Source organism: Streptomyces sp. SCUT-3 (assembly GCF_014083985.1).
In the GTDB taxonomy this organism is placed as follows: Bacteria; Actinomycetota; Actinomycetes; order Streptomycetales; family Streptomycetaceae; genus Streptomyces_H; species Streptomyces_H thermolineatus.
Genome location: NZ_CP046907.1, coordinates 2,955,669 through 3,069,066 on the forward strand (window position 1 = coordinate 2,955,669; position 113,398 = coordinate 3,069,066).

Genomic DNA, 113,398 nt, shown 5'->3' on the forward strand with positions numbered 1-113,398 from the left:
AGGGTGGCGTACGTCCAGCCTCCGTCCGCCATGACGGCACGAAGCCTCTCGTTCGGCATGAGTTTCCCCCTGATAGTTGGGACGGCACTAGGGACGTTCTACCTGACGCGGGACGTCCCGAAGTGGGGTTTGGTGGAGGTTCCGACGTCCTTGTGAACGGCAGCATGCTCGTGCCCATGGCGAGCAATCAGCAGGCCAGGCCCGGAGTGGGCGAACTGGCCAAGGACCAGAGGACCGGACGCATCGGCCTCGTCATGGGCGAGATCGGTGGACGTGTTCAGATGCGACCGATGAACGGCGGCATCGAGTGGGACGCCATGCCCGATGACGTCGTGGCACCCAAGGCGCGGGAGGAACTGAGCGCGCGCCTGGCCGTGAAGAACAACAACAGCCGGGTCGGCCTGTGATGCGCGTCATCGGCCGGTACGTCGGCGTCCTCCTCGGAGACGTGATCACGATCGGCGGAAACCCGCACGCCGTGACGAACGTGCGGCGGGTCGCGGGCGGGCGAAAGGTCCTGGAGTTCGCCGACGGCAACGTCTACGTCCTGGGCCCTTCGCTTCCCATCCAGGTCATGCGGACGTCGCGGACGCCGGTGCGGCTCGTGGCCGGACGAGACGGACTCGCCCGCGTGGCCCTGTCCTGATCCTTCTTCTGCACGGAGGTTCCCTGCGTGGCAACTGCACCATCCGCTCTGACCCAGTGCCCTCTCCCTCCTCGCAACGAGAGCTGCGGGGACTGCGGCGGCAGCGGTGTCGACTCGTCCGGCAAGAGCTGCGGCACCTGCAACGGGCTCGGCGAGATCTACTGCCGCGTCGCCGACCGCCAGGGCGTACGCGTGCCGTCGCGCTTCTCGATCCGGAAGGAATACCACTGATGGCCCACGCTCTGATCGCCTCCCCGTTCCTTGACGGGCATCTGCTCCTCAAGCCTGGTGCCAGGGCTGGGGCTCGCATCCCCGCCGACCACTACGAGGGCCTGCGGCAGGCCGCTGCCGACGGTGAGGTCCTGCCCACCTGGGCGGTGCAGACCGCATCCGACGTGTGGGGCATCGACCTGAACGGCCGGCCCGCGCAGGGCACGGTGCTGGTGCGCGAGCCGTCCCCGTACGGCTACTGCCGGGCCTCGTGGGAGATCAACCTCGGTTGCAACTTCGGCTGCAAGCACTGCTACCTCGGCGAGCGCCCCTTCTCCGGCCTCGACTGGGAGGACAAGGTGCGGCTGCTGGACATCATGCGCGAGGCTGGCGTCCTCTGGCTCCAGATCACGGGCGGTGAGCCCACCATGGATCCGGACTTCCAGGGTGCCTACCGGTACGCCTGGCAGGCCGGGATGATGCTCACCATCTCCACGAACGGCTCGCTGCTCTGGCGGCCGGACCTCCTCAAGCTCTTCCGGGACTCTCCGCCGTACCGCCTGGTGGTCAGCATGTACGGGGCGAGCGAGGAGTCCTTCGACGCGCTCACCCAGCGCCGTGGTGCGTGGAAGGCGTTCCGGCGCGGTATGGACGCCGCACGCGAGGCGGGCTTGCCCCTGCGTATCAACGTCGTGGTGACGGAGGACAACGCCTCCGAGGCGGACGAGATGGCTGCCCTCGCCAATGAGTGGAACGTCGAGAACCACGCCTACACGAACATGACGCCCACGATCTATGGCGGCGGCGAACCGCTCCTTGCTCAGTCCGCCGCGCATCTGCGGCAGCGCAAGGCGTTCGCCGGCTGCAACGCGGGACACACCTTCTTCCACGCCGACCCGCACGCCAAGGTGTCGATCTGCAAGGTCGGCCGAGACGACCAGATCGACCTCATGGCCGAAGGCATCGACGGCCTCACCCGGCTCGGCGCCATCGCCGACCACCTCATGCTTCGCACCGGAGGGTGCGAGGGCTGCGCCCTGTCCGGCACCTGCCGGGTCTGCCGCCCCCTGGCCAAGCACTACCAGGAGGCGAAGGCGCCGCTGCACAGCTACTGCCGGCACGGAGACAAGGAGAACGCCTCATGACCCCGCCCGTACCGGTGACCATCCTCCCCAGCCCGCCGGCCTCGGCGCGCCGCGCGGCCCCGCCCGTCGCCGCTTCGGCGGTCACCGCCGTCCTGGACCTGGACGTGGTCGTGGAGAGCGCGGAATGCTCCTGCGATGCCGGTGACGACAACCCCCACTAACCGACAGAATCCGATCGGTTCCGCTCAGGCCCTGGCGTATTCGCGTCGGGGCCTGAGGCCTGGCCGACCGACCGTTAAGGTGCCGCTCATGTTTTTCCGCTGGGACTGGCTCCGGCCCGTATTGACCGCGCCGATCGTGCCGACTCTCGGCCCCGTCCACCCCCACGTCCTCACCGTGGATCTCTTCGAGGACACGCTGCGGGCGGCCGTCGCTGATTGTTCCTTCCTGCACTACGACAAGGATCGGCGTTGGAGCAGTGAGAAGGACGAGACGGTTCTTTGTGGCGACGTGGTCCACCAGTCCGATCACACCCTCATCCCCACGCTGACCCGACGCGGACGTGGCACCGTCAAGGTCTTCGCCTACGGGCACCGTGACAGCGTCGTGGACGATGCGGCCGAACTGTCTGCGAAGCTCGCCGTCGTGCATGACGTGGTCAACGCGAGGGTCGTGCGCCCGCTCGGTCCTGAAACCGGATTCCCGCGCGGCACCCGCATCCAGCTTCAGGACTTCACCGCCCGCCCCTGCCCCGATCCTGGCGGCCCGGTCCGGCCCGTCACCGACTGGCCGGACGCTGTGCAAGAGACCTTTGCCCCGTTCGCCTCGGTCATGGCCGCCGATGGCCTGGCCTTCCTTCATGGGCGGATGCAGGCCGGCCGGTGCGGCCCGGTCCTCGCTGCCGCCGTGGACGGTCGCATCGTGGGCGCGATCGGCCCGATGGAAGTGCGCCCCGACGCGGTCGGCTGCCCCCAGCTCATGCCCCAGTACTTCGCCGTCCTGCCCGAGGCGCGGGGGCAGGGCCTCGGGCGTGTTCTGTGGCGGGCTGCGATGCACTGGGGTCAGTCCCATGGAGCCGCTTACCAGCTCCTGCAGACCGAGGTCGGTGGTCCCTCCGACAGGCTGTGCCGGTCCGAAGGGCTGACCTCCCTCGGCTTCAGCCACACCACACGGCCGTAGTGGGATCGCGGCCTGACCCAGGACAACGAAAGACCGGACTGAACCGCCGTGAGCACGGCGGCGACCTGTCGGCGGCCGCCGGTGCGGGTACGGGCGAGGGGGACGGGGCCGACGGTGTCCTCGATCCCGAGGCCGGGATGCGCCTGAAGTCGGAGGAGTTCGCCGCCAACGGCAACCGCGTCTACCTGCCGCTGGCCGACTGAGCGCACGGACCGGGGAGCGGCCGGCCGTAGCCGGTGCCGGCCGCCCCCGGTCCGCCGTGCGGGTCAGCCGCCGATCAGGGTCTGCCAGGTGAGGGGGCCGACGATGCCGTCGGCGGTCAGGCCGTGGCTGCTCTGGAACGAGGTGACCGCGGAGGTCGTCGCGGGGCCGAAGCTCCCGTCCACGGTGAGGGAGTAGCCGTGGGCCTTCAGCTGGACCTGGGCGGCCTTGACCGCGCTGCCGGTGGAGCCGCTCTTCACGGTGCTGATCAGCTTCGCCCAGGTGGCCGGGCCGACGATGCCGTCGGCGGTCAGGCCGTTGGCGGACTGGAAGGCGGTGACCTGCGACACCGTCGCCGGGCCGTAGCTGCCGTCCGCGGTGGTGGAGTACCCGCGGGAGGTGAGCAGGTGCTGCGCCGCGGTGACGTCCGCGCCGGTGCTGCCGGACTTGATCACCGGCCAGGACGGGGTCGGGGCGGAGCCGCCCAGGTTGGCCATGGCGCGCAGTTCGGTGAGCGTGCCGCGGAAGACGTTGCGGTCGACGTTGCCGGTTATCCCCGGGACGGAACCGGTGTCGGTGTACTGCCAGAACGACCAGCTCCGGCCCGCGCCGGGCACGGCCGCCGGCTCGGTCGAGCCGCTTCCGTAGCGGGGCTGCCACAGCGGGGTGGTCGAGAAGATGCTGCCGTCGCCGGCCAGGCAGTCGTCGACGAAGTACTTGGAGGTGTAGACGATCGGAGTGACCCCGAAGGCCGACTTCACCTTGCTGATGAAGGTGCTGATCTGGGAGGTCGTCGCGTAGGTCGGGCAGGCCCCGCTGTTGTGCTCCAGGTCCACCACCGGCGGCAGTTGGCCCGCCGCCTTGCCGGTGTAGCCCTGGCCGCGCAGGGTGTTGACGAAGTGGTCGGCCTGCGCGGAGCCGGTGCCCTCGGAGTAGAAGTGGTAGCCCGAGTTCATCAGCCCGGCCGCGGACGCGGCGGCGAAGTCCTGTGCGAAGTAGGGGTCGACCCAGCTGGTGCCCTGGGTGGCCTTGTGGAAGACGAACGACTCCCCGGAGGCGGCGACGCTGCTCCAGTTGATCGCCGAACCGTGGTTGTGGCGGCTGGTGTCGATGCCGCGGACGCTGTAGGTGCTCGGGTCGGCCGCGGCCGCCGGCGCCGTGCCTGCGAGGCCGGACGCGACGACCGCCGCGGTGAGTACTGCGGCGGAGCGTGCGGACAGGCGCCTGAGGGGGGTGGGCATGGGCTTCCTCCGGTCGGGCCCCGCCCCCTCCGCTGATGTCGTTCCTTCTTCGCAAGGGAGTTGACGAGGCGTCGGGTGCTGTCGGCAGGGGATGTGCGCCGACTGCCGCGACGATGATTCCGGAACCGCGACCCGGGCGGTAGAGAGAACGGCCTCTTTTTCTACGCGCATTGAACGGAGCCCGCACCGCCTGCCGGACTTCTGGCGACATGGCCGGCGAACCGGCGAACCGGCGGCCGGCAGCCGGCCGCCGACAGCCGGTGAAGCGGCAGGCCGAAGGACCGGCGGTCGGCCGGGACGCGGCAGGCCGAGGGGCGGCAGGTTGAAACGCGGCGGGCCGAGGGGCGGCCCGCCGCGTCTACCCGAGGTCCGCCCCGCCGTCGGACAGGGGGAGCCGGGCGACGAGCAGCCGTCCGTCCATGGTCACGCCGCCGTCCATGGCGACGGCCAGGCCGTCGGCGTAGACGTAGGGGCCCTCCACCGTGGGCGCCCGGCCGTCCTCCCCGTCCGCGGGCACCTCGCCCCCGGCGTCGCCCACCAGGTAGGGGATGGGGCTGTGGCCGTGGACGACCCGCTCGCCGCCGTAGGTCTTGAGCATCTCGCGCACCGCCACGGGGCCGTCCTCGCCGCGGAAGGCGAACCGCTTGGTGAACCTGCGGAACAGCTCCCAGCACTCGTCGGCGTCGGAGCGCTGGAGGACCCCGGTGACCGCGTCGTTGACCGCGTCGAGGCTGGTGCCGTAGTCGAGGTAGGCGGTGGTGTCGGAGTGCAGCAGCAGGTGGCCGTCCTCGACGGTGGCGGCGTCCAGCCGCGACATCCACGCGACGTGGTGGTCGCGCAGCCGCTCCATGTCGCCGGGCTGGCCGCCGTTGAGCCGCCAGGCCGCGAGGAACGAGGCGGTGCCTGCCCCGGAGTCGACCGGCGTGTCGCCGAAGCGCCTGGCGCCGAGCAGGAGCAGTTCGTGATTGCCCATCAGCGCCTTGGCGTAGCCCCCGGAGGCCGCGGCCTCCGCGGACAGCTGCATGACCAGGTCGATGACGCCGACGCCGTCGGGGCCGCGGTCGGTGAAGTCGCCGAGGAACCACAGGCGGGCGTTGCCGGCGCACCAGTGGCCCTCGTCGTCGACCAGGTTCTGCTCCCGCAGCGCCCGGAGCAGTTCGTCGAGGTAGCCGTGCACGTCCCCGACGACGTACAGCGGGCCCGGGGCGGGGGGCGTCTCGGCGCCGCGCTCGACGGAGGGCGCCTCCTCCTGCCCGGGCCGGCCGTCCGCCGCGTCCTCCGGCGGCAGCGACACCACCGGCAGGTCGCGCTCGGTCGGTGTCCAGTCCTCCGGCACCAGGCGCGTGTCGCGCTGGGTCGGTGTGTACGACGCCGCCGGCCGCCAGGCCGCAGCGCTTCCCGTCACGGGTCCTTGACCGGCCCCCTGAGTCATCGACCCCTCCACCATCGCGCGCCGCAGGCTCGTCGGCACCGGGGGACCGAGGTGAGCGCTTCCGCCCCGGACCAGTGCCACATGTTCCGCACTGTTCACTGGCCGGTGAAGGGGTCCTCCGGTGTCGTTCGCCCATCATAGGAACGACGGTCTTCGCTTGTGAGGCACCCTCGCGACCCTCGTGCGGCACGCCTCGGGCAAATCACACGATAGTCCCCGGCCCGGCGGCGCCGGCCGGGCCTCAGCCGCGTCCGGAGGAGCGGGGAGGGCTCACCGTGGTGCGCGGCGGGCGGCGCTGCGAGGAGGTGCGCACGATCAGGTCGGTGGGCATCACCTGCTGGACCGGCTGCGCGGACGGCACGCCCTCGATGGCGTCGATGAGCAGTTGGACGACCGAGGTGCCGATCCGGGCGGGTTTGAGCGACAGGGTGGTGACCGGGGGTTCGGTGGCCGCGTACACGTTGCTCTCGCTGCAGCACACCAATAACAGGTCCTCGGGGACGCGCAGGCCGTAGCGGCGGGCGGCGGCCAGCAGGTCGGTGCCGTTGGGGTCGAACAGGCCGTAGACCGCGTCGGGCCGGTCGGGGCGGGCGAGCAGCCGGTCGGCGGCGACCGCGCCGGCGCACGGGTCGTGCGCCGGGTAGGCCTCGTAGACCGGTTCCTGGCCGACCCGCTCGCACCAGCCGAGGTAGGCGGTGGTGGACAGGCGGGTGTAGGTGTCGGTGCTGGTGCCGGTCAGGAGCCCGATGCGGCGGGCCCCGGCCTCGGAGAGGTGGTCCAGGATGCCCAGCACCGCGGCCTCGTGGTCGTTGTCCACCCAGGCGTGCACGGGGCAGTCGCCCTGGGGGCGGCCGTCGCTGACGACCGGGATGCCCTGGCGGCTCAGCTCCGCCACCACGGGGTCGTGGTCGGAGGGGTCGACGACCACGGTGCCGTCGAGTGCGACGTTGCTCCACACGTCGTGCCGCGAGGTGGCGGGGAGGATCACCAGCGCGTAGCCGCGGGCGAGGGCCGCGGAGGTCGCGGCCCTCGCCATCTCCGCGAAGTAGGGGAACTCGGTGAAGGTGAAGGGTTCGTCCCCGTAGGTGGTCACGGTCAGGCCGATCAGCCCGGAGCGTCCCGTGCGCAGCGTGCGCGCCGCGGCGGACGGCCGGTAGCCCAGCCGGTCGGCGACCTCGCGGACGTGGCGGCGGGTGGTGTCCGGCAGGCGTCCCTTGCCGTTGAGGGCGTCGGAGACGGTGGTGATCGAGACGCCGGCCGCCGCGGCCACGTCCCGGATCCCCGCCCGCTCCAGCCGACGGCCGCCGCCCCGTCCCGCGGGGCGGCTCGCATGGTGCTTCCCAGCTGCTGTCATGGCGAGCCGATAGTAGGGGGACACGGGGGTGCCGCGGCCGCTCCCGCCCGCCCGGGGCACCGATACGTTTCTGCGCTCCCCGAGCCCCTCCCCGGCCTCCGGCACGCCGTTGAACTGCGGTTTCCGGTGGACCGGGGCGCATCCGCCGGAAGTGGCCGAGCTTCCGGAACAGGGACGTAAGGGCACGTTACGGACTCACTCGTACGAGGGACGCGCACCACGGTGCTCACCACCGGCGCGGGCGGTCGTGCACAGCGCCTCCCGCTCCGCACGCCCTGCCTCGTAAGGTGTGGAACAGCCGATAGCACCTGCCGAACGGCCGGTCGAGGAGGACCTGAAGTGAGTGAGACGAGCCCCAGGCTGCGAGCCGCGCTGGACAGCGTGCCCACCTACAAGCCGGGGCGTCCGGCCGCGAGCGCGGGCACGGGCGGGCCCACGTGCAAGCTGTCTTCCAACGAGAACCCCTACCCGCCGCTGCCCGGCGTCCTGGACGAGGCCGTGGCGGCGGCCCGCTCCTTCAACCGCTACCCGGACATGGCCTGCTCCGGGCTGACCGCCGAACTGGCGGACCGCTTCGGCGTGCCGGCCGAGCACGTCGCCACCGGCACCGGCTCGGTGGGCGTCGCCCAGCAGCTGCTCCAGGCCACCTCGGGCCCGGGCGACGAGGTCGTGTACGCGTGGCGCTCCTTCGAGGCCTACCCGATCATCACGCGGATCTCCGGGGCCACCCCGGTGGAGGTGCCGCTGACCCCCGGCGAGGTCCACGACCTGGACGCCATGGCGGAGGCGGTCACCGACCGGACCCGGCTGGTCTTCGTCTGCAACCCGAACAACCCCACCGGCACCGCGGTGCGCCGCGAGGAGCTGGAGCGCTTCCTCGACCGGGTGCCCTCCGACGTCCTGGTGGTGCTGGACGAGGCCTACCGGGAGTTCGTCCGCGACCCGCAGGTGCCCGACGGTGTCGAGCTGTACCGGGACCGCCCCAACGTCGCGGTGCTGCGCACCTTCTCCAAGGCGTACGGGCTGGCCGGCCTGCGGGTCGGCTTCGCGATCGCCCACGAGCCGGTCGCCGCGGCGCTGCGCAAGACCGCGGTGCCGTTCGGCGTGAGCCAGATGGCCCAGGACGCGGCGGTCGCCTCGCTGCGCGCGGAGGAGGCGCTGATGGTCCGGGTGGAACAGCTGGTGGGCGAGCGCACCCGGGTGCGCGAGGCGCTGCTCGGCCAGGGCTGGACGGTCGAGGACACCCAGGCCAACTTCGTGTGGCTGCGGCTGGGGGAGAAGACCTCCGACTTCGCGGCCGCGTGCGAGCGGGCCGGCGTGGTGGTCCGTCCGTTCCCCGGCGAGGGGGTGCGGGTCACGATCGGCGAGACCGAGGGCAACGACATCTTCCTGCGCACCGCCGAGGAGTTCCGCAAGGCGCTCTGAGAGCCGCCTCACACCCCCCTGCCTGCAGAAACGCGGGGGGTGTGGGCGATAATGACTTGTGAATGTGAACGCATTCACGAGACGCGTGGACGCCTGCCCGCCCGCGACGGCCCGACGGCCCACGCGCGCGGCGAGGTAAGGAGACTCGACGTGGACATCGCTCTGGCGCCGGAGACACTGGCGCGGTGGCAGTTCGGCATCACCACCGTCTACCACTTCCTCTTCGTCCCCCTCACGATCAGTCTCGCCGCCCTTGTGGCCGGTCTGGAGACCGCCTGGGTGCGCACGGGCAAGGTGAAGTACTTCCACGCCACCAAGTTCTGGGGCAAGCTCTTCCTGATCAACATCGCGATGGGCGTCGTCACCGGCATCGTGCAGGAGTTCCAGTTCGGCATGAACTGGTCCGACTACTCCCGCTTCGTCGGCGACGTCTTCGGAGCCCCCCTCGCGATGGAGGCGCTGATCGCCTTCTTCTTCGAGTCCACCTTCATCGGCCTGTGGATCTTCGGCTGGGACAAGCTGCCCAAGAAGCTGCACGCCGCCTGCATGTGGATGGTGGCGCTGGGCACGGTGCTCTCCGCCTACTTCATCCTCGCCGCCAACTCCTGGATGCAGCACCCGGTCGGCTACCGCATCAACGAGGCCAACGGCCGCGCCGAGCTCACCGACATCGCCGCCGTGCTCTTCCAGAACACCACTCTCGTCGTGGTCTTCCACACCCTCACCGCGGCCTTCCTCACCGGCGCCGCCTTCATGGTCGGCATCTCCGCCTTCCACCTGCTGCGCGCCCGCCGCACCCCTGCCGCGGAGCGCGACGGCCGCAAGATCGCCGCGATGCGCACCTCGCTGCGCCTGGGCCTGGTCGTCGCCACCGTCTTCGGCCTCGGCACCGCGCTCAGCGGCGACTCGCTCAGCAAGGTGATGTTCGAGCAGCAGCCGATGAAGATGGCCGCCGCCGAGGCGCTGTGGGAGACCGAGAGCCCCGCCCCGTTCTCCGTCTTCGCCTACGGCGACGTCGACAAGGGCCACAACACCGTGGCCATCGAGATACCCGGCCTGCTCTCCTACCTCGCCAACGGCGACCTGGACTCCGAGGTGCCCGGCATCAACGACACCGAGGCGCAACTGAAGGAGCAGTTCGGGGACACCGCGGCCGACTACAAGCCGATCATCCCCGTCACCTACTGGGGCTTCCGCTGGATGATCGGGTTCGGCATGGCCTCCTTCGCGGTCGCCGTCGCCGGCCTGTGGCTCACCCGCAAGCGGTTCTGGGTCGCGCCGGAGAAGCGGACCGGCTCCGAGGAGGTGCCCCGCCTGATGCTCACCCGGAACACCGAGCTGGGCGAGTTCCTCACCACCTGGGCCTGGCGCGCGGCCGTCCTCACCCTGGGCTTCCCCCTGATCGCCAACTCCTGGGGATGGATCTTCACCGAGATGGGCCGGCAGCCCTGGTCCGTGTACGGCCTGTTCACCACCGCCGACTCCGTCTCCCCCGGCGTGACCCAGGCCGAGGTCCTCACCTCCCTGATCGTCTTCACCCTGCTCTACGGGATCCTCGCGGTCGTCGAGGTCCGGCTGCTGGTGAAGTACGCGCAGACCGTCCCGGTCCACGAGGAGCCCCCCGCCGTGGACCCGACCCTGCGCGGACCCGGAACCGGCGGCACCGGTGCCGGCGGCGGGGACGGGGCCGACACCGACGCCGACAAGCCCCTCGTCTTCGCGTACTGAGACGGCGCAAGGAGAGACAACGATGGAACTCCACGACCTCTGGTTCGTCCTCATCGCCGTCCTGTGGACCGGCTACTTCTTCCTCGAGGGCTTCGACTTCGGCATCGGCATCCTCACCCGGGCCCTCGCCCGGGACGAGAAGGAACGCCGGGTCCTGATCAACACCATCGGCCCGGTCTGGGACGGCAACGAGGTGTGGCTGCTGACCGCGGGCGGCGCCACCTTCGCCGCCTTCCCCGAGTGGTACGCCACCCTGTTCAGCGGCTTCTACCTGCCGCTGCTGCTGATCCTGGTCTGCCTGATCGTGCGCGGCGTCGCCTTCGAGTACCGGGCCAAGCGCGACGGCGAGCGGTGGAAGCGCAACTGGGAGACGGCGATCTTCTGGACCTCCCTGCTGCCGGCCTTCCTGTGGGGCGTCGCCTTCGCCAACATCGTGCGCGGAGTGCCGATCGACGCCGACAAGGAGTTCACCGGCGGCGTGCTCGACCTGCTCAACCCCTACGCCCTGCTGGGCGGCGTCGTCACCCTGACCCTCTTCACCTTCCACGGCGCGCTGTTCGCGGCGCTGAAGACCCTGGGGGACATCCGGGAGCGCGCCCGCCGCGCGGCCGGCGTGCTCGGCCTGGTGACCGCGGCGGTGGCCGTGCTCTTCCTGGGCTGGACCCAGGTCCTCACCGGCTCCGGCACCAGCGCGGTGGCCGTCGCGGTGGCCGTCGCCGCCCTCCTGGGCGCCCTGGCCGCCAACCGGGCCGGCCGGGAGGGGTGGGCGTTCGCCCTGTCCGGCGCCACGGTGGCGGCGGCGGTCGCCAGCCTCTTCCTCGCCCTGTTCCCGGACGTCATGCCCTCCACCACCGACCCGGCCTGGAGCCTGACCGTCACCAACGCCTCCTCCAGCGCCTACACACTGGAGCTGATGTCCTGGGTGGCGCTGGTCTTCACCCCCCTCGTCGTCGGCTACCAGGCATGGACGTACTGGGTCTTCCGCAAGCGGATCGGCACCCAGCACATCCCCGAGCCCGTGCGCCACTGAGGCACGGGGAACCGGGAAGCCGACCACCGACCCGTGGACGGAACCGACACGGAAGGGTCGTGTTTCACGTGAAACACGACCCGGAAGGGCAGCCGCAGTGAAACCGGTCGACCCGCGCCTGCTGAGGTACGCCCGCAGTACACGGTGGTTCCTCGCCGCGGTCGTGGCGCTGGGACTGCTGGGCGCGGGCCTGGTGGTCGCCCAGGCGGTGCTGATCGCCGACGTCGTGGTCGGCGCCTTCCAGGGCGGGGAGGACGTCGGCGGCCTCGCCGTGCCGCTGGCGCTCCTGGCGCTTACCGCGGCCGGACGCGGCCTCGTCGGCCGGCTGACCGGCCTGGCGGCCGACCGGGCCTCGGCCGCCGTCAAGTCCGAACTGCGCGGACAACTGCTGGAGCAGACCGGCCGCCTCGGCCCGGGATGGCTGGCCGGCCGGCGCACCGGCGAGCTGACCGCGTTGGCGACCCGCGGCATCGACGCGCTCGACGACTACTTCGCCCGCTACCTCCCGCAGCTCGGGCTCGCCGTGGTCGTACCGGCGGTGGTGCTCGCCCGGATCGTCACCTCCGACTGGGTCTCGGCCCTGACCATCGCCCTCACCCTGCCGCTCATCCCCCTGTTCATGGCCCTGATCGGCTGGTACACCGAGGAGCGGACGGCCCGGCAGTGGCGGCTGCTGTCCCGGCTGTCCGGCCACTTCCTCGACGTCGTCGCCGGACTGCCCACCCTGAAGGTCTTCGGCCGGGCCAAGGCCCAGGCCGAGGCCGTCCGCCGGATCACCGACGACTACCGGCGCGCCACGATGCGCACCCTGCGCATCGCCTTCCTCTCGTCCTTCGCCCTCGAACTGCTCAGCACCCTCTCGGTCGCGCTGGTCGCCGTCTCCATCGGCTTCCGGCTCGTCGAGGGCACCCTCGACCTCCGCACCGGCCTGCTGGTGCTCGTCCTCGCCCCCGAGGCGTACCTGCCGCTGCGCCAGGTCGGCGCCCAGTTCCACGCGGCCGCGGAGGGCGTGGCGGCGGCCGAGGAGGTCTTCTCCGTCCTGGAGGCCCCCGCGCCCCCGGCCGGCCGCGCCCCCGCACCCGACCTGCGCACCACCGCCGTCGAGGTCGACTCCCTGGTGGTCCGCCACCCGGGCCGCACCCAGGAATCCCTCCCCCGCACCTCCCTGACACTGCGCCCCGGGGAGACCGTCGCCCTCGTCGGCCCCAGCGGGGCCGGCAAGTCCACCCTGCTCTCCGCCCTCCTCGGCTTCACCGCCCCCGCCTCCGGCCGCATCCTCGCCGGGGGCGAGGACCTGGCCGACATCGACCCCGAGCAGTGGCGCGCGCAGATCGCCTGGGTGCCCCAGCACCCCCACCTGTTCGCCGACACCGTCGCCGCCAACGTCCGCCTCGCCCGGCCCGGCGCCACCGACGAGCAGGTGCGCGACGCCCTGCGCGACGCCGGAGCACTGCCGTTCGTCGACGAACTCCCCGACGGCGCGGACACCGTCCTCGGCGAGGGAGGCGCCGGGCTGTCCGCCGGACAGCGCCAGCGCATCGCGCTCGCCCGCGCCTTCCTCGCCGACCGGCCCCTGCTCCTGCTGGACGAACCCACGGCAAACCTGGACGGCGCGACGGAACAGGCCGTGGTCGAGGCGGTGGCCCGCCTCGCGGCCGGCCGCACCGTCCTGCTGGTCGTCCACCGCCCAGCGCTCCTCGCCGTCGCCGACCGCACCGTCACCCTCGCCCCGGCGGCGGCCGGCGGAACGGCGGCCCCGGCGGAGCCGCCGGCCGGGAGCGCCCCCGCACCCGCCGCTTCCGCGGCCCCGTCCCCCGCCGTCCCCGCCCCCGCCGTCCCCGGGCCCGCGGCCCCGGGTCTCGCCGGGCCGCCCCGCGCGGCCGGCGACCGGCCGCTGCTCCGGCTGCGCCGGACCGCCCGCCCGCTGCGCGGCCGGTTCGCCCTCGGCGCGGCCCTGGGCAGCCTCGCGCTGCTCAGCGCCGTGGGACTGATGGCGACCTCGGGCTGGCTGATCTCCCGGGCCTCGCAGCAGCCGCCCATCCTCTACCTGATGGTCGCCGTCACCGCGACCCGCGCCTTCGGCATCGGCCGCTCCGTCTTCCGCTACGCCGAGCGGCTCGTCACCCACGACGCGGTCCTGCGGGCCCTGGCGGGGCTGCGCGCCGACGTCTACCGCCGCCTGGAACGCCTGGCCCCCGCCGGCCTGCGCCGCACCCGCAGCGGCGACCTGCTCTCCCGCCTCGTCGCCGACGTCGACCAGTTGCAGGACTACTTCCTGCGCTCCCGGCTCCCGGCCGTCGTCGCCGTGGCCGTCTCGGCCGTCTCCTGCCTGCTGACCGGCCTGCTCCTGCCCGAGGCCGGAGCCCTCCTGGCCCTCGGGCTGCTCGTCGCGGGCGTCGCGGTGCCCGCGGTCACGGACGCCTTCTCCCGCCGGGCCGAGCAGCGGCTGGCGCCCGCCCGGGGCGAGCTGGCCACCCGGATCGTCGACCTGCTCTCCGGCACGGCCGAACTGACCGTCGCCGGAGCGCTGGCCGGCCGCCGCGACGCCGCGCTGCGCGCGGACGCCGACCTGCGCCGGATCGCGCAGCGCTCCGCCTCCTCCACCGCACTGGGCACCGGACTGCACGACCTGACCGCGGGCCTCACCGTCACCGCCTGCGCCCTGGCAGGCGTGCAGGCGGTGCACACCGGGCGGCTCGACGGCCTCCTCCTGGCCGTCGTCGTCCTCACCCCGCTGGCCGCCTTCGAGTCGGTCGCCGGAATGCCCCTCGCCGCCCAGCACCGCCGGCGCAGCCTGCGGGCCGCGCAGCGCATCGCCGACGTGCTGGACGCGCCCGAGCCGGTGCGCGAGCCTGCCGAGCCGGCCGCCGCGCCGCCGTCCCCCTTCCCGGTGCGGCTGCGCGGCATCACCGCCCGGCACCCCGGGCAGTCCCGCCCGGCCCTGGCCGGGATCGACCTCGACCTCGCGCCGGGCCGGCGCGTCGCGGTCGTCGGGGCCTCCGGATCGGGCAAGACCACCCTCGCCCACGTGCTGCTGCGCTTCCTCGACCCGGAGGCCGGCAGCTTCACCCTGGCCGGCCGGGACGCCACCGCCCTGGCCGGCGACGACGTGCGCCGCAGCATCGGACTGTGCGCCCAGGACGCGCACCTCTTCGACAGCACACTGCGCGAGAACCTGCGCCTCGCCCGCCCCGGCGCCACCGACGACGACCTGCGGCAGGTGCTCGGGCGGGCCCGTCTGCTGGACTGGGTCGACAGCCTGCCGGACGGCCTGGACACCCTCGTCGGGGAGCACGGGGCCAGGCTCTCCGGGGGCCAGCGGCAGCGCCTCGCGCTCGCCCGCGCCCTGCTCGCCGACTTCCCCGTCCTGGTGCTCGACGAACCGGCCGAGCACCTGGACCTGGCGACGGCCGACGCCCTGACCGCCGACCTGCTGGCCGCGACCGAGGGACGCAGCACCCTGATGATCACCCACCGCCTCGCCGGTCTCGAGGGCCGGGTCGACGAGGTCGTCGTCCTCGACGGGGGAGAGGTCGTCCAGCGCGGCGGCTGGGACGAACTGGCCGCGGCCGACGGCCCACTGCGCCGCATGCGCGAGCGCGAGCGGGCGGCCGACCTCCTCCCCGGGCCGCGCTGACCGCGCTGGGCCGCCCGCGCCGCCCGCGCCGCGCCGCCCGCGCCGCCCGCGCCGCGCCGCCCGCGCCGCGCCGCCCGCGCCGCGCCGCCCGCGCCGCCCGCGCCGCGCCGCCCGCGCCGCGCCGCCCGCGCCGCGCCGCCCGCGCCGCGCCGCCCGCGCCGCGCCGCCCGCGCCGCCCGCGCCGCGGCGGCTCAGCCCGCGAGCCCCGCCAGGATCCGCTCGATGACGACGGCCACGCCGTCCTGCTCGTTGGCCGCGGTGTGGTGCACGGTCGCCGCCAGGACCTCCGGGTGCGCGTTGGCGACGGCGTACGCGGTGCCGGCCCAGCCGAGCATCGGCAGGTCGTTGGGCATGTCGCCGAAGGCGACGACCTCCTCCTGCCGCACGCCGCGCTGCCGGCACCAGCGGGCCAGGGTGCTGGCCTTGCTGACCCCCTGCCCGCTGACCTCCAGCAGCGCGGACGGGGAGGAGCGGGTGAACTCGGCGTGCTCGCCCGCCGCGGCCCGGGCCGCGGCCAGGAACTCGTCCGGGTCGATCGCCGGGTGCTTGGCCAGCAGCTTCAGCACCGGTGCGGCCTCGTCCACGGCGAGCAGTTCCTCGACCGGCGCGACCACCGCGTCCGGGCCGGGGTCCAGCGGCGGGTAGCCCGGCTCGTGGTGGAACCCCCCGAGGCGCTCCACGGCGAACGAGGACCCGGGCACGGCCTCCCGCAGCGCCGCCACGACGGCCAACGCGCGCGCCTCCGGCAGCGGGTACGCCTGCAGGACCGTGTCGTTGTGCAGGTCGTACACGGCGGCGCCGTTGGCGCAGATGGCGACGCCGTGCCGCGCCGTGTGCCCGCTGACCACGTGCATCCAGCGGGTGGGCCGGCCGGTCACGAAGAGCACGTCGATGCCGGCCTCCTCCGCCGCCGCGAGGGCGGCGACGGTGCGCGGGGAGACCGTCTTGTCGTCACGCAGGAGCGTGCCGTCCAGGTCGGTGGCGATCACCCGTGTCGTGCGGCTGCCCGACAGGGCGCCCGGGGGCAGGGGGCGGATGGCTGAGGTCACCCGCCCATCCTCGCGCATATGACAGACGCACGGGGGCGCACGCGTCCGGTGCGACGCACACGACACCCCTCCCCGGCCACCGGCCGCCGCTGCCGCCCCCGGTGACGCCGACCGCGCCTTCGATGCCTTCGATCGGATGCCGACGAGCCGGACACGGCCGCCGCACAGCCGGGCCATGCCGTCGACGTCGGACGTCAGCCGAGCCGGGCGACGGCCTCCGTGGCGATCCGCTCGAAGACCGCCTGGTCGGCGGCGAAGTCGGAGTCCGGGATCGGCCAGTGGACCACGATCTCGGTGAAGCCGAGCTCGCGGTGCCGCCCGGCGAAGTCGACGAACGCCTCCAGGGACTCCAGCGGCCGTCCGCGGTCCGGGGTGAAGCCGGTCAGCAGGATCTTGTCCAGCCCGGCCACATCCCGGCCGGTCTCCGCGCACGCCTTGCCGAGTTCCTCGACCTGGCCGCGCAGCGCTTCCACCGACTGCTCCGGGGTCCCCGCCGCGTACAGCTTCGGATCGCCGGTGGTCACCCACGCCTGCCCGTACCGGGCGGCCAGCCTCAGCCCGCGCGGGCCGGTCGCCGCCACCGCGAACGGCAGCCTCGGCCGCTGCACGCAGCCGGGGACGTTCCGGGCCTCGTCGGCCGAGTAGAAGGTGCCTCGCTGCGAGACCGCGTCCTCGGTGAGCAGCCGGTCGAGCAGCGGCACGAACTCGGCGAACCGGTCCGCCCGCTCCTTCGGCGTCCACGCCTCCTGCCCCAGCGCGGTGGCGTCGAAGCCGCTGCCGCCCGCGCCGATGCCGAGGACGGTCCGGCCGCCCGAGATGTCGTCGAGCGAGATCAGCTCCTTGGCCAGCGTCACGGGGTGCCTGAAGTTCGGCGACGTGACGAGGGTGCCCAGGCGCAGCCGCTCGGTCGCCGTGGCGGCGGCGGTGAGGGTGGGCAGGGCGCCGAACCAGGGGCCGTCGCGGAAGGACCGCCAGGACAGGTGGTCGTAGGTGTACGCGGCGTGGAAGCCCAGTTCCTCGGCGCGCCGCCAGGTCTTCTGTCCCTCGCTCCACCGGTGGATGGGGAGGATCACCGTACTCAGACGCATGCTACCGACCCTACGCTCACGCACCGGCGGGTGAGGGTGCACGCAACCGCGGCGGCGTGATCTGCGCGAGTGCTGTGGGGCGAAGCGGAGGAGGTCGGCAAACTCCTCCCGCCTGCGCCACTGGTCCCTAGGATGGCCCGCATGGCTATGAACGGCACGCAGACGACTCCAGACGTGGTGGAGGACGTGTTCGACGGACACGCCACGGGTATCGAGGTCGAGGACTCTGGCGAGGACACCACCCAGATTCAGCGTCCGTGGAACCCTGACCAGATTCGGGTTAACACCAGTCAGTTCTCCCTGCGTAACATCCTCGACCAGATCGACGAGGGTTCCATCGAGCTTGCTCCGGACTTCCAGCGGCTGCAGGTCTGGCGGACGGACCAAAAGTCCCTGTTGGTCGAGTCATTGCTGCTCCAGATCCCGCTGCCCGCGTTCTACTTCGCGGAGGACGCGGACGGATCTTTCCGCGTTGTCGACGGCCTTCAGCGACTGTCTACGCTGCACGCGTTCGTCCGAGGTGGAGACAACGGTTTCGCCCTTGGGAAGCTGGAACACCTGAACGACCTGAAGGACCTGCGCTTCAGTGATCTCCCTGTACCGTCCCAGCGACGAATCAACAACACCCAGCTGATCGTCAACGTGATTGACCCGACGACACCGCGCGGCGTCACGTACGAGATCTTCAAGCGCATCAACACTGGTGGAACTCCGCTCAACGCCCAAGAGATCCGGCACTGCATGAGTAGCCCGCGTAGCAGGGGCATCTTGCACCGGATGACTCATACGGATGCTTTTGCCAAGGCCACTGGGGGCCGCCTCACCGATCACATTCGGATGAACGATCGGGAGATGGCCCTGCGGTTCGCCGCGTTCTGGCTGAAGGGGGTCTTGGCCTACCAGGAGCGGCCCTTCATGGAGCAGTTCCTGATGGACGCCACCGAGATGCTGGATGATCCGAAGCAGGTCCCAGACGAGCAGGTGACTGAGCTGGAGACTGCCTTCGAGAGGGCGATGACTCACGCGTACCTCGTCTTCGGCGAGCACGCTTTCCGCAAGTGGCCGGAGGGCGACGATTACCGTCGCCCGATCAACCGCGCCATGTTCGAGAGCTGGTCCATGGCCTTGGCCGACCCCGACTGCACGACTGCCGACCTGCGTACGCGTCGAACAGCCATTGTGAAGGCGGCCCGTGAGCGGATGACCACCGACGTCACGTACCTCAACGCCATCACCTCGTCCACCGCTGACCGGTTTAGGGTGGACTACCGCTTCAAGGCCGCCGTGGCGGACGCGGGAGCCGGCCGGTGATCACTTCCCTGGAGATTCGGGGCTTCAAGCGGTTTGAATCGGCGTCGTTTGACCTGCGTCCTTTCACGGTCCTGACCGGAGTTAACGGTGGCGGCAAGAGCACCCTGGTCCAGTCCCTGCTGCTGGCGAGGTTGGCAAGCACGTCGGGTGCAGCGGCAGGTGCCACGATCAGGCTGAACGGCCCGCTCGGGCTGGCTCTCGGCGAGGCCCGGGACGTGCTGAACTGGACGACCGACGCGCGTGAGATCAGCATTCGACTGGGCGGCCCGAACGGTGAGTCATGGGCGTATGGCTTTGGGCTGCCTGACGCCGAGCAGGCACTGCACCTCGATGTGCGGCGGCTCCCAGTGGCCCATGTGCCGGGTATCGGGTCCGCTGTCACAGACCCCGCTTTCACCTACCTGTGCGCTGAGCGTCTGGGCCCCCGCGACACGCTGTCGGTGTCCGCCGAGGAGCCCGACCGGATCGGAGTCGGAGTGCGGGGTGAGTTCACGGCGCAGGTGCTGGCACTGCGCGAGTCCCGCGCGGTAAGTACTCGGAGGACGGTCCGAGGTGCATTGCACCACCCAGATTCCGCAGGACCGCAGTTGAGAGTCCAGGCCGAATCGTGGGCCTCCGAGATCATCCGTCCTCTCCAGATCACTGCACGGGTCGCCGTGGGAATCATGGCTACGACGATCCGTTTCGGAGAGGCGGGGCTGAGCGGCGAGGAGATTCGCCCGGTCAACACCGGGTTCGGCATCTCCTACGCCTTGCCGGTCATCGTCGCGGGACTCCTCACAGAGCCGGGCGATCTGCTGATCGTGGAGAACCCCGAGGCGCATCTGCATCCGGCGGGACAGTCTCGGCTGGGCCGGTTCCTCGCACGGGTGGCCGGCAGTGGAGTGCAGGTCGTAGTGGAGACGCACAGCGATCACGTCCTCAACGGAGCTCGACTCGCCGTCGCGCAGGATCACTCGCTCTCGGCGGCGGACATGATCACCCACTACTTCGACCACGACCAGACCCTGTCCATCGACATCAATGACAAGGGTGAACTCAGCTATTGGCCCAATGGTTTCTTCGACCAGATCGAGACCGACCTCGGGAGGCTGGCTCGTGCCCAACGCGGCAGGTAGGAACGGAAGGGAAAACGAGCAGGACTTATTGAGCGCCTCCGCTGCCCTCGATGTCGACGACGACTACCGCGTCGTAGTCGCGGAGGAGTGCTTTAACTGGAGGGAGCTGACGGACTCCGGCCTGCGAGATGCCCTCGACGTCCTTGTGGAAGTCCTCCAACCGTTTGCTGACGGCCGCAAAGCTGCCTTCATGGAGCCCGCGTATGACGTCGAGTGCCGCCCCTCGGTCACGCTGATCGACGCCCTGTACTCCGCGGACGGAGGTCTACCACGTGACAAGCGGGCTCTGCTGCAGCAACTGGTAAGTAAATGTCGGTGCGTAATACCGGACGAGGCGGATCTGCCCCAGCCGGCCCGGGTAGCCGAGGGCTCCTGGCAGGAACCTTCCTGGGGTACAGCCCACGCCCTGGCACGGGCAGCGATGGGCCGCGCCATGTCCTGTCTCCTGGTGCCTTACGCCACAGAACCCGACTGGCCGTCTGGATGGGTCACCGTCACGCGAACGACGGAGGTTGGCCAGGACGAGGTGAAGTTGCACGTTTTACGACGCCCCGACGACGTACCGATCTTCTGGCGAGGTGTCCTCACCCACGAGAACGTGCCGGCCGAGTGCTTCTTCACCTTCACAGAGGACGCGTTCCCCCGGCTGTTGTTCGCCGACTCTCTGCGTCTGCACCACTTCAAGGGCGCCTACGCCGAAGTCCTGCCATGGCTCGTGAAGTTGTTGGGAGCGATCGACGACCACTTCGCCCGGACGCTGGCTGAATGCGCCGGCGACCAGAAACAGGTTGTCCGGAGGTTCAGTGCTCTGGGCCTGGACATCTCACCCGAGAGCCCAAATACGAAGAGGAACGCGAAGGCGTGGGAGCAGCGCAACGTCGGATACGGCGACGGCACCTACCGATGCGAGTGGCACGGCAAGCGGCTCTGGGATCGCGACAGGGTCCACTTCTCATTGCCGATCGCCGAGCACGGCGACCGGATCCTCGTTGGGATCTTCGTGGAGCATCTGGAGACCTGAGCGAATGAGACCGAAGGGCATGGCCGTGGATGTTCCTCTCACACATCAACAACCAGGTCAGCCCGTGATGTATGAACGAGGCTTGACTGACGTGACGAGGGTGCCCAGGCGCAGCCGCTCGGTCGCCGTGGCGGCGGCGGTGAGGGTGGGCAGGGCGCCGAACCAGGGGCCGTCGCGGAAGGACCGCCAGGACAGGTGGTCGTAGGTGTACGCGGCGTGGAAGCCCAGTTCCTCGGCGCGCCGCCACTTCGCGCGGCCCCCCTCGTGCCAGCGGTCGACGGGGAGTATCACGGTGCTCAGACGCAGACTCATGGTCCGACTCTACGTTCGTCCCCCCGCGGGATCCGGCCGTGCGGCAGACGTGCTCGCCCCGCCGTCCCGGCCCGGGACCGTCGCCCCGGGCCCCGCCCCGGGGCGCCGACCCCGGGTGCCGCCTCCACCGCCGGGCGGGGTCCCGTAGGGGCGGGTCAGCCGTCAGGACGACCGAGGTCCGCCTGCAAGGGTGACGTGCGGCGTGGCGGGCGCCCCTACGGTCGTTCCGTGACAGTCATCGCAACCGAAAGCCTCACCATGCGGTACCCACGGGTGACCGCACTGGACCGGCTCACCCTCGACGTCGCACCCGGAGTGGTGGGCTTGGTCGGGGCCAACGGAGCCGGCAAGTCGACGCTGATCAAGATCCTGCTGGGCCTGCTACCCGCCACGGAGGGCCGGGCGAGCGTCCTGGGCCTGGACGTGGCCACCGAGGGCCCCGGGATCCGCGAGCGCGTCGGCTACATGCCCGAGCACGACTGCCTGCCGCCGGACGTGACGGCCACCGAGTTCGTCGTCCACATGGCGCGCATGTCGGGGCTGCCGCCCGCCGCGGCGCGCGAGCGGGCGGCGGACACCCTGCGCCACGTCGGCCTCTACGAGGAGCGCTACCGGCCCGTCGGCGGCTATTCGACCGGGATGAAGCAGCGGGTCAAGCTCGCCCAGGCACTGGTCCACGACCCGCAGCTGGTGCTGCTGGACGAGCCGACCAACGGGCTGGACCCGGTGGGCCGCGACGAGATGCTGGGCCTGATCCGGCGGGTGTGGACCGACTTCGGGATCTCGGTCCTGGTCACCTCCCACCTGCTGGGCGAGCTGGAACGCACCTGCGACCACGTCGTGGTCGTCGACGGCGGCCGGCTGCTGCGCTCCTCCTCCACCGCCGACTTCACCCGCACCACGGCCTCCCTCGCCGTCGAGGTGACCGACAGCGACCGGCACCCCGACGGCGCCGCGGCCCTGCTCCGGGCCCTGGACGGGGCCGGTGCCCGGGCACGCGCCGAGGGCCGGCTGCTCCTCGTCGACATGCCGGACGAGCGGGTCTGCGACACCGTCCGCGACGCGGTCGCCGGCCTCGGCCTGGGGCTGGTGCGCATGGAGCAGCGGCGGCACGGCATAGCGGAGGTCTTCCGCCCCGGCGACGCGGACACCCCCGCCGCCACCGCAGACCCTGCCGGTACCGGCCCCGCCGCCCCGGCCGGTCCCGACGTCTCCCGGAAGGAGGGCGACGGCGATGCCGCAGCCTGAGACCACCGCGCCCGCCGCGCCCGCCGCGGCGCCCCCGCCCGGCTCCGCGCCGGACGTCATCCACAACATCGGCTACCGCCACTACGACGGCCCGCGCCTGGGCCGGGCCTACGTCCGCCGCTCCCTGTTCGCGCAGAGCCTGCGCGGCGCCTACGGGCTGGGGCGTTCGGCCAGGTCCAAGGTGCTGCCGATGATCCTGGTCGGGGTGATGTGCGCGCCCGCGCTCGTCGTCGTGGCCGTGGCCGTCGCCACGAAGATGAACAAGCTCCCGCTGGAGTACACCGGCTACGCGATCTACCTGCAGGCCGTGATCGGACTGTACGTGGCCTCCCAGGCGCCGCAGGCCGTCTCCACCGACCTGCGGTTCAGGACCGTCACCCTGTACTTCTCCCGCCCGATCGAGCGGTTCGACTACGTGGCGGCCAAGTACGCGGCGCTCTCCGCCGCAGTGTTCCTCCTGAACGCGGTGCCGCTGCTGATCCTCTACGTCGGCGCGCTGCTGGCGAAGATGCCCATCGGCGCCCAGACCCTCGGCCTCGCCAAGGGCCTGGTCGGCACGGCGCTGATGTCCCTGCTCCTGTCCGGGCTCGGCCTGGTCGTGGCCGCCGCGACGCCGCGCCGCGGCTTCGGGGTCGCCGGGATCATCGCCCTGTTCACCTTCTCCTACGCGGCGGTCGGCACGGTGCAGTCCATCGCACTGATGCAGGACCGCACCCCGATCACCCCCTGGCTCGGCCTGCTCTCGCCGACCACGCTGCTCGACGGCGTGCAGGTCTGGCTGCTGGACGTGGCCTCCGCCCACGCCCAGGAGTTCGCGCCCACGGGCGCCGCGGTCGGTGCCGTCGGCGTCCTCCTCCTGCTGGGCACCGTCGCCGGCTGCTTCGGCCTCCTGATGCGCCGCTACCGAAAGGTCGGGCTGTCGTGACCACACTCTCCGTCGACCGCGCCTCCCGCTGGTTCGGGAACGTCGTCGCCGTCAACGACGTCACCATGACGATCGGCCCCGGCGTCACCGGCCTGCTCGGCCCCAACGGCGCGGGCAAGTCCACCCTGATCAACATGATGGGCGGCTTCCTGGCACCCTCCACCGGAGCGGTGACTCTGGACGGCGAACCGGTCTGGCAGAACGAGGGGGTCTACCGTCACATCGGGGTCGTCCCCGAGCGCGAGGCGATGTACGACTTCCTCACCGGGGGCGAGTTCGTCCTCGCCAACGCCGAACTGCACGGCCTCCCCGACCCCGGCGCGGCGGCCGCCCGCGCACTGGCCACGGTCGAGATGGAGTACGCGCAGGACCGCCGGATCAGCACCTACTCCAAAGGCATGCGCCAGCGCGTGAAGATGGCCTCCGCCCTGGTCCACGACCCCTCGGTGCTGCTGCTGGACGAACCGTTCAACGGCATGGACCCCCGTCAGCGCCTCCAGCTCATGGAGATGCTGCGGCGGATGGGTGAGGACGGCCGCACGGTGCTGTTCTCCTCGCACATCCTGGAGGAGGTCGAGCAGCTCGCCCACCACATCGAGGTGGTCGTCGCGGGCCGTCACGCCGCGTCCGGGGACTTCCGCAAGATCCGCCGCATGATGACCGACCGCCCCCACCACTACCTGGTGCGCTCCAGCGACGACCGCCGCCTGGCCTCGGCGCTGATCGCCGACGGGTCGACGGCCGGCGTCGAACTGGACCCGGCGGAACGGGCGCTGCGCGTCCGGGCGGTCGACTTCGCGCGCTTCACCGAGCTGCTGCCCCGGGTCGCGAAGGAGAACGGCATCCGGCTGCTGACCGTGTCGCCGTCCGACGAGTCCCTGGAGAGCGTCTTCTCCTACCTGGTATCGGCATAGGGCCGCGGAGGAACACCGAGATGCAGATCTACAACACCACCGTCGCCCGCCTCACCTACCGCGGGCTGCTGGGCCGCCGCCGGGCGCTGCTGCTGTTCGGCCTGCCCGGGCTGCTGCTCGTCGTCGCCGGGGCGGTGCGGCTCCTGGCCGGCCGCGACGAGGCGACCGCCGTCGGCATGCTGGGCGGGTTCGCCCTGGCCACGGTCGTGCCCCTGGTCGGGGTGATCGTGGGCACGGGCGCCACGGGTCCCGAGATCGACGACGGCTCGATCGTCTACCTGCTGGCCAAGCCGCTGAGCCGTCCGGGCATCGTGCTCACCAAACTGGCGGTCGCCGCCGGCACGACGATCGCCTTCGCGGCGGTGCCGACCTACCTGGCGGGCCTGCTCCTGGCCGGGAACGGCGGGCGGATCGCGGTCGCCTTCGGCGCGGCCGCGGCCGTCGCCTCCGTCGCCTACGCGGCACTGTTCCTGTTCCTGGGGATCGTCACCCGGCACGCGGTGGTGGTCGGCCTGGTCTACGCACTGGTGTGGGAGGGCGTGGTCGGCAGCTTCATCCCCGGCGCGAAGGCGCTGAGCGTGCAGCAGTGGGCGCTGGCGCTCGCCCAGGAGACGGCGGCCGCCGGGACGGTCACCTCCGAGGTGGGCCTGCCGCTGGCCTCGGCGCTACTGGCGGTCCTCACCGCCACGGCCACCTGGTTCGCCGTCCAGCGGCTGCGGTCGCTGACCCTGGCGGGCGAGGCGTAGAGCGCCCCTCGGGGCCGCCCGGAGGCCGGCGGGCCCGGGGGCCGGCGGGTCCGAAGGCCTCCGGCCCCGGGCGCGGCCCCGGCCCCGGTCCGGCTCCGGGTCAGCCCGCGAGGCGGGCCGCCAAGGCCCGGGCGCGGTGCTCGACCGCCGAGTGCGCCTCGAGGCGGTTGGCGTCGGCGGCTCCGCGCAGGTCCGCCATGGCCGGGTTGGAGTGGGCCAGGGTGAGTTCCACCCGGACGATCTCGGTCTCCAGGCCCAGGCCGTCCCGGAGCACCCTGTGCAGGTACGGGGTGGCGAAGTCCCAGTCCGAGCGCGAGCTCGACGGCCCGTAGGCGCCGCCGGTCGCGAGGACGACGGTCGCCGGGCGGCCCCGCACGCTCTGCGGCTCGTTGCCGAAGGCGGTGGTGCGGCCGGGCACGATCACGTGGTCCAGCCAGGCCTTGAAGGTCGAGGGGACCGACCAGTTGTACATCGGCACGCTGAACAGGTAGGCGTCGGCCGAGACCAGCTCGGCGACCAGGGCGTCCTGCACCGCCGCGGCGGCCCGCTGGGCGGCGTCGCGGCGCTCGACGGGTACGAAGCGGGAGGCTATGCCGTCGCTGTCCAGGTGGGGCACCGGTTCGGCGGCCACGTCCCGGTAGGTGACGGAGTTGCCCGGGTGTGCGGCGTCCCACGCCTTGCGGAAGGTGGCGGCGACCTCCCGGGAGACGGAGCCGCCGGGGGTGGCGGAGGAGTCGATGTGCAGAAGGCGGGCCATGGCGGTTCTGTCCTCACGACGGCTGTGCATGGGCTGTGCATGGTTCAACGAACCGCCCATGGGTACTCGGTCTCCGCCCCGCAGGGCAAGAGCAGGTCCCGCTGCCGCAGGGGTTTGTGTCGCAGGAGGCGGAATCCGCCGCCCGACGGCCCCGGGCCCCGGACGGTCGGGCCCGGACGGTCGGGCCCGGACGGTCGGGCCCGGGGGGGGCCGGACCCGGGCGGTCAGACCCGGGCGGCGGGGAAGAGCTTCTCCAGGACGAGCGCGATCCCGTCCTCGTCGTTGGAGGCGGTCACCTCGTCGGCCACGGACTTCAGCTCCGGGTGGGCGTTGGCCATCGCCACGCCGTGCGCCGCCCAGCGGAACATCGGGACGTCGTTGGGCATGTCGCCGAACGCGATGGTGTCCCGGGAGGTCAGGCCCAGCCGCCGCGCGGCCAGCGACAGGCCGGTGGCCTTGGTCAGCCCGGCAGGCAGCAGTTCGACGATCCCGGCGCCCGCCATCGTGACGCCGACGAGGTCGCCCGCCACGCGCACGGCGGTGGCGGCCAGTTCGTCGTCGTCCAGCTCGGGGTGCTGGATGTAGAGCTTGTTCAGCGGGGCGCTCCACAGCTCGTCGTGGCCGGCCGCCCCCAGCACCGGCAGGCCCGGATGGAACCGGTACCCCGGGCCGACGACGACCTCGCCGTCCAGACCGTCGCGGCTGGCGGCCAGCGCCAGCGGTCCCGCCTCCGCCTCGATCCTGGCCACTGCCGTAGCCGCCGTCCGGCGGTCCAGGGTGAGCGAGGTCAGCAGGCGGTGCTCGCCCGCGTGGTAGACCTGCGCGCCCTGTCCGCACACGGCGAGGCCGCGGTAGTCCAGCTCGTCGAGGACCTGCTTGGCCCACGGCACCGCGCGGCCGGTGACGACGATGTGCGCCGCGCCGGCCGCGGTGGCCGCGGCCAGCGCCGCACGCGACCGCTCCGAGACGGTGTCGTCGCCGGTCAGCAGCGTCCCGTCGAGGTCGGTGGCGACGAGACGGTACGGGAGGTCGGCGCCGTGGCGCGCCGGGCTCTGGCCGGGGATCACTTGGCGACGGGCTCCAGCACCTCGCGGCCGCCGAGGTACGGGCGCAGGATCTCGGGCACCACCACCGAGCCGTCGGCCTGCTGGTGGTTCTCGAAGATCGCGACGATCGTGCGCGGCACGGCGCAGAGCGTGCCGTTGAGCGTGGCCAGCGGCCGGACGCCGTTCTCGTCGCGCATGCGCACCGACAGCCGCCGCGCCTGGAACTCGCGGCAGTTGGACGCCGAGGTCAGCTCGCGGTACTTGCCCTGGGTGGGGATCCACGCCTCGCAGTCGTACTTGCGGGTCGCGGACGCGCCGAGGTCGCCGGAGGCCACGTCGATGACGCGGAACGGCAGGCCGAGCGCGTTCAGCCACTGCTTCTCCCAGGCCAGCAGCCGCTCGTGCTCGGCGACCGAGTCCTCGGGCGCGACGTACGAGAACATCTCGACCTTGTCGAACTGGTGGACGCGGAAGATGCCCCGGGTGTCCTTGCCGTAGGTGCCGGCCTCGCGGCGGAAGCAGGGCGAGAACCCGGCGTAGCGGCGCGGCAGCGACTCCGCGTCGACGATCTCGTCCATGTGGTAGGCGGCGAGCGGGACCTCGGAGGTGCCGACCAGGTAGAAGTCGTCCTTCTCCAGGTGGTAGACGTTCTCCGCGGCCTGGCCCAGGAATCCGGTGCCCTCCATGGCGCGCGGCTTGACCAGCGCGGGGGTGAGCATCGGCACGAAGCCAGCCTCGGTGGCCTGTGCGATCGCCGCGTTCACCAGGGCGAGTTCGAGCAGTGCGCCGACGCCGGTCAGGTAGTAGAAGCGTGAGCCGGAGACCTTGGCGCCGCGCTCGGTGTCGATGGCGCCGAGGAGCTGGCCGATCTCGAGGTGGTCCTTGGGCTCGAATCCCTCGGCGGCGAAGTCCCTCGCCTCGCCGTGCGTCTCGAGGACGACGAAGTCCTCCTCGCCGCCGACGGGGACGTCGGGCTCGACGATGTTGGACAGCTGCAGCAGCAGGCGCTGTGCCTCGGCCGCCGCCTCGTCCTGCTCGGCGTCGGCGGCCTTGACCGCGGCCGACAGCTCACCCGCCTGCTTGAGCAGTTCGGCCTTCTCGTCCCCCTGGGCCTTGGGGATGCGCTTGCCGAGGGTCTTCTGCTCGGCGCGCAGCTGGTCGAAGCGGACGCCGGACGACCTGCGCCGCTCGTCGGCGGAGAGGAGCGCGTCGACGAGTTCGACGTCCTCTCCACGGGCGCGCTGGGACGCGCGGACACGGTCGGGGTCCTCACGGAGCAGGCGAAGGTCAATCACGGGTACAGGCTACCGGTGCGGCAGGCGGGCGCTCGACCCCCGGACGGGCGACTGCGGGCGGGTCCCGGCCGTCCGGCCGTGCGGTGCGGCGGTGCGGCGGAGCATTGCTGTCCCCGAGTTATCCACAGTTCTTCGGTGGAGGAGAAGCTTTTCCACAGGCGGTGTGGAAGGCGGGTCGCTGTCGGAATTGTTCATCCCGCTCCGGTTGCGGTGCGTGACGCATTTCCGATTCCGGAGGACTTCGCTCTCTCTTTCGAGGGTAATTCGCCACCTGAACGATTTGATCGAAGGATTTCCCTCGATCGGGGTGGTGTGCACCCCTGTGGGCTCCTTCGCCCCCTGTGGGGTGATTTGTCGACGATGAGGGTTTCCGGGGGCGGGTTGTCCCCAGCGGCCGCCGCACCCTGTGGATAAGTAGACCGTTTTCCACAGACGGGTCAGGCGCGGCCGTCCAGGCATCGCGCCAGCCAGTCCGAGGCGTCGGTGAAGTCCTTGTCCGTGGTCCCCGGCCGCAGGGCCGGACGCACCCGGTCCGCCCTCGGGTACGAGCCCAGGAACCGCACGCCCGGGCAGATCCGCTTCAGACCGGTGAGCGCCTCGCCCACCCGGCGGTCGGCGATGTGGCCCTCGCAGTCCACCGAGAAGCAGTACCGGCCGATCCCCTCGCCGGTCGGCCGGGACTCGATGCGCACCAGGTTGACCCCGCGCACCGCGAACTCCTGGAGCAGCTCCAGCAGCGCACCCGGGTGGTCGTCGCCCAGCCACAGCACCACGGACGTCCGGTCCGCACCCGTCGGCGCCGACGGCCGCCCCGGCAGGCCGGCGAGCACGAACCGGGTGGCGGCGTTCTGCGCGTCGTGGATGTCGGTCACCAGCGGCTGCAGCCCGTACATCGCGGCCGCGAACTCGCCCGCGAACGCCCCGTCGAACCGGCCCTCCTGCACCTGCCGCGCCCCGTCGGCGTTGGACGCCGCGGACTCCCAGCGCGCGTCCGGCAGGTTCGCCGACAGCCACCTGCGCACCTGCGGCTGGGCCACCGGGTGCCCGGTGACGGTCTTGACGTCGGCCAGCGTCGTGCCCGGACGCACCAGCAGGGCGAACGTGATCGGCAGCAGCACCTCGCGGTAGATCATCAGCGGGGCGCCGGTGGCCAGCTCGTCCAGGGTCGCGTTGACCCCGCCCTCGACCGAGTTCTCGATCGGCACGAACGCGCCGCCGGCCTCGCCGGCCCGCACCGCGTCCAGCGCGGCCGGCACCGACACCATCGGGACCAGCTCCCTCGTCCCCGCCTCCGGCAGGGTGCGCAGCGCGGCCTCGGTGAACGTGCCCGCGGGCCCCAGATAGGTGTATCGGCCGGACGACATCATGAACGCCACGATAGCGACCGGCGCGGCGGTCCGCGCCGGTCGTCCGCACTGCGGGCCGACCGGCCGGCGGCCCGCGGCGCGCGGCGCGGACGACCGGGCGGCCGGGCGGCAGGGAGGGCGGTCAGGACTCCAGCAGCCGCTGCCCCACGTACTCCCCCCGCTTCGCGCCCCCGGGGACCGCGAACAGTGCGCTCGTCTCGTGCCGCAGGAACCGCGACAGCCCGTCGCCGCGGTCCAGCTTGCGCTGCACCGGGACGAAGCCGCGCCGGGGGTCCGCCTGCCAGGCGACGAACAGCAGCCCCGCGTCCGGCACCCCGTCCGCGTCGAACCCGTCGTGGTAGGAGAACGAGCGGCGCAGCATCGCCGCCCCGCCGTTCTCCGACGGCGCCGCGACCCGCACGTGCGCGTCCCCCGGGACCGCCAGCGACCCGTCGGGGTTCTGCTTGCCCAGGTCCACCGGGGTGGTCTCGGTGCCGCCGGACAGCGGGGCGCCGTCCGACTTGCGCCGTCCGATCACCCGGTCCTGCTGCTCGCCGCTCAGGTTGTCCCAGGCGTCCAGCAGCATCCGGATGCGGCGGACCACCGCGTAGCTGCCGCCCGCCATCCACTCCGGGTCGCCGCCGGCCGGCACGAAGACCCGCTCCTCGAAGTCCGCGTCCGACGGCTTGGGGTTGTTGGTGCCGTCGACCTGGCCCATCAGGTTGCGCATCGACATCGGCCGCGCGGTCGCCCCCGGCGCCCGGTTGAACCCGTTCATCTGCCAGCGCACCCGGGCCGTGCCGTCCGCCGCGCGCTGCAGGGTCCGCAGGGCGTGGAAGGCCACCAGGGCGTCGTCGGCCCCGATCTGCACGAACAGGTCGCCGTCGCTGCGGTCGGCGTCCAGGGCGTCGGCGGAGAAGGACGGCAGCGGGGCCAGCGCGTCGGGGCGCCGGGACTTCAGCCCCGTGCGGTCGAAGAACGACGCGCCGAAGCCGAAGGTGACCGTCAGGGACGACGGCCCGGCGTCCGCCGCCACCAGGTCGTCCCCGTCGGGCGCCCCGCCCCGCGTCATCGCCTCCGCCGCGGCCGACCACCGGCGCATCAGGGCCGCGGCCTCCTTGCGCCGGGCGCCCGCCACCAGGTCGAACGCCACCAGGTGGGCGTGGGACTGCAGGGCGGTGGTGATGCCGGCCTGACGGGCGCCGTGGAAGGGCACGGACGCCGCGCCCAGAGAGGTGAGGGGCGCCGGGGCGTCGCCGGAGGCGAGGGCGTGCCCCGCCACGCCGCCCGCCGCACCCGCCACGAGGCCGGCGGCGCCGGCCCCCGCGGCCGTCCCCAGCAGCCGACGCCGGGAGATCGTGCTTTCGTGCTCGTGCATCACTGGATCCGCAGCTTTCTCATCACGGTGACCTGGTCGATCTCGGAGGTCCGGAGGGTCACGTCCATCTCCCACTCCCCCGCGTAGGGCAACTGGACCCGGTCGGCGGTCCAGTACCCGAGCCCCACACGGCGCACGTCCGCCGTCAGCGGGCCCACGTCCTTCGACGGCAGGGTGAAGGAGATCTTCAGCTCCTCCACGTCCATCGGCCTCCCGTTCAGGTCCTTCAGGGAGACACCGAGCCGGTTGCCGCCGGCCCGGCCCGGGTCCAGGCCGACCAGCGCCGTCCCGGAACCCGTCGGCCCGCACAGGTCGTGGACGACGGTGGTCGTGACCGGGAAGTCGGCCAGCGCGGTGCTCGCGTCCGCGGCTGAGGCGGTGGACTCGGCCTCCGCACGGCCCGGCTGGGTGCCGGTCAGCAGCGTGGTGACGGCCAGCACGGCCGCCGCGACCGCGACCTCGGCGAGGACCGACCGGCGCAGCCCCGCGCGGTGCGGGTCCGAGTCCCGCTCCCGCCGGACCCGGGCCGCCGCCACGGCGGCCCGCTGCCGCGCCAGCTGCGCGGCCCGTACCGGGTCCTCGGTCCGTACCGGGTCCTCGGTCCGTACCCGGCCCGCGTCCCCGGCGTCCGTCCCGCTCCCGGCCGCGCCCGCTCCTGCGTCCGCGCCCGCTCCTGCGTCCGCGCCCGCTCCTGCGCTCGCGTTCGCGTCCTCGGGGCGGGCCGACTCCGGGGAGCCGACGGCCGCCGGCGGAGCGTCCGCAGCCGCACGCATGCGCGCGGTCCGGCCGCGCGACAGCCACGCCCCGACGAGCAGCAGCGCGACCAGGCCGATCTTCAGCGCCAGCAGCCTGCCGTACCCGGTGGTGGCGAACGCCTCCCACGAGCCCAGCTGCCGCCAGCTCTGGTAGGCCCCGGTCGCCACCAGCACCACCACGGCGGCGAACGCCAGCCGGGAGAACCGCGTCACGGCCCGCACGTCCACACCGTCGCCGGTGCTCCGGTACAGCCCGGTCAGCAGCGCCGCGACGCCGCCCAGCCAGACGGCCATCGCCACCAGGTGCAGCATGTCCACCGGCACCGACAGCCACGGCATGATGCCCACCGAGGCGTGCTCGACGGTGGCCCAGGTCCCTGCCAGGCCGAGGGCGAGGACCGCGCCGCCGATGCCGAGGCCGCGCGCGAGGTCCCTGCGCCCGGCCGGGTCCGTCCACCGGGTGAACGGGCCGGTCAGCACGGCCAGGAACCCCCCGGCCACCGCCAGCAGCAGCAACCGGGCGGCGAGCGCCGTCCCCGGCCCGGTGGCCAGGGTCTCCCTGACCGTGCCGGGGGCGAACGCCGAGCCCAGCCCGCCGCCGGCGGTGTAGGGGCCGCGGAGCAGCAGCAGGGCGAGGGCGGACAGCAGCATCGCGGCCCACCCGCCCAGCAGCAGTCGCCGCACCGGCCGCACCGCGGCGCCGCGGTGCCAGCAGCCCACCAGCAGGGCCCCGGTGCCGACCAGCAGCGCGTACCCGCCGTAGGCGACGTACCGCGCGACGTCGTACAGGACGCCCACCGCGCCTTCCCCGGCCCGCTGCTCGGGCAGGGCGGCGGAGGTCTGCGAAGGGGCCCCGACGGAGAAGGTGAAGGCCCCGGAGACGGGGTGGCTGTCGCCGGAGACCGCCTTCCACGCCACGGTGAACGTGCCGTCCGGCAGCCCGGCGCGCAGCCGGACGGAGGCGGTGCGGGCGTCGCCGCCGGTGTGGCGGGCACCGCCCTCGTCGACCCGTCGGCCGTCCGGGTCCAGGACCCGGACGGAGTCGGCGGACAGCAGGACGCTCTCGGAGAACCCGAGGGAGACCTGCCGGGGCGCGCCGGCCAGCACCGACTCCCGGGCGGGATCGGTGCTGACCAGCGCTGCGTGTGCCGAAGCCGGCGCGGCGCCGCCCAGCAGGAGGGCGACGGCCCCGGCCAGGACCGCGAGCAGGGCTGTGAGCCGGGTCGCGGGCCGGACCGTGAGCAGGGCCGCGACCCGCCTGCGTGCGGCTGCCGCCATCGTCACTTCTCCGAACTGTGCATCGAGTCCGAGCCGTGCATCGAGTCCGAGCCGTGCATCATGTTCGTCCCGTGCATGGCGCCCCCGTCACCGGCCTTGCCGGAGTCCTCGGACCCGCCGGGCCGGTAGGTCATGGGCTTCACGTCGACCTCGAGCTCGATCGGGTCGGACTTGGCGAAGTGCAGCGTCAGCTCGACGGTGTCGCCCTCCTTCAGCTTCTTCTCCAGCTCCACGAACATGATGTGGTTGCCGCCGCGCTCCAGGACGAGCTTGCCGTTCGCGGGGACGTCGTACCCGTCGACCTGCTGCATCTTCGTGCCCTTGACGGTGTGCATCTGGGTCTCGCCGGTGAGGTTGCTGGTGACCTTCACCACGCGGTCCGCGACGGGGCCCGAGTTGTGGACGACCAGGTAGGCGGCGCCCATGGTGTCCTTGGCCGGGGCCGGTATGTAGGCGTCGGCGACCTTCAGCTGCGGGCGCGCCGCGGCGGTCCCGTCCGCCGCGCCGGCCTTCGCGGAGGCGGAGGCCGCGGGGGTCCCCTCCGCCTTGTCCCCGGTGTCGTCGGCTCCGCAGCCGGCCAGGACCGCGCTCAGCGCGAGGGCGGCGGCGGCGGTGGTGATGCGCAGGGCGGTGTTCATGCCTCGGTTCCTTCGAGCAGCAGGGGAAGATCGTGGGTGAAGTCCTCCGGGGTGGTGCCGGAGGTGTAGATGACGTGGGCCTTGTCGTCCTTCGGCGAGTAGGCGAGGACCTGCGCACCGTGGTCGACGGTGACGGTGCCGTCCTTCTCCTTCTCGGGCGCGTCCACGGAGACGCCGACGGCCCGGGCGGCCTTCTGGATGTCGTCGAACGAGCCGGTCAGGCCGACGAAGGAGGAGTCGAAGGCGTCCAGCCAGGAGCGCAGCTCCTCGGGGGTGTCCCGCTCGGGGTCGGTGGTGACGAAGACGACCCGCAGCTCCTTCTGCTCCTTCGCGCTCAGCTTCTCCTTGGCGATCGCGATGTCGCCCATGGTGGTCGGGCACACGTCGGGGCAGTGGGTGTAGCCGAAGTAGAGCAGCGTCGGCCTGCCCGCCGTCTCCTTCAGCAGGTCGTACTTCTCGCCGTCGGTGTCGGTCAGGACGACGTCCGGCTTGTCGTAGGGGGCGCCGAGGGACGTCCCCTTGTACGGGGAGTCGGAGGCCGGCGTGGACACGACGACGGCCGGCTCCCCGGCGTCCTCCCCGGAGCCGCCGCACGCGGCGAGGGTGAGGGAGAGCGCGCCGGCGCAGACCAGCGCGGCGGCGAGCCGCAGCGGGGACCGGCGTGGTCCGGTGGTGGTGCTTGGCATGCGTGTTTCTTTCGGGCAGAGGGGTCCGGGGCACTGGGGCACCCGGATCGGGGGGTACCCGGCGGTCCGGGCCGGCCGGCCGCCCCGCGGGGGGCGTCCGGCCGGCTTCCGGCCGTCAGGAGGAGGGGGAGGAGCCCCGGCGGCGTCCGGCGAGGACCCCGAAGGCCACCCCGGCCGCGCCGACGAGGATGCCGACGGCACCCAGGGCGCGGGCCGTGTTGTCGGCGGCCGGTTCCTGCGCCGCCGTCCCGGAGCCGTCCCCGGAGTCCTCGTTCTTCCCGGGGGCGTCGGAGGCCTTCGAGCCGTCCGGGGCGTCCGGGGCGTCCGGGGCGTCCGCGGCGTCGTCCGTGCCGCCGTGGCCGTGGCCGTCCCCGGCATCGGTGAGGGCCAGGACGGGGGCCGGGCTCTCCGGCTCCTCGCCGCCCTCCTGCGGCACCTCGATCCAGCGGACGACCTCGCCGTCCTCGTAGGTCTGCAGGGCCTTGAAGACCATCCGGTCGGTGTCCTCGGGGAGCGGACCGATCGAGACCGGGAACTCCTGGTAGGAGCCGGGCTCGATGGTCCCGCCGGACCAGGTGATCCTCGTGACGGCCTCGGTGAGCTTCTTCCCGTGGCTGTCGACCGGCTTGTCGAGCTCGCTGCGGACGACCTCCGTCTTCCAGCCGGGGACCGGCCTGGTCAGCACCGAGGCGAGCGGCCGGTCGGAGGGGAAGTGGACCTCGACCTTCGTGGTGCCGGCGTCGTCGCGCTCGTTGGGCACCTTGAAGACGACCGAGCTGTAGCCGCCCTTCGCGGCCTCGCCGGGCTGCACGGACACGTGCGCGTGGGCCGTGCCGACGAGCAGCGCCAGGCAGGAGGCGGTGAGGCCGCCCAAGACCGCCGTGCGGGGCAGGACGGAGCTGCGGTGCGCGTTCATCACGCGGGTACTCCAGGGGAACGCCCGAGGTCCGACGACCGTCGGGCGGCAGGAATGTGGGGTGGCGCGGGGCGTGCGCTCAGGCCGCGAGCGCGCACGGCGCGGGCGGCCCGCGCCTGACCACACTGTTCTGCAGGAGTACCGCTTCGAGGGGGCGTTCGTCGTGCTCGTCCCGGCGGGCCCGGCGGTGCGGGGCGGTGTCGTCCCCGGTGCCGCGGAGCAGGGCGCGCAGCAGGGCCGTCGCGGTGCGCAGGACGCGCAGCGGGGAGGACGCCGCGGCGACCGCCTGCGCGCACAGCCGCAGCAGCCCCCACAGGGCCGCCTCGCCGCGGCGCAGCAGCCATCCCGCGACGGCGGCGGCCGCCAGGTGGCCGGCCAGCATGGACCACGAGTACGCCAGCTGCCCGTGGTGGGCGGCGGCGGTCACGGCCGTGTCCGCGTAGTCCGCGGGGTCCAGGCCGGCCCGCAGGACGATGTCGTGGGCGGTCCGTTCGCCGATCGGGCCCTGTTCGCCGCACATCAGCCGCGCCGCCAGGTCGGCCACCCCGGAGGGGGCCGGACGCGGGGAGCGTGCCGTTTCCAGGCCGTTGAAGAGCAGGTGCAGCCCGGCCTGGCCGGCCAGCAGGCCGACGGTGATGGAGGCGAAGGCGCGCTCCCGCCCGGCCAGGGCCGCGGTCACCGCGAAGAGCGCCAGCCAGCCGGCGGCCAGCGAGCCGACCGGGACGGTGCTGCCGGAGGCCAGCGAGTGCCCGGCGGCGGCCAGCACCACGCAGACCGCGGTGAACACCGCGGCCCTCAGCAGTCGCAGATCCGCGCCGGCGCGCTGGAAGGCAGTCATGGCTCCGCCATCATCCCACCGCGTTCCGGGCCCTGTACGGCAGGGGGGTGCATTGCGGGTTTTTGCCCATCGTGTCCGCCGGGCGGCAGCGGCCGTCCGGCGGGTCGTCCGAAAGAGCGCACTCGGCCGCGGACCGTGATTGGCCCGTCCGCCGCGGAGGTAATACGTGCGGTATGTCGAACCGCAGCCAGGAGGCTGGAGCATGAGCGTCCGGTGGTCCCTGCAGTTGCGGCGCGAGGCCGCGAGCGTGCCGTTCGCACGGAGGGTGCTCCTCGGCGCGATGGAGGCCGCGGGGGTCGACCCGGACATCTCCCACGACCTGTCGGTCGCGCTCTCGGAGGCCTGCGCCAACGCGGTGGAGCACGCGGAGGGGGACCTGTCGGGCACGTACCGGGTCACCGCGGAGATCGACGGCGACCGGTGCCGCATCGAGGTGACCGACTTCGGACCGGGTCTCCCGTCCCGGTGGCCGCCGCACCGGACGCGGGTCCCGGCGGCCGCGGCCGCGGCCGTTCCGGCCGAGTCCGGGCGCGGGATGTTCCTCATCGAGTCGCTGGTGGACAACGTCTGCTTCGACAGCCGCCCCGGGCGCGGTGTGGTGGTCAGCTTCGACAAGGCCCTCAAGTGGCGCGAGGGCTCACTCCTGCAGGCCTCCTGAACCGCCTCCTGAACCCGCTTCCTGAACCGGTCCGGCGGGCCCCCCGGGATCCTCCGGGCCCTCCGGGCCGCACCGCCGTCCGATGCGGGGCCCCGCCCTGCCGGACCGTATCTCCCGGAAAGCCGGGGAGAACGGTCCGGCAGGGCGGCCCGGGGTCAGCCGCGGACGGCGGCCATCCACGCCTCGACCTCGTCGGACCGGCGCGGCAGGGCGGCCGAGAGGTTCCGGTTGCCCTCCTCGGTCACCAGGATGTCGTCCTCGATGCGCACGCCGGTGCCCCGGTACTCCTGGGGCACCGTCAGGTCGTCGGCCTGGAAGTACAGTCCGGGCTCGACGGTGAGCACCATGCCGGGCTCCAGGACGCCGTCGACGTAGGTCTCGGTGCGGGCGACCGCGCAGTCGTGCACGTCCAGCCCGAGCATGTGGCCGGTGCCGTGCAGGGTCCAGCGGCGCTGCAGGCCCAGCTCCAGGACCCGGTCGACCGGGCCGTCGAGCAGGCCCCACTCGACGAGCCGGGCGGCCAGCACCCGCTGCGCGGCGTCGTGGAAGTCGCGGTACTTGGCGCCGGGCCGCACCGCGGCGATGCCGGCCTCCTGGGCCTCGTACACCGCGTCGTAGATGCGGCGCTGGACGTCGCTGAAGGTGCCGCTGACGGGCAGGGTGCGGGTGACGTCGGCGGTGTAGAGGCTGTGGGTCTCCACGCCGGCGTCGAGCAGCAGCAGGTCGCCGGGGCGGACCGGCCCGTCGTTGCGGACCCAGTGCAGGGTGCAGGCGTGCGGCCCGGCGGCGGCGATGGTGCCGTAGCCGACGTCGTTCCCCTCGACCCGGGCACGCAGGAAGAAGGTGCCCTCGACGTAGCGCTCCGAGGTGGCCTCGGCCCGGTCCAGGACCTTCACCACGTCGTGGAAGCCGCGCACGGTGGAGTCGACGGCCTTCTGCAGTTCGCCGATCTCCCACTCGTCCTTGACCAGGCGCAGCTCGCTGAGGAAGACGCGCAGTTCCTCGTCGCGCGCCTCCGCCGCGGTGGGCTCGTCGTCGGAGATCCGGGGCTCGAGGCGGGCCGGGTCGGTCCGGGCCAGGGCCTCCTCCACCGAGGCGTCGTGGCCGCGGACGACGCGGGTGGGCACGTCGGTGACGGCGGTGAGCTCCTCGGCGACCTTGCGCACGTCACGGCAGGGCAGGCCGAGGACCTGCTCGGCCTCGGTCAGGCTGTGCCGCCGGCCGACCCACAGCTCGCCGTGGCCGTTCAGCCAGAACTCGCCGTTCTCCCGGTCCGACCGGGGCAGCAGGTACGCGACGGCCTCGTGGCCGTCCCCGGTGGGGTTCATCACGAGCACGGCGTCCTGGGTCTGGTCCCCGGTGAGGTGCACGTACTCGGTCGAGGCCCGGAAGGGGTACTCGGTGTCGTTGGACCGGGTCTTGAGGTTCCCGGCCGGGACGACCAGGCGCTCGCCGGGGAAGCGGGCGGAGAGGGCCGCGCGGCGGCGGGCGGCGGGCGCGGACGACTCGGCCGGCTCCAGGCCGTGCAGCTCGGTGTCCGCCCAGCCGGACTTCATCGACTCGGCGAGCTCGTCGGAGACGGCCGGGTACAACCCGTTCTTGCGCTGCTTGATCGGCTCCTCGGCGCTGTCGGCCCCCTCGGGTGCCTGCGGCGGGGTGCGGTCCTCGGTCACTTGTGCCTCCTCGCATCATGAAACCGCCGCCCATCGTATGTGTGGCTTGTCGGATTTCCGTAGGGGGCGATGTCGGACAGGACCTGCGGAGACGCGCCCGCGCACGGTCCGTCCCCGCGCACGGTCCGTTCCCGCGCCCGTCCGCACCCGGCCCGGCCCGGCTCAGTCGAAGCGGACCGCCAGCAGCACGACGTCCTCGGTGGTGTCCAGGGTGTCCAGGCCGTCCGGGAGCATGGTCCGCAGCACGTGGTCGCAGAGCTGCTCCGGGTCCTCGCGCGCGGCCCGGGACGCCCCGGCCGCGGCCTGGTACAGCCTGGCGGAGCCGCGGTCCGGGGAACCCCCGCCGCGGTGCAGCAGCCCGTCGGTGTACAGCAGCAGGGTCTCCCCCGGGGCCGGCTCGACCTCCGCGCCGGGGGCCTCCCAGCAGCTGAGCATGCCCAGCGGCGCGGACAGGGAGGTCTCCACGTACTCCGTGCGGTACTCGCCCACCAGTAGCGGCGGGCAACTGCCCGCCCCGGCCAGCGCGACCCTGCGCCGCTCCGGGTCGACGTGGGCGAACAGGGCTGTGGCGCAGCGGCCCGGCTCGGTCACCCGCAGCAGCAGCTCCAGGTCCGACAGGACCGCGACCGGGTCCTCCCCCTCCTGGACGGCGTAGGCGCGCAGGGCGGCCCGCAGCCGCCCCATCGCCCCGGCCGCGCCCGGCCCGGAACCGGTGACCCCTCCGACACTCACGCCGAGCGCCCCCTCGGGCAGCACCGTCGCGTCGTACCAGTCCCCGCCGCCGCGCGGACCGCTGAGGTGCCGGACCGCCGTGCGGACGCCGCGGACCCGGGGCAGCCGGGAGGGCAGGAACTCCTCGCGCAGGGCGGCCGCGCCGCTGAGGCTCCGGCTGAGCTCCAGGTGGCGGGCGACGTGCTCGGCCGCCCGGTCGCAGTACAGCCCGGCGAGGTGGCGCATGCGGCCGTCGGGCTCGGCCGGCCCGTCGTACAGCCACACCAGCGCGCCGAGGTCCCCGGCGGACCGGGAGGTCAGCCGGCGGGAGTAGGCGGCCCCGGCGCCGAGGACGCGCGCGACCTCGTGCAGCCGGGGAGGCGTGGTCTCCTCGCCGGACAGGTCGGGGTGGAGCAGTTCCGCGGGTCGGACGGGGCCTCCGGCCGGCACCTCCCCTGCTACGGCCAGCAGGAGGCCGTGGGGGGAGGCGTCACGGGGGACCGTCTCGAAGGCGCCCAGGTCCGCGTGGGTCAGCCCCAGGCCGACGACGGTCTCCGGCCCCCGGCCGTCGGAGGGTTCCAGCACCATCAGCCCGCGTCCGGCGCCCACCAGCAAGGCGCCGGCCCGCAGCACCTCGCGCAGCGCGGCGTCCAGGGAGTCGGCGGCGGCCAGGAGTCCGGTGAGTTCGTGGAGCGTGGTCAGGTCCGAGAGCCACGTCGCCAGGCGGTCCTGGGCGGCGACGATCCGGCCCACGGCACCGGTCGAGCCGGTGGCACCGGGCCCCCCGGGAGTACCTGGAGTACCGGCTCCACCGGTGGTATCGGCCACGTCGGCCACGTCGGCCACGTCGGCCGGGCCGCCGTGGCCAGCGGCGGACGGGGCCGTTTCCGTGGCGGGGCGGAGAGTGTGGGGTGGCGCGGCGGAGGGGGAACTGATTTCGGCCACTTTGGGGAGGCGGGCGGCGCTCATGGGCGGTGGCTTTCGGAACGGTCCGTGAATCTGTGGATTGAGGGTCTTTGGGCGCCAGGAACAAAATTTGATTTTCCGTCAGTAGCACCGCAAAACCCGTGTCGCGTTGCACCGCGACCGGTGGTCCAACTTCTACACGGACAGGTGAGGGGATGTCCAGGATTGCGCAGGTGGGGGCCCGGGTGTCGATCTTTCCCCGAAGTGTCCGAAAACAGGCTCCCGGTGCTGCGGGGCGCGGTCGACTGGTTCCCGTCCGACAGTGCGTCACGTTCCCGTCGGCGAATGCGTACGGGGAGGACTACGGGGCGGAGTCCCGGGCAGGACCCGTTCATGGGTCCGGCCCGGTCGGCGGAACCTGTCGGCCGGGCCGCGCGTCATACCCGGCGACGGCAGCGCAATCCTGAAGAATCCCCTTGGCAGCGGGATTCGAAACGCGCAGTGGACCACCAAGAGCAATGCGCCACCTGTGCGCCACCCTCCGCCACGTTTCGCGCCCGGTGTTCGGCGTGATGCGCTGCCGAGTGCACGGTGTCCCGGCGATTGCCCGGTGTCATGGCAGATCCTCGAGCGTTCTACGGAAAGGAACGAGCGCTTATGCGCGAGATCCTCGGAAGGCGACGCAGGACCAGGTCGGCGCTGCTCGACGCGGCGCTCACGTGTGCCGAACGCTGGCACTGGCCGGTGCTCCCCGGGGCGGGCATGCGGACCCGGCCGTCCTGCCTCGGACTCAGACGCGACCGCGACGGCTCCTGCGCCTGCCTGCTGCCGGAGTGCGTCGTGCCGGGCGCCCACCCGGAGGACCCGGGGCTGCTCGCCGCCACCAGCGACCCGCGGATGGTGCGCTGGTGGTGGACCAACCGCCCCGACGCGCCGATCGTCCTGGCCACCGGGACCTCGGTGTCGGCGGTCAGCCTGCCGGCGGTCTCCGGCCGGCGGGCGCTGCGCCTGTTCGACCTCCTGGGAGTGCGGGTGGGGCCGGTGACCGCCACGACCACCAGGCTGACCCTGCTGGTCGCCCCGTACTCGATGGAGGAGCTCGGCGAGCTGCTGCACGAGCACGACTGGGTGCCCTCGTCCCTGCGCTACCACGGCCGGGGCGGCTACGTGGTGCTGCCGCCGTCCGAGGTCGGGGCGGGACGGGTGCGCTGGGAGCGGCCGCCGCCGGAGGTCCCGGGGGGCGGGGCGCCGTGGCTGCCGACCGTCACCGCGGTCGTGGACGCGCTGGTCGAGGCGAGCCGCCTGGCTCCGGACGGGACCCGGCTCGCCTACTGAGGGCGGTGCGGGTGCCCCGGGGGGGCGGCCCCGGACGCGGGAAGTGCGGTTCCGGGGGGGGGCGGAAGAAGCTTCCGGACATGGAAGGGCCCGGTCGCTGGCGACGGGGGATGCACCAGCGACCGGGCTGATTAAAACGGTAACAAGATTTGACGTCCGAGCAAATTCCACCGACAGGAGCAACCGGGGATTTGCCCCTTTCGCCGACCCCCTGTGACCAAGGTCACTGCCCGGTGCGGCGGAACGCTCAGTTCAGAGTGATCTGGCGGTTCGCCAGTCCGCTGCGGGCCCGGCGCTCCTCCGACGTCAGCGGCGCGTCCGAGGCCAGGGCCTCCCCGAGCCGCTCGCCGAACGCGACGGCCGGCTTCTCCACCTCGTCCGCCTGCATCGCCGTCGGCAGGTCCCACACCGGCACCAGCAGACCGTGGGCGCGGAACGACCCGACCAGCCGGGTGCCCTCGCCGAGCGACGAGGCGCCGGCCGCGTGCAGCCGGGCCAGCGCGTCGAGCAGCCGCTCCTCCGGGTGCGGCATCACCCAGCGCAGGTGGTTCTTCTCCGGGGTGGCGCACCAGTACGCCGCCTCGACCCCGGTCAGGCGGGCCGTCGGCAGGGCCGCGGAGTTCGCCCGTTCCAGCGACGCGGCGACCTCGCCGGTGGCGTTCTCGGCGTCCTCCAGCCAGAACTCGAAACCGCTGTGCACGGTCGGGACGAACCCGGCCCCGGTGTCCAGCAGGTCCTGCAGGCGGACACCGCCCGCGACGGTCCGCCGCGCGTCCACCGGCGTTCCGGGCTCGGCGGTCAGCGCCCGCTGCAGGGTGTCGGCCAGGTCGCGGCTCACGTCGCCCGAGGCCGTGTCGTTCTGCAGGCCCAGCATCACCGCGCCGTTGTCCCGGCGCAGCGCGGGCCAGGCCATCGGCAGCACCGTCGCCAGGGTGACCGACGGCACGTCCTGCCCCGGGGGCTGCGCCAGGGTCAGGGTCGCGGTGGCGGCGGGAACCAGCTCGCGCATCGCCACCCAGTCGCACTCGCCCGGCAGCCCCTCGAACGGGCGCCGCACCAGCTCGGTCACCGAGTGCGCGGCCTCCCTGCCGTGGCAGGCCTTGTAGCGGCGGCCCGAGCCGCACGGGCAGGGCTCGCGGGCGCCCACCACGGGGATCTCGCCGTCGGTGACCTGTGCGGACGGCTTGGCTGCCGGAGACTTGAGGCGCTTCTTGGCCATGGCTGGGGCTTCTCCCGGGACGACTACGGTTCGGCCCGGAGCCTAGTACCGAAAGAGCCCCGGACGGGGCTCATGCCAGCTCCTCGAAGGGGTCTTCGAAACCGAGGTCGATCGGCGGCATCGGGAAACCCCCGGCCGACCGCGCGGGAAACCCCTCGCGGCGGGCGTGCCGCCCGCGCACCGCGAGCACCACCCACACCGTGACCGTCCCGTCACCGTCGCGCACGCCCCAGTCCAGGGCCAGTTGACCGACGATTCCCAGCCCGCGCCCACCGCGCGCGGTCAGCGACGGCCGGCTGGACGGCATCGGACGGGTCGGGCCGCCGCCGTCGGTCACCTCCAGGGTGAGCAGGCCGCCCTCATCCATCCGCCACGCCGCCCGCACGCAGCCGTCGAGCCCGCCGCACTCCTCCTGCGGCAGAGCACGGGCGTGCCGGTACGAGTTGCTCAAAAGCTCGGAGAGGATCAGGACGGCGTCGTCCACGACCGGGTCCGGAGCCCCCCACCCGAAGAGTTCCTTGCGCAGCCTGCGCCGCGCCTCACCGACACCCTCAGGACCATGGGACAGGGCCATGGCCGAGGACGCCGGCGCCTGCTGTGCCACCACCAACGCCACCCCCGAGACCTCCTTCACCCCACGCCACGGGATGGATGCCCCTTCGCAATGGGCCGGAAACAAGCCATCGGTGATCTCTTGACGCAGACGAAACGGTCGAACACGGTCCGAACGCGCCGGTGCGCGCCCGGCGCCCGACCGGGACGGAAGGGGACGGAGCGGCGCAGGAGGGGCCGCGGGAGACCCGCGAGAGACCCGCGCGGCGGAGCCGAGGCGAGCCAGGACGGAGGGCCTGCGGGACGGAGAGCTTGCAGGACGACGGGTCTGCGGAACGACGGGACTGCGGGACGGCAGCGGGAGCACCGCGGCGTCCCGGCCGGCGGGCGGTCCCGACCGGAATGCCCTCAGCGCCCCAGCTGGGAGAGGACCGGGCCGGGCCGGTTGGTGATGATCGCGTCCACGCCGAGCTCCACGCACAGCTCCACGTCGGCCGGGTCGTCCACCGTCCACACGTGCACCTCGTGCCCCGCCCTGCGCAACCGGGGCACGAAATCCGGGTGCGACCGCAGGATGCGGATGCTCGGGCCGGCGATCCCCGCCATCCCGTGCAGCCGCCCGTCGCGCAGCCGCGGCGAGACGTACTGCATCAGCAGGACCGTCTCCAGGTCCGGCGCCGCCAGGCGGACGCGCCGCAGCGACCTGGGGGAGAAACTCATCACCCGCACCGGCGACGGCTCCCCCGCCCGGTTCCGGTCCATCCCGAACCGGCGCAGCAACTCGACCAGCCGCGCCTCCACCTGCCCCGCCCACCGGGTGGGGTGCTTGGTCTCCACCGCCAGCTCGACCCTGCGGTCCGTGTCCGCCACCAGTTCCAGCAGGCGCTCCAGGGTGAGCACCGAGGTCCGCGCCACCGGGTCCGTCAACCAGTCCGGTACCTCGTCCCCCTCGCTCAGGGCGCTCGCCTTCCAGGAGCCGAAGTCCAGCGAGGCCAACTGCGCCAGTTCCAGGCCCGCCACCGCGCCGCGGCCGTTGGAGGTGCGGTTCACCCGCCGGTCGTGCACGCACACCAAGTGGCCGTCGGCGGTCAGCCGCACGTCGCACTCGAGCGCGTCCGCACCGTCCTCCACCGCCTTGCGGTAGGCGGCCAGGGTGTGCTCGGCCACGTCCGCCGAGGCACCGCGGTGGGCCACGACCCGCACCCGGTCACGGGAGGGCCGTTCGTCCTGCACGGCGTACACGGAAGTCACGCCGACATCGTGCCACCACCGTGCCGCCGGACGGTGACATCAGCCCGAACCGCACGGAAAGAAGCCCACCGGCAGGGCACTTCCCGGAGAACGGCCGCAGCCGTCCCCGCCGGTGTTTACCGCGGTCCGACGCACGATGGGGAAAACTGGCATGCACAGGGTCGCCACAGCCACGCGCACACGAGGAGATCAGCAGTGAGCACCGAGAACGAGGACGGTTCCCGCGCTGCCGCCCCCGGCCGCGACGGACGGACCCCGCAGGCCGGACAGGAACCGGGCGTTCCCGGAGCCGATCGGACCGCTCCGCTGCCCGCCGTGCCGCCCCCGCCGCCCCAGTCGCCCCCGCCGGTCCCGCCCGCGGCCCACGCGGCCGCGGGCCCCGCGCCGGGCAGCGACCCCTACGGGCCGCAGTCCCAGCCGTCACCGTCCGCCCCGTCCGCCCCGCCGGCCTGGGGCACGCCGCAGGGCCACCCCTCCGGCCCCCACCCCGGCGCCGGCGCGCAGCCGCCCTACGGCCCCCCGCCCCACGCCCCCGGCGGCGACGGGAGCGGCGGCAGCGGCAAGCCCGGCAAGCGCCGGGGCGGCCTGGTTGCCGCCGTGCTCGCCGCCGCCCTCGTGGCCGGCGGCATCGGAGGCGCCATCGGCTTCGTCGCCGCAGAGCGCAGCGGAGACAACGGCTCCACCACCGTCTCCGCCTCCACCGGCGGGGAGGCGGCCAGCCGCGCCCCCGGCTCGGTGGCCGCCGTCGCGGCCGAGGCACTCAGAAGCGTCGTCACCATCGAGGCGTCCGGGGGCCAGGAGAGCGGCACCGGCACGGGCTTCGTCTACGACAAGCAGGGCCACATCGTCACCAACAACCACGTCGTGGCACCGGCCGCCGACGGCGGCGAACTCAGCGTCACCTTCTCCGACGGCAGGCAGTACAGGGCCGAGATCGTCGGCCGGGCCCAGGGGTACGACGTCGCCGTCATCAAACTGCGGGGCATCGGGAACGACGAGCTGAAGCCACTGCCGCTCGGCAACTCCGACAAGGCCGCGGTCGGCGACGCCACCATCGCCATCGGAGCCCCGTTCGGCCTGTCCAGCACGGTCACCACCGGCATCGTCAGCGCCAAGAACCGCCCGGTGGCGGCTGGCGGCGACGGCGACTCCCAGGCCTCCTACATGAGCGCCATCCAGACCGACGCCTCCATCAACCCCGGGAACTCCGGAGGGCCGCTGCTCGACGCCAAGGGCAACGTGATCGGCATCAACTCCGCCATCCAGTCCACCGGCGGCAGCGACCCCTACGGAGGTTCCTCCGGCGGCAGCATCGGCCTCGGCTTCGCCATCCCGATCAACCAGGCCGACCGCGTGGCCCAGGACCTGATCAAGACCGGCAAGCCGGTCTACGCCGTCATGGGCGTGCTGCGCAACGACAGCTTCAACGGCAAGGGCGCCCAGATCTCCCCCCAGCCCGTCCAGGGCGTCGACCCGGTCACCCCCGGCGGCCCGGCCGACAAGGCCGGACTCAAGCCCGGCGACGTGATCACCAAGCTCGACGACACCGTCATCGACAGCGGCCCCACCCTGGTCAGCCAGATCTGGACCTACAAGCCGGGCGACGAGGTCAAGGTCACCTACGAACGCAGCGGCCGGACCGCCACCACGACTCTGACTCTCGGCGAGCGGGTGGGGGACAACTGACCCCCCTCACCCGTTAGGCTGTCCCCGCGCTGCTCCCGGGCGGCGCGGGGAGGGTTGCCCGAGCGGCCTAAGGGAACGGTCTTGAAAACCGTCGTGGCAGCGATGTCACCGTGGGTTCAAATCCCACACCCTCCGCCCAGGTGGAAGAAGTAGCAGGTCAGAAGGGGTTCCCGTCCACGACGGGCACCCCTTCGGCGTTCACCCCGTCTCACCTCGAACCACCGGTGTCCCGCCGCTGACCAGGGCTTGTGGACCCCCGTGGGCCAGGCACAGACCCTGCGGAGCCGCCGGAGTTGCCGTTTCCCTGCTCGACGAAGCCGTGGTCGACCAACTTGTCCGCCCAGGCTTCCTTGTCCGACTGCCGGACGGGCACCCTTGTGCGGTTCCGAGGGTGGGGGCGAAGATCAACCGACTCGTGCAGCAGAGACTTGGGGGAACTGTGAAGGCTAAACAGCGCACGGCATTCGGAATTCTGCCCGGTATGGCGCTGATGCTCATGCTCGGAGTGGTTCCGAGTGGGGTCCATAACGCCTACGCGGTGGAGAGGGACGGGGCGAAGACCGACTCCTTGGCGGAGAGTCCGCTGTCGATCCGCGAGGGGTACTGGCAGCTCGAAGCCGCACCGGGCGGCGCGTCGCCCAACATGGAGCCCGAGGGGTTCCCGCTGGAGCTGAACGGTGATGCGTGGATCTACAGCACGGAGGACATCTTCGCGCCGGCCCCTCTGGTCGGCCAAGGCGACCTCCGGCTCGACGGCGACGGGGACTGGGCAGCCACTGCGGGGCCTCCCGTGACCGGGGACGGAAGCTTCACCGTGGCGGTCCGTGCCCGTCTGTACGAGGCCGGGGACAGGGACCAGACCGTTTTCTCCCTCCCGGGCACGTACGCCGACCGCTTCGCGGTCCGCTACCACGCGGCCACCGGCAAGTGGGAGCTGGTTGTGGCCACCGAGGACAGGGAGTCCGCCCCGCGGGTCGTCGTCGCAGAGGAACAGCAACTGCCTGACGACCAACAAGGGGCATCGGGCCAGCACTTGGCCGTGGTCTTCGACGCGCCGTCCCACGAGTTGCGCTTTTACGTAGAGGGACAGCTGAGCCAGACCTCGCGGGTCACGGACTCCACTTCCTGGCCGGCCACGGGCGGCCTCCAGATCGGTCGTTCGGCTGTTGACGGTGATTACTTCGCGGGAGCCGTTGACGAGGTGCGCGCCTACTCCGGTGTCGTGGACGACATGTCCATCGTGCGCATGGCGGGGTTGGGCGGAGACTCGAGCCTGTAGGGGCTCGATCGCAGCGGGCCGGGGCCGGAAAGCACTGGCCGGTCCCCGGTGCCGGTGGGAGCATTCCGGCATGGGTGGGAAGAAGGGGCGCAGTTCCGCGGCGGACGGCGGGGCCGGCCGGGGTGGGAAGGGCCGTCGCAACTGCTTCGCGGGGGGCCGGTTCTGGGACAGGGAGGGCCGGCCGTGGCGGCGGTCGACCGAGTGGCTGGACCCTGAGAGGGCGCACGCGCTGATCCGGGAGGGCGCGCTCTGGGCGGTCGAGTGGTGCGGTGGGTGTTTCGAGTGGCCGGACGAGACGGGCGAGACGGGCGAGCGTGTGCTGGAGGAGGAGATCCTTCCCCGGATGATCGACCGCGCCGAGGCCCGGCGGCTGATGCGCAGGCGCAGTGTTCCGACAGTGCAGGTGGCCGAGCGCTGGGTGGGCGCGGCGGGACAGGTGCTCGTTCTCTTCCACTAGAGCGGGCCCGCGCCGCGCACCGAGGACTGGTTCCGGTGAGTGCTAGGTTCACCCTTTCGCCGCGCCGCCCGGTGGACCGGGAAGGCTCTGCGGATGCCCTGTGAGGGGAGCGGGCGGGCTTTTTCCGGAAGGGAGAATGCAGGTGACGCCCCCTCAGGGAATCCAGTAACACAATCTGACGAGTTCGGCATTCGCTGAGCCGGGCGGGGGAGACCGCAGTTGCGAGGTGGCGCGCCTTCCGCACAATGCGGCAATCGGACTTTTCACTTCACACATGATCCGAAACCGCACTGCGACGGTCCTCCTGGCCGCGCTCCTCGCCGCTCTCTCCTGCATGTTCCTGACCTCCGCCCCCGCCTGGTCCCGGGTCGGCGCGCCTGCCGAACCTGCCGAGCCCACCGCGCCGACGGTGCGGAGCGGCCACGCCGCCCGGGCGAACCATGCCGCGCCCGCCGCACCTGCCGGGCCCGCCGCACCTGCCGGGCCCGCCGCACCGGCCGCGTCGGCGTCCCTGAAGGAGGGCGCGGACCTCACGGCCTCGGGAGCGCAGGTCTTCCAGGGACGCGCCTTCGACACCTGCACCGCGCCACCGTTGTCCACCATGGCCGCGTGGCGGTCCTCCGGGTACGGAGCCGTCGGGGTCTACGTCGGCGGCAGGGCCAGGGCCTGCCATCAGCAGCAACTCACCCGGGAGTGGGTGAGGGCGGTCTCCGACATGGGCTGGAGGATCATCCCCGTCTACGTCGGTTCGCAGTCGCCGTGCGTCACCCGGGAGTCCAAGCGCCCGTTCCCGATCGACATCGCCGACCCCGTCAGCCACGGAGCCGAGGAGGCCCGTGACGCGGTGATGCAGGCCAGGGCGCTCGGGATCGTCGAACGCAGCCCCGTCTACCTCGACATGGAGGCGTACGCGCCCCGCGGACCCCGTTGCTCCGAGCCGGTGGTCTCCTTCACCAGGGGATGGAGCCAGGAACTGCGCAGGTACGGCTACTTCCCCGGCTTCTACAGCAGCGCCGCCTCCGGCATCACCGACATCGCCGAGGCCCGGCGCATCGGGATCCGCGACCTTCCCGAGGTGGTCTGGTACGCCCGCTGGAACGCCCGTCCCGCACTGGCGGCCGAGCCCGTCCTGGCAGCCGGCCATTGGACCCCCAACCGCCGCCTGCACCAGTACGAGGGCAATGTGAAGGAGACCCACGGCGGCCGGAGCATGCTGATCGACCGCAACGTGATCGACGCACCCGTGGCAGTCGTCGAACGATGACGGCCGCAACGATGACGGCCGCAACCGCGCCCCGGACGGCGCCCCGGACGGCGCCCCGGACGGCGGCCTGCAGGGAGGCCCGCGCGGAGGCGTGCACAGGGCCCGGCCGGGCCCTCCGCGCGGCAGCCCCCAGCCCGGTCCGCCCAGGCAGTGCCCGCCCCGGCAGAGCCCGCCGGCGCCCGGCCTGCCGCGGCCCTGTGCGCCGCGGCCGGGTGCCCCACAGCCGGGTGCCCCGTGGCCGGGTGCCCCGGGCCGCCGTGCGGGGAGGGAGTCCGGGTGCGTTCCTCCTCCTGGAGGCAGGGGCGGGCCGCCGCCTACAACTTCAGGGTGACTTCGCTTCGGCACCTGCGGCGGATCCGCGGGGGCGTTCCGCGCTCCTAGCGTGGGGTCATGCAGAAGACCGCATCCGTCCCCGACACGTTCGACGGCTACGTCCGTGCGCGGAGGCCGGTCCTGCTGCGCACGGCGCGCTCCCTCGTCCCCCATCCGTACGACGCCGAGGACCTGTTGCAGACCGCGCTGGCCAAGACGTTCGTGGCCTGGGAGCGGCTCGAGGACCGGGGCGCGGCCGACGGCTACGTGCGGCGGGTGCTGGTGAACACGCGGACCTCGCAGTGGCGCAGGCGCAAGGTCGACGAGTACACGACCGGCGAGGTGCCCGAGCCCCTGTACCCGGTCGCCTGCCCCGCAGAGGCGCAGGCCCTGCACGACGCGCTGTGGAGGGCGGTACGCCGGCTTCCCGCCCGGCAGCGCGACATGCTCGTGCTCCGCTACTACGAGGACCTGAGCGAGGCGCAGACGGCGCAGGTCCTCGGGGTGTCCGTGGGGACGGTCAAGAGCAGCGTCTCGCGGGCGCTGGCCAGGTTGAGGGCCGACACGTCACTCAAGGAAGCCGCCTGATCACCCTTCGGAGGGAAACGGGAAAAGGAGACGTAGGACTCACCGAATACATGCCCCCTGGGTGGTGACATACCGCACGGTATGAAGTGAGAATCACCGTCAACACCCCTGAGGCAGTGTTCTGGAGGACAACGGTGTTCAGCACGATGCAGGACGTTCCGCTCACCGTGTCGCGCATTCTGCGGCACGGATCGACCGTCCACGGACGTTCCCGGGTGGTCACCTGGAGCGAGAACGGCCCTCGGGAGCGCAGCTTCGCCGAGATCGGCGCACGCGCCGGGCAGCTGGCCAACGCACTCCGGGACGAGCTCGGCGTGGAGGGCGACCAGCGGGTCGCCACCCTGATGTGGAACAACGCCGAGCACGTCGAGGCGTACCTGGCCGTCCCCTCCATGGGCGCGGTCCTGCACACGCTCAACCTGCGGCTGCCCGCCGAACAGTTGATCTTCATCGTCAACCACGCCGCGGACCGGGTGGTCCTGGTCAACGGCTCGCTGATACCCCTGCTCGCCGCCGTCCTGCCGCACCTGGAGAGCGTGGAGCACATCGTCGTGGTCGGCCCCGGCGACCGCGCGCCGCTGGAGGGCGCCCGTCCCGCGGTCCACGACTACGAGGACCTGATCGCCGGCCGCTCCACCGGGTTCGACTGGCCCGAACTGGACGAGCGCACCGCCGCCGCCCTGTGCTACACCTCCGGCACCACCGGCGACCCCAAGGGCGTCGTCTACAGCCACCGGTCCATCTACCTGCACGCGATGCAGGTCAACATGACCGAGTCCTTCGGCCTGACCTCCGCCGACACCACCCTGCCCGTGGTGCCGATGTTCCACGTCAACGCCTGGGGCATGCCGCACGCCTCCTTCATGTGCGGCACCAGCATGCTGATGCCCGACCGCTTCCTCCAGCCCGCCCCTCTGGCCGAGATGATCGAGACCGTGCGGCCCACGCACGCCGCCGCCGTCCCCACCATCTGGCAGGGCCTGCTCGCCGAGGTCAAGGCGTCCTCGCGCGACATCAGCTCCTTGAACTCCGTCGTCATCGGCGGTGCCGCCTGCCCGCCCTCCCTGATGAAGGAGTACGACGCGCTCGGCGTCACGGTCGTCCACGCCTGGGGGATGACCGAGACCTCGCCGCTGGGCACCGTCGCGCAGCCGCCGGCCGGCCTCTCCCCCGAGGAGGAGTTCGCCTACCGGGTCACCCAGGGCCGCTTCCCGGCCTCGGTCGAGGCCCGGCTGATCGGCCCGGACGGCGAGCCCGTGCCCCACGACGGCAGGAGCGCCGGCGAACTGGAGGTGCGGGGACCGTGGATCGCGGGCGCCTACTACGGCGGCGCCTCCGGCGAGCCCCAGCGGCCCGAGGACAAGTTCAACGACGGCTGGCTGCGCACCGGTGACATCGGCACCATCACCCCCGACGGCTACCTCACCCTCACCGACCGGGCCAAGGACGTCATCAAGTCCGGCGGCGAGTGGATCTCCTCGGTGGAGCTGGAGAACCACCTGATGGCCCACCCGGACGTCGTCGAGGCCGCCGTGGTCGCCGTCCCCGACGACAAGTGGGACGAGCGCCCCCTGGCCACCGTCGTCCTCAGGGAGGGCGCCACCGTCGGCTACCCGGAGCTGCGCGAGTTCCTCGCCCAGCGGATCGCCCGCTGGCAGCTCCCCGAGCGCTGGGCCGTGATCCCGGCCGTGCCGAAGACCTCCGTGGGCAAGTTCGACAAGAAGGTCATCCGCCGCCAGTACGCCGAGGGCGGGCTGGACGTCACCAAGCTCTGACAGCAGGAGGCCGGTGGGGGCCGGTGGGGCCGGCGGTCGGACGAGGGACAGCCCCTTCCCGTTCCCGTCCCCGGCCGCGGCAGGAACGGCAGCAGCAGCGGCGGCGGTACGGGTGACGGGCCCGTCCGCCGCCGCCGTGCGCACGCAGTCGGGCGGCGGCCGCAGGAACGGCCCGGCGGCCGCGGGAACGGTCCGGGCCCGGCCGGAGGACCGCGCCCCGCCCTGCCCCGCCGGGGCAGGAACCCCGGGGCAGGAACCCCCAGGCGTTCCTGTCAGGAGGAGCCGATCTTCCCCAGCAGGTCGACGATCCGGCCCTGCGCGTCGGGGCCGGTCGAGCGTTCGGCGAGGAACAGCACCGTCTCGCCCGATCCGAGCCGGTGGAGGTCCGACCGGTCGATGCCCTCCGAGGTGTAGACGACCAGCGGAGTGCACGTCAGCCGCCCGTTGCCGCGCAGCCAGTCCACGATCCCGACCCGCCGCCGGCGCACCAGCAGCAGGTCCATGACCACGAGGTTCGGCTGTACCCGGCCGGCCAGGTTCACCGCGTCCGCCTCGGAGGGGGCGTGCGCCACCTGCATCCCGCGCCGCTCCAGCGACGCAGTGAACGCCGCCGCGATGTCCTGGTGCTCCTCCACCAGCATTACCCGCGGGGGGTGCTGCTCGCTGTCGCGCGGGGCCAGGGCCTTCAGCAGCACGGCGGGGTCGGCGCCGTACGCGGTCTCCCGCGTCGCCTGGCCCAGCCCTGCGGTCACCAGGACCGGGACCCGGGCCTCGACCGCCGCCGTCCGCAGACTCTGCAGCGCGGTGCGGGTGATCGGACCGGTCAGCGGGTCCACGAACAGCGCGGCCGGCGGCTCGCCGCCGTGGTCGTCGACCTCTTCGCGGGAGCGGACCGTCACCGGGTCGTAGCCGCGGTCGACCAGCGCCTGCCGGGTCGCGGCCTCCGGCTCGGGCCACACCAGGAGGCGGCGCGGCCCGCCGAAGGAACCGTGGCCGAAGGCGTCGAAGTCGTCGGTCACCTCGACGGCCCCGTTCGGGCCGTCCAGGTGCTCGGGGCCCTCCGCGCCCTCGGCCGGGGCGCCTATCGCGAACGCCCGGCCCGATCCGGCCGACTCCGGCTCGGCGTCCACCAGGCCGCCGGGGTCGTCGTGCACACCGTGCCCGGGCACGGTGCCCGGCCGGGGCGGCTGCGGGGGCCGGGGCAGCCGTCCCGGCGGAGAGTTCCGGAAACCGCGCACGTCCTCGGCGGCCGGGCTTCCGGCCGCACTCGGCAGTGCGGGAGGGCCGGCGGGCTGTTCCCGCACCGGCTCCAGTCCGCGCGCCCGCTGGTCGTCCGCGGCCGGGGCGGCCAGCTTGCGGCGACGCCCCGACGGGTTCTGCGCCGCCGGGGCCTGCCCCGGCGGGACGGGGGACGGCGGTGCGGGAGCGGCGTGCCCCCGTCCCGCCGCCCGCTGCTCGACCTGCTGGGCGAACGGCACGCCCTGGCCCAGGGACCGTACGGCGGTCACCCGCTGCAGCTCCGCGGAACCGGGCAGGCCGGGCGCGGGGACCCGGCTCGGGGGGACGGGCTGTCCGGGGGCCTGCGGCCGGGCGACGGCGCCGGGAGCACCGGGGGCGGGAGCGACGGGGGCGGGCGGGCTCAGGGCGGGGCGCCCCCCGGGCACCGACTGTCCCGGGACGCCTCCGGACGGCACGGGCGGACCGACCGCGTAGGCCCGGCCCGCGGGCACCTGCTGCTCGGGCGCCTCCGGCGAGACCCTGCGGGCCCTCCTGCCGGTCGGCTGCGGCACGGAACCGGGCGCCGACGGGCCGGCGGAGGGCCCGGCCTCCAGGGCCAGCGGCCGTCGGCCGTCGGCCGTCCGCCCGTGCGCGGCGCCGTCGCCCTCCCCGGCCGGGCCGGTGAACTGCTGCCCGGACTCGTCGGAGTGCCGCAGCGCCCGGCGCCGCCCGGTGGGCCGGTCCTCCGCCGGGTCGGCCTGCCCGCCGGGCAGCGCAGGGAGCGCCGGGAGGTCCCGGCCGCCCTGCGCGGGCACCGGGGCGCCTCCGGCCGGCAACGCCGGAAGGCGGTGGCTGCCTGCGCCGGCGCCGCCGGCGCCGCGGGACTGCCGCCCGGGACCGTCCGGCTGCGCCTGCCGTCCGTGCTGCGCCTGACGCGGCATCCGCACGTCCCGGGACCGGCCCGGGTCCTGCTCGGGGGCCGCACCGGCCCGACCGGGGCGCTGCCCGCCCCGCCCGCCCTGCCCGCTCCGCCCGCCCTGCTCGTCCTGGCCGCCCAGTCCGTCCTGGCCGGGCTCCGTGCCGCGGGCCGGCTCGGACGGCACCGGCATGAAGGGCGTGTCGGAGTCGCGCCGCCCCTTGCCCCGACCGCCGCCGGACCCCGGGCGCGCCGTGCCGCCCGCCGTGCCGCCGGCCTCCAGCGGAACCTCGAGGACGTACGCGCTCCCGCCTGTCTGACCCGGCACCTCGTGCGTCTGCAGCACGCCGCCGTGGCGCTCCACGATGCCGCGGGTGATGGGCAGGTGGACCGGGTTGCCGCCGCCGTGCGGGCCGCGCACCTCGATCCGCACGACCTCCCCTCGCTGCGCCGCGGCGACGACCACGGTCGAGTCGCCGCCGGACAGCGGCGCGGCGTTGCCGGTGGCGTCCACCCCCACGGTGTCCGCGATCAGGTGCGCCAGCGCCTGGGCCATCCGCCCGGCGTCCAGCTCCACCTCGAGGGCGGGGGCGTGCACGGCGTACTGGGCCCGGCCCGGGCCCACCAGCTCCACCGCCCCCTCGACGCCGGCCGCGACGACCTCGTCCAGGCCCACCGGCCGCAGGTCCAGCTTCTCGGCGCCGGAGTCGAGCCGCTGGTACGCCAGCACGTTGTCGATGAGCGTGGTGATGCGGCTGTAGCCGGCGGCCAGGTGGTGCAGGATCTGGTTGGCCTCGGGCCACAGCTGCCCCGCGGGGTCGGCCGCCAGGCCGGACAGGTCGCCGCGCAGCTCGTCCAGCGGGCCCCGCAGGGAGTCGTCCAGGACGGTCCGCAGCTGCTCGTGGCGGCGGCTCAGGGCGTCCAGCGCCGTCCGGTCGGTGAACGTCATCACCGCTCCGACCAGTTGGTCGCCGTCGCGCACCGGGGCCGTCGTCAGGTCCACCGGCACCGGCCGTCCGTCCTTGCGCCACAGCACCTGGCCGCGCACCCGGTGCTTGCGGCCGGAGGTGAGGGTGTCGCTGAGCGGGGCCTCCTCGGTGGGCAGCGGACTGCCGTCGGGCCTGGAGTGCTGGATCAGCGGGAGCAGCTGCTTGCCGCCGAGGTCGCTGGCCCGGAAGCCGAGGATCTGCGCGGCGGACGGGTTGACCAGCACGACCCTGCCGTCGGCGTCCACGCCGACGATGCCCTCGGAGGCGGCACGCAGGATCATCTCCGTCTGGCGCTGCTGCCGCGCCAGTTCGGCCTCGGTGTCCATGGTGCCGGTCAGGTCCCGGACGACCAGCATGAGCAGCTCGTCGCCGGTGTAGCTGTAGTGGTCGGCGTACGGGGTGCGGCCGTCCTCGAGGTTGGCGCTGGTCACCTCGACCGGGAACTCGGTGCCGTCCGTGCGGCGGGCGAGCATCCGTGTCGGCTTGGTGCGGCCCTCCCGCTCCTCGTCGGGGCGGCGCATCGAGCCGGGGATGCGTTTGCTGTCGAAGGACGGCAGCAGGTCGAGGAGACCCCGGCCGACCAGGGCGGTCCCCGGCGTCTCGAAGGCCTCGAGCGCTATGGCGTTGGCGTTGACCACCGTGCCGTTGGCGTTCACCAGCAGCAATGCGTCCGGAAGGGCGTCGAGGATGGCAGCGAGGCGAGCAGCGCCTCGGGATGGCCTGCTGCTCACGGCGGCGCGTCCTCCCTTGTTGCGTTTCCTGCCGGGCCGCCGGGCCTTCGGGCCGTCGGACCGGTGCGGCAGGTGGTGTTTCGCTAGTAGGGAGTGTACGGGCCCGGCTTCCGGGGGCGTCCAGGGACGACGGGGCGGCCCTGCGCGGCGCGGTGCGCCCGCGGGGGGCGTGCCGCCCGCCCGCCGGTGCGCGCCCGTCCGAGGGGGCGGGCGCGCACCGCGCTCCGGTCAGGCCCGGGGGAGGACCGGGCGCAGCGCCTCCCACCTGGAGATCTCGCAGCCGTCGGCCCGGCTGTAGGACGCGCTGACCCGCCTGCCGTTCCAGGTCCCGTGGACGGTCGCCCGGGCCGGGCCGCCGTGCACCATCGTGCAGGCCTGCCCCTCGGCGGCGGGCTCGAACGCGCCGCCGCGGCGGGTGGTCTCCAGCTCCTGCAGGCGGTCGCACGCGGCGGCCGCGTCCGGGTGCGTGCCGCCGTCCGGCTCGCAGCTCAGCTCCCAGGTGCCGTTCTCGGAGGCGCCGACCACGGAGACCACCAGCCGGCCGGACGCCGCCCGGGAGGCGGGGGCGGCCCCGACGGGAGCGGCTGCGGTCAGGGGGACCACCAGGGCGAGCAGTGCGGGGACGGCGAGGCGGAGGGGTTTCACCGGTACTCCAGGAGGTGCGGGGGCGGGAGGTGTGGAGAGGACTGGTCTACCTCCCCTCCTACCGCCCCCGGGGCCGGAGCTCCCCGGGTTCACTCCTTCGTGGGGCTGCCCGAGGATCGGTTTTTGCAGTGCCCGCCTCCGGCCTAGTACCGTAAGCTGCACTTGCACACGCGCCGGCAACGGCGCGTGCTGGAGGCTTCGCCTAGTCTGGTCTATGGCGCCGCACTGCTAATGCGGTTGGGGGCTTCAACCCCCTCCCGGGTTCAAATCCCGGAGCCTCCGCTCGTACGAAGACCCCGGTCGTCCGACCGGGGTCTTCGCGTTTTCCACGCGGAATCGGACGGGCCCGCGCGGACCCGTCCGGACCTGTTCGGACCCGTCCGGACCCCGCGGTCCGCCCGCCCGGCACGGTTGCTCCGCCCCCGGCGGAGGACGGCCGGGCTGCCCTCCCGGAGGCCGCCGGAAACCCGATTTCGTCTCCCGTCACTGCTCATGTAATGTTGTTCCCGCAACGCCGACCGGGCGAGAAACCCGGGAGGGGAAGCAAGCGCCCGTAGCTCAACGGATAGAGCATCTGACTACGGATCAGAAGGTTAGGGGTTCGAATCCCTTCGGGCGCACAGCAGGTTGAAGCCCCCTGCCGGGTAACCGGGAGGGGGCTTTTTCGTGCCGTGCGGCAGTGGAGTGCGGCAACGGCCCCGGTCGGAGGGGCGGTTCGGAACCGCCCCTCCGACCGGGGCCTGTCGTACGGGGCGTCAGGACGGTTCCGGGTGGAACGCCGCCTCGCCGGTGACGAGGATGCCAGTCTCGTCGCCGGGGCGCACCGCCACCGGCCCGGCGAGCCGGACCCCGACCGTTCCCTCGACGCCCTTGACGGCCACGGCGACCATGGCGTCGTGGCCGTAGAAGTGGACGCCGGCCACGGTGCCGCGCACAGCGGTGGAGTCGGCGGGGGACAGCTTGAGCTGCTCCGGCCGGAGCACGACGGTGCCGCTGCGACCGTCCCCCGCGGCCTTCCCGGCTCCCGCGGCGCTCCCGCTTCCCGCGGCGCTCCCGCTTCCCGCGGCGCTCCCGCTTCCCGCGGCGCCCCCGTTCGCCGTCGCGCCCGTCGCGTCCGTTGCGCCCGCCGCACCCACGGCCAGGGGGACGGGGCCGAGCGCGGTGGCCGCCGTCGTCTTCCCCGGGCCCTCTACGGTGCCGGGCAGCAGGACGGCGTCGCCGACGAACCCGGCGACCCAGGCGTCCGCCGGGTGCCGGTACACCTCCTGCGGCGTGCCGTACTGGACGACCTTCCCGCTGCGCATCACGGCGACGCGGTCCGCGATCGACAGGGCCTCCTGCTGGTCGTGGGTGACGAGCAGCGCGGTGGCGCCGGTGGCGCGCAGGGCCGCGGCCACGTCGGCCCGCACGCCGTTGCGCAGCCCGCTGTCGAGGGCGTTGAACGGCTCGTCGAGCAGCACCAGTGCGGGCCGGGGGGCGAGGGCGCGGGCCAGGGCGACGCGCTGCTGCTGGCCGCCGGAGAGCTCGTGGGGCATCCGGTCGCCGTACCCGCCCAGGCCGACGAGCTCCAGCATCTCCTCGGTGCGCACGCGCCGTTCGGCGCGGGCCGCCCCGGTGAGGCCGAAGGCGACGTTGCGCGCCACGCTCAGGTGCGGGAAGAGGGCCCCCTCCTGGGCCACGATGCCGACGCTGCGCCGCTCCGGCGGCACGTGGACGCCGGGGCCGGCGACGGTGCGGCCGCCGATCCCGACGGTGCCGGAGTCGGGCCGCAGGAACCCGGCGACGATGCGCAGCAGGGTCGTCTTGCCGCAGCCGGAGGGGCCGAGCACCGCGACGAGTTCGCCGCCGGCCACCGTCAGGGAGAGGTCGTCCAGTACGGCGGCGCCGGGGCCCCGGCCGTAGGACTTGGTGACGTCGGCGATCCGCAGTTCGTTCATGGGCGGTGCCTTCCGAGGAGGTAGGCGGGTACGGAGGCGATCAGGATCAGCATCACGGCGTACGGGGCGGCGGCCGCGTACGCCGCGACGGTGGTCTCGTCCCACAGCCGGGCGGCGAGGGTGTCCATGCCGGTGGGGCGCAGCAGCAGAGTGGCGGGCAGCTCCTTCATGATCACCACGAAGGTCAGCGCGGCGCCGGTGGCGACGCCGGGCGCGGCCAGCGGCACGGTCACCTCGCGCAGCACCTGCAGCGGCGACCGGCCGAGCGAGCGGGCGACGTCCTCCAGGACGGGCGGGGCCTGGAGCACGGCTGAGCGCACCGCGCCCACCGCCAGCGGGAGGAAGAGGACCGTGTACGCGGCCAGCAGCAGCGGCAGCTGCTGGTAGAGGGGGTAGACGTAGCGCACCGAGAAGAAGACCAGGGCGAGCGCGACGGTGATGCCGGGCACGGCGTGCCCGGCGTAGGCGGACTCCTCCAGCAGGCGGGCCGTGCGGCCCCGGTAGCGGGCGGCGATCACGCCGACGGGCAGGGCCAGCGCGGTGGTGATCGCGGCCCCGGCCGCGGCCACGGCCAGGGTGGACCACGAGGCGCTCAGCAGCCGCTCCAGGTCCCAGGTCGCGGAGTTCCCGACGGCCAGCCAGTACCCGAGCGTGGCCACGGGGAAGGCCACCGCGGCGGCGGCCACCGCGGCGCACCACGCCAGCGCGGGCGCGCGCAGGCGGCCGAGCGGGAGACGGGGGGCGGGCCGGGACGCGCCGCGCCCGGTCCTGGCGTGCCCGGCACGGCCCCGGGTGCGGTTCTCCGCGGTGACCAGGAGCACGGTCATGACGACCAGCACGCAGCTGAGCACGGCGGCCGGGGTGCGGTCGAAGCTGGCCCGGTAGGAGGCGTGGATGGCGCGGGTGAAGGTGTCGTACCGCATGATCGACACGGCACCGAAGTCCGACAGGACGTAGAGGGCGACGAGCAGGCCGCCGCCCGCCGCGGCAGGCCGCAGCTGCGGCAGGGTGACGCGCAGGAAGGTGCGCAGCGAGCCGGCGCCCAGCGAGCGGGCGGCCTCCTCCTGCGCGGGGTCGATGCCGCGCAGCGCGGCGGCCGTGGGCAGGTAGACGTACGGGAAGCAGGCCAGGGTGAGGGCGAGCGCCGCGCCCGCGAACCCCGACAGTGCGGGTGCCGCGGAGACCCACGCGAAGGCCGCGACGTAGCTCGGCACGGCCAGCGGCAGGGTGGCGAGCACCCCCCAGGCCCGGGCCCCCGGCAGGGCGGTGCGCACGGTCAGCCAGGCGAGCGAGACGCCCAGCACGAGGGAGGCGGCCACGACCGCGGCGGCCAGCCCCAGGCTGCGGCCCAGGAGTTCGACGGTGCCCCGGTCGGCGACGATCTCCCAGGCGTACCCGGCGCCGCGTTCCAGGGCGCGGACGCCGAGGTATCCCAGCGGGAGCAGGACGAGCAGGGCGGCGACCACCGCGGGGACGAGGAGCACGGCGGGCGGCCTGCTGCCGACGGCACGCACCCGCCCGGCCGACGCTGACGCGCCGGCCGGGCGGGTGCCGGAACCGGTACGGGGGGCCGGCCGGGAGGCCGGCGGACCCGGGTTCTTCATCGGGGATCAGACCATTCCGACGTCTTCGAGCATCTCCAGGGTCTCCTGGAGGGAGTCGAGGCGGCCGAGGTCGATGTCGGGGGCCTCGAGCGAGTCCAGCGGGGGCAGGTCCTCGACCGGGCTGCTGACGCCGGCGGCCAGCGGGTACTCCTTGGTCTCCTCGGCGAAGTAGGCCTGGGCCTCCTCGGACAGCAGGTAGTCGACGGCCTTCTTCGCGGCCTCGTCCTGCCCGCTGCTGCCCAGCACGCCGACGCCGGCGGCGTTGACCAGGGCGCCGGGGTCGCCGCCGGGCAGGAAGTGGATCCTGGCCGTGACCTTGTCCTCGCCCTCCTCGGCGGCCTTCTCGTACCAGTAGTAGTGGTTGATCAGGCCGAGGGAGACCTCGCCGGAGTCGACCGCGTCGAGCACGGCGGTGTTCTTGGCGTACTCCTTGGGCTGGTTGGCCTTGAAGTCCTTCAGCCAGGTACGGGTGGCGTCCTCCCCCTCGAGGACGCGCATGCCGGTGACGAACGCCTGGAAGGAGGCGTTGGTGGGGGCGTAGCCGACCTTGCCCTTCCACTCCGGTTCCGTCAGCTCGTGCACGCTGTCGGGGACGTCGTCCGCGTCGACGTCGTCGGCGTTGTAGGCGATCACCCGGGCGCGTCCGGAGACGCCGACCCAGTCGCCCTCGCTCCCGCGGAACGCCTTGTCCACCTTCTCCAGGGACTTCTCCGGCAGCTTCGCCAGCGCGCCCGCGTCGGACAGCGCGCCGAGTGCGCCCGCGTCCTGGGAGAAGAACAGCCCGGCCTTGGTCCGCTCGCCCTCCTCGAGGATCTGCGCGGCCAGTTCGGCGCTGTCGCCGTAGCGCACCTGCACGTCGACGCCCGTGGACTTCTCGAGCTTCTCGATCAGGGGGGCGATGAGCTTCTCGTTGCGGCCGGAGTAGACGACCAGCTCGTCCGCCGCCGCCTCCCCGCCGCCGGCGCCGTCCTGGCTGCCGCCGCCGCAGGCGGCCAGAGCGGGAAACAGTGCGGCGGCCGCGGCGAGCGCGGCGATTCGCCGTACGGGGGTGCGGGGCATGCCGGTGCCTTTCTGAAGGCGCCCTGCCGCACCGGCGGGGTGTGCCGGAGAAGGCCAGGGGCGGGGTCGTTCCTCTGCCTTCTCATGACTAAGGTAATGCTTACCTAAAGTCAACCCAAAAGGACCGTATATCCGCCCTGGCCAGGTGTCATCTCCGTCACTCGCCATGCCGCGTCATGCCGTGTCGCGCCGCCAAGCCCGCCCCGCCCGCGCCGCACCGCCCGCGCCGGACCGGGGCTTCGCTCACTGCTGGGGCAGCGCGTCGCCCTGCACGGCCTGGACGTCCAGTTCGACCTTCACCGTGGTGCCGATCGCGGCGATCCCGGCCTGTACGACCTGGTTGAAGTTCATCGCGAAGTCGGAGCGGTGCAGTTCGGTCGTGGCGCGGAAGGCCGCGCGCACCCCGCCCCACGGGTCGGGACCGGTCCCCAGGTAGGCCAGGTCCAGGGCCACCGGTCGGACGACTCCGTTCAGCGTCAGCTCGCCGTGCACCGTCCAGCGGTCGGGCCCGGCCGGGACCACCGACGAACTGCGGTAGAGGATCTGCGGGTTGCGTTCGACGTCCAGGAAGTCCGCGGAGCGCAGGTGGGCGTCGCGCACCGCGTTGCCGGTGTCGATGCTTGCCGCCTCGACGGCCGCCGAGACCGACGACTCCTCCGGCGTGCCGCCGATCTCGATCCGTCCGGCGAAGCGGGGGAAGCGGCCGTGCACGCTGGAGATCCCCAGGTGCTGGGCGACGGCGCCGACCGAGGAGTGCGCCGGGTCGATCGTCCACGTCCCGGGCGGCGGCAGCTGTGTGCCGCCGAGCCGGGAGAGCACCACCGTGCCGACGCGGGCCGTACCGGACGCCGGGACCACGGCGGTCGCGGCGGCCGGCGCGTAGCCGACGGCGGTCACGATCACCGTGTACGCGCCGGGGGGCAGCGGTGCGGTGCGCACCGTGCCGTCGGGGTCGGCCGGGGTGCGGGAGACCTGGGCGCCCGCCGCGTCGGTGACCGTGAGTACCGCGTGCTGCACCGCCCAGCCGTCCTTGGTCAGGATCCGGGCGGAGATCCCCGGCGCACTCCCGTTCCCGCCCCGGCCCGCGCCGCCCGTGCCGTTCCCGCCGCTCGTCGTCGCTGCTGTCACCACGTGCTTCCTCTCGCACAACGGGAGTCCGGCGGGCGGCGGTGAACGCCCCGGCGCACCGCCGCCCGCCGGACTCCTCGGCTCTTTCCCCGGCCCGGCCGTCCCGTCCTCGCGGAGGGCCGGGCCGGGGACGGTCACTCGGCGGGGTGGCCGAGCTCCACGTCGAACGCCTCCTCGCCGCCGCCGGTGACCGTCAGCGCGCCGGCGACCGGCGGGTACCCGGAAGCGGTCAGCGTGTACTCGCCGGCGTCGAGGTCGGCGAAGGCGTAGGCGCCGTCCTCTCCGGTGCGGGCGGAGCCGACCACGGTGCCCGTGGCGTCGATCAGCGTGACGCGGGCGTCGGCCAGGGGCCGTCCGTCGTGCGCGGCGCGGACCGTGCCCTGCACCTTGGCGCCGGGCAGCAGCTCGACCTCGACCCGCGTGGTCCCGGTGCCCTCTATGGCGACCGGCACGGCCGCCGGGCGGTGTCCCGCGGCGGTGACCGCGAGGGTGAAGGTGCCGGAGACCAGCTCCCCGAAGAGGAACCCGCCGTCCGGGCCGGTCGTGCCGGTGGCCAGCACCTCGCCGCGCACGTCGGTCACCACGACCATGGCGCCCGCCACGGGTGCGCCCGCGCCCGTGCCCCCGGCCGCGCTGCGCACCGTGCCGGCCAGGCCGCCGGTGCCGGCGAGCAGGACGTCGTGGACGAGCGGTCCGTCGCCGACCACGACGGTGGAGGCCTGCGGCTGGTGGCCGTCGGCGGCCGCGATCAGCACGTACGAGCCGGCGCCCGGCACGGGAAGCTCGTACGAGCCGTCGCCGTGGGCGGTGGCACGGCCGAGCTGGCGGCCGGTCAGCGAGATGAGGGTCAGGGTGGCCCGGGCGACGGGCGCGCCCTCACCGCTGCGGACGTGGCCGGTGATCCCGGTGCCGGAGCCGGGGGCACTGTCGCCGTCGCCGTCGGCGCTGTCCAGGGCCACCGGGGAGGCGGCCGTCAGCAGCTCGGCCGCGGCGCTGCCGTCCGGCCTCGCGGCGGACGGCACCGGCTCGGCGGCGGTGCGGGGCCCCGGGGTGCGGGACGGGGCGTGCCCGGCCGCGGTCACCACGGCCGCGGTCTCCGCGGTCCCCGCGGCCGCCGCCACGGGGGCGCCGGACGCGGCGTCCTTGCCCTCCGCGCCCTCCGCGGCCTGTTGCATGCTGCTGCTCGTCCTCAGCGGCACTTCCTTGACGAAGAGCAGGAGGAGGAGGGCGACCAGGGCGGCCGGGGCGGCGACCAGGAAGATGTCGGCGATGCCGTCGCCGTAGGCGCTCTCGACGACCGTGCGCACCGGGGCCGGCAGGGCGGACATGTCCGGGATGGTGCCGGAGCCGTCACCGCCCTTGATGCCCAGGGCGGCCAGTCCGTCCTTCATGTAGTCGGTCACCCGGTGGCCCAGGACTGCTCCGAGCGCGGAGACGCCGACCGCGCCGCCGAGGGTGCGGAAGAAGGCGACGGCGGAGCTGGCCGAGCCGAGGTCCTGGGGGGCCACCTGGTTCTGGGTGGCCAGCACCAGGTTCTGCATCATCATGCCGACACCGATGCCGACGAGGCCCATGAAGAGGGCGACCTGCCAGTAGTCGGTGTCGTGGTGGATCGTGCCGAGCAGGCCGAGGCCCGCGGTGAGCAGCACGCCGCCGGAGATCAGCCACGCCTTCCAGCGGCCGGTGCGGGTGATGACCAGGCCGGAGACGGTGGAGGAGAGGAACAGCCCCGCGATCATCGGGATGGTCAGCACGCCCGACATGGTGGGCGACTCGTTCCGCGCCAGCTGGAAGTACTGGCTGAGGAAGACGGTCCCGCCGAACATGCCCAGGCCCACGAAGAGGCTGGCGGCCGAGGTCAGGCTGATGGTGCGGTTGCGGAACAGCCTCAGCGGGATGATCGGTTCGGCGGCCCTGGACTCGACCAGCACGAAGACCACGGCGAGGAGGACCGATCCGCCCACCATGGCGGCGGTCTGCCAGGAGAGCCAGTCGTACTTGTCGCCGGCCAGGGAGACCCAGATGAGCAGCAGGCTGACCGAGGCGGTGATGAAGAAGGCGCCGGCCCAGTCAATCTTCACGTCGCGCTTGAGGACCGGGAGCCTGAGGGTCTTCTGCAGCACGATCAGGGCTATGACGGCGAAGGGGGCGCCGACGTAGAAGCACCAGCGCCAGCCGAGCCAGTCGGTGTCGACGATCACGCCGCCGATGAGCGGGCCGCCCACGGTGGCCACGGCGAAGGTCGCGCCGAGGTAGCCGCTGTAGCGGCCGCGCTCGCGCGGGGAGATCATCGCCGCCATGATCACCTGGGACAGCGCGGTCAGGCCGCCGGCCCCGATGCCCTGGACGACGCGGAAGGTGATGAGGGTGCCGATGTTCTGCGACAGGCCGGCCAGGAGGGAGCCCGTGACGAAGACGATCAGCGACGTCTGGACCAGGACCTTCTTGCTGGTGAGGTCGGCCAGCTTGCCCCACAGCGGGGTGGAGGCGGTCGTGGCCAGCAGGGCGGCGGTCACCACCCAGGTGTAGGCGCTCTGGCCGCCGCCCAGGTCGGAGATGATCCGGGGGAGGGCGTTGGAGACGATCGTGGAGGACAGGATCGCCACGAACATGCCGAGCAGCAGCCCGGACAGCGCCTCCATGATCTGTCGGTGCGTCATGGGAGCGGCGTGCGAGCCTGCTTCCCGCGCACCGGGCGGTGCGGTCTGTGCCATCGTGTTCCTTTGCCTGGTCACCTGGTGGTCGTCTGGTCCGCCGGGGGGCGGGTCGTACGGTTCGCCGTGTGCGTCCGGCGGCACTCGAGGCTCTCGTCCAGCCGTGCGAGCAGTTCGGTGAGGAGCCTGACGTCGTGGTCGGACCACGACCGGAGGCTGTCGGCCAGTGCGTCGGTGCACCGGAGGGAGGCCTCCTGGAGGACCTGCTCGCCGCGCGGCTCGATGCACAGCAGCCGCGACCTCTTGTCCTGAGGGTCCGGCCGCCGGCTCGTCCAGCCGTTCGCCGCGAGGTGCGCGACGTGCCGGCTGGCGACCGACGGATCCACGCCGAGCAGCTCGGTGAGTCTGCTCAGCCGCATCTCGCCGTGCTGCTTCAGGATCGCCAGCACCGTGATCGAGGCGGGCGGGCTGTCGGACGGCAGTGTGCGGTCGAAGGCCTTCTTGACCGCACCCAGGGTGCTGAGCTGTCCCGCGAGGCGGGAGCATTCCTGCTTCGTTGCCACGGCACCCCCTTACTGGTTGCCTCAAGCAACTTTATGATTGGTTAGTTGCTGCAGGCAAATTGATTCGGGGCTTCCCGGGTAAAGATCCGTAAAAGGGACTGCCCGGCCTCCGTCAAGGAGCCGGGCAGGGAGCGGCACGGCCGCGAACCGGAGCCCCGGGCCGCGTCGCGGGCGACGCACGGACGACGCACGGACGATGCATGGACGACGCACGGACACCTGCGGCACGGACCGCGGTGGAGAAGGAGCGCACCGAGAGGGGCGGCGCGGGCGGATTCCCTCTGCCGCCCCGGGGCGGGATCGGTGTTCCGTCCGTGCCCCGGGGTTCGTTAAAGTCCTCTCCCATGGCTGACAACAACATCGACCCCGCCGGCAGCACCCAGATGTTCCGGGCGTTCGTCGAAGAGCAAGAGCCCGCCGCCGCGGTGGACGCCGGAGCGGGGAAGCGCACCGGCATGGTCGTGGTCGGCGTCGTCGCCGCAGTGGCCGTGCTCGCCGCCGTGGTCTGGCTCGCCCTGTCGTGAAACCGGCGGACCGGGAGCGGACCCACCGGGACCGGTGAACCACCGGTGAGGGCCCGGAGCCGGCGGCCGGCCGTACGGCCGGCCGCCGGCTCCGGGCCCTCACTCTGTCGGGAGCCTCACTCCTCGGCGATCAGGCCCTGCCTCAACTGGGCCAGGGTGCGGGTGAGCAGGCGGGAGACGTGCATCTGGGAGATGCCGACCTCCTCGCCGATCTGGGACTGCGTCATGTTGGCGAAGAAGCGCAGCATGATGATGCGCCTCTCGCGGGGCGGCAGCTGGGCCAGCAGCGGCTTGAGGGACTCGCGGTACTCCACGCCCTCCAGCGCCGTGTCCTCGTAGCCGAGGCGGTCGGCCAGCGAGCTCTCGCCGTCCTCCTCGGGCGGGGGCGAGTCCAGGGAGCTGGCGGTGTAGGCGTTGCCCACGGCGAGCCCGTCGACCACGTCCTCCTCGGACACCCCGAGGTGGGCCGCCAGTTCGGGGACGGTCGGGGAGCGGTCCAGGGTCTGGGCCAGTTCGTCGCCGGCCTTGGTCAGGGCCAGGCGCAGCTCCTGCAGACGGCGCGGCACGCGCACCGACCAGCTGGTGTCCCGGAAGAAGCGCTTGATCTCGCCGACCACGGTGGGCATGGCGAACGTCGGGAACTCCACGCCCCGGTCGCAGTCGAAGCGGTCGATCGCCTTGATCAGACCGATCGTGCCGACCTGGACGATGTCCTCCATCGGCTCGTTGCGGCTGCGGAACCTCGACGCCGCGTAGCGCACCAGGGGGAGGTTCAGCTCGATCAGGGTGTCGCGCACGTAGGTGCGTTCGGGCCCGTCCTCGGTCAGTGCGGCGAGCCGCAGGAACAGGGAGCGGGACAGGGTCCGGGTGTCGATGGCTTCGCTGACAGGGGTGCCGTGCGGCACCTCGGGCTCGACGCTCGCCTCAGGGCTGCCCAGTTCGACGGACATGCCACCCCCTTGTGGTCGCGGACGGGACGCGATCGGCGTTCCTCCACCTGAATACCGGCGCGGGGACCGTGCCAAACACACTTCCTGCGGAATGTCATATGTCGGCAACACTGCGTAGCGTCAAGTCGACATGTCAGGGCGGTGCGATTCACCTGTGACGGTTACGGTTCGATCTGATTTGCCGATCTCAGACGGGCGAAGCTTCTCGACAGCAACCGGGACACATGCATCTGCGAGACGCCCAGCCGGTCGCTGATCTGCGACTGCGTCAGGTTGCCGAAGTACCGCAGCATGAGGATGTGCCTCTCCCGTTCGGGGAGCTGCACCAGCAGGTGCCGCACGAGGTCGCGGTGCTCCACGCCGTCGAGCGCCGGGTCGTCGTAGCCGAGCCGTTCCAGCAGCCCGGGGTGGCCGTCACCCTCCTGCGCGGCCTCCAGTGACGTGGCGTGGTACGCCCGCCCGGCCTCCAGGCAGGCCAGGACCTCCTCCTCCTCCAGTTTCAGGCTCGCGGCGATCTCGGCGGTCGTGGGCGAGCGCCCGTGGGCCGTCGTCAGGTCCTCGATGGCGCCGCTGACCTGCACCCACAACTCGTGCAGCCGGCGCGGCACGTGGACGGTGCGCACGTTGTCCCGGAAGTAGCGCTTGATCTCCCCGACGACGGTCGGCATGGCGAAGGTCGGGAACTGCACCCCGCGTCCGGGGTCGAAGCGGTCAATGGCGTTGATCAGGCCGATGGTGCCGACCTGGACGACGTCCTCCATGGGCTCGCTGCGGCTGCGGAACCTCGACGCCGCGTAGCGCACCAGGGGCAGGTTGGCCTCGATCAGGGCGGTCCGGACCCGGGCGTGCTCCGTGGTGCCGGGTTCGAGGCCGGACAGCTTCTCGAAGAGGACCTGGGTGAGGGCTCGCGCATCGGCCGTTCTCGTACTGCGCGGAGGTGCGGTGCGGGCCTGCGCGGACATACCACCCCTCGATCCACGACAAATGATCCGGCAAAAGCGGTCATAGCATCACAAGCCGGTGCACCGTCTGCAAGCACCCGGCCACACCGTGTTGGTGACCGGCGGCCGGGGGCTGCGGGGCGGGAGGTCCGCGGAGGGCTCAGATCTCGAAGTCGGCGACGACCCAGGTCGCGTACTCGGCCCAGTGCGCGACCGCCGCCCGGTGGGCCGGGTGCTCGGCGTACGCCTTCAGGGCATCCGCGTCGGCCACGGAGGAGTTGATGGCGAAGTCGTACGCGATCGGCCGGTCGCTGATGTTCCAGCCGCACTCCCAGGACTCCAGGGCCGGCACGAGGGGCCCCAGCTCCCGGAAGAGACGTGCCCCCTCGGCCACTCGGGGCTCGTCACGGCCGACGCCCTCGTTCAGCTTGAACAGCACCAGGTGGCGGATCACTTCGGGCTCCTTCTCAGTTGACCAGGGCGGTCATGAAGTCGCCCACGCCCCGGGCCGCGCTGGATATGCCCTCGAAGCCTATCTGCACCAGGTCCGCCGCCCGCGCGGGCGAGTTGATGATGGTGTAGAGCACGAAGACGGCGAGGACGTAGACCGTCAGCTTCTTCGCCTGTGCCATCCCCGGTCTGCCTCCCCGCGCGGAGCCCGTGCCCATGATCCCGTCGTGCAGTGGCGCGAGTCTAACCGCCGGAACGGCCGCCGAGGGAGCCCCGGAGGCACGGGAACCCGCCCCGGCCCCGCCGGGCGCCCTTCCGCCCGGCGGACACGCCAGAGGCCCCGCCGGTGCCGGCGGGGCCTCTGGTCTGCGAGCGGTAGCGGTGGGATTTGAACCCACGGAGGAGTTGCCCCCTCACACGCTTTCGAGGCGTGCTCCTTAGGCCGCTCGGACACGCTACCGAGAGGAATCCTAGCGGACGCCGGGGAGTGCTCCGAAATCGGTTTCCGCGGCGGCCTCCCCGCGGTCGCCCGCGGCGTCCCGGTGGCCGTCGAAGAAACCGGTCAGCAGGGCCGAGCACTCCTCTGCCAGCACCCCGTGCACGACCTGCGGCCGGTGGTTGAGCCGGCGGTCGCGCACCACGTCCCACAGCGAACCCGCCGCGCCCGCCTTCTCGTCGACCGCCCCGAAGACCACCCGGTCCAGCCGGGACAGCACGATGGCGCCCGCGCACATCGTGCACGGTTCCAGGGTCACCACCAGGGTGCAGCCGGACAGCCGCCAGTCGCCCGGCCGCCGTCCCGCCGCCTCCCCGGCCGCGCCGAGGGCGCGGGCCGCCCGGCGGACGGCCAGCACCTCGGCGTGCGCCGTCGGGTCGCCCACGGCCTCGCGCTCGTTGTGGCCCCGTCCGATCACCGAGCCGTCCGGGCCCAGCACCACCGCGCCCACCGGCACGTCGCCGGTGGGCGGGGCCAGCGCGGCCTCGGCCAGCGCCAGGCGCATCGGCGCGCGCCAGCGGTCGCGCACCGGATCGGGTCGGCGGACGGGGGGGACACGTTCCATGCACACCAGTGTCGGCCATGCCGCGGGCCGTCGGGCCGTACCCCCGCCCGGTCGTACCCCCGCCCGGTCGTGCGGTCCGCGCCGTCGCGGCCGGGGGCAGAGGGGCGGGTCCGGGGTTCCCGGGCCGGGGCGTGCCGCTAGCGGACGGCCTCCAGGACGTCCGCGCAGCCCAGGGCCTCGGCGACGGCGGCCATCGCCTCCCCGGTGAGGGCGCTGCTCCTGCTCAGCGCCAGCAGCTCCTTCTCCGGCAGGCCGTGGTCGGCCAGGAGGCCGGCCTCCCCGATGGGCCCGACCGGGACCGGGTCGTCGTCCGGGGCGGCCCCGTCCTCCTCTCCGTCCTCGGTCCCGTCCAGGTCGACCAGGACGTCGAGGTCGTCGGGATCGCGGCCGAGCAGTTCGTCCGTCAGGAGGATCTCCCCGTACGAACTGCGGGCTGCGGCCGCCGCGTCCGAGACGTAGATCCGGGGGTCCTCCTCGCCGTCCACCCGCACGACGGCGAACCAGGAGTCCTCCTGCTCGATGAAGATCAGTACCGATTCCTCGTCGACGGAGGCTTCACGTGCCAGGTCGGCCAGGTCGGCGAGGGTTTCCACGTCGTCGAGCTCGGTTTCGCTCGCCGCCCATCCATCAGGGGTGAGCGCGAGCAGTGCGGCGAAGTACACCGTGACTCTCCCACTAGGTCCTAGGTGTGCCGGATCGATGCGGACGGGAGCCCGCCCACTCGGCATCGTGGCAGAAAGTCGCGCGATGCGAAGCCTCTTCCGCGCTGCGTCGTGCCGGGTGTTTCTACGTAACCCCTACCAGCGGAACGTGCGCATGCGCATCTGCTGGCGCATGCGCGCGGCCCGGGCCCGGCGCGGCTGCACGCGCGCACGCAGCTCCTTGGCCTCGTTGAGTTCCCTCAGGAAGATCGCCCGCCGCCGTCGGCGGTCCGCCTCCCGCTCCTCGTGCGTGCGCTCCTCGCTCTCGCGACCCGCGCCGCCTGTCCCGTCGGCCATGGTCACCACCCGGTTCGTCGGCCTGCTCGGCGGTACGGGCACACCTTCCCCCGAAGCGGTGATTTGATGCCACCGGGCTGGTGAGGGCGGCGGTCCCCCGGCTCGGCTAGGGTTTTCCACCATGCGGATCCACGTTGTCGACCACCCCCTGGTCGCGCACAAGCTGACCACCCTGCGCGACCGGCGCACCGACTCCCCGACGTTCCGGCGGCTGGCCGACGAGCTGGTGACCCTGCTCGCCTACGAGGCCACCCGCGACGTGCGCACGACCGTGGTCGGCATCGAGACGCCCGTCGCGCCCACCACGGGCGTGCGGCTCTCCCACCCGCGTCCGCTGGTGGTGCCGATCCTGCGGGCGGGCCTGGGCATGCTCGACGGCATGGTCCGCCTGCTGCCCACCGCCGAGGTCGGCTTCCTGGGCATGGTGCGCAACGAGGAGACGCTGGAGGCGTCCACCTACGCCACCCGGATGCCGGACGACCTGTCCGGGCGCCAGGTGTACGTGCTCGACCCGATGCTGGCCACCGGCGGCACCCTCGTCGCCGCGATCGACCTGCTGATACAGCGCGGCGCGGACGACGTGACGGCGATCTGCCTGCTGGCCGCTCCGGAGGGCGTCGCGCTGATGGAGCGCGAGCTGGCGGGGAAGCCGGTCACCGTGGTGACCGCGTCGGTGGACGAGCGCCTGGACGAGAACGGCTACATCGTGCCCGGTCTCGGCGACGCGGGCGACCGCCTCTACGGCGCGGCCGAGGGCTGACCGGCCCGGTCCGGCCCCTGCCGCACGCATCCCCCGGCCGGGGGTCGCCCCGGGCCCGGGGGATGCGCCTTCCGGCGGGGCTCAGCAGCCCTCGACGGGAGAGGGGGAGGGCGAGACCAGCGCGGCGAGTTCCTTCTCGGCCTCCTTGACGGGGGCGAGTCCGGTGAACGCCTTGCCGATCATGAGGTCCACCGACGGGTCCTCGTGCCTGTCGATGATGTCGGTGCGCGCACCGGCGAGGTGCGTGCCGAGCAGCTTCAGGGCCCGCTCGGCCCCGGGGCCGCCCAGCAGCAGCGCCGACTCCTTGACCTTCTTGTCGTACTTGGCGGGGGCGTTGTCCACCTCGCCGATCGCGAAGCCGCGCTTCTCCAGTGCTTCCGCGGTCTTCTTGGCCAGACCGTCCTTCGTCGTGGCGTTGTAGATGTTGACCTTCACCTTGCCCGGCTTCGGCAGCGCGATCGCCGAGGCCGAGGGGGACGGGGAGGGCGGGGTGACGCACGCGGCGCGCTTGGAGGCGGCGCCCGTGCCGGCTCCGCCGCCGGTGAAGACGTCCAGCAGTTGGACGGTTCCCCAGCCCAGCAGTCCCACCGTGCAGACCGCCGCCGCGGCCAGCACGACGATGCGGCGCCGGTTGCGTGGACGGCGCATGCGCGGGTACTGGTTGCCGGTGATTCTGTACTTCCCGCCCATACCGGGGGGAGTGAGCATGCTCATGGTCGCAGTCGCCCCCTGGGCGGGCAGCAGGGACAGTGGGGCATCAGATTAATCCGATGAAGTGCCGCAACGTAATAAATGATCATTGTGTTGCGTGCTGGCACCCGAAAGGACGCACCGAGGACCCCGCACCGCGCCGGGGCGCGCGGAAGGAGCACGGCGACCCGCGCCCGGCCGCGCCGTGCCCGGCGGCCTCGCCGTCCGGGAGTCCCCGCGGGCCTCAGCCCAGTTCGAGGACGCGCGCGTGCAGCACCTGGCGCTGCTGCAGCGCCGCCCGCACCGCGCGGTGCAGCCCGTCCTCGAGGTACAGGTCGCCCTGCCACTTCACCACGTGCGCGAACAGGTCGCCGTAGAACGTCGAGTCCTCCGCGAGCAGCGTCTCCAGGTCCAGTTGCTGCTTGGTGGTGACCAACTGGTCGAGGCGCACCGGGCGCGGTGCGACATCCGCCCACTCACGGGTGCTGGAGCGGCCGTGGTCGGGATACGGCCGCCCACTTCCGATGCGCTTGAAGATCACACGGAAAGCCTACCGGGCCCGGCCGTCCGGACGCAGCAACGCGGCCCGGATGTACCGGTGGACGCTCCGTGCGGGCCGTGCGGACCCCGCGGGGCGCGCGGATCCCGCCGGAATATCCACAGCCTGTGGACGGTCCGCGCCCTTGCGACAAGGGCGCGGACCGTCCGGGAACCGGCGCCGCCGGTTACTCGGTCACGCGGCCGTGGCCGTCGTGCAGCCCGCCGCCGCTGCCCGCGTCGCCGTCGGTGGGCACCGACTCGACCGGCTCGGAGAGCGTGGAGATGTCGTGGGCGTAGCGGCCCACGGCGTCGGCGATGACGTCGACGTTGACGTCGAACGCCTTCATGTCGACGTTGTCGATGTCGTCGCAGGCCTGGTGGTAGCAGGGGTCGTAGGCGACACCCGCCTCACCGCCGAACTTGGCCGCCTGCTCGGGCGTCTTGATGCCCTCGGCGCCGGTGAAGGTGCCGCCCGAGGGAATGCCGATCTCGATGAACGGGCCGTAGTCGGAGCGGCCGGTGAAGTCGGTGCCCTCGTGCGGGATCGACTTCGAGTCGAGGAAGTCGGTGATGCCCCTCTCCAGTTGGGCGGAGCCCTCGGGGCCCGCGCCCGCCCCGACGCCGTCGGAGTCGTCGCCGTCGTAGACGAAGTAGCCGGCGTTCGGCGAGGCGATCATGTCGAAGTTCAGGTACAGCTTGATCTGCGCGCGCTGCTCCTCGGACAGGCCGGCGACGTACGCCTCCGAGCCGAGCAGGCCGAACTCCTCGGCCGACCACCAGGCGAACCGCACCTTGTTGGCCGGCTTGGCCTTGCTCTTCGCCAGCTCCATGGCCACCTCGACCAGGCCCGCCGAACCGGAGCCGTTGTCGTTGATGCCCGGGCCCTCGGAGACCGAGTCCAGGTGGGCCCCGAGCATCACCGTCCGGTCGGCCGAGCCGCCGCGGGTCTCGGCCGTGAGGTTGTAGGTGGTGCGGTCCTCGCGCAGCTCGCGGATGTCGAGGGTCACCTCGACCCCGCCCTGCGCGGCCTCGGCGGCGAGCGCCTCCCCGTCGGCCATGCTCACCCCGCCGGTCGGGATCCGGCCGGCCCCGGGGTCGCCGATGGTGCCGTTCAGGGCGCCGTCGGTGTTGTTGTAGATCACCGCGCCGACCGCTCCGGCATCGGCGGCCGCGGCCTGCTTCTGGGCGAAGCTGCAGGTGCCGCGCTTGACCAGCGCGATCTTCCCGGTGAACGTGTCGGAGGCGTAGTCGTCGGCCTCGCAGCCGGTGGCGTTCCCGGCCGGCAGCGCGGCCAGCGGGGCGGTGATCCCGCCCTCGGGCCCACTGGCCGTGTAGGTCATCAGCTTGATCGGGACCTCGCGCGGCGAGGGCGAGACCACCTGCAGCTTCTCGGCGATCGTCTCGGTGTAGACGTAGTCGAACGCCTGCCGCTCCACCTTGTACCCGGCGGCCTTCATCAGCGCCTCGATGTACGCCACGGACATGTCGTGGCCGGCGGATCCTGCGACGCGGGTGCCGTCGTTGCGGTCGGCTATCGCCTGGAAGACCTTCAGGTGGCGGAAGGCGTCCTTGGCCGTCGCCCCCTTGACCAGGGTGCGGGAGAGCTTGTTCCCCTGCTGGGCGGGCGAGGGCGCGGCGGTGGCCGGGCCGGCCAGGAGCAGCGGTGCCGCTACGGCGGCCGCCGCCAGGGCGGCCGTGGCCGCGGCGGTGGCGCGGTTGCGCAAGGGCATGGGTGTTCCCTTCACGAGGGTGCAGGGCGCGTGTGGTGAGGGGACGGTAGCCGTGAGGGGTGATCTTTGTGAATAGCGGACCGGGGATCGAGGGTTTACCCCACCCGGCCGAGTGAGCCGCAGGTCGGCCCACCCGCCCGGCGGGTCACACCGGCCCCATCGGCCCCACCGGAACCGCCGCCGCGCCGCCCACGGGCCGCTACCACTACCGGGCCACCGCCGCTCCCGGGCCGTCCCCGGGCCGTCCCCGGGCCGCTACCACTACCGGGCCACCGCCGTCCCCGGGCCGTCCCCGGGCCGTCCCCGGGCCGGGGCGCACCGGGGTGGGCCGGAGGGCGGTGGCGATCAGCGGGCGCAGACCGCGACGAGGGTGTCCAGCGCCTCGCGCAGCCCCCGCGGACGCAGGGTCCCGGCGGGCGGGGTGCCGCCGGCCCACCCCGGCCCCGCCACCGCCACGGCGGGACGGGTACGCGCACCGCGCACCCCCCAGGCGGTCGCCCCCACCCGCACGGCCAGCGCGCGGTCCGCGGTGGGGCGGGACTGCGACCACAGCACGACGGCCGCCGGGCCGGTGCGGCGCACGGCCCGGTCCAGCGCCTCGGCCGGCACCGACGCGCCGAACATCCGCACCGGCAGACCGCGCTCGGCCAGCCCGGCCGCCAGCGCCTCCAACGACAGGGTGTGGGTCTCTCCCGGCGTGCAGGCCAGCAGCACCGGCGCGCCCCGCGGCCGCACCGGCGGATGCGTCACAACCCGGCGCAGCGCGGACGACACGTGCCAGGAGAGCAGGTGCTCTACCTCCACGTACCGCTCCCCGGGGCGCTCCGTGGAAGCCGCCCACTTGCGGCCCACAGCCCGCAGGGCCGGCGTGATCACGTCCTCCCAGGAGGCGACGAGGCCGTGCTCCGCGAGCACCGCCTCCAGCAGGCCGTCCACGGCGGCCGCGTCGAGACGGACCGCGGCGCCGGCCAGCCCCCGGCACTCCTGGCGGACGTTCCCCAGCGGCAGCGCGTTGCTCCCGCCGGGCCGGTGCGCCGGCGACCGGGGGCCGGTGCGCTCCGGACGCTGCGCGGGGGCAGCACCCCCCGGCGGCCGCGTCTCGTTCCCCGGCCGCACGTCGTTCCCCGGCCGCCGTGCGTCGCGGCGGCCGGGCCCGGAGGCCTGCCGGGCGGCGAGGGCCTGCCGGGCGGCCTCGGCCGGAGGGACGCCCGAGCCGGTCAGCCGGCACATCGCCTCCAGGACGGCTACGTCCGCCGGGGACCAGCGCCGGTGCCGGCCGCCCTCGCGGACCGCGGGACCGATCCCGTAGCGGCGGTCCCAGGAACGGAGCGTCGTCGGCGCGACGCCGAGCCGCCGGGCCACCGCGCCCGTGGTCAGACCTGCGGCACCGGCGTCCGGCCCCGCGCCGGCCGCGCCGGCCGCCGGGTCCGTGACCGCGCCGGTGGCCGAGTCCGCGGGGAGCGGGGTCGAGGTGTCCGCCGGACCGCCCATACGGCACAGCGTACGACGCAGGAACGGTGCGAGCCGCCGCACCCGCACGTCCTGCGTCGGTGCCTTCCCGGCCGCGGGGGACACGAGGTTCGGAGCTCCTCCGCCGTGCTGCCGACACGGAATCGGCCCCGGTTACGGGACGTGGACTGCGACCGTTGCCGGCCGAAGTACTCGGAGAGAGCTGAGTACCTGCACTCTGGCCGGCCGTGCGGCGGGCCGAAATGCTCGGGCCATGAGACAACGACCCTCAAGACTCGTCCCCCGGTTGTCGGCGACCCTCGTGCCGGCCGTGGTGGCGTCGGCGGCGTGGGCCGCATGGCTGGGCTGGGACCAGCACCGTGACGTGCAGCCCGACGGTACGACGACCGGCCCGTACGAGGCGTGGCAGGTGATCGGACTGGTGCTGACCCTGCTGGTGCCGGTGTACTGGGCGGCGTCCCGGCACCAGGTCGCAGGCGCCGTGCTCGGCACCACGGTCGGCCTGACCGCTGCCGCCTGGTACGACTGGTCGGACGACTCCAGCGGCCTCTTCGTGGTCGGCGTGGGGATGGTCATGGTGGGGAGCCTCGTCCTGACCGCCGCCGTCTCCGCCGTCATCTCCTCCCTGAAACAGGACGGACGATGACGAGCCGCGGCCGTTCCCGCCCACCGCTCCCGTGAGGCCGACCGGGACGGAAACCGGGGCGGAGAACGCCGAAGGGCCCCACCGCGGACGGTGGGGCCCTTCGACATCGTGCCCGGTGAGGCACTGGCGGAGGATACGAGATTCGAACTCGTGAGGGGTTGCCCCCAACACGCTTTCCAAGCGTGCGCCCTAGGCCTCTAGGCGAATCCTCCGCGGAGAACATTACATGGTCCTGGGGGGTGGTTGCTAACTCGATGCCGCGCGCTCCGATCGGGTAGGGTGGGCGAGGCCCCTCACGCGGCGCCATCTCGCTGAACCCCCCCAGGGCCGGAAGGCAGCAAGGGTAGGTGAGCTCTGACGGGTGCGTGAGGGGTCCTTCGTTTGTCGGTGGGGCCAGCTAACCTCGTGGACGTGTCGCTCGCCCTGTACCGCCGCTACCGTCCCGAGTCCTTCGCCGAGGTCATCGGGCAGGAGCACGTCACCGACCCGTTGCAGCAGGCGCTGCGCAACAACCGGGTCAATCACGCGTACCTGTTCAGCGGGCCGCGCGGCTGCGGCAAGACGACCAGCGCGCGCATCCTCGCCCGCTGCCTGAACTGCGAGCAGGGCCCCACGCCCAATCCCTGCGGCGAGTGCCGGTCCTGCCTCGACCTGGCGCGCAACGGCCCCGGTTCGATCGACGTCATCGAGATCGACGCCGCCTCCCACGGAGGCGTGGACGACGCCCGCGACCTGCGCGAGAAGGCGTTCTTCGGCCCGGCCTCCAGCCGCTACAAGATCTACATCATCGACGAGGCCCACATGGTCACCCCGGCGGGCTTCAACGCCCTGCTGAAGGTGGTCGAGGAGCCCCCGGAGCACCTGAAGTTCATCTTCGCCACGACCGAGCCCGAGAAGGTCATCGGCACGATCCGCTCGCGCACCCACCACTACCCGTTCCGCCTGGTGCCCCCGGGCACCCTGCGCGACTACCTCGCCGAGGTCTGCGGACGCGAGCAGATCAAGGTCGAGGACGGCGTGTACCCGCTGGTGGTGCGGGCCGGGGCCGGCTCGGTGCGCGACTCCATGTCCGTGATGGACCAGCTCCTCGCCGGCGCCGGCGAGGACGGCGTCACCTACACCATGGCCACGGCCCTGCTCGGCTACACCGACAGCGCCCTCCTCGACGACGTCGTGGACGCCTTCGCATCCGGCGACGGGGCCGCGGTCTTCGAGATCGTCGACCGGGTGATCGAGGGCGGGCACGACCCGCGCCGCTTCGTGGCCGACCTGCTGGAGCGGCTGCGCGACCTGGTCGTCCTCGCCGCCGTCCCCGACGCCGGGGAGAAGGGCCTGATCGACGCGCCCGCGGACCGGGTGGAGATCATGCAGGCCCAGGCGTCCGTCTTCGGCGCCGCAGAGCTCAGCCGCGCCGCCGACCTGGTCAGCACCGGACTGACCGAGATGCGCGGGGCCACCTCCCCCCGGCTGCAGCTGGAGCTGATCTGCGCCCGGGTCCTGCTGCCCGGCGCCTACGACGACGAGCGCTCGCTGCAGGCCCGGCTGGACAAGCTGGAGCGGCGTGCCGCACTGGGCGGCGGCCTCGGGGGAGCGGCGGGGGCGCCCGCGGCTCCGGCGGCGTACCCGCAGGCGGCGGCTCCGGCCGCGTACCCGCAGGCGGTGCCGCCCGTTCCGCAGCCGGCGGGCCCGGCCGTCCCGGACGGCGGCCGGCCCGCGGGTCCGCCCGCGCAGGCGGCTCCCGCTCCGGCGGCGGCCCAGGCGGCCGGTGCAGGGCCGGAGGCCGGGCAGGACCGCCGTCCGGGTGCCTGGCCGGGATCCACCGGCGGCGCGGCGGGCACCGCGCCCGCCGCCCGCAGGCCGGGATCCTGGCCCACGGCGGGCGGGCCGGGCCAGGGCGGGCCGGTACAGGCGTCCGACACGCCCGGGCAGACCGCCCCCGTACAGGCCGGCGCCCCCGCACAGGCCGGTGCCTCCGCGCAGGCGGCGGGACGCCCCGGCGCCTGGCCGACGGCCGCCCCGGTGGGCGGCGGGCAGCCCGGCGGCGCGGCCGCGCACACAGTGCCGTCCCCGTCGGCCGGACCGTCGCAGGCCGCCTCTCCCGGGGGCGACGCCGCACCCACGGCCGGGGCCCGCGAGGGCGCGGCCCGGGTGCGCCAGCTGTGGCCGGACCTGCTGCAGAGCGTCGCGGGCATCAAGAGGGTCACCTGGATCCTCCTCCAGCAGACCCAGGTCGTCGGTTTCGACGGCTCCACCCTGCAGGTCGGTTTCGAGCACGCGGGTGCCCGTGACGGTTTCGTCCGCGGGGGCCACGACGAGGTGCTGCGCCAGGCGGTCCGGCAGACGACGGGTGCGGACTGGCGCATCGACTGCATCGTCGACCCCGGCGGGGCTGCGGGCGGTTCCGCCGGTCCTGGCCCGGCGGGTGGCGCCGGCTTCGGCGGGGCGGCGGGCCACGGGGGCCCCGGACCGGGGGCCGGGTCCCCCGGCGGGGGCGGTTTCGGAGGCGGCGGCTTCGGCGGGGGCCGGCCGGCCCCGGCGCAGTCCGCCGACCACCGCCCGGCCGACCGGGCGGCCCCGGACCGTTCCGCGCCGCAGACGTCACCGGCCTCGCCGCCGCAGGGACCGCGTCCGGCCGAGCGGCCCGGTCCGCCCGCACCGGTGCCGGTCTCCCCGGAGGACGACATCCCGGAGGAGGACGACCCGGACCTCGTCGACTCGGCGCTGACCGGCCACGAGCTCATCGTCCGGGAGCTGGGGGCCACGGTGATCGAGGAGATCCCGCACCAGTGATCCCGCACCAGTGATCCCGTGCCGGGGCCGGTGCGGGAGGCGGCGCCGGGGTGGGGACGGGTGCGGGTCGGCCCGGGCCGGCGCGGGCCGGGAGCTGCGGTGCACCGGCCCCGGGGTGAAGCTTCGCACCGGGGCGGTCGCGGGCGCCGGGAGCACGTAGGCTCGCAGTGCGCAGGCAACAGACGACGCAAGGCAGGAGAGTCCCGTGATCCCCGGTGGCCAGCCCAACATGCAGCAGCTCCTCAAGCAGGCCCAGAAGATGCAGGAGGACCTGGCGGCGGCCCAGCAGCAGCTGGCCGAGGCGTCCGTGGAGGGTTCCGCGGGCGGCGGCCTGGTGACGGCCACCGTCAGCGGCGCCGGCGAGCTGCGGGCCCTGAAGATCTCCCCGGAGGCGGTCGACCCCGAGGACACCGAGACCCTGGCCGACCTGGTCCTGGCCGCGGTGCGCGACGCGAACGCCAGTGCCCAGCGCCTCCAGCAGGAGAAGCTCGGCCCGCTGGCCCAGGGCCTGGGCGGTGCCGGCGGCGGCATCCCCGGCCTGCCGTTCTGACCGGACGGCCCCGGAACGCAGGCAGACCCGGCGGACAGCGGCACGGCGGGCGGAGAGAGACGGAAGGCACGACGTGTACGAAGGCGTGGTCCAGGACCTGATCGACGAGCTGGGCAGGCTGCCCGGTGTGGGTCCCAAGAGTGCGCAGCGGATCGCCTTCCACGTGCTCCAGGCGGACCCCGCCGACGTGCGCAGGCTCGCCCGCGCGCTCACCGAGGTCAAGGAGCGGGTGCGCTTCTGCGCGGTCTGCGGCAACGTGGCGCAGGACGAGCGGTGCCGGGTGTGCCTGGACCCGCGGCGCGACCGGGCGGTGATCTGCGTGGTCGAGGAGCCCAAGGACGTGGTCGCGATCGAGCGCACCCGGGAGTTCCGGGGCCGCTACCACGTCCTCGGCGGGGCGATCAGCCCGATCGAGGGCGTGGGCCCGGACGACCTGAGGATCCGGGAGCTGCTGGCCCGGCTCGCCGACGGCACCGTCACCGAGCTGATCCTCGCCACGGACCCGAATCTGGAAGGGGAGGCGACAGCCACCTATCTCGCCCGTATGGTCAAACCCATGGGTTTGACAGTGACCCGGCTGGCCAGTGGTCTCCCTGTCGGGGGAGATCTTGAATATGCCGATGAGGTCACGCTCGGGCGGGCCTTCGAGGGGAGACGATTGCTCGATGTCTGACACCGTGACTGCGGAGCGGGACACGAGCGGCGGGCAGCGCCTGCCGTCGAACGATCCGGGCGAGTTCGCCGTGCAGATCGCCGACCAGGTGGAGAGTTTCGTCCTGGCGGTCGACGAGGTGGCCAAGGGCGACGAGCCGGGCAGTGCGATCTCGCTGCTGCTCCTGGAGGTCTCCCAGCTGCTGCTGGCCGGCGGCCGCCTCGGCGCGATCGAGGACGTGCTCCCCGAGGACCGCTACGAGCCGGACACCGGGCCGGAGCCGGACGGCGACGAGCTGCGCGAGCAGCTGGCCGCCCTGCTGGAGCCGATCGACGTCTACCACGAGGTCTTCGACCCCTACGCCCCCGACGAGCATCCGCAGGCGTTCCGGATCTCGGACGACCTGGCCGGGGTGGTCACCGACCTGCGGCACGGGCTGGTCCACTACCGGGCCGGACGTGTCGCCGAGGCGCTGTGGTGGTGGCAGTTCTCGTACCTGTCCAACTGGGGCGCGACGACCACGGCTGTCCTGCGCGCCCTCCAGTCGCTCGTGGCCCACGTGCGGATGAACAGTCCGCTGGGCGACCCGCCGGCCATCGCCGACACCGACGACGACGGCCTCACCGACGAGCAGCTCGGGGCCGCGGCCGGTGCCGTGATGGCGGCCGAGCTGGGCGTGCACGCGGACGGCCGCTGAGACGGTGCCCGGGGCGCCGGGAGGCCGCGGTTCCAGCCGCGGCCTCCCGGCGCCCCGGCGTTTCCGCCTGCTTCCGGCGGGTCCGTGAGCGGGTGCGCGAGCGGGTCCGTGATCTCCCGGTTCGCGCCCTGTTAGGGACTGCCGGTACCGGGTAGGCGACGAACGGGCTGCGTGTGGCGCCGTTCACATTCGGGATTGGCCGGGCCCGGCCGGGGCAGGAGGGCCCCTCGAGCGGGCGTCGCGACGGGGCGGCGCGTGACCGTCCTGTTCCGCCGGGTGGGCCGTGTGTCCACCATGCGACATGTCCGGGGCGTTTTACGTCCGCTCGGTAAAATGAGCCGATTGCCACACACAACAGTTGCGAGGAGCGCACGTGGGCCTTGTCGTGCAGAAGTACGGAGGCTCCTCCGTTGCGGATGCCGAGGGCATCAAGCGGGTTGCCAAGCGGATCGTCGACGCCAAGAAGAGCGGCCACCAGGTCGTCGTCGTGGTGTCCGCGATGGGCGACACGACGGACGAGCTGATCGACCTGGCGCAGCAGGTGTCGCCGATTCCCGCGGGCCGGGAGTTCGACATGCTGCTGACGGCGGGTGAGCGGATCTCGATGGCGCTGCTGGCGATGGCGATCAGGAACCTCGGTCACGAGGCCCTGTCGTTCACCGGCAGCCAGGCCGGAGTCATCACCGACTCGGTCCACAACAAGGCGAGGATCATCGACGTCACGCCCGGCCGCATCAAGGACGCGGTCGACAAGGGCGCGATCGCGATCGTCGCCGGCTTCCAGGGTGTGTCCCAGGACAGCAAGGACATCACCACCCTGGGCCGCGGCGGCTCCGACACCACCGCGGTGGCGCTGGCGGCCGCGCTGGACGCCGAGGTGTGCGAGATCTACACCGACGTCGACGGCGTGTTCACTGCCGACCCGCGGGTGGTGAAGAAGGCCCGCAAGATCAACGAGATCCCCTACGAGGACATGCTCGAGCTCGCGGCCAGCGGCTCCAAGGTGCTGCACCTGCGCTGCGTCGAGTACGCCCGCCGTTACGACATCCCGATCCACGTGCGGTCCTCGTTCTCGGGGCACACCGGCACCTGGGTCCGCAACCAGCCCGAAGGAGCAGGCATGGAGCAGGCGATCATCTCCGGGGTCGCCCACGACACGTCCGAGGCCAAGATCACGGTCGTCGGAGTGCCGGACAAGCCCGGTGAGGCCGCGGCCATCTTCCGTGCCGTGGCGGACGCCGAGCTCAACATCGACATGGTGGTGCAGAACGTCTCCGCCGCCTCCACCGGGCTCACCGACATCTCCTTCACCCTGCCGAAGACCGACGGGCACCGGGCCATGGAGGCCCTCACCAAGGCGCAGGCCACGATCGGCTTCGACTCGCTGCGCTACGACGACCAGATCGCCAAGATCTCCCTGGTCGGCGCCGGCATGCGCTCCCACCCGGGCGTGACCGCCGCGTTCTTCGAGGCGCTGTCCAACGCGGGCGTGAACGTGGAGCTGATCTCCACCTCGGAGATCCGCATCTCGGTCGTCACCCGCGCCGACGACATGAAGGACGCGGTCACCGCACTGCACACCGCGTTCGGCCTCGACAGCGACAGCGACGAGGCGGTCGTCTACGGCGGCACCGGACGATGAGGCCGGACGGCCGAAAACCCACCCTCGCCGTCGTCGGTGCCACCGGTGCCGTCGGCGGCGTGGTGCTGGAACTGCTCTCCACCCGCCACGACGTGTGGGGGCGGATCCGGCTGGTGGCCTCCGAGCGCTCCGCGGGCCGCAGGCTCGTGGTGCGGGGGGAGGAGACCGAGGTCGAGGCCCTCTCCGAGGAGGCGTTCCGCGGAGTGGACGTCGCGGTCTTCGACGTCCCCGACGAGGTCTCGGCCCGGTGGGTGCCGGTCGCGGCCGCCGCGGGCGCGGTGGTGGTCGACAACTCGGCGGCCTTCCGTCGGGACGGGGACGTGCCGCTGGTCGTCCCCGAGGTGAACGCGGCGGCCGCCCGCAGCCGCCCCCGCGGGATCGTCGCCGGCCCCGGCTGCACGACCCTGGCGATGATCGTCGCGCTGGGCGCGCTCCACCAGGAGTTCGGCCTCACCGAACTGGTCGTCTCCTCCTACCAGGCGGCCTCCGAGGCCGGCCGGGCCGGCGCGGAGACCCTGCGGTACCAGCTGGTCAAGGTCGGCGGCACAGACCTGGGCAGCCTTCCCGGCGACGTGCGGCGCACGGTCGGCGACTACGGCCCCTTCCCGGCGCCGCTGGCCCTCAACGTGGTGCCGTGGGCCGGCGCCTGGGAGGAGGGCGGCTGGTCCTCGGAGGAGACGGGGATCCGCGAGGAGTCCCGGAGGATCCTGGGGCTGCCCGGCCTGCGGGTGACCGCGACCTGCGTGCGCGTGCCCGTCGTCACCGCGCACTCGGTCAGCGTGCACGCGCGGTTCGAGAACGAGGTCACCGTGGAGCGTGCGCACGAGATCCTCAGCAGCGCCCCCGGAGTGGTGCTGTACGACGACCCGGCCCGGGGCGAGTTCCCGACCCCGGCGGACGTGGTGGGCACCGACCCGGCCTGGGTCGGCCGGGTGCGCCGCTGCCCGGACGACCCGAACGCCCTGGGGCTGTTCGCCTGCTGCGACAACCTGCGCAAGGGCGCCGCGCTGAACGCCGTCCAGATCGCCGAGACCGTCGCGGCGGAACTCGCCGCGGAGGCCTGAACCCGCGGAGGTCTGAACCCGCGAACGCCTGAACCCGCGGGGGCCCGGGCCCCCGCGGTCAAGATCATCCGGCTGACTTCCCGGGCTGCTTGAAATACAGTCGGACCCCGGTCGAGAATTTCGTCTCCCGCGCTCTGCAACCGACAGGGGGTGGGGGGCGTCCGTGTCTGTGCCTGCGCATAACCTGCGTGTGAGCCCTGGACGGGTGGCGACATGGGGAGAGTTGTTACGCATGGGGACGTTTCACGGCCAACCGAAAATCGCGCCCGGGGCGTACAACCCTGAGGGGGTAACGGTTGTCCAACATGCGTGGCAGAGGTACTCGGGATCGAAACAGCTCTGGGCGGCGGTTTGGCAGCGCCCCCGCGCAGCCGGCGCGCAAACAGCGGGATGCCCGTGATAGCGCCGTGGCCCGCCGTGCGCGTCACTGCTGAGCGGGAGGGCACCGAGGGCGCCGCAGCTGCGGGCACCACGGTGGACCACCTCACCGAGACCTACCGCGCCCACTACCGGTCCCTCCTCGGACTGGCCGCCCTGCTGCTGGACGACACCGCGTCCTGCGAGGACGTCGTCCAAGAGGCGTTCATCCGCGTCCACTCCGCACGCAAGCGGGTGCGCGACCCCGAGAAGACCCTGGCCTACCTGCGCCAGACGGTCGTCAACCTCTCCCGCTCCGCGCTGCGCCGCCGCATCCTCGGCCTGAAGCTGCTCTCCAAACCGATGCCGAACATGGCCAGCGCCGAGGAGGGGGCCTACGACCAGCTCGAGCGCGACCAGCTGATCCAGGCGATGAAGGGGCTCCAGCGCCGCCAGCGCGAGGTCCTCGTCCTGCGGTACTTCTCCGACATGACCGAGGCCCAGGTGGCCGAGACCCTGGGCATATCGGTCGGTTCCGTCAAGGCGTACGGCTCCCGGGGGCTGGCGGCCCTGCGCATAGCCATGGGAGCCACGGCATGACCGACGACCGAAATCCCGACGGCGAGCAGCAACCCATGCACTCCGACCACGACGACAAGCCCCTCGACGACGAGCCGCGCGACGACGAGCCGCGCGACGACGAGCCGCGCGACGACGAGCCGCGCGACGACGAGCCGCGCGACGACGAGCCCCGCGACGACGAGCCCCGCGACGACGAGCCCCGCGACGACAAGTCCCGCGGCGACGAGACCCCCGAGGGGACGGACGGGACGACGCGGCTCCTCGGCCTGCCCGGACTCCTCGGCTCCGGCCCGGACGGCTCCGGCCCGGGCGCCCCGGGACCGGGTGACCTCGGCCCGCTCGACCCCGAGACGGAACTGAGCCCGGAGGAGGAGGCGCTGCGGCGCCTCCTGAAGGGCGTCACCCAGGACATCGCGCCTGCTCCGGAGGCGCTGGCGCACCTGCGCCGTGCGGTCCCGGCCCGGCGGGCCCGCCGGCGCCAGGCGCTCGTCGGCGTGGCCGCGGCCTGCCTGCTGCTCGGTACCGCGGCGCCCTCCGTGTTCCGGGCGGCGACCACCACCACGGCTGCCGACGCCGGCCCCAGCCACTCCGCGAGCCGGCACGAGGCCGCCGGAGGGCCGACCGGGGCGCAGGACGGCGGCGACCCGGACAAGGGCGGGAAGGTCGAGGAGAAGAAGCCCGACGCCTCCCGGTCGCACAAGGCGGACGAGAAGAAGGACAAGGGTTCCGGATCCCCGAAGGGCACCGGGGGCTCGGCCCCCGACAGCACCGGCCCGGACCCCTCGGACACGATGGCGGCCACCGCCCCCTCCTGCGGCCGCGACCAGTTGGACCAGGCCTCCGCCTCCACGGACGGGGGCGACGGCACCGGCACCGTCTACGGATGGTTCCGAGTGGTCAACGTCTCCGGTCAGACCTGCGCGGTGGACGGCGGCGGACGCGTCGACGCCTCGCCCCAGGGCGGCGCCGACGGCACGCGCATCCAGGTCGTCGACCACACCAGCGGCGATCCCGCCGTCAACCTGCCCGACCCCGGCCTGGCCCCCGGCCGGGTCATCCTGACCCCCGGCAGCGCCTATCAGGTGAAGTTCGCCTGGATTCCGGCCTCGGGGGGCGGCGCCACCGGCTGCCAGACCACCGTAGAGCCGCCGCCCTCGGAGACCGGCGGCACCGAGGGCGGGGACGCCGGACAGGAGGGCCAGACCGCCGCGGCGGTGGAGGAGCCGGCCACCACGACCCCGGCGAGCGTCCTGCTCAGCCACACTCCGGAGGCCGGTGCGCCGGTCGCCGCCTCCGTCACGATCGACGGCGCCTGCGCAGGCACGGTCTACCGCACCTCGGTGCTGGCCGGCTGACCGGGAGGGCCGGGCAGAACGGCTGACCGGGCGGCCGGGCGGCCGGGCCGCCCGGCGCAGCCCGCGGAGCCGTCCGGCGCAACCCCGCCACCGGCGGTCGGCCGCCGCCCGGTTACCTTTGAGGGGTGTACCGGTTCCTCCTGACCCCGCGATGGCTGGGCATCAACCTGTTCACCGTGCTGGCCATCCCGTTCTGCGTGTTCATGGGCATGTGGCAGCTCGGCCGCTTCGAGGACCGGGTCGACACGCACCGCGAGGCCGAGTCGCGCCCGGCCGTGAGCAGCGCCCCCGCCGTCCCCCTGGACGACGTCCTCCGGCAGGCCCCCTCCGGCCAGTACGTGGAGGCGGAGGACTCCGGCCGCCCCGTCACCGCCTCCGGCCGCTACGACACCGAGAACCAGTTCACCGTCCCCGGGCGGACCCTGCACGACGAGCAGGGCCACTACGTGCTCACCCTGCTGCGCACCGAGGGCGGCGACGGCCCGGCGCTGCCGGTCGTGCGCGGCTGGCTCCCCGGCGAACCGGGGGACCCCGCCGACGTCCCGGCGCCCCCGTCCGGCGAGGTGACCGTCGAGGGGTACGTCCAGGCCGCTGAGACCGTCGACACCCAGGAGGCGCACACCACCGGGGGCCTGCCCGAGGGGCAGGTCGGCATGGTCTCGGCCGCGTCCCTGGTCAACATCGTGCCGTACCCGGTGCACAACGTCTGGATCACCCTGCCGGAGGCGGAGGGGGCCATGGAGCCGGTGCCGCCCGTCGCCCCGAAGGGCGGCGGGCTGGACGTCAAGGCGTTCCAGAACCTCGGCTACACCGGCGAGTGGTTCGTCTTCGGCGGCTTCGTCGTCTTCATGTGGTTCCGGTTCTTCCGCCGCGAGGTCGAGGTGCAGCGCGACATCGCGCTGGGACTCACCGAGGACCCCGCGGCGGAGGGCCCGCCGCCCGGCGGGACCGGCGACGGCCCCGGACCCGACTCCGACTCCGGCCCGGACGGGCCCGCCGGGTCCGAGGGTCCCGACGGGCCCGCCGCCTCCGGCGCGCCCGCGGGGGCTCAGCCCGAGGCCGCCGGCAGGTAGCGCTCGGCGAAGCCGATCTCCAGCCGGACCTGCTTGATCCGCTCCTCGACCACCAGCGAGCCGTGCCCGGCGTCGTACCGGTACACCTCGTGCGTCTTCCCCAGGCGCTCCAGCGCGTCGACGTAGTTGTCGATCTGGCGTATCGGGCAGCGCGGGTCGTTGACCCCGGCCGAGACGTACACCGGCGCGGTCACCCGCTCGACGTACGTCAGCGGCGACGACGCCCGGAAGCGCTCCGGGACCTCCTCCGGGGTGCCCCCGAACAGGGTGCGGTCCAGCGCCTTCAGCGCCTCCATCTCGTCCTGGTAGGCGGTCACGTAGTCCGCCACCGGCACGGCCGCCACGCCCACCGCCCACACGTCCGGCTGGGTTCCCAGCCCCAGCAGCGTCAGGTAGCCGCCCCAGGAGCCGCCGGCCAGCACCAGGCGCGCGGGGTCGGCCAGCCCGGACCCCACCGCCCAGCGGCGCACGGCGTCGATGTCCTCCAGCTCGATCAGGCCCACCCGGTGCCGCAGGGCGTCCGTCCACTCGCGCCCGTAGCCGGTGGAGCCCCGGTAGTTCACCCGCACCACGGCGTACCCGTGGTCGACCCAGGCGGCCGGCCCGGCCGCGAAGGCGTCGCTGTCGTGCCAGGTCGGCCCGCCGTGCACCTCGAAGACCGTGGGGAAGGGACCGGTTCCCTCCGGCTTCTGCACCAGCGCGTGGACGGTCCCGCCGGGCCCCTCCACCCAGACGTCCTCCACCGGGACCGACTCCGGCGCGCGCATCCCCGGCGGCTCCAGCACCACCGCGCCCGAGGTGGAACGCACCTGCGGCGGCCGGGCGGCCGAGGACCACAGGTACTCCACGGAGCCGTCCGGCCGCGCCGTCGCCGACGACACCGACCCGGCCGGCGTCTCCAGACGCTCCAGCACCTGCCGGGCCAGGTCGTAGCGGTACATCTCCGCCCGTGCCCGGTAGGAGTGCACCACCAGCAGCGCGTCCCCCGACGGGGTCCACTCCGCCGACACGTCGCCGGGCAGGTCGAAGTCCAGCTCGGTCGTCCCGCCGCCCAGCGGGTCCCAGAGCATCGGCTCCCACCGGCCGCGCCGCTGGTGCGCCACCAGCAGCCGGGAGTCGCCGACCGCGGGGGAGAAGCCGAGGCACTCCAGGCCCAGCTCCTTCGTGCCGCCGGCGGAGTCGTCCAGCTCGGCCACCGGCGTCCCGTCCAGGCGCACCACCCGCAGTGCCGAGTGCATCGCGTCACCGTGCTCGGTGTGCTCGATCACCAGCAGCGAGCCGTCCCTGGACAGGCCCCCCACCCCGGCCGACTCGCGGTGCCGGTAGATCTCCACCGGCTCACCGGGCTCACCGGGCCCGTCGGCCCCACCGGGCCCGTCGGCCGGCCGCGGCCGCAGTACGTGCACCGAGGTGCCGTGCTCGTCGGTGCTGCGCCCGACCACCACCGTCCCGTCCCGGCCCAGCGCCAGGCCGGCCGGGTACGACGGCTCCAGCCCCGGAGCGCCGGGGACGTCCTCGCCTCCGGCGAACGGCTGCCGCATCCACACGCCGAACTCGTCGCCGTCGGTGTCGGAGAACCACCAGACCCACTCGCCGTCCGGGCTGAGCGTGCCCTCGGTGGTGCCGTTCGGGCGGTCGGTCACCTGGCGCTGCGTCCCCGTGGCGCGGTCCCAGGCGTACAGCTCGAAGGTTCCCGTGGCGTTGGAGACGAACAGCGACCTGTCGGGCGCGTCCTCGGCCCATTCGGGCAGCGAGACGCGCGGCGCCCGGAACCGCTTCTCCCAGTCCGGCACACAGCTCTCATCAGTCATGGGCCCATTCTGTCCCGCCCCTCCGACGACCCCCTGCCCCCGGGACTTCCGTGGCCCTCGGGGGAGAGGTGCGGGAGACCGCCGCGGCGGCGGGAGCAGGGTTCGGCCCCCGACGTCGGTCCTCGGCGTCAGCCCTCGGTACCAGTCCTCGACGTCAGCCCTTGACGACGCCGAGCGGCACCAGCCGCGCCACCCTGCGGCACAGCCCGGCCCCCTCGCTCGCGCGCACCACGGCGTCGATGTCCTTGTACGCGCGCGGCGCCTCCTCGGCGAGCCCGCGCCACGACGCCCCGCGCACCGCGACGCCCCGGGCCTCCAGCTCCGCCCGCAGGGCGCGGCCGTCGACCTCCCGCGCCGCGCTGTGCCTGCTGCGCACCCGGCCCGCGCCGTGGCAGGTCGAGTGCCACGCGCCACCGCCTTCCACACCCACCAGCAGGTACGAGGCGGTGCCCATGGTGCCGGGGATGAGGACGGGCTGCCCCACTGCGGCGAGGTCGTCCGGCAGGTCGGGGTGGCCGGGCGGCAGCGCCCGGGTGGCCCCCTTGCGGTGGACGCACAGGCGCACCGCCCTCCCGGCGACGTGGTGGGTCTCGATCTTGGCGAGGTTGTGCGAGATGTCGTACACCAGGTCCAGTCCGTGGCCCGTCGTCTCCTCGAAGGCGTCTCTGGCGGCCTCGGACAGCAGCTGCCGGTTGGCCCGTGCGTAGTTGGCCGCGGCGGCCATCGCGCCGAGGTAGGCACGCCCCTCCCCGGACCCCGCCGGCACGCAGGCGAGCTGACGGTCCGGCACCTCGATGCCGTACCGCGCCGCGGCGCGGTCCATGGTGCGCACGTGATCGGTGCAGATCTGGTGGCCCAGACCCCGGGAACCGCAGTGGATCATCACGCAGACCTGCCGCTCGCGCACCCCCATCGCCGACGCGGCGGCCCGGTCGTGGACCGTGTCGACCGCCTGCACCTCCAGGAAGTGGTTGCCCGATCCCAGGCTGCCGACCTGCCCGAGGCCGCGTTCCACGGCGCGGACGCCGACCTGCCCGGGATCGGCGCCGGGCAGGACCCCGCCGTCCTCGCAGCGCGCCAGGTCACGGGCGACGCCGTGTCCCCGCTCCACCGCGTGGCACGCCCCGCCGACCAGGACCTTCTCCAGCTCGGTGCGGCCGATCTGCCAGACCCCGCCACGGCCCGGCCCGCGCGGGACGCGCCGGTCGAGTACGTCCATCAGCTGCCCCAGGCGGGGGAGGAGGGCGTCCCGTTCGCACGGTGCGGCGAGCAGCCGCACCCCGCACGAGATGTCGAAGCCGACGCCCCCGGGGGAGACGACGCCGCCGTCCGCGACGTCGGTGGCGGCGACGCCCCCGATGGGGAAGCCGTACCCCCAGTGCACGTCTGGCATGGCGTACGAGGCCTCCACGATCCCCGGCAGCGTGGCCACGTTCACCACCTGCTGCAGCGCCTGGTCCCCGGCCGCCTCCGGGAGCAGCGCCCGCGAGGCGAAGACGACGCCGGGCACGCGCATGCTCCCCCGCCGGGGGATCCGGAACCGGAAGGGGCCCTCCTCGACGACCTCCACGGTCGCCCCCGTCACGGTCGCACCCACCGAGATCGCCTCCTCACGCCCCGCGGGGCCTGTTCCCGCGGGCCTGTTCCCGCGGGCCCTGCTTCCGCGGGTCCTGTTCCCGCGGGCCCTGCTTCCGCGGGCCGGGTCCTCGCGGGCTCACACGTCGAGCGTCACCGAGCAGGTCCAGCCCTCCGGCCCGCCGGAGAGGGACAGCCCGTGCAGGGTGACGGCCTTGGGCGCCGCGCCGATCACCGTCAGCGTGCCGGCGTCGGCCATCAGCAACTCGGCCCGCAGCGCACCCCGGACCTCGGTCAGGACGACGTCGACGGGCACCTCGTCCTCGGTGTCGAGCCGGTACACGACCTCCTCCAGGAGGTCCACCAGCAGGTCCTCGTCGCGGTCTGCACGGAGTTCGACGACGCGGCTGCGGACTCCCCTCGCCCCGGTGAGGTCGACGAACGCCTCCGCGACGCCGCGCACCGCGTGCGCCATGCACTCCTCGCGCGTCGGCGCCCACGCCCGGACCGTCAGGTCCGCGGTGTGCGGAACGCCGCAGTGGCCGCCGCGCAGCGCGGTGCCTCCCGCTCCCATGACCGCCCGCCTCCCTGCCGGCCCTGCCGCCTTCCCGTCGGACCTGCCGGGCCCGCCGGACCTGCTGGGCCCGCCGACCGCGCCGGGCCCGCCGACCGGGAGGCCCGGCGCCGTACGCCGGGACGGGACGCCCCGGGACCGCCGCGGTACGACGGACAATCCGGTGACGCCCCGTCACCCGGGACGGTCCGACAGGGTCAGTCCCCGGACGTGATCTCGATGTGCCGGGGCTTGGACTTCTCCGCCTTCGGCACGGTCACGGTCAGCACGCCGTCGTTCAGGGCCGCGTGCACGTCGTCGGCCTTCACGTCGGCGGGCAGCAGCGCCCGGTACTCGAACCGTCCGGCGCGGCGGGTGCCGCGCCGCAGGACGCCCGTGCGCTCGCGCTCCTTCAGCTCCCCGGCGATGACGAGTTCGCGTCCGCCCATCGAGATGTCGATGTCGTCGCGGGCGACACCGGGCAGGTCGGCCTCGATCAGGTACGCGTCGTCGGTCTCGGTCATGTCCGCCAGAGGAGCCCAGGCCGCCATCTCGGCCATCGGGGCCGAACCGACTGCGGACTCGAACAGGCGGCTCATGCGGTTGAACAGGTCCTCGAACTCCGCGAGGGGATCACGCGTCCACGCGGGAATCCCCAACTCGCCTGTCGTGCCTGCTCGGTGACGTCGTACGGGAAGAGTCATCGGTACCACCTCCGTGGACCGCCGTCAGGACGGTTCCGTCGTTTCCATGCTTGCTCGGTTGCAGTACATCCGCACGCCCGGACCCGGCCCCCGGACCCGGCCCGGCGGTGCGCGCCGCCCACCGGGCCGGGCGCGGTTCCCGCGCCCCGTGCGGGCCGCCCGCGGTGCGGACTGCCCGGGGTCACGCCACCGGTTCGAGGAGGGAGCGCACGTCGCGCGGCAGCTGGTCGAGCACCGTCTCGAACTGCCCGGGCGAGACCTGGTGGCGCACGGCCTCGGCGACGGCGGGGGCGATCCGGGGGACGTCCGCGGGATCGACCCTGGACTCCTGGGTGAAGCGGTTGACGTAGGTCTGGCGGTCGTACTTGACCGGCACGTGGCTGGGGTCCCAGCCGTCGTAGTACACGCCGCGCAGCAGTTCTGGGAGCTGGGCGGCGAAGTGGGCCGCCACGTCGACCGTGAGCCGGTCGCGCAGCGTGTGCAGCCAGGCGCGCAGCGCCCGGTTGGCGAGGTGGCGGTCCTCGGTCTCCATGGAGTCGGCGACGGCCTTCAGCCAGATGTTCGCCGTGTGGATGGCGTGCTCGAAGCCGTTGGAGTGCGTGGCGGTCATGGGCCTTCCCTTCCGGTCCGCCCTGCCGGACGGTGCCGGTGCGGTCACGGCCGGAGGTGCGCGGCCGCTCCCCGGCCGTGCCGGGCCCGGCGGGAGGGCCGTCCGGGTTCACCGCCCTGCGGTGCCGGGAGCGGAGGTCCGTCGGGGCCGGCGCGGTGCCGGCGCCGGTGCGGACAGGGCCTGTTCCTCTGCCCGTGCGCCGTTCCGTTCCGTACGCACGGAAGACCTGCGAGGTGGGCTCCCTTCGCCGGCATTGTCCGGATCAGGTGCTGGAGGTCGCCGTCCGGTCTCTCGACCTTCCGGCCTCTCAGCCCGGCCGTCGATCACCTCGGCGAGGACCAAGGCCCTCTTCCCCGAGGCTGCTCCGGTCGAACTCCCTCGCTCGCCCCGCAGGCCACTTACTACGCTATTCCCGGACGAAACGGGCGTCAAGGGTGAATTCCCTGATCCGGGCGAGTGATTTTCCGGAGCGGATGGAGACGCACGCGCAGACGCACGACCACGGCGAACCGGGGCAGAGGCCCGTATCTCCTCTGCCCCGGAAGGCCCCGGAAGGCCCCGGGAAGGCCCCGGGAGGGGGCCGCTACATCCCCTGGGCGAGCAGCAGTTCGTGCGCCAGCCGGGCGCCGCGGGCCGCCTCCGTCTCCAGCCTGGTGTCCTCCGACGGGATCTCCTCCAGCCCCCGGGCCAGCGCCCGTAGTGCCTGGGCCAGGGTCTGCACCTGCGACTCCAGCAGGCGCAGCCGTTCCTCCGGGTCCTCGGCGGCCCGGCCGGCGCCGGCGTCCGGCTCCTGTGCGGAGTTCTGGGTCATCGTCGACCTCCGTCAACGTGCGGATGGTGTGCGGGTGGGCTGTGGACGGACTACTCGACGGGCGCGATCAGGCCGTAGTGGCCGTCGTAGCGGTGGTAGAGGACGTTTCCCCGTCCGGTCGCCCCGTCGGTGAAGAACACGAACGGGAACCCGGCGAGGTCCAACCGCTTCTCCGCCTCCTCCACGTTCATCCGGGGCGCCGGGAGCCCGCTCACGGTCAGCGGCACGGACACCGGGCCGATCCGGTCGGGGCTGGGGCGAACCTGGGCGAGCCGGTAACCGTCCGGACCGTCCCGGTAGACGACGCTGTCCTCGCCCGAGCCGGCGTCCGTGAACAGGTGGAAGTCGTAGTCCATCTCCTCCATCTCGTAGACCGCCTCGTCCGGGGTCTCCCGGGCCAGGGAGAAGGACTTGTGGCGCACCACCTGCCGCTCCTCCACCGGACGGGGGAAGTAGTCGGGACGGTGCGTCGGCTCACTGTCGTGGCGCCACTCGTGCGGCTCCTTCGTCGGCATCCCGCCGCGCCGCGCCTCCCAGTCCTGCCGGGTCCGGCGCATCCTGGCCACCAGCCGGTCGTGCGGCAGGTCGACGGCCTCGGACATGGTCCCCGAGGCGACGTGCGCCCGCACCTGCCGGCCGTTGACGTCCAGGTTGGCCTGGGCGATCGCGGGCCTCTCCGTCGCGGGGTTCGCGGTCCGGGTCAGCCTCACCCGGGCGAACAGAACGGGTTCACGCAGCTGACCGGCCAGCTCCTGCACCTTGGAACGTGCGTACTCGACCGAGTCCTCCGGGACCTCGCCCCGGACCTCCACCTGGATCTCGGGAGTCTGCCGGACTGTCGAACGTTTCATGGCATCCTCCTGGCGTCGTTGCTTCCAGGCTCACCACTTCGCGGGCCGACCGGGCAGGGCCGAAGGTCCTTCCGCGCAGACCGGTCGACCCACGCGCCGCGCCGGACGCCGCGCCGCCGCGGGCCGGGGGCGGGCCGGGGAACCACTCGCGCCAGGGGCCCGGCGCCGCTTCCAGTTCCCGTCGGCCCTCTTCCGCGATCTGCGGGACGGCGCCCGTCGGCGCAGTACCCGCGCGTGCACCAGGCACAGGGCCGCCCCGCGCAGCAGCACCTCCCGCGACCTCCTGCGCTGCCCGCCGCCGGGCCGCCGTGCTCACGGGCGAGCCGCCGGCCCCGACGGCGACCACCGGTCGCACGATCCCGCCGCCTACAGGCGTGCAGGTCAGTACGGGGCGGTACGGGTCGGTACGGGGCGGCGCCCGACCGGGTCACGACGGCCGGGCACCCCCGGGGAGCCTCGTCTCCCCCCGGGGGTGCCCGGACCACCCACAGTGCGCCCGTCGCACCCCAATGCTGTCCCGCCCGCCCGTAGCGCGGCAGGGCCGAACCGCTCCGGGCCTTAGGGCCTTGTGGCCCCGACCCGTTCCCCCTTTGTCCCGGGCCCGTTCCCGTCCCGGGCCCGTCCCCCGTCGATCTCCGCCGGTCCTCCACCGGTTCCCGGCAGCCGTCCGACGGGTCAGGTGCCGCTGCCGGGGGAGGGAGCGGTCAGACCGGCGGTGACGAAGGCGACGACGGTGGCCGCCTCGGGGAGCGGGACCGCGGCGGCCGGCGCGGGGGCCACGGGGCGCCCGTAGACCTCCAGCAGCAGCGTGAAGGCGAGGCGCCAGCGCTCGGAGACCTCGTGCACGGGCAGCCCCGGCAGCGCACGCCCCAGCATCACCTCGAAGGGAGGGGAGCCGAACCACGGCGAGACGTTCGGCATCGTCCCGGTGGGGAGCACCGAGCGGGCCAGCAGGTGGCACAGCATCCGGCCCTTCTCGGTGCGGGAGAGCTCGTCGAACGGCTCCACGAGGGTGGTCACCAGCTCCCGGACGCCGGAGAGGGCGCCGTCGTCGCCGCAGGCCCGCGCACGACGGATGACGTCCCGCAGGCGGTCCCCCCAGAAGGGCTCCAACTCCCGCTCCAGCAGGGCCGACACCAGGCCCTCCCGCGATCCGAAGTGGTAGTGCACCGCACCGGGGTTCAGGCCGGCCTCCGCATTGACGGCGCGGACCGAGACGCGGTCGACGCCCTTCTCCAGGAAGAGCCGCTCCGCCGCGTCGAGGAGCCGGTCACGGGTTGAGGGGGAATCGTCGGCCATGCCGTCATTGCACCACACCGCCACCCGCCTTCCCCTCACGATTCAATCAGTGATTGAATCGTGTGAGAGAACCAACCGGGCGGGCCCGCACAAGACGGACGCCCGCCGTAAGGAGACCTGTCGCCATGGGAACGTTCGCCGTCACCGGATCCGCCTCGGGCATGGGCGCCGCCAGCGCCGCCGCCCTCCGCGACGCCGGCCACACCGTGATCGGGGTCGACCTGCGCGACGCCGACGTGGTGGCCGACCTCGGTACCGCCGACGGCCGCCGGCACGCGGTCGAGGAGGTCCTCGCCCTCAGCGGCGGCACCCTCGATGGCGTCGCCGCGGTCGCCGGCGTCGGCCCCGCGATGAAGGACGCGGGCGCCGTCATGTCCATCAACTACTTCGGCCCGGTGGCCCTCCTGGACGGACTGCGGCCCGCCCTGGAGCGTTCCGGCGCCGGCCGCGCCGTCGTGATCGGCTCGAACTCGGCGTCCACCGTCCCGATGATCGACGAGGAACTGGCCCGCCTCGCCCTGGCCGGCGACGAGGACGCCGCCCGCGAGCGCGCCCGCACCGCCCAGGCCGCCCTGCCGCCGGAGATCGCGGGCGACGCGCCGAGCATCTCCGCCTACGCCACGTCGAAGTTCGCGCTCGCCCGCTGGGTGCGCCGCACCGCCGTCACCCCCGAGTGGGCGCGACGCGGCATCCTGCTGAACGCGATCGCCCCCGGCGCCGTGCTCACCCCGCTCATGCTCGGCTCCACCGGCGACGCCGCCGACCACGACCCGGACGAGTTCCCCACGCCCATGCCCCTGGGCGTCTTCGGCCGCCCCGAGGACATCGCCTTCTGGGTGCACCAGTTCCTCCGCCCGGAGGCCCGCTTCACCACCGGCGCGGTCCTCTACGTCGACGGCGGCACCGACGCGGCCATGCGCCCCGACACCCAGCCCACCGCGATGACCCTCTGACGCACACCCCGCCGTTCCGGGCCCGTCCGGCCCGTCCGGGCCGGGCTTCCGAAGCACGGGCGCGACATGGCGCCGGGCTCTGACGCCGCGCACGTCCCACAGTCTTCGCAGACGGGGCAGGTGCGGCACCTACTGAATTCAGTAGGTGCCGCACCTGGTGTTTCGCTGCCGGAGCGGCGGGATTTGACCTCACACCCTCGTCGTCCCGGAACATCGGCCGGACGGTCGACGGGGGTGCGTCCGCCTGCTCACGGGCTGTCGGAAGTCAGGAAGAGGCACCTGCGGCTCACGCGGTTGCTGTACTTCACTGCTGTGCTGCTGTCTCCGCTCTTCTCCCCCGTACAACCCTTCAGGCTCACCAGAGGTCATTTCTGGGCCCACGCACATGTCCTGGAGAGGAATTCATGTCTCGGCCCCACCACAAGCACTCCCGTCGTCCCGGCGTCCTGGGCGCCACCGCCCTCGCGGCCGTCCTGGCCGGTGGCCTGCTCATCACCCTGCCCGGCGGCGCGAGCGCCGCCGCGTCGGGCCTCGCCGACGATTTCAACGGCGACGGCTACCGCGATCTGGCGACCGGCGCCCCGGGCGCTGTCGCGGGAGGGAAGGCGAAAGCGGGCGCCGTGGTCGTCAACTACGGCTCGTCGAGCGGTATCAGCGCCGCGCGCCGCAAGATCACGTCGCAGAGTTCCTCCGGCGTGCCGGGCGCCTCGGAGACCTCCGACCGCTTCGGCACCGAACTCGCTAACGGCGACCTCAACAACGACGGCTACGGCGATCTCGTCGTGGGCACACCGCTGGAGGACGTCGGCGGAGATGTCGACGGCGGTTCGGTCACGATCCTGTGGGGCGGCTCGTCCGGCCTGTCGGGTGGTACGACGATCAGTGACCCGAACGCGTCGGGCCACGACAGGTTCGGCCAGTCACTCGCGGTCGGGGACTTCACCGGTGACGGGAAGGCCGATCTGGCGGTCGGGTCCACCGGCAAGGACGTGTGGGTCTTCAAGGGTGGCTTCACCAGGTCCGAGGGCGCGGCCGGGAAGCTGCGCCTCGACGCGCAGATCGAGTCCGGCGCGTACCCCAAGGGCGCCGTCCGGCTGGCCGCCGGGGACTTCGACAACGACGGGACGGACGACCTTGTGGTGGGGTCCTCCGCAGGCAACTTCGTCTACAGGGGCACCTCGACCGGGCCCGTGCTGCAGACCGGGGCGGGCACGGGGTACGCGGGCGCGCTCGTCGTGGCCGACTTCGACCGTGACGGGCACGACGACCTGGTCGTCGGCTCCGACTTCGTCTCCGTCACGGACCAGGCGGCGAAGGGCGGCTACGTCACCGTGTTCCACGGCGGTACGGCGGGCGTCGACACCACTCGCAGCGCCGTCTTCAGCCAGGACACCGAGGGTGTGCCGGGAGCGGACGAGTCCGACGACTCGTTCGGCGGCGCACTCGCCGCGGGCGACGTCAACGGCGACGGCTACCCGGACCTCGCCGTCGGCGCGGCCTTCGAGACCGTGGGCTCCGCGACCCGTACAGGCAACGTCTGGGTACTGCGCGGCGGCGCCTCCGGCCTGACGGGGACCGGCGGCCAGTCCTTCAACCAGGGCACCTCGGGCGTCCCGGGCGCCAACGAGTCGTCGGACATGTTCGGCGGCGCCGTCCACCTCGCCGACCACAACAAGGACGGCCGCGCCGACCTGTCGGTGGGCGCGGCCGGTGAGAACAGCGACGACGGCGCCGTCTGGGTCCTGCGCGGCTCCACCGGAGGCGTCACGGCCACCGGCGCCGTGAGCTTCGGTGCGTCGTCCGTGGGCATCGGGAACCCGGGGGACGACCCCATGTTCGGGGACATCATGTCGGGCTCCTGAGCATGTGAACGGACGGCCGGAAGGGGCGGCACCGGAGGATTCCGGTGCCGCCCCTGCCGGCTGTCCTGACTCAGGACGCGTCCTGAGAGGTGAGACGGACCAACCGCTTGCCGCAGAGGAAGCGCATGCATGTCAGAGGCCCATTCACGATGATGTGAATGGGCCTCTGACCTGTGTCGGGGTGGCGGGATTTGAACCCACGACCTCTTCGTCCCGAACGCGATCAGAGCGTGCTTGGCCTTGATCCTGAGCACTGACCTGCGCGTGTGCAGTCCAGGACCGTCCGCTTCAGTCCGGGAAGATCGTGGTTCGGCTGCTCCGTTTGGCCCCCTGTTTGGCCCCCGGGGGCCGGGCTTCTCGGCCCTTGGAGGCGGATGGTTCTGGCCCGCCGCGTGCGCCTCTGGAGCAGGCGCTCCCAGGCTTCCCACGGACGGCGGGCCCAGGCGCGTGGCGCGCCCAGCCGGTTACCTACGGATGTGCACCGTGATCTGCCATCCAGCGGCAGCGGCGACGATCGCCACCCCGAGCGGTACGTTCGCGCTGAGCCCGATCACCGAGCCAGCCGCAACACAGAGGGTGGAGAATCCGATCTGAGCCCAGGCCAGTGCGCTTCCGCCGGCCTCAATAGACCCGGTCGGTGCCGTCGAGCGGTCGTGCTGTCCGCCCGGTCCTGGGGTACGTTCAACAGTGCTCAATGTAGAAGTTCCTCGCTTCTCTGGGGAACCGCAGGCACCAGGGCGCTGTGCTGCCAGGCTGGTGGCCCTGGCGCCTGCGTAACTGTTCGCGGCCCGGGACCCGTTACACCTCGTAAGCCCTTGCCGCTCACCACAAGGTTCCCCTCTGACTTCCGACGAGTCAGGTAGACTGTCGGACGGATTGATCCTCATGGCTGCTAAGTTGACATTGAATAGATGAATATGCATGACCCAGTCAGCATGCGGATCAATCCGTAGCGCTCAAAGCGTGGGGGAAATTTGCCGCCGAAGGACGGGAAGGTCGCGGTTCGACTAGAGACGCTACGTGCCCTACGGCGCGGCGAGTTGCCGGCCGTCACGGCTGAGGCGTTGCGTCTCTGGCAGGAGGGCCATCAACCAGCCGACATTCGCGTGCGGCGCGCGTACCTCCGGAACGACAAAATCGAATCGGTAGAGGACGAGCGGAAGCCCTTGCCGATGGAGCAGCGCCCACTTGCAGCGCGCATGATCACCCCCAAGGGGGTCGCGCTGAAGCTGCACCTCACGTTGTTGTTTGCCGCGCAGTGCTCTGCCAAGCCCGGGAAGGCGTGGAAGAACCCGTACCCCGTGGAGCCGACGCCGCAGAGTGATCACTCATGGATGGGGTTGACCGCGACCATCGCCAGATACCGCGGTCCGGGTATCCAGGGTGCCTCGGTTGCCACCAATAAACGGCGACAGGTCACAGAGGCGCTGAAGAAGTTGGAGGGGCTCAATCTGATACGCCCCACCAAGGGGCCCGGCCGGGGGCGGCAGGGATTCCACTTGTTGCACGAGAACGGGAAGAGCACGCCAGCGGCCGGAGTGCCGTATGTGGTTCCGACTGACGCCGAGCCGTTCGTGGAGGTTCCCCGGGAGTTCTTCACTGAGGGCTGGGTGCACGTCCTGACAACCAGTGAGATTGCCGCGCTCCTGATGTGGCTTGATGCTCTGAAGTACGACTGGATGACGACCGCGGACCCGTCGCTGTTCGTCACGAGGGTGACGAGCGCGGTGCGGCAGGGGGCTTACGGTCTTGGGCGAGAAGCCTATGAGACGCATCAACAGCTCGATGCATTTCAACTGTTCGATGTGCTCCGGCCCGAGAAGCGTCACGACGACGGTAAGTGGGAAGGGTTTGGCCAGGACAGTAGCGACCTGGCCTGTCACCGTGTCGCGTTGACCCCGAACGGGTTCAGTCGAGATGCCGGAGAGGTGGTTCAAGAAGTGCTGCAACGCCGGGATGCCCGGGGGGACTGGTCGCGCCCTCCGTTTGCAACCCGTCGCTACTCGAAGATTGTGCTGCGTAAACCCGAGCGCGGTCCGGACGATCAGCGCGAGGGAGGGCTGAGCGATCTCGACCTCGAACGGAAGTATGGGATGGTTGTCGACAGTTATGAGTGATGTGGCGTAGGACCCTCCACCCGCTACGGCACGCCCGGGATTGGACACCGACGGACCGGCTTTAGTGGCGGACCGCTTGCTCCCGAAGCAACTTAGGTGGGGGCACTGCCTTGGGCTGGTGTACCTCTCACCTGCATTGATGGTCCACAGACGTCCATGCTCGTCCGCCGCTGTTCGTCGGCGTTGTCACGCAGATAGACACTCAAGGGTGCTGCTCAGGCCAGGGACGGCCTTGCCCCGTAGCGTTCGTAAAGCCGTCGTACCTGCTTGATCCAGAAGCTGTCCTTCTCATCCTTCGACGCACTCATGGGGAGGAGTTGAAGCTCCTTGGCGAGCTGGTAGAAGCCGGGGCCGGCATCGTTAGCGGTCAGGTAATTGACGAGAGCCGACAGCATCAGCGGGGGATCAGAGGGTGCGATCTGCTGGTCTCGTTCCACGATCAGACCGAGCAGATGTCCCATAGCCGCTCGCTCGTCGGCACGCTCAAAGTCGAAGAGCCGACAGCCAGTTCGCCGGGCCAAAGTGACGTTGAGCTCGGTGTACGAAGTGAGCTTGCCCAACTTCGCCCGCTCAACGAGGAACTCGCGCCCTGAGTCCACCAGGCAGTCCCATTCGCTGTCGTCACGGCCATATGCAGACATCCCGCCCCCTGTGTGTCGTACCGGTCCTTGCGAACGTACCCTGCTGGCCGAATGCTCACAATCACTCGATGGGCCTACCGGGCCTGCTGTTGAAATGCGGGGTGTCGCAGGCGATTGTGACGGGTGTGGAGAGAAACACGCCATCTTGCTGGACGGCTACCCCTGGGGGAAGCCCGATTGGATGGGTGGCTTTGACCTGCGGTTTCGCTACTGGCGACTGCGGGAGGTCTGTCACTGACGGTCGCCGTCGAGTGCCCTCGGCGAACCTCGGACGGCCCAGAGACGGCCCAGGGTTGATCACCGCGAACGGCCGATCGACCGACGACGGGCACCCTCAGTACGGCTGGCCCGAACCTCAGCCGACGACAGCCAGCTACGACGGCGGGCGCGCCGACCGACCACGCACGCGTGTGCCTCGCTGCACCCCCACTGGCCTCAGCCACGCTGCCAGTGCCGTCGACCAGAGCAAGCCGCGTCGGTCGGGCCGTAGGAGACGCCTTCAGGTCCGCCTCATCCAAGCCCTCAGCTTGGGAAGCTGCGATCATTTGAGGGCGGCACGCACGCTGACCTCGACGAACGGTTCAGGTGCGACCTCGTCGGGCTGGGCAGCTTTCACCGTGATCCCCCGCTGTTCTCCGCTCGATCTGGTGCGCTTGTGGTGCGGCCGTGGTGTGCTCGCAGCGGTCGCCCGCCCCACTGGGTCCGTAGTTGCGGAGAGACCGGTCGTTGGCGGTGATGCCGGCTGCGGCCAAGCGCGTGACGCTCGGTGTTCGTGCTGGGCGCGGCCTCCATCCCGAGTCTGTACGGCCGCGGAGCATCGTCGCGTTCAGTAGGTGGGTTGCGTCAAAGCCCGTGCGCTGAGCCCGAGTTGTCAGTGGCGGGTGCAAGAATGCTCCGTATGAGCTCGTAACACGATCATGAGTTGGCCTTCTTGAGGCGTCTCCAGCAGATGAGGCTGCAGGCGAGGGAGACGAAGGCGTCGTGGAGCTCGGTGCGGCGTTCCCAGCGGACGGCGAGGCGCTTGAACTGGTGGAGGAGGGCGAAGGTCTGCTCGACGACGTAGCGGAGCTTGCCCAGGCCCTTGATGTTAGGCCTGCCCTTGCGGGAGATGACCGGCAGGATCCGGCGTTTGCGCAGTTCGCGGCGGTTGGGGTTGGAGTCGTAGCCCTTGTCTCCGAGGAGGGCCTCGGGGCGCCGGCGGGGTCGGCCCGGGCGGCCGGCGACGGGTGGGACTCCGTCGACCAGGGCGAGGGTCTGGGTGACGTCGTTGACGTTGGCCGCGGTGGTGATGACCTTGAGCGGGGTGCCGCGTCCGTCGCAGATCAGGTGGTGTTTGCTGCCCGTCTTCCGCCGGTCGACCGGCGACGGACCGGTGTCGGCTCCCCCTTTTTGGCGCGGACGTGGGAACCGTCGACGCATGCTCTGGACCAGTCCAGCTCGCCGGCCGCGTGCAGCCTGGCGAGCAGGACGCGGTGCAGTTGGTCGAAGACTCCGGCCTGTTGCCAGCGCTCGAGGCGCCGCCAGCAGGTCTGCCCCGAGCCGAACCCCAGCTCAAGGGGGAGCAGTTGCCAGGCGATGTCGTTGTACAGGACGTAGAGGATGCCCTGCAGGCACAACCGGTCCGACACGGGCCGTGGACCGGGAGCCTTCTCGGGCCAGGATGGCAGGAGCGGCTCGATCAGCGCCCACAGGTCATCGTCCACGATCCACGGCCGGGTAGTCACACCCTCTCGAACGGCCGAATCGTCACACCGGGCACGGCCTACCAGGGCAGTTCAACAAGATCGTGTTACGAGCTCTTAGGCCCTCCGTGCCTGGCTCCGTAACTTGGTGCGCTGCTGGAAGGCCAACTGTCTCACCTTGGACATAGGGCTGTGAGCGCGGCCCGGGTGCCGGCCGGGCTGGAGCGGGGCGGAGACAGGAGCGGCGGCCCGGTCCGCGGGCCGCGCGCGGTGAGCGGAGCGAGCCGCCTTGAGCGTGCGGCCTGATGACCAAGCGTCGAAGCCGCGGTGACGGCGGCCTGCACTGGGATGAGAAGCGGCAACGGTAGATCGCCACGGCGAACCTCGGTTTCGATCCGAGTGGGAAGCGGATCGTCAAGCGGGGGAGTGGCAAGACCAAGACGGAGGCGAAGAACAAACTCAAGGAGGTGTTGCGGGACCACGAGGACGGCCTCGCGATCGCCCCCACCAACTACACGGTCAAGGATGCGGTGACGGACTGGCTCACGTACGGCCTGGTGGGCATCGACCCCAGCACGGCCAAGACCTGTGCGCTCCTGAGCCAGACGCACGTCATCCCATCCCTCGGCGCCCGTAAGCTCCGCGACCTGAGCGCCGAAGACGTCGACCGCTGGCTTGCCGCTAAGGCGCAGGCACTCAGCACGCGCACCCTCCAGGCGATCCACTCGTGCCTGAACCGCGCGGTCAAGCGGGCCATGGCCCGGGACAAGGTGAAGCGGAACGTCGTAGAGCTGTGCTCGGTGCCCCAGGGGCAAGCCGGGCGACCCTCCAAGGCGCTCACCTTCGCCCAGGCTGAGGCCGTGCTCAAGGGCGCCGAGGGAACCTCGATGTACGCGTACATCGTCGTCGCACTGCTGACCGGTGCCCGCACCGAGGAGCTGCGGGCGCTCACCTGGGACCACGTCTTCCTCAAGGGCAAGCCGGACGCCGACCCGCCGCAGCCTCCGCACATCGCGGTGTGGCGATCGGTCCGCCGGGGTGGGGACACCAAGACCCGGAAGTCCCGGCGCACGCTCGCTCTGCCGGCGCGCTGCGTCGAAGCCCTCTGGCAGCAGTTCGAGGATCAGGGGTGGGACCGGCTCGCCGCCGGCGACAAGTGGGAGGAACACGGGCTCGTCTTCTCCTCGGCCGTGGGCAAGCCGCTCGACGCGGCCAACGTCCGTCGTGCCTTCCGCCAGGCGCTCAAGGGCATCGACGGGATCAACGCCGATGAGTGGACTCCGAGGGAGCTGCGGCACAGCTTCGTGTCTCTGCTGTCCGACCGGGGCGTTCCACTGGAGGAGATCTCCCGGCTCGTTGGGCACTCCGGGACGGCCGTGACCGAGGAGGTCTACCGGAAGCAGATCCGGCCCGTGATCCAGACCGGCGCCGTGGTCATGGACGGCATCTTCGGCACGCAGGAACGGCGGCCGTAGTCACGCGGAAAGCGGTAGTCACGCAGATAGACACGCAGGCAGAAACAGGTAGGGCAGGCACTGAATTCAGTACCTGCCCTACCTGGTGTTTCGGCTGTCGGGGTGGCGGGATTTGAACCCACGACCTCTTCGTCCCGAACGAAGCGCGCTGCCAAGCTGCGCTACACCCCGGTGTCGCCGTACTGCTCCGGGTTTCCCCCGGCGACTGGACCTACTCTAGCGGACGCATCCCCCGGAGACGAAATCCGATTCCGGGAGCGGGCCCGCCCCCCCGAAGGGCAGGTCGCGGGCCCTCCGGCCCTGGGAACCTGTCCCCCGGGGCCCGCTCCCGGTACCGGGGCCGTTCTCTCACGCCTCCCGGGGCACCAGGGTCAGCAGGGTGGCCTCCGGGGGGCAGGCGAAGCGCACGGGGGTGAAGCGGTTGGTGCCGCAGCCGGCGGAGACGTGCAGGTAGGACTCGTGGCCTCCGGCGTGGTGGGTGGACAGTCCCTTGACCCGGTCGGTGTCCAGGTCGCAGTTGGTCACCAGGGCGCCGTAGAAGGGGATGCACAGCTGGCCGCCGTGGGTGTGCCCGGCGAGGATCAGCGGGTACCGGTCGGCGGTGAAGGCGTTCAGCACCCGCAGGTAGGGGGCGTGGACGACGGCCAGGGCGAGGTCCGCGTCCTCCTCGGGGCCGCCGGCCACCTCGTCGTAGCGGTCGCGCTTGATGTGCGGGTCGTCCAGGCCGGTGAGGGCGATCTCGGTGCCGTCGTCGAGCTTGAGCCGGCCGCGGGTGTTGCTCAGGCCGACCCAGCCGGCGGCGTCGAAGCCGTCCCGGACGTCCTCCCACGGGTTGCGGGGCACGTTGCGGGCCGGCTCGTTGCCGTTGGCGCCGTGCCGTCCGGTGAACCGTTCCACCAGGTACCGGCCCGGGTTGCGCAGCCGGGGGGCGTAGTAGTCGTTGGAGCCGAAGACGTAGGTGCCGGGGAACTCCATGAGGGGGCCGAGGGCGTCCAGGAGCTCGGGCACCGCCTCCGGGTCGGAGAGGTTGTCGCCGGTGTTGACCACGAAGTCGGGGCGCAGCGCGGCCAGGCTCTGCAGCCACCGCCGCTTCTTGTTCTGCCCGGAGACCAGGTGGATGTCCGAGACCTGCAGCACGCGCAGCGGCCGCATGCCCTTCGGCAGGACCGGCACCTCCACACGCCGCAGCCGGAAGGACCGGACCTCGTAGCCCGCCGCGTACGCCACGCACGCGGCGCCTACTGCGGTGATTCCCAGGGGTACTCCGAAACGCGCTCGCATGCGCCCCATCGTCGCAGACGCCCCGCCGGGGCCAAATCCGCGCGCGTGCCGGGGCCGGGGCCTGGCAGACTCGGTGCCATGACCACGCTCAAGAAGCGGCTCCAGGACGACCTGACCGCTGCCATCAAGGCGCGCGACGAGCTGCGCTCCTCGACGCTCCGGCTCACCCTGTCCGCCGTCACCAACGAGGAGGTCGCGGGCAAGACCGCCCGCGAGCTGTCCGACGACGAGGTGCAGAAGGTGATCGCCCGCGAGGCCAAGAAGCGGCGGGAGGCCGCGGAGGCGTTCGCGCAGGGCGGCCGGCCCGAGCAGGCGGAGCGCGAGCGCGCGGAGGGCGAGGTGCTCGCCGATTACCTGCCGAAGCAGCTGGACGACGCGGAGCTGGCGGAGATCGTCCGGCAGGCCGTGGCGGAGGCCGCCGCCGCGGGGGCCGAGGGGCCGCGGGCGATGGGCGCGGTGATGAAGGTCGTGAACCCGAAGGTGGCCGGGCGCGCCGAGGGCGGCCGGGTGGCGGCCGAGGTGAAGCGGCAGCTGGCCGGCTGACGGCCCGCTGGCGACCTGCTGGCAGCCTGCTGACGGGCTCGTACTGCCGCCGGGCCCGGAGCCGCCGGACGCCGGGGCGGCGGGACGCGGGGCCCGCCGGCCGCGGGGCGGCCGCTCGTGCGACCACCGTCCGCGCGGCGGGCGCCGTGGTGCATGTGTGAGGACGTGAGGAGGGGCGCCCCGAACGGGGCGCCCCTCCTCACGTCCTCATGCTCTCCGGCTAGCCGTTTCCGGGGCCGGTGAACCCGCCGATGCCGCTGATGTCGCCGACGTCACCCGTGGTGCCTGTGGTGCCCGTGGTGCCGGTGGTGGTGCTGTCGGTGCCTTGGGCGGTGGCGCCGTTGGCGCCGTTGCCGCCGCCGTTGTCGTTGCCGCCGAGGAAGTCGGGCGGGAGGGAGATCTCGGGCCAGGAGAAACCGGGACGGTCCGACGTGTCGTCGTTACCGTCCCTTTCGCCTTTTCCCCTGTCGTCCCGCCCCTTGTCCTTGTCCGCGGGCTTGGCCGGTTCGGCGATCGACACGATGTTGAAGCTCTGGGCGGGTGTCCCGGCCAGGGCGCCGGACATGGCGTCGCGCCAGATGGGTCCGGGCACACCGCCTCCGAAGACCTTCTGGTGGTAGACGCCGCCGATGGAGATGTCGGTCATCTCGACGTCGCCGGTCGGGCCGCCGACCCAGACGGCGCCGGACATGTTCGGGGTGTAGCCGACGAACCAGGCGGCCTTGCGGCCGTCGGTGGTGCCGGTCTTGCCCGCGCTCTGCCGGTCGCCCAGGCCGGCCTTGGTGCCGGTGCCGTCCTCGACGACGCCGTTGAGCATGGTGTTGATGCTGTCGGCGGTCTTCTCCGACATCACCCGGTTGCAGGAGGACTTCGGCACGTCGAGCTTTTTGCCGTCGGCCGTGGTGATCCCCTCGATCGCCACCGGGGTGCAGTAGGTGCCGCGGGAGGCGAACGTTGCGTAGGCGGACGCCATGTTGAGCGGGGACATCTGGCCGATGCCGAGGACCATGGACGGGTACTGCTTGATGTGGCTGCCGTCGGCCTGCTTGAGGCCCATCTTCTTCGCCAGGGTGGCGGTGGGGCACAGCCCCATGTCCTTGGAGAGCTGGACGAAGTAGGTGTTGACCGACAGCTTCAGCGCCTTGGACATGGCGAAGGCGCCGATCTCCTTGTCGTTCTCGTTCTCGGGCTTCCAGCCGTCGGTGGGGGCCGTGCCCCCGCAGGTGGTGAAGGTCTGGCCGCTCATGTCGACGAACGGCTTGCCGGCGGCGTTCAGGGTGCTGCTGGTGGTGTAGGTCTTGGCGGTGCTGACGCCCCGCTCCAGGGCTGCGGCCGCGATGATCGGCTTGAACGTCGAGCCGACCTGGAAGCCGTAGTTGGAGCCGCCCATGGCGTGGTCCACGGACAGGTTGATCTGGAGTTCGTTCTCGCCGAACCCGTAGGGGCGGGACTGGCCCATGCCCAGGATCTTGCCGGTGCCGGGCTCGACGATGGTCACGGCGGTGGCGACCTTGTCGTCCTTGTAGACGTGCTTGGCGATCGACGCCTGGACCGACTTCTGCGCCTTGGGGCTCAGCGTGGTGCGGACGGTCAGACCGCCCTCGTTCCAGCGCTTCCGGCGCTCCTCCGGGGTCTTGCCGAAGGTCTTGTCGTTGTAGAAGACGTTGCGCACGTAGTCGCAGAAGAAGCCGGCGCCGTCGACGGCGGTGATGCAGCCGTTCTTGGGCTTGCTGACCTTCAGGTTCAGTTCGGCCTTCTTGGCCTTGTCGGCCTCGGCCTGGGTGATGTCGCCGACGTCCGCCATGCGCTGCAGGACGAGGGCGCGGCGCTTGACGGCCTCCTTCGGGGCGGTGGTCGGGTCGAAGCGGCTGGGGGACTGGACGAGGCCGGCGAGCATCGCGGCCTCGGGCAGGGTGAGGTCCTTGGCGGACTTGCTGAAGTACCGCCTGGACGCGGCCTCGACGCCGTACGCCTGCTGGCCGAAGAAGGTGATGTTCAGGTAGTTCTCGAGGATCTTGTCCTTGCCCAGCTCCTCCTCGATCTGGATCGCGTACTTGATCTCCTGGATCTTGCGGCCCGCGGTCTGCTGGGTCGCCCGGGCCACGGCGTCCGCGTCGTTGCCGGCCTGCTCGACGAAGACGTTCTTCACGTACTGCTGGGTCAGGGTGGAGGCACCCTCGGCGACGCCGCCCTCCTGGGCGTTCTTGTTCAGCGCGCGCAGGATGCCCTTGAGGTCGATCGCGCCGTGCTTGTAGAAGCGGGCGTCCTCGATGGCCACGATGGCCTGCCGGATGTACGGGGACATCTCCTTCAGGGGCACCACCGTGCGGTCGCGGTAGTAGACGGTGGCGATGAGCCCGCCCTCGGAGTCGAGGATCTTCGACGCCTGACTGAGCGGGGGGCTCTTGAGTTCGCCGGGGAGCTCCTCGAAGCTCTCCATGCTGCCCTTGGCGGCCAGACCCATCGAGCCGACCGCCGGAAGAGCGATGCCGGCCGTCACGACCCCCGCCAGCACGCTGACTCCGAGGAACTTCGCGGCGGCCTGTGTGACAGAGGCTCCGCCGCCCGAGCGCTTGAAAGCCATGGGGGGAAGCCTACGTTGCGATTCCCGGGACGTGCGCCCCCTTGTTCGCCTAACCTGGACGGGACGAGCACGGGAGGGCCGGTTCGTCCACCCTCCTTCGTCACTCTTGTGGGTGATGAGAGCTGACCGAATTCCTGTCATATGCCAGGGGATACGGATCACCGAATGTGCACAGAGGGCGGAATGCCCCTTGTGTCCCGAATGCCCTCAGGTCACTCCGGTGGGTGATCTGCCGTATACACATAGTCCGTTCGGGCCATTCGAGATTGGGCCCGAAGGGGCTGTTGCGCCGTGTCTCACTTCCGTAACGTCCTCAACTGGCAGCGGTGAATATGCCGCCTGCCGCCGTGGGGGAGCCTCGATTCGGGAGAGGACGGCGCCAGTCATGAACTGGGTTACCGACTGGAGTGCGCAGGCAGCCTGCCGCACCAGCGATCCGGACGAACTGTTCGTCCAGGGTGCGGCGCAGAACCGCGCCAAGGCAGTGTGCACGGGATGCCCGGTGCGCACCGAGTGCCTGGCGGACGCACTGGACAACCGCGTCGAGTTCGGCGTGTGGGGCGGCATGACGGAGCGGGAGCGCCGCGCGCTGCTGCGCCGGCGCCCCACCGTCACCTCGTGGCGGCGCCTGCTGGAGACCGCGCGCACCGAGTACGAGCGGGGCACCGGCGGGCTGATCGGCGACGAGGAGTACGCCGAGGCCGGGTGACGGACCCGGCCCGGCAGGCGCCGCCCCGGTCTCCGGACCGGCAGGCGCCGGCCCGGCCGACTTCGGCCCCGCGAGTGCTGCCCCGAGGTTTACGGCGGCGCGTGCCCCGGCACGCGCCGCCGGCACGCCGTCAGACGCCGCCCAGCCGCGCTCCGACGGTCCGCAGGCCGTCCAGGTCGTGGACGTCGCCGGGCAGTGCGGCCACCTCCACGACGGGCACCTCCGGGTGCACGGCGACGAAGCGGTCGCGGGTGCGGCGCTCGCGCGCCATCACCTGCATGCGCTCGGCGTGCAGGCGCAGCATCCCGGCGGCGAGGAGCTCCGGGGAACGGGCGGGGGAGCCGGAGACGCCGGCCTGCCTTCCCCCACCGGCACTCCCGCCCGGCAGGCCCGCGACGCCGTCCGTCTCCTGGCCCCCCGCGTCCGGGTCCCCCGCAGCCTCCGGGCCCGGGCCTTCCGCGCCGGGGTCCTCCGCCCCGAACGGCTCCTCGAGCGCCTCGGCCGCGGCCAGCGCGCGTTCCGCGGAGAGCTGGGGCGCCCCGGTGCCGTGTACCCGGTTGAGCACCAGGCCGGCCAGCGGCATCTCGTCGGCGGCCAGCCGCTCCACGAAGTACGCCGCCTCGCGCAGCGCGTCCCGCTCGGGGGAGGCGACCACCAGGAACGCCGTGCCGGGTGCCTGGAGCAGCCGGTACGTGGCGTCCGCCCGCTTGCGGAAGCCGCCGAACATCGTGTCCATCGCCGCCACGAACGTCTGCACGTCGCCGAGCAGTTGGGTGCCCACGACCTTGTTCAGCACCCCGGTCACCATCGACATCCCGGCGTTCAGGAACTTCAGCGCACCCCGCCCGCCGACCTTGGCCGGCGCCATCAGGAGCTTGATGAACCTGCCGTCCAGGAAGGACCCGAGGCGCTTGGGCGCGTCCAGGAAGTCCAGGGCGGACCGGCTCGGCGGGGTGTCCACGACGATCAGGTCCCACTCCCCGCGCGCCCGCAGCTGGCCCAGCTTCTCCATGGCCATGTACTCCTGCGTGCCGGCGAAACCGGCCGACAGGGCCTGGTAGAAGGGGTTCTCCAGGATCGCCCGCGCCCGCGCGGCGTCGGTGTGGGCCAGCACGACCTCGTCGAAGGTCCGCTTCATGTCGAGCATCATGGCGCTCAGTTCGCCGCCCGCGGAGCCGTCGACGCCCTCCACCCGGCGGGGGGTGTTGTCCAGCTCGTTCAGGCCCATCGACTGGGCCAGCCGCCGCGCCGGGTCGATGGTCAGGACCACCACCCGGCGGCCGCGCTCGGCCGCCCGTACGCCCAGGGCGGCGGCCGTGGTGGTCTTGCCCACGCCGCCCGACCCGCAGCACACCACGATCCGGGTGCCCGGGTCGTCCAGGAGCGCGTCGACCGCCAGCGGCACCACGTCCAGCGGCTCCCGGTCCTCCGCCGGCCGCCACGCCCCGGCGGGGTCCTGCCCGGCCGGTTCCCGCACCGCCGGTCCCGGACCGGCCGGTTCCCGCCCGGACACCGTCGGAGCACCGTCCCGCGCGTTCACGCCGCCCCCTGCTTCCGCAGCGACCCAGCCAGCCGGTACAGCCCGGCCAGGTCGATGCCCTCGCCCTGCATACCCAGCTCGTACCCCGGGAGCCCCAGCGCGGCGATCTCCGCCCGCTGCAGGTGCTCCAGGGCCACCCGCTCCGCGTGCTCGCGGGCCTCGGCCAGCAGCGGGTCGAACAGCCTCTCGGCCGACCCGCCGCGGCGGGTCCCGCCCAGCCCGGCGGCGGACAGCGCCCGCACCACCTCGGCGCGCCGCCCGTCCTCCGCGGCCGCCACCGCGTCCGCGTCCAGCAGGGCGGGGCGGACCATGTTGACCACCACTCCGCCCACCGGCAGCTGCGCGGCCCTCAGCTCGGCCACCCCGTCGACGGTCTCCTGCACCGGCATCTCCTCGAGCAGGGTGACCAGGTGCACCGCCGTCTCCGGCGACTTCAGCACCCGCATCACCGCCTGCGCCTGGTTGTGCACCGGGCCGATCCGGGCCAGCCCGGCGACCTCGTCGTTGACGTTGAGGAACCGGGTGATCCGCCCGGTCGGCGGTGCGTCCATCACCACCGCGTCGTACACCCTGCGGCCGTCGGGCCCCTTGCGCCGCACCGCCTCGCACGCCTTGCCGGTCAGCAGGACGTCCCGCAGGCCGGGGGCGACGGTCGTGGCGAAGTCCACCGCGCCCATCTTCTTGAGCGCCTTCCCCGCGCGGCCCAGCTTGTAGAACATCTCCAGGTAGTCCAGGAGGGCCAGCTCGGGGTCGATGGCCAGGGCGAACACCTCCCCGCCCCCGGGCCCGGCCGCGATCCTGCGCTCCTCGTAGGGCAGCGCCTCGGTCTCGAAGAGCTGGGCGATGCCCTGGCGCCCCTCGACCTCGACCAGCAGGGTGCGGCGGCCCTCGGACGCCAGGGCGAGCGCGAGCGCGGCGGCGACCGTCGTCTTGCCGGTGCCGCCCTTGCCGCTCACGACGTGCAACCGGACGCCCTCCCAGTCGGGGGCGTCGTCACGGTCCCGGTCCTGCCGGTGCGGTGCGGACTGTCGATGGCTCACGTCTGGGAGCGTAACCACCCGGGCGCGGAACAGTCCGGGCAGGCGTCCGTGCGGGCGTCCCGGCGGGCGTCCGCGCGGGTGTCCCGGTGGGCGTCCGGACGGGCTTTCGGACGGTGCGGCGACCGCGGTCCCGGCCGCGGCCGGGGAGTGCGCGGCGCGGCACGCCCCAGCCGTTACAGTCACAGGCATGACCAAGTGGGAATACGCGACGGTGCCGCTTCTCGTGCACGCGACCAAGCAGATCCTGGACACCTGGGGCGAGGACGGCTGGGAGCTCGTCCAGGTCGTCCCGGGCCCGAACAACCCCGAGCAGCTGGTGGCCTACCTCAAGCGGGAGAAGCAGGCATGAGCGCGGTCGAGGACAAGCTCTCCTCCCTCGGCCTGACCCTGCCCGAGGTCGTCCCGCCGCTCGCCGCCTACGCCCCCGCCGTGCAGTCCGGCCCCTACGTCTTCACCGCCGGCCAGCTGCCCATGGTGGACGGCAAGCTGCGCTCCACCGGGAAGGTCGGGGCCGAGGTCACCGCGGAGGAGGCCAAGGAGCTGGCCCGCGTCTGCGCGCTGAACGCCCTGGCCGCGGTGAAGTCCGTCGCGGGCGACCTCGACCGGGTCAAGCGGGTCGTCAAGGTCGTCGGCTTCGTCGCCTCCGCCGCCGACTTCACCGGCCAGCCGGGGGTCCTCAACGGGGCCAGCGAACTGCTCGGCGAGGTCCTGGGCGAGGCGGGCGTCCACGCCCGCAGCGCGGTCGGCGTCGCGGTCCTGCCGCTCGACGCCCCCGTCGAGGTCGAGATCCAGGTCGAACTGGCCGACTGAGCGGCCCCCGACGGCGGGTGGCCCGCGCTCGCGCCGGCCCCCCGTCGTCCGGGCGCGCCGCCCGCAGTCCGGGCCGCCCCCCGCCGTCCGGGCGCGCCGCCCGCCCCGTCCCGCCCCGTCCCGCCCTTTCCGGGACCGGTCCTGGCCCGCCCTCCCGTGGCCGCCCCGCACCCCGCCCTCCGGCCCCTCTCGAACATCCGGGCGGCACCCCGTAGCATCCGGCCATGTCCACCACGAACGGCCAGTGGTTCCCTCCCTCCTGGCCCGCCCGGATCCGCGCGCTGGCGAGCGGCGAGCTCAGCCCCGTCGTGCCCCGCCGCGCCGCCACCGTCATGCTGCTGCGCGACACCCTTGACGGCCCCGCCGTCCACATGCTGCGCCGCCGGACCTCCATGGCCTTCGCGGCCGGCGCCTACGCCTACCCCGGGGGCGGTGTCGACCCGCGCGACGAGCGGGAGCTGGGCTGGGCCGGCCCGGCCCCGGCCGTGTGGGCGGAGCGGCTGGGCGCGGAGGAGTCCGTCGCCCGCGCCATCGTGTGCGCGGCGGTGCGCGAGACCTTCGAGGAGTCGGGCGTGCTGCTGGCCGGCCCCGACGAACGCACGGTGGTCGCCGACACCACCGGTGCCGACTGGGAGCGGGACCGCGCCGCGCTGGTCTCCCGCGAGCTGTCCTTCGCCGACTTCCTCGTCGCCCGGGGCCTGGTGCTGCGCAGCGACTGCTGGGCGCCTGGACCCGCTGGATCACCCCGGAGTTCGAGGAGCGGCGCTACGACACGTGGTTCTTCGTCGCGGGGCTGCCCGCCGGGCAGCGGACCAGGGACGTGTCCACCGAGGCCGACCGCACCGAGTGGGTGCTCCCGCGGGACGCGGCGGCCCGCTACGACACCGGCGAGCTGACGATGATGCCGCCGACCATCAGCACGCTGCGGCAGCTGCTGCCGTACGGCTCGGCGGCGGAGGCGCTGGACGCCGCCGGGGGGCGCGACATGACACCGGTGCTCGCCACCGCCAGGCTGGAGGGTGAGCACGTCGTCCTGGAATGGCCGGGGCACGAGGAGTTCACCCGGCACGTGACGAAGGGCAGCACGCCATGACCGCGGCGGCACTCCCCGGCGACCCCCGGTCCTCGATCGGCGGCGCGGGGACCGCGCGCGCGTTCTGCGTGCTCGCCCCCAACCCCTCGCCGATGACCCTCGACGGCACCAACACCTGGATCGTCGCCGAGCCGGATTCCGACCTCGCGGTGGTGATCGACCCGGGGCCGCTGCACGAGGGGCACCTGGCCGCCGTCGTCGCGGCCGCGGAGCGGATGGGCAAGCGGGTCGCGCTCACCCTGACCCACGGGCACCACGACCACGCCGAGGGCGCGGCGCGCTTCGCCGAGCTGACCGGCTCGAGGGTGCGGGCCCTGGACCCCGCGCTGCGGCTGGGCGACGAAGGACTCGCGGCCGGCGACGTGGTCACCACCGGGGGTCTGGAGCTG

At 72.9% G+C, this 113,398-nt stretch carries 100 protein-coding genes, 6 tRNA genes, 1 other RNA gene and 3 pseudogenes (2 of these 110 only partly in view); 52 read left to right on the top strand and 58 right to left on the bottom strand.

Annotated features, from left to right (window positions below):
- Positions 1 to 59: the beginning of a helix-turn-helix domain-containing protein gene (locus GQS52_RS12985; RefSeq protein WP_182313614.1), read on the bottom strand. 688 nt of this gene lie to the left of the window's left edge; only the first 59 of its 747 coding nucleotides appear in the window; it begins with the start codon at positions 57 to 59; the stop codon falls past the left edge of the window.
- A 105-nt stretch (positions 60 to 164) separates the two neighbouring features.
- On the opposite strand from GQS52_RS12985, the gene GQS52_RS12990 reads away from it, so the two are divergent.
- The 7 genes from GQS52_RS12990 (at position 165) to GQS52_RS13020 (ending at position 3,323) form a co-directional block, all read left to right on the top strand.
- Positions 165 to 407 carry a hypothetical protein gene (locus GQS52_RS12990; protein WP_182316411.1) on the top strand — a complete coding sequence of 81 codons (243 nt, stop codon included), beginning with the start codon at positions 165 to 167 and terminating at the stop codon, positions 405 to 407.
- Complete coding sequence (locus GQS52_RS12995) at positions 407 to 646, top strand: hypothetical protein (protein ID WP_182313615.1); 240 nt, start codon at positions 407 to 409, stop codon at positions 644 to 646. Before GQS52_RS12990 ends, GQS52_RS12995 begins: the two co-directional genes overlap by 1 nt.
- Positions 647 to 673: 27 nt before the next feature.
- Positions 674 to 877, top strand: a complete 204-nt coding sequence (locus GQS52_RS13000; RefSeq protein WP_182313616.1) for a hypothetical protein — start codon at positions 674 to 676, stop codon at positions 875 to 877.
- Positions 877 to 2,001, top strand: a complete 1,125-nt coding sequence (locus GQS52_RS13005; RefSeq protein WP_182313617.1) for a radical SAM protein — start codon at positions 877 to 879, stop codon at positions 1,999 to 2,001. The genes GQS52_RS13000 and GQS52_RS13005 overlap by 1 nt, the downstream gene beginning before the upstream one ends.
- On the top strand, positions 1,998 to 2,162 hold the full coding sequence (locus GQS52_RS13010; RefSeq protein ID WP_182313618.1) for a hypothetical protein: 165 nt from the start codon (positions 1,998 to 2,000) through the stop codon (positions 2,160 to 2,162). Before GQS52_RS13005 ends, GQS52_RS13010 begins: the two co-directional genes overlap by 4 nt.
- A gap of 88 nt (positions 2,163 to 2,250) precedes the next feature.
- Positions 2,251 to 3,120 carry a GNAT family N-acetyltransferase gene (locus GQS52_RS13015; RefSeq protein WP_182313619.1) on the top strand — a complete coding sequence of 290 codons (870 nt, stop codon included), beginning with the start codon at positions 2,251 to 2,253 and terminating at the stop codon, positions 3,118 to 3,120.
- Entirely contained in the window at positions 3,120 to 3,323 is a 204-nt protein-coding gene (locus tag GQS52_RS13020; protein WP_259370755.1) for a hypothetical protein, read from the top strand. The genes GQS52_RS13015 and GQS52_RS13020 overlap by 1 nt, the downstream gene beginning before the upstream one ends.
- Before the next feature lie 63 nt (positions 3,324 to 3,386).
- Here GQS52_RS13020 and GQS52_RS28230 read toward each other — a convergent pair whose 3' ends face one another.
- The 3 genes from GQS52_RS28230 to GQS52_RS13035 all read right to left on the bottom strand — a co-directional run bounded on the left by GQS52_RS28230 (position 3,387) and on the right by GQS52_RS13035 (position 7,348).
- Entirely contained in the window at positions 3,387 to 4,562 is a 1,176-nt protein-coding gene (locus GQS52_RS28230) for a GH25 family lysozyme (RefSeq protein WP_275946473.1), read from the bottom strand.
- Positions 4,563 to 4,920: 358 nt separating this feature from the next.
- Entirely contained in the window at positions 4,921 to 6,009 is a 1,089-nt protein-coding gene (locus tag GQS52_RS13030; protein ID WP_182316414.1) for a metallophosphoesterase, read from the bottom strand.
- Positions 6,010 to 6,235: 226 nt separating this feature from the next.
- Positions 6,236 to 7,348, bottom strand: a complete 1,113-nt coding sequence (locus tag GQS52_RS13035; RefSeq protein ID WP_182313620.1) for a LacI family DNA-binding transcriptional regulator — start codon at positions 7,346 to 7,348, stop codon at positions 6,236 to 6,238.
- A gap of 339 nt (positions 7,349 to 7,687) precedes the next feature.
- Here GQS52_RS13035 and hisC point away from each other — a divergent pair, with 339 nt between their 5' ends.
- The 4 genes from hisC to cydD all read left to right on the top strand — a co-directional run bounded on the left by hisC (position 7,688) and on the right by cydD (position 15,168).
- Positions 7,688 to 8,773: a histidinol-phosphate transaminase gene (gene hisC, locus GQS52_RS13040; protein ID WP_182313621.1), complete on the top strand. Its 1,086-nt coding sequence runs from the start codon at positions 7,688 to 7,690 to the stop codon at positions 8,771 to 8,773.
- 150 nt (positions 8,774 to 8,923) lie between these two features.
- The gene (locus GQS52_RS13045; protein ID WP_182313622.1) at positions 8,924 to 10,501 is read left to right on the top strand and encodes a cytochrome ubiquinol oxidase subunit I; all 1,578 of its coding nucleotides are present in this window, start codon (positions 8,924 to 8,926) and stop codon (positions 10,499 to 10,501) included.
- A 22-nt stretch (positions 10,502 to 10,523) separates the two neighbouring features.
- Positions 10,524 to 11,531: a cytochrome d ubiquinol oxidase subunit II gene (gene cydB / locus GQS52_RS13050; RefSeq protein ID WP_182313623.1), complete on the top strand. Its 1,008-nt coding sequence runs from the start codon at positions 10,524 to 10,526 to the stop codon at positions 11,529 to 11,531.
- Between the two features lie 97 nt (positions 11,532 to 11,628).
- Positions 11,629 to 15,168, top strand: coding sequence for a thiol reductant ABC exporter subunit CydD (cydD, locus tag GQS52_RS13055; RefSeq protein WP_182313624.1), 3,540 nt, complete (start codon positions 11,629 to 11,631; stop codon positions 15,166 to 15,168).
- Between the two features lie 191 nt (positions 15,169 to 15,359).
- Here the strand turns inward: cydD and GQS52_RS13060 are convergent, their stop codons facing one another.
- Both GQS52_RS13060 and GQS52_RS13065 read right to left on the bottom strand, forming a co-directional pair.
- Positions 15,360 to 16,235, bottom strand: coding sequence for an HAD hydrolase family protein (locus tag GQS52_RS13060; RefSeq protein ID WP_182313625.1), 876 nt, complete (start codon positions 16,233 to 16,235; stop codon positions 15,360 to 15,362).
- Between the two features lie 176 nt (positions 16,236 to 16,411).
- On the bottom strand, positions 16,412 to 17,305 hold the full coding sequence (locus tag GQS52_RS13065; protein WP_182313626.1) for an LLM class flavin-dependent oxidoreductase: 894 nt from the start codon (positions 17,303 to 17,305) through the stop codon (positions 16,412 to 16,414).
- A 141-nt stretch (positions 17,306 to 17,446) separates the two neighbouring features.
- Between GQS52_RS13065 and GQS52_RS13070 the strand changes: the two genes are divergently transcribed.
- From GQS52_RS13070 to GQS52_RS13080, 3 genes are read left to right on the top strand one after another with little or no spacing between them, the layout of a single operon-like run.
- The gene (locus tag GQS52_RS13070; RefSeq protein WP_259370756.1) at positions 17,447 to 18,616 is read left to right on the top strand and encodes a DUF262 domain-containing protein; all 1,170 of its coding nucleotides are present in this window, start codon (positions 17,447 to 17,449) and stop codon (positions 18,614 to 18,616) included.
- Positions 18,613 to 19,734: a DUF3696 domain-containing protein gene (locus GQS52_RS13075; RefSeq protein ID WP_182313627.1), complete on the top strand. Its 1,122-nt coding sequence runs from the start codon at positions 18,613 to 18,615 to the stop codon at positions 19,732 to 19,734. Before GQS52_RS13070 ends, GQS52_RS13075 begins: the two co-directional genes overlap by 4 nt.
- Positions 19,715 to 20,755, top strand: coding sequence for a hypothetical protein (locus GQS52_RS13080; protein WP_259370757.1), 1,041 nt, complete (start codon positions 19,715 to 19,717; stop codon positions 20,753 to 20,755). The genes GQS52_RS13075 and GQS52_RS13080 overlap by 20 nt, the downstream gene beginning before the upstream one ends.
- An 87-nt stretch (positions 20,756 to 20,842) precedes the next feature.
- On the opposite strand, the pseudogene GQS52_RS13085 reads toward GQS52_RS13080, so the two are convergent.
- Positions 20,843 to 21,067 (bottom strand): annotated as a pseudogene (locus GQS52_RS13085) (LLM class flavin-dependent oxidoreductase); the annotation flags it as partial.
- 258 nt (positions 21,068 to 21,325) lie between these two features.
- Between GQS52_RS13085 and GQS52_RS13090 the strand changes: the two are divergent.
- The 4 genes from GQS52_RS13090 to GQS52_RS13105 are packed head-to-tail and all read left to right on the top strand — an operon-like array spanning position 21,326 to position 24,900.
- Entirely contained in the window at positions 21,326 to 22,315 is a 990-nt protein-coding gene (locus GQS52_RS13090; RefSeq protein WP_182316417.1) for an ABC transporter ATP-binding protein, read from the top strand.
- The gene (locus GQS52_RS13095; RefSeq protein WP_182313629.1) at positions 22,302 to 23,240 is read left to right on the top strand and encodes an ABC transporter permease; all 939 of its coding nucleotides are present in this window, start codon (positions 22,302 to 22,304) and stop codon (positions 23,238 to 23,240) included. The genes GQS52_RS13090 and GQS52_RS13095 overlap by 14 nt, the downstream gene beginning before the upstream one ends.
- Positions 23,237 to 24,154 carry an ABC transporter ATP-binding protein gene (locus GQS52_RS13100; protein WP_182313630.1) on the top strand — a complete coding sequence of 306 codons (918 nt, stop codon included), beginning with the start codon at positions 23,237 to 23,239 and terminating at the stop codon, positions 24,152 to 24,154. The genes GQS52_RS13095 and GQS52_RS13100 overlap by 4 nt, the downstream gene beginning before the upstream one ends.
- Positions 24,155 to 24,180: 26 nt before the next feature.
- Entirely contained in the window at positions 24,181 to 24,900 is a 720-nt protein-coding gene (locus GQS52_RS13105; protein ID WP_182316418.1) for an ABC transporter permease subunit, read from the top strand.
- A gap of 100 nt (positions 24,901 to 25,000) precedes the next feature.
- Here the strand turns inward: GQS52_RS13105 and GQS52_RS13110 are convergent, their stop codons facing one another.
- The 10 genes from GQS52_RS13110 to GQS52_RS13155 form a co-directional block, all read right to left on the bottom strand.
- Positions 25,001 to 25,657, bottom strand: a complete 657-nt coding sequence (locus tag GQS52_RS13110) for an NAD(P)H-dependent oxidoreductase (protein ID WP_182313631.1) — start codon at positions 25,655 to 25,657, stop codon at positions 25,001 to 25,003.
- Between the two features lie 224 nt (positions 25,658 to 25,881).
- Positions 25,882 to 26,721, bottom strand: coding sequence for an HAD family hydrolase (locus GQS52_RS13115; protein WP_182316419.1), 840 nt, complete (start codon positions 26,719 to 26,721; stop codon positions 25,882 to 25,884).
- Complete coding sequence (gene serS / locus GQS52_RS13120; protein ID WP_182313632.1) at positions 26,721 to 27,998, bottom strand: serine--tRNA ligase; 1,278 nt, start codon at positions 27,996 to 27,998, stop codon at positions 26,721 to 26,723. Before serS ends, GQS52_RS13115 begins: the two co-directional genes overlap by 1 nt.
- 437 nt (positions 27,999 to 28,435) lie before the next feature.
- Positions 28,436 to 29,362, bottom strand: a complete 927-nt coding sequence (gene pheA / locus GQS52_RS13125; protein WP_182316420.1) for a prephenate dehydratase — start codon at positions 29,360 to 29,362, stop codon at positions 28,436 to 28,438.
- A 124-nt stretch (positions 29,363 to 29,486) separates the two neighbouring features.
- A complete protein-coding gene (gene efeB / locus GQS52_RS13130) occupies positions 29,487 to 30,722 on the bottom strand; it encodes an iron uptake transporter deferrochelatase/peroxidase subunit (RefSeq protein ID WP_182313633.1) in 1,236 nt (411 codons plus the stop codon).
- Entirely contained in the window at positions 30,722 to 32,755 is a 2,034-nt protein-coding gene (locus tag GQS52_RS13135) for a copper resistance protein CopC (RefSeq protein ID WP_182313634.1), read from the bottom strand. The genes efeB and GQS52_RS13135 overlap by 1 nt, the downstream gene beginning before the upstream one ends.
- A 2-nt stretch (positions 32,756 to 32,757) precedes the next feature.
- Complete coding sequence (locus GQS52_RS13140; RefSeq protein WP_182313635.1) at positions 32,758 to 33,393, bottom strand: copper chaperone PCu(A)C; 636 nt, start codon at positions 33,391 to 33,393, stop codon at positions 32,758 to 32,760.
- On the bottom strand, positions 33,390 to 34,079 hold the full coding sequence (locus tag GQS52_RS13145) for an SCO family protein (protein ID WP_182313636.1): 690 nt from the start codon (positions 34,077 to 34,079) through the stop codon (positions 33,390 to 33,392). Before GQS52_RS13145 ends, GQS52_RS13140 begins: the two co-directional genes overlap by 4 nt.
- Before the next feature lie 115 nt (positions 34,080 to 34,194).
- A complete protein-coding gene (locus GQS52_RS13150; RefSeq protein ID WP_182316421.1) occupies positions 34,195 to 34,995 on the bottom strand; it encodes a YcnI family protein in 801 nt (266 codons plus the stop codon).
- 79 nt (positions 34,996 to 35,074) lie between these two features.
- Complete coding sequence (locus GQS52_RS13155; RefSeq protein WP_182313637.1) at positions 35,075 to 35,833, bottom strand: hypothetical protein; 759 nt, start codon at positions 35,831 to 35,833, stop codon at positions 35,075 to 35,077.
- A 202-nt stretch (positions 35,834 to 36,035) separates the two neighbouring features.
- On the opposite strand from GQS52_RS13155, the gene GQS52_RS13160 reads away from it, so the two are divergent.
- Complete coding sequence (locus tag GQS52_RS13160) at positions 36,036 to 36,491, top strand: ATP-binding protein (RefSeq protein WP_182313638.1); 456 nt, start codon at positions 36,036 to 36,038, stop codon at positions 36,489 to 36,491.
- A 155-nt stretch (positions 36,492 to 36,646) separates the two neighbouring features.
- Here the strand turns inward: GQS52_RS13160 and GQS52_RS13165 are convergent, their stop codons facing one another.
- A complete protein-coding gene (locus GQS52_RS13165) occupies positions 36,647 to 38,164 on the bottom strand; it encodes an aminopeptidase P family protein (RefSeq protein WP_182313639.1) in 1,518 nt (505 codons plus the stop codon).
- Positions 38,165 to 38,326: 162 nt separating this feature from the next.
- Positions 38,327 to 39,844 carry a PP2C family protein-serine/threonine phosphatase gene (locus GQS52_RS13170; RefSeq protein ID WP_182313640.1) on the bottom strand — a complete coding sequence of 506 codons (1,518 nt, stop codon included), beginning with the start codon at positions 39,842 to 39,844 and terminating at the stop codon, positions 38,327 to 38,329.
- Between the two features lie 594 nt (positions 39,845 to 40,438).
- On the opposite strand from GQS52_RS13170, the gene GQS52_RS13175 reads away from it, so the two are divergent.
- Positions 40,439 to 41,116, top strand: coding sequence for a bifunctional DNA primase/polymerase (locus tag GQS52_RS13175; RefSeq protein WP_182313641.1), 678 nt, complete (start codon positions 40,439 to 40,441; stop codon positions 41,114 to 41,116).
- Between the two features lie 247 nt (positions 41,117 to 41,363).
- On the opposite strand, the gene GQS52_RS13180 is transcribed toward GQS52_RS13175, so the two are convergent.
- The 3 genes from GQS52_RS13180 to GQS52_RS13190 form a co-directional block, all read right to left on the bottom strand.
- Positions 41,364 to 42,335, bottom strand: a complete 972-nt coding sequence (locus GQS52_RS13180) for a DUF5926 family protein (protein ID WP_182313642.1) — start codon at positions 42,333 to 42,335, stop codon at positions 41,364 to 41,366.
- A gap of 70 nt (positions 42,336 to 42,405) precedes the next feature.
- Positions 42,406 to 42,951: an ATP-binding protein gene (locus tag GQS52_RS13185; RefSeq protein ID WP_330166899.1), complete on the bottom strand. Its 546-nt coding sequence runs from the start codon at positions 42,949 to 42,951 to the stop codon at positions 42,406 to 42,408.
- A gap of 344 nt (positions 42,952 to 43,295) precedes the next feature.
- A complete protein-coding gene (locus GQS52_RS13190; protein WP_259371112.1) occupies positions 43,296 to 44,129 on the bottom strand; it encodes a glycerophosphodiester phosphodiesterase in 834 nt (277 codons plus the stop codon).
- A 204-nt stretch (positions 44,130 to 44,333) separates the two neighbouring features.
- Here GQS52_RS13190 and GQS52_RS13195 point away from each other — a divergent pair, with 204 nt between their 5' ends.
- The 7 genes from GQS52_RS13195 to GQS52_RS13225 all read left to right on the top strand — a co-directional run bounded on the left by GQS52_RS13195 (position 44,334) and on the right by GQS52_RS13225 (position 51,499).
- On the top strand, positions 44,334 to 45,824 hold the full coding sequence (locus GQS52_RS13195) for a trypsin-like peptidase domain-containing protein (protein ID WP_182313643.1): 1,491 nt from the start codon (positions 44,334 to 44,336) through the stop codon (positions 45,822 to 45,824).
- 48 nt (positions 45,825 to 45,872) lie between these two features.
- A tRNA-Ser gene (locus GQS52_RS13200) sits at positions 45,873 to 45,959 on the top strand.
- 256 nt (positions 45,960 to 46,215) lie between these two features.
- On the top strand, positions 46,216 to 47,103 hold the full coding sequence (locus GQS52_RS13205) for a LamG domain-containing protein (protein WP_182313644.1): 888 nt from the start codon (positions 46,216 to 46,218) through the stop codon (positions 47,101 to 47,103).
- A gap of 70 nt (positions 47,104 to 47,173) precedes the next feature.
- Positions 47,174 to 47,560 carry a hypothetical protein gene (locus tag GQS52_RS13210; RefSeq protein WP_182313645.1) on the top strand — a complete coding sequence of 129 codons (387 nt, stop codon included), beginning with the start codon at positions 47,174 to 47,176 and terminating at the stop codon, positions 47,558 to 47,560.
- Positions 47,561 to 47,834: 274 nt separating this feature from the next.
- Entirely contained in the window at positions 47,835 to 48,824 is a 990-nt protein-coding gene (locus GQS52_RS13215) for a DUF1906 domain-containing protein (RefSeq protein ID WP_182313646.1), read from the top strand.
- A 390-nt stretch (positions 48,825 to 49,214) separates the two neighbouring features.
- Positions 49,215 to 49,724: a SigE family RNA polymerase sigma factor gene (locus tag GQS52_RS13220; RefSeq protein WP_182313647.1), complete on the top strand. Its 510-nt coding sequence runs from the start codon at positions 49,215 to 49,217 to the stop codon at positions 49,722 to 49,724.
- Positions 49,725 to 49,858: 134 nt separating this feature from the next.
- The gene (locus GQS52_RS13225; RefSeq protein WP_182313648.1) at positions 49,859 to 51,499 is read left to right on the top strand and encodes a long-chain fatty acid--CoA ligase; all 1,641 of its coding nucleotides are present in this window, start codon (positions 49,859 to 49,861) and stop codon (positions 51,497 to 51,499) included.
- 272 nt (positions 51,500 to 51,771) lie between these two features.
- Here the strand turns inward: GQS52_RS13225 and GQS52_RS13230 are convergent, their stop codons facing one another.
- Positions 51,772 to 55,353 carry a PAS domain-containing protein gene (locus GQS52_RS13230; protein ID WP_182313649.1) on the bottom strand — a complete coding sequence of 1,194 codons (3,582 nt, stop codon included), beginning with the start codon at positions 55,351 to 55,353 and terminating at the stop codon, positions 51,772 to 51,774.
- A 228-nt stretch (positions 55,354 to 55,581) separates the two neighbouring features.
- Complete coding sequence (locus tag GQS52_RS13235) at positions 55,582 to 55,998, bottom strand: SSI family serine proteinase inhibitor (RefSeq protein ID WP_182313650.1); 417 nt, start codon at positions 55,996 to 55,998, stop codon at positions 55,582 to 55,584.
- 191 nt (positions 55,999 to 56,189) lie between these two features.
- Between GQS52_RS13235 and GQS52_RS13240 the strand changes: the two genes are divergently transcribed.
- A tRNA-Ser gene (locus tag GQS52_RS13240) sits at positions 56,190 to 56,280 on the top strand.
- A gap of 265 nt (positions 56,281 to 56,545) precedes the next feature.
- Positions 56,546 to 56,618: transfer RNA gene (locus GQS52_RS13245), tRNA-Arg, on the top strand.
- Positions 56,619 to 56,753: 135 nt separating this feature from the next.
- Here the strand turns inward: GQS52_RS13245 and GQS52_RS13250 are convergent.
- The 6 genes from GQS52_RS13250 to GQS52_RS13275 form a co-directional block, all read right to left on the bottom strand.
- Entirely contained in the window at positions 56,754 to 57,935 is a 1,182-nt protein-coding gene (locus GQS52_RS13250) for an ABC transporter ATP-binding protein (RefSeq protein ID WP_182313651.1), read from the bottom strand.
- Entirely contained in the window at positions 57,932 to 59,539 is a 1,608-nt protein-coding gene (locus GQS52_RS13255; RefSeq protein WP_182313652.1) for an iron ABC transporter permease, read from the bottom strand. Before GQS52_RS13255 ends, GQS52_RS13250 begins: the two co-directional genes overlap by 4 nt.
- A 6-nt stretch (positions 59,540 to 59,545) precedes the next feature.
- Positions 59,546 to 60,598, bottom strand: a complete 1,053-nt coding sequence (locus GQS52_RS13260) for an iron ABC transporter substrate-binding protein (protein ID WP_182313653.1) — start codon at positions 60,596 to 60,598, stop codon at positions 59,546 to 59,548.
- A 243-nt stretch (positions 60,599 to 60,841) separates the two neighbouring features.
- Positions 60,842 to 61,651, bottom strand: a complete 810-nt coding sequence (locus GQS52_RS13265) for a YceI family protein (RefSeq protein ID WP_259371113.1) — start codon at positions 61,649 to 61,651, stop codon at positions 60,842 to 60,844.
- A 209-nt stretch (positions 61,652 to 61,860) separates the two neighbouring features.
- Positions 61,861 to 64,386: an MFS transporter gene (locus tag GQS52_RS13270; protein WP_220472764.1), complete on the bottom strand. Its 2,526-nt coding sequence runs from the start codon at positions 64,384 to 64,386 to the stop codon at positions 61,861 to 61,863.
- Between the two features lie 71 nt (positions 64,387 to 64,457).
- A complete protein-coding gene (locus GQS52_RS13275) occupies positions 64,458 to 64,943 on the bottom strand; it encodes a MarR family transcriptional regulator (RefSeq protein WP_182313656.1) in 486 nt (161 codons plus the stop codon).
- Between the two features lie 344 nt (positions 64,944 to 65,287).
- Here GQS52_RS13275 and GQS52_RS13280 point away from each other — a divergent pair, with 344 nt between their 5' ends.
- Positions 65,288 to 65,467, top strand: coding sequence for a hypothetical protein (locus GQS52_RS13280; protein WP_182313657.1), 180 nt, complete (start codon positions 65,288 to 65,290; stop codon positions 65,465 to 65,467).
- A gap of 116 nt (positions 65,468 to 65,583) precedes the next feature.
- On the opposite strand, the gene GQS52_RS13285 is transcribed toward GQS52_RS13280, so the two are convergent.
- The 8 genes from GQS52_RS13285 to GQS52_RS13320 form a co-directional block, all read right to left on the bottom strand.
- Positions 65,584 to 66,417 carry an RNA polymerase sigma factor SigF gene (locus GQS52_RS13285; protein ID WP_182313658.1) on the bottom strand — a complete coding sequence of 278 codons (834 nt, stop codon included), beginning with the start codon at positions 66,415 to 66,417 and terminating at the stop codon, positions 65,584 to 65,586.
- Positions 66,418 to 66,578: 161 nt separating this feature from the next.
- Complete coding sequence (locus GQS52_RS13290; RefSeq protein WP_182313659.1) at positions 66,579 to 67,379, bottom strand: RNA polymerase sigma factor SigF; 801 nt, start codon at positions 67,377 to 67,379, stop codon at positions 66,579 to 66,581.
- Between the two features lie 139 nt (positions 67,380 to 67,518).
- A complete protein-coding gene (locus tag GQS52_RS13295; RefSeq protein WP_182313660.1) occupies positions 67,519 to 67,812 on the bottom strand; it encodes a Dabb family protein in 294 nt (97 codons plus the stop codon).
- A gap of 13 nt (positions 67,813 to 67,825) precedes the next feature.
- Positions 67,826 to 67,990 carry a hypothetical protein gene (locus GQS52_RS13300; RefSeq protein ID WP_182313661.1) on the bottom strand — a complete coding sequence of 55 codons (165 nt, stop codon included), beginning with the start codon at positions 67,988 to 67,990 and terminating at the stop codon, positions 67,826 to 67,828.
- Positions 67,991 to 68,181: 191 nt separating this feature from the next.
- Positions 68,182 to 68,268 (bottom strand) — tRNA-Ser (locus GQS52_RS13305).
- A 10-nt stretch (positions 68,269 to 68,278) separates the two neighbouring features.
- A complete protein-coding gene (locus GQS52_RS13310; RefSeq protein WP_259370758.1) occupies positions 68,279 to 68,869 on the bottom strand; it encodes a nucleoside deaminase in 591 nt (196 codons plus the stop codon).
- A gap of 137 nt (positions 68,870 to 69,006) precedes the next feature.
- Complete coding sequence (locus GQS52_RS13315) at positions 69,007 to 69,531, bottom strand: hypothetical protein (protein WP_182313662.1); 525 nt, start codon at positions 69,529 to 69,531, stop codon at positions 69,007 to 69,009.
- Between the two features lie 135 nt (positions 69,532 to 69,666).
- Entirely contained in the window at positions 69,667 to 69,867 is a 201-nt protein-coding gene (locus tag GQS52_RS13320; protein WP_182313663.1) for a hypothetical protein, read from the bottom strand.
- A gap of 121 nt (positions 69,868 to 69,988) precedes the next feature.
- On the opposite strand from GQS52_RS13320, the gene upp reads away from it, so the two are divergent.
- A complete protein-coding gene (upp, locus tag GQS52_RS13325) occupies positions 69,989 to 70,627 on the top strand; it encodes a uracil phosphoribosyltransferase (protein ID WP_182313664.1) in 639 nt (212 codons plus the stop codon).
- An 81-nt stretch (positions 70,628 to 70,708) separates the two neighbouring features.
- Here upp and GQS52_RS13330 read toward each other — a convergent pair whose 3' ends face one another.
- The 4 genes from GQS52_RS13330 to GQS52_RS13345 form a co-directional block, all read right to left on the bottom strand.
- Positions 70,709 to 71,341, bottom strand: a complete 633-nt coding sequence (locus GQS52_RS13330) for a LytR C-terminal domain-containing protein (protein WP_182313665.1) — start codon at positions 71,339 to 71,341, stop codon at positions 70,709 to 70,711.
- A 220-nt stretch (positions 71,342 to 71,561) separates the two neighbouring features.
- Positions 71,562 to 71,858, bottom strand: a complete 297-nt coding sequence (locus GQS52_RS13335; protein WP_182313666.1) for a type II toxin-antitoxin system VapB family antitoxin — start codon at positions 71,856 to 71,858, stop codon at positions 71,562 to 71,564.
- A gap of 184 nt (positions 71,859 to 72,042) precedes the next feature.
- Positions 72,043 to 73,587, bottom strand: a complete 1,545-nt coding sequence (locus tag GQS52_RS13340; RefSeq protein ID WP_182313667.1) for a M28 family metallopeptidase — start codon at positions 73,585 to 73,587, stop codon at positions 72,043 to 72,045.
- Between the two features lie 345 nt (positions 73,588 to 73,932).
- The gene (locus tag GQS52_RS13345; RefSeq protein WP_182313668.1) at positions 73,933 to 75,078 is read right to left on the bottom strand and encodes a MerR family transcriptional regulator; all 1,146 of its coding nucleotides are present in this window, start codon (positions 75,076 to 75,078) and stop codon (positions 73,933 to 73,935) included.
- Positions 75,079 to 75,310: 232 nt separating this feature from the next.
- On the opposite strand from GQS52_RS13345, the gene GQS52_RS13350 reads away from it, so the two are divergent.
- Positions 75,311 to 75,703 carry a hypothetical protein gene (locus tag GQS52_RS13350; RefSeq protein WP_182313669.1) on the top strand — a complete coding sequence of 131 codons (393 nt, stop codon included), beginning with the start codon at positions 75,311 to 75,313 and terminating at the stop codon, positions 75,701 to 75,703.
- A gap of 124 nt (positions 75,704 to 75,827) precedes the next feature.
- On the opposite strand, the gene GQS52_RS13355 is transcribed toward GQS52_RS13350, so the two are convergent.
- Positions 75,828 to 75,915 (bottom strand) — tRNA-Ser (locus GQS52_RS13355).
- A gap of 72 nt (positions 75,916 to 75,987) precedes the next feature.
- On the opposite strand from GQS52_RS13355, the gene ffs reads away from it, so the two are divergent.
- From ffs to GQS52_RS13405, 10 genes are all read left to right on the top strand, one after another.
- Positions 75,988 to 76,084, top strand: an RNA gene (ffs, locus tag GQS52_RS13360) — signal recognition particle sRNA small type.
- A gap of 30 nt (positions 76,085 to 76,114) precedes the next feature.
- Entirely contained in the window at positions 76,115 to 78,493 is a 2,379-nt protein-coding gene (locus tag GQS52_RS13365; protein ID WP_182313670.1) for a DNA polymerase III subunit gamma and tau, read from the top strand.
- 205 nt (positions 78,494 to 78,698) lie between these two features.
- A complete protein-coding gene (locus tag GQS52_RS13370; protein ID WP_182313671.1) occupies positions 78,699 to 79,043 on the top strand; it encodes a YbaB/EbfC family nucleoid-associated protein in 345 nt (114 codons plus the stop codon).
- A 73-nt stretch (positions 79,044 to 79,116) separates the two neighbouring features.
- Complete coding sequence (gene recR / locus GQS52_RS13375; RefSeq protein WP_182313672.1) at positions 79,117 to 79,716, top strand: recombination mediator RecR; 600 nt, start codon at positions 79,117 to 79,119, stop codon at positions 79,714 to 79,716.
- Positions 79,709 to 80,392, top strand: a complete 684-nt coding sequence (locus GQS52_RS13380; protein ID WP_182313673.1) for a DUF5063 domain-containing protein — start codon at positions 79,709 to 79,711, stop codon at positions 80,390 to 80,392. The genes recR and GQS52_RS13380 overlap by 8 nt, the downstream gene beginning before the upstream one ends.
- A 373-nt stretch (positions 80,393 to 80,765) precedes the next feature.
- A complete protein-coding gene (locus GQS52_RS13385; RefSeq protein ID WP_182313674.1) occupies positions 80,766 to 82,034 on the top strand; it encodes an aspartate kinase in 1,269 nt (422 codons plus the stop codon).
- Entirely contained in the window at positions 82,031 to 83,098 is a 1,068-nt protein-coding gene (locus tag GQS52_RS13390; protein ID WP_182313675.1) for an aspartate-semialdehyde dehydrogenase, read from the top strand. Before GQS52_RS13385 ends, GQS52_RS13390 begins: the two co-directional genes overlap by 4 nt.
- A gap of 390 nt (positions 83,099 to 83,488) precedes the next feature.
- Positions 83,489 to 84,055, top strand: coding sequence for a SigE family RNA polymerase sigma factor (locus GQS52_RS13395; RefSeq protein ID WP_182313676.1), 567 nt, complete (start codon positions 83,489 to 83,491; stop codon positions 84,053 to 84,055).
- Positions 84,052 to 85,392, top strand: a complete 1,341-nt coding sequence (locus GQS52_RS13400; RefSeq protein WP_182313677.1) for a hypothetical protein — start codon at positions 84,052 to 84,054, stop codon at positions 85,390 to 85,392. Before GQS52_RS13395 ends, GQS52_RS13400 begins: the two co-directional genes overlap by 4 nt.
- Before the next feature lie 125 nt (positions 85,393 to 85,517).
- On the top strand, positions 85,518 to 86,465 hold the full coding sequence (locus tag GQS52_RS13405; protein ID WP_182313678.1) for an SURF1 family protein: 948 nt from the start codon (positions 85,518 to 85,520) through the stop codon (positions 86,463 to 86,465).
- Here the strand turns inward: GQS52_RS13405 and GQS52_RS13410 are convergent.
- The 8 genes from GQS52_RS13410 to GQS52_RS13445 all read right to left on the bottom strand — a co-directional run bounded on the left by GQS52_RS13410 (position 86,441) and on the right by GQS52_RS13445 (position 94,679).
- Entirely contained in the window at positions 86,441 to 88,276 is a 1,836-nt protein-coding gene (locus tag GQS52_RS13410) for a prolyl oligopeptidase family serine peptidase (RefSeq protein ID WP_182313679.1), read from the bottom strand. The genes GQS52_RS13405 and GQS52_RS13410 overlap by 25 nt on opposite strands.
- Before the next feature lie 154 nt (positions 88,277 to 88,430).
- The gene (locus tag GQS52_RS13415) at positions 88,431 to 89,873 is read right to left on the bottom strand and encodes an RtcB family protein (RefSeq protein WP_346268238.1); all 1,443 of its coding nucleotides are present in this window, start codon (positions 89,871 to 89,873) and stop codon (positions 88,431 to 88,433) included.
- A 117-nt stretch (positions 89,874 to 89,990) separates the two neighbouring features.
- A complete protein-coding gene (locus tag GQS52_RS13420; RefSeq protein ID WP_182313680.1) occupies positions 89,991 to 90,425 on the bottom strand; it encodes an archease in 435 nt (144 codons plus the stop codon).
- A 197-nt stretch (positions 90,426 to 90,622) separates the two neighbouring features.
- Entirely contained in the window at positions 90,623 to 91,063 is a 441-nt protein-coding gene (locus GQS52_RS13425) for an Hsp20/alpha crystallin family protein (RefSeq protein WP_346268239.1), read from the bottom strand.
- Positions 91,064 to 91,289: 226 nt separating this feature from the next.
- Entirely contained in the window at positions 91,290 to 91,718 is a 429-nt protein-coding gene (locus tag GQS52_RS13430; protein ID WP_182313682.1) for a DUF2267 domain-containing protein, read from the bottom strand.
- A gap of 583 nt (positions 91,719 to 92,301) precedes the next feature.
- Positions 92,302 to 92,529 (bottom strand): hypothetical protein, encoded by a 228-nt coding sequence (locus GQS52_RS13435; RefSeq protein ID WP_182313683.1) that lies wholly within the window; start codon positions 92,527 to 92,529, stop codon positions 92,302 to 92,304.
- Positions 92,530 to 92,579: 50 nt separating this feature from the next.
- Entirely contained in the window at positions 92,580 to 93,380 is an 801-nt protein-coding gene (locus tag GQS52_RS13440; RefSeq protein ID WP_182313684.1) for a sigma 54 modulation/S30EA ribosomal C-terminal domain-containing protein, read from the bottom strand.
- A gap of 675 nt (positions 93,381 to 94,055) precedes the next feature.
- The gene (locus GQS52_RS13445; RefSeq protein WP_182313685.1) at positions 94,056 to 94,679 is read right to left on the bottom strand and encodes a TetR/AcrR family transcriptional regulator; all 624 of its coding nucleotides are present in this window, start codon (positions 94,677 to 94,679) and stop codon (positions 94,056 to 94,058) included.
- 125 nt (positions 94,680 to 94,804) lie between these two features.
- On the opposite strand from GQS52_RS13445, the gene GQS52_RS13450 reads away from it, so the two are divergent.
- The 3 genes from GQS52_RS13450 (at position 94,805) to GQS52_RS13460 (ending at position 99,611) form a co-directional block, all read left to right on the top strand.
- Positions 94,805 to 95,632, top strand: coding sequence for an SDR family oxidoreductase (locus tag GQS52_RS13450; RefSeq protein WP_182313686.1), 828 nt, complete (start codon positions 94,805 to 94,807; stop codon positions 95,630 to 95,632).
- 404 nt (positions 95,633 to 96,036) lie between these two features.
- A complete protein-coding gene (locus tag GQS52_RS13455) occupies positions 96,037 to 97,494 on the top strand; it encodes an FG-GAP-like repeat-containing protein (protein WP_182313687.1) in 1,458 nt (485 codons plus the stop codon).
- A 1,199-nt stretch (positions 97,495 to 98,693) separates the two neighbouring features.
- Positions 98,694 to 99,611: a hypothetical protein gene (locus tag GQS52_RS13460; protein WP_220472765.1), complete on the top strand. Its 918-nt coding sequence runs from the start codon at positions 98,694 to 98,696 to the stop codon at positions 99,609 to 99,611.
- Between the two features lie 215 nt (positions 99,612 to 99,826).
- Here the strand turns inward: GQS52_RS13460 and GQS52_RS13465 are convergent, their stop codons facing one another.
- Positions 99,827 to 100,252 (bottom strand): hypothetical protein, encoded by a 426-nt coding sequence (locus GQS52_RS13465; protein ID WP_182313689.1) that lies wholly within the window; start codon positions 100,250 to 100,252, stop codon positions 99,827 to 99,829.
- A gap of 915 nt (positions 100,253 to 101,167) precedes the next feature.
- A protein-coding gene (locus GQS52_RS13470; RefSeq protein WP_259370759.1) for an IS5 family transposase occupies positions 101,168 to 101,976 on the bottom strand; the annotation gives its coding sequence in 2 pieces (ribosomal slippage) (positions 101,168 to 101,643 and positions 101,643 to 101,976; 810 coding nt in all).
- Positions 101,977 to 102,344: 368 nt separating this feature from the next.
- Between GQS52_RS13470 and GQS52_RS13475 the strand changes: the two genes are divergently transcribed.
- Positions 102,345 to 103,409, top strand: coding sequence for a tyrosine-type recombinase/integrase (locus tag GQS52_RS13475; RefSeq protein WP_259371114.1), 1,065 nt, complete (start codon positions 102,345 to 102,347; stop codon positions 103,407 to 103,409).
- 97 nt (positions 103,410 to 103,506) lie between these two features.
- Here GQS52_RS13475 and GQS52_RS13480 read toward each other — a convergent pair.
- Positions 103,507 to 103,580: transfer RNA gene (locus GQS52_RS13480), tRNA-Pro, on the bottom strand.
- 177 nt (positions 103,581 to 103,757) lie between these two features.
- Positions 103,758 to 104,690, bottom strand: a complete 933-nt coding sequence (locus GQS52_RS13485) for a metallophosphoesterase (protein ID WP_182313691.1) — start codon at positions 104,688 to 104,690, stop codon at positions 103,758 to 103,760.
- A gap of 78 nt (positions 104,691 to 104,768) precedes the next feature.
- Between GQS52_RS13485 and GQS52_RS13490 the strand changes: the two genes are divergently transcribed.
- A complete protein-coding gene (locus GQS52_RS13490) occupies positions 104,769 to 105,233 on the top strand; it encodes a GatB/YqeY domain-containing protein (RefSeq protein ID WP_182313692.1) in 465 nt (154 codons plus the stop codon).
- Positions 105,234 to 105,453: 220 nt separating this feature from the next.
- Here the strand turns inward: GQS52_RS13490 and GQS52_RS13495 are convergent, their stop codons facing one another.
- Positions 105,454 to 107,817 (bottom strand): transglycosylase domain-containing protein, encoded by a 2,364-nt coding sequence (locus GQS52_RS13495; protein ID WP_182313693.1) that lies wholly within the window; start codon positions 107,815 to 107,817, stop codon positions 105,454 to 105,456.
- Between the two features lie 385 nt (positions 107,818 to 108,202).
- On the opposite strand from GQS52_RS13495, the gene GQS52_RS13500 reads away from it, so the two are divergent.
- Complete coding sequence (locus GQS52_RS13500) at positions 108,203 to 108,526, top strand: WhiB family transcriptional regulator (RefSeq protein WP_182313694.1); 324 nt, start codon at positions 108,203 to 108,205, stop codon at positions 108,524 to 108,526.
- Between the two features lie 130 nt (positions 108,527 to 108,656).
- Here GQS52_RS13500 and GQS52_RS13505 read toward each other — a convergent pair whose 3' ends face one another.
- Both GQS52_RS13505 and GQS52_RS13510 read right to left on the bottom strand, forming a co-directional pair.
- Entirely contained in the window at positions 108,657 to 109,934 is a 1,278-nt protein-coding gene (locus GQS52_RS13505) for an ArsA family ATPase (RefSeq protein ID WP_259371115.1), read from the bottom strand.
- A gap of 128 nt (positions 109,935 to 110,062) precedes the next feature.
- Positions 110,063 to 111,031, bottom strand: coding sequence for an ArsA-related P-loop ATPase (locus tag GQS52_RS13510; RefSeq protein WP_182316426.1), 969 nt, complete (start codon positions 111,029 to 111,031; stop codon positions 110,063 to 110,065).
- Between the two features lie 262 nt (positions 111,032 to 111,293).
- Between GQS52_RS13510 and GQS52_RS13515 the strand changes: the two genes are divergently transcribed.
- The 4 genes and pseudogenes from GQS52_RS13515 to GQS52_RS13530 all read left to right on the top strand — a co-directional run.
- Entirely contained in the window at positions 111,294 to 111,455 is a 162-nt protein-coding gene (locus GQS52_RS13515; protein ID WP_003975360.1) for a DUF4177 domain-containing protein, read from the top strand.
- On the top strand, positions 111,452 to 111,916 hold the full coding sequence (locus tag GQS52_RS13520; protein ID WP_182313696.1) for a RidA family protein: 465 nt from the start codon (positions 111,452 to 111,454) through the stop codon (positions 111,914 to 111,916). Before GQS52_RS13515 ends, GQS52_RS13520 begins: the two co-directional genes overlap by 4 nt.
- A 224-nt stretch (positions 111,917 to 112,140) precedes the next feature.
- Positions 112,141 to 113,009: pseudogene (locus GQS52_RS13525) on the top strand (NUDIX hydrolase).
- Positions 113,006 to 113,398, top strand: a pseudogene (locus GQS52_RS13530) (MBL fold metallo-hydrolase) (it continues 431 nt past the right edge of the window). Before GQS52_RS13525 ends, GQS52_RS13530 begins: the two co-directional pseudogenes overlap by 4 nt.

Coding starts and splice junctions, on each gene's coding strand:
- GQS52_RS12990 (WP_182316411.1), top strand. CDS start 165: ATGCTCGTGCCCATGGCGAGCAATCAGCAGGCCAGGCCCGGAGTGGGC.
- GQS52_RS12995 (WP_182313615.1), top strand. CDS start 407: ATGCGCGTCATCGGCCGGTACGTCGGCGTCCTCCTCGGAGACGTGATC.
- GQS52_RS13005 (WP_182313617.1), top strand. CDS start 877: ATGGCCCACGCTCTGATCGCCTCCCCGTTCCTTGACGGGCATCTGCTC.
- GQS52_RS13010 (WP_182313618.1), top strand. CDS start 1,998: ATGACCCCGCCCGTACCGGTGACCATCCTCCCCAGCCCGCCGGCCTCG.
- GQS52_RS13015 (WP_182313619.1), top strand. CDS start 2,251: ATGTTTTTCCGCTGGGACTGGCTCCGGCCCGTATTGACCGCGCCGATC.
- GQS52_RS28230 (WP_275946473.1), bottom strand. CDS start 4,562: ATGCCCACCCCCCTCAGGCGCCTGTCCGCACGCTCCGCCGCAGTACTC.
- GQS52_RS13030 (WP_182316414.1), bottom strand. CDS start 6,009: ATGGTGGAGGGGTCGATGACTCAGGGGGCCGGTCAAGGACCCGTGACG.
- GQS52_RS13035 (WP_182313620.1), bottom strand. CDS start 7,348: ATGACAGCAGCTGGGAAGCACCATGCGAGCCGCCCCGCGGGACGGGGC.
- cydB (WP_182313623.1), top strand. CDS start 10,524: ATGGAACTCCACGACCTCTGGTTCGTCCTCATCGCCGTCCTGTGGACC.
- GQS52_RS13060 (WP_182313625.1), bottom strand. CDS start 16,235: ATGCGCGAGGATGGGCGGGTGACCTCAGCCATCCGCCCCCTGCCCCCG.
- GQS52_RS13065 (WP_182313626.1), bottom strand. CDS start 17,305: ATGCGTCTGAGTACGGTGATCCTCCCCATCCACCGGTGGAGCGAGGGA.
- GQS52_RS13070 (WP_259370756.1), top strand. CDS start 17,447: ATGGCTATGAACGGCACGCAGACGACTCCAGACGTGGTGGAGGACGTG.
- GQS52_RS13090 (WP_182316417.1), top strand. CDS start 21,326: ATGCGGTACCCACGGGTGACCGCACTGGACCGGCTCACCCTCGACGTC.
- GQS52_RS13095 (WP_182313629.1), top strand. CDS start 22,302: ATGCCGCAGCCTGAGACCACCGCGCCCGCCGCGCCCGCCGCGGCGCCC.
- GQS52_RS13110 (WP_182313631.1), bottom strand. CDS start 25,657: ATGGCCCGCCTTCTGCACATCGACTCCTCCGCCACCCCCGGCGGCTCC.
- pheA (WP_182316420.1), bottom strand. CDS start 29,362: ATGTCGTCCGGCCGATACACCTATCTGGGGCCCGCGGGCACGTTCACC.
- efeB (WP_182313633.1), bottom strand. CDS start 30,722: ATGCACGAGCACGAAAGCACGATCTCCCGGCGTCGGCTGCTGGGGACG.
- GQS52_RS13135 (WP_182313634.1), bottom strand. CDS start 32,755: ATGGCGGCAGCCGCACGCAGGCGGGTCGCGGCCCTGCTCACGGTCCGG.
- GQS52_RS13140 (WP_182313635.1), bottom strand. CDS start 33,393: ATGAACACCGCCCTGCGCATCACCACCGCCGCCGCCGCCCTCGCGCTG.
- GQS52_RS13145 (WP_182313636.1), bottom strand. CDS start 34,079: ATGCCAAGCACCACCACCGGACCACGCCGGTCCCCGCTGCGGCTCGCC.
- GQS52_RS13150 (WP_182316421.1), bottom strand. CDS start 34,995: ATGAACGCGCACCGCAGCTCCGTCCTGCCCCGCACGGCGGTCTTGGGC.
- GQS52_RS13155 (WP_182313637.1), bottom strand. CDS start 35,833: ATGACTGCCTTCCAGCGCGCCGGCGCGGATCTGCGACTGCTGAGGGCC.
- GQS52_RS13160 (WP_182313638.1), top strand. CDS start 36,036: ATGAGCGTCCGGTGGTCCCTGCAGTTGCGGCGCGAGGCCGCGAGCGTG.
- GQS52_RS13170 (WP_182313640.1), bottom strand. CDS start 39,844: ATGAGCGCCGCCCGCCTCCCCAAAGTGGCCGAAATCAGTTCCCCCTCC.
- GQS52_RS13175 (WP_182313641.1), top strand. CDS start 40,439: ATGCGCGAGATCCTCGGAAGGCGACGCAGGACCAGGTCGGCGCTGCTC.
- GQS52_RS13180 (WP_182313642.1), bottom strand. CDS start 42,335: ATGGCCAAGAAGCGCCTCAAGTCTCCGGCAGCCAAGCCGTCCGCACAG.
- GQS52_RS13210 (WP_182313645.1), top strand. CDS start 47,174: ATGGGTGGGAAGAAGGGGCGCAGTTCCGCGGCGGACGGCGGGGCCGGC.
- GQS52_RS13215 (WP_182313646.1), top strand. CDS start 47,835: ATGATCCGAAACCGCACTGCGACGGTCCTCCTGGCCGCGCTCCTCGCC.
- GQS52_RS13220 (WP_182313647.1), top strand. CDS start 49,215: ATGCAGAAGACCGCATCCGTCCCCGACACGTTCGACGGCTACGTCCGT.
- GQS52_RS13250 (WP_182313651.1), bottom strand. CDS start 57,935: ATGAACGAACTGCGGATCGCCGACGTCACCAAGTCCTACGGCCGGGGC.
- GQS52_RS13255 (WP_182313652.1), bottom strand. CDS start 59,539: ATGAAGAACCCGGGTCCGCCGGCCTCCCGGCCGGCCCCCCGTACCGGT.
- GQS52_RS13260 (WP_182313653.1), bottom strand. CDS start 60,598: ATGCCCCGCACCCCCGTACGGCGAATCGCCGCGCTCGCCGCGGCCGCC.
- GQS52_RS13270 (WP_220472764.1), bottom strand. CDS start 64,386: ATGACGCACCGACAGATCATGGAGGCGCTGTCCGGGCTGCTGCTCGGC.
- GQS52_RS13280 (WP_182313657.1), top strand. CDS start 65,288: ATGGCTGACAACAACATCGACCCCGCCGGCAGCACCCAGATGTTCCGG.
- GQS52_RS13285 (WP_182313658.1), bottom strand. CDS start 66,417: ATGTCCGTCGAACTGGGCAGCCCTGAGGCGAGCGTCGAGCCCGAGGTG.
- GQS52_RS13290 (WP_182313659.1), bottom strand. CDS start 67,379: ATGTCCGCGCAGGCCCGCACCGCACCTCCGCGCAGTACGAGAACGGCC.
- GQS52_RS13300 (WP_182313661.1), bottom strand. CDS start 67,990: ATGGCACAGGCGAAGAAGCTGACGGTCTACGTCCTCGCCGTCTTCGTG.
- GQS52_RS13310 (WP_259370758.1), bottom strand. CDS start 68,869: ATGGAACGTGTCCCCCCCGTCCGCCGACCCGATCCGGTGCGCGACCGC.
- GQS52_RS13320 (WP_182313663.1), bottom strand. CDS start 69,867: ATGGCCGACGGGACAGGCGGCGCGGGTCGCGAGAGCGAGGAGCGCACG.
- upp (WP_182313664.1), top strand. CDS start 69,989: ATGCGGATCCACGTTGTCGACCACCCCCTGGTCGCGCACAAGCTGACC.
- GQS52_RS13330 (WP_182313665.1), bottom strand. CDS start 71,341: ATGAGCATGCTCACTCCCCCCGGTATGGGCGGGAAGTACAGAATCACC.
- GQS52_RS13340 (WP_182313667.1), bottom strand. CDS start 73,587: ATGCCCTTGCGCAACCGCGCCACCGCCGCGGCCACGGCCGCCCTGGCG.
- GQS52_RS13345 (WP_182313668.1), bottom strand. CDS start 75,078: ATGGGCGGTCCGGCGGACACCTCGACCCCGCTCCCCGCGGACTCGGCC.
- GQS52_RS13350 (WP_182313669.1), top strand. CDS start 75,311: ATGAGACAACGACCCTCAAGACTCGTCCCCCGGTTGTCGGCGACCCTC.
- GQS52_RS13380 (WP_182313673.1), top strand. CDS start 79,709: ATGTCTGACACCGTGACTGCGGAGCGGGACACGAGCGGCGGGCAGCGC.
- GQS52_RS13390 (WP_182313675.1), top strand. CDS start 82,031: ATGAGGCCGGACGGCCGAAAACCCACCCTCGCCGTCGTCGGTGCCACC.
- GQS52_RS13395 (WP_182313676.1), top strand. CDS start 83,489: ATGCCCGTGATAGCGCCGTGGCCCGCCGTGCGCGTCACTGCTGAGCGG.
- GQS52_RS13400 (WP_182313677.1), top strand. CDS start 84,052: ATGACCGACGACCGAAATCCCGACGGCGAGCAGCAACCCATGCACTCC.
- GQS52_RS13410 (WP_182313679.1), bottom strand. CDS start 88,276: ATGACTGATGAGAGCTGTGTGCCGGACTGGGAGAAGCGGTTCCGGGCG.
- GQS52_RS13420 (WP_182313680.1), bottom strand. CDS start 90,425: ATGGGAGCGGGAGGCACCGCGCTGCGCGGCGGCCACTGCGGCGTTCCG.
- GQS52_RS13430 (WP_182313682.1), bottom strand. CDS start 91,718: ATGACCGCCACGCACTCCAACGGCTTCGAGCACGCCATCCACACGGCG.
- GQS52_RS13435 (WP_182313683.1), bottom strand. CDS start 92,529: ATGACCCAGAACTCCGCACAGGAGCCGGACGCCGGCGCCGGCCGGGCC.
- GQS52_RS13440 (WP_182313684.1), bottom strand. CDS start 93,380: ATGAAACGTTCGACAGTCCGGCAGACTCCCGAGATCCAGGTGGAGGTC.
- GQS52_RS13445 (WP_182313685.1), bottom strand. CDS start 94,679: ATGGCCGACGATTCCCCCTCAACCCGTGACCGGCTCCTCGACGCGGCG.
- GQS52_RS13450 (WP_182313686.1), top strand. CDS start 94,805: ATGGGAACGTTCGCCGTCACCGGATCCGCCTCGGGCATGGGCGCCGCC.
- GQS52_RS13455 (WP_182313687.1), top strand. CDS start 96,037: ATGTCTCGGCCCCACCACAAGCACTCCCGTCGTCCCGGCGTCCTGGGC.
- GQS52_RS13460 (WP_220472765.1), top strand. CDS start 98,694: ATGATCACCCCCAAGGGGGTCGCGCTGAAGCTGCACCTCACGTTGTTG.
- GQS52_RS13465 (WP_182313689.1), bottom strand. CDS start 100,252: ATGTCTGCATATGGCCGTGACGACAGCGAATGGGACTGCCTGGTGGAC.
- GQS52_RS13485 (WP_182313691.1), bottom strand. CDS start 104,690: ATGCGAGCGCGTTTCGGAGTACCCCTGGGAATCACCGCAGTAGGCGCC.
- GQS52_RS13490 (WP_182313692.1), top strand. CDS start 104,769: ATGACCACGCTCAAGAAGCGGCTCCAGGACGACCTGACCGCTGCCATC.
- GQS52_RS13495 (WP_182313693.1), bottom strand. CDS start 107,817: ATGGCTTTCAAGCGCTCGGGCGGCGGAGCCTCTGTCACACAGGCCGCC.
- GQS52_RS13500 (WP_182313694.1), top strand. CDS start 108,203: ATGAACTGGGTTACCGACTGGAGTGCGCAGGCAGCCTGCCGCACCAGC.
- GQS52_RS13515 (WP_003975360.1), top strand. CDS start 111,294: ATGACCAAGTGGGAATACGCGACGGTGCCGCTTCTCGTGCACGCGACC.
- GQS52_RS13520 (WP_182313696.1), top strand. CDS start 111,452: ATGAGCGCGGTCGAGGACAAGCTCTCCTCCCTCGGCCTGACCCTGCCC.